The sequence below is a fragment of the Sphingomonas faeni genome, assembly GCF_023195535.1.
Classification (GTDB): domain Bacteria; phylum Pseudomonadota; class Alphaproteobacteria; order Sphingomonadales; family Sphingomonadaceae; genus Sphingomonas; species Sphingomonas faeni_B.
The window spans coordinates 1-115,343 of record NZ_JALPNF010000005.1 but is presented as its reverse complement, the minus strand read 5'-3'; the positions used below and the strand labels follow the sequence as shown (position 1 = coordinate 115,343).

The 115,343-nt window shown below is 66.3% G+C and carries 92 protein-coding genes, 2 tRNA genes, 1 pseudogene and 1 riboswitch (1 of these 96 running past the window's edge); of the genes and pseudogenes, 52 read left to right on the top strand and 43 right to left on the bottom strand.

What is annotated here, in order from left to right; genetic code table 11:
- Both SPHN_RS11575 and SPHN_RS11570 read right to left on the bottom strand, forming a co-directional pair.
- Window positions 1-1,001, bottom strand: the start of a protein-coding gene (locus SPHN_RS11575; protein WP_248523465.1) for a glycogen/starch/alpha-glucan phosphorylase. Its footprint begins 1,426 nt before the window's first position; the window shows 1,001 of its 2,427 coding nt (coding positions 1-1,001); it begins with the start codon at window positions 999-1,001; the stop codon falls past the left edge of the window.
- A 140-nt stretch (window positions 1,002-1,141) separates the two neighbouring features.
- Window positions 1,142-1,228, bottom strand: a tRNA-Tyr gene (locus tag SPHN_RS11570).
- A 162-nt stretch (window positions 1,229-1,390) separates the two neighbouring features.
- Between SPHN_RS11570 and rlmB the strand changes: the two genes are divergently transcribed.
- Window positions 1,391-2,134, top strand: a complete 744-nt coding sequence (gene rlmB, locus SPHN_RS11565; protein WP_056055070.1) for a 23S rRNA (guanosine(2251)-2'-O)-methyltransferase RlmB — start codon at window positions 1,391-1,393, stop codon at window positions 2,132-2,134.
- A 164-nt stretch (window positions 2,135-2,298) separates the two neighbouring features.
- On the opposite strand, the gene SPHN_RS11560 is transcribed toward rlmB, so the two are convergent.
- Window positions 2,299-2,616, bottom strand: a complete 318-nt coding sequence (locus SPHN_RS11560; protein WP_248523463.1) for a 2Fe-2S iron-sulfur cluster-binding protein — start codon at window positions 2,614-2,616, stop codon at window positions 2,299-2,301.
- A gap of 72 nt (window positions 2,617-2,688) precedes the next feature.
- Here SPHN_RS11560 and SPHN_RS11555 point away from each other — a divergent pair, with 72 nt between their 5' ends.
- Both SPHN_RS11555 and SPHN_RS11550 read left to right on the top strand, forming a co-directional pair.
- Complete coding sequence (locus SPHN_RS11555; RefSeq protein WP_248523461.1) at window positions 2,689-3,312, top strand: DNA-3-methyladenine glycosylase family protein; 624 nt, start codon at window positions 2,689-2,691, stop codon at window positions 3,310-3,312.
- Window positions 3,313-3,652: 340 nt separating this feature from the next.
- Window positions 3,653-4,969: an Nramp family divalent metal transporter gene (locus tag SPHN_RS11550; RefSeq protein ID WP_248523460.1), complete on the top strand. Its 1,317-nt coding sequence runs from the start codon at window positions 3,653-3,655 to the stop codon at window positions 4,967-4,969.
- A gap of 18 nt (window positions 4,970-4,987) precedes the next feature.
- Here the strand turns inward: SPHN_RS11550 and SPHN_RS11545 are convergent, their stop codons facing one another.
- The 4 genes from SPHN_RS11545 to SPHN_RS11530 all read right to left on the bottom strand — a co-directional run bounded on the left by SPHN_RS11545 (window position 4,988) and on the right by SPHN_RS11530 (window position 11,593).
- A complete protein-coding gene (locus tag SPHN_RS11545) occupies window positions 4,988-6,505 on the bottom strand; it encodes a lipopolysaccharide biosynthesis protein (protein WP_248523458.1) in 1,518 nt (505 codons plus the stop codon).
- 121 nt (window positions 6,506-6,626) lie between these two features.
- Window positions 6,627-9,401, bottom strand: a complete 2,775-nt coding sequence (gene polA / locus SPHN_RS11540) for a DNA polymerase I (protein WP_248523456.1) — start codon at window positions 9,399-9,401, stop codon at window positions 6,627-6,629.
- Window positions 9,402-9,801: 400 nt separating this feature from the next.
- Window positions 9,802-10,758, bottom strand: coding sequence for an isopenicillin N synthase family dioxygenase (locus SPHN_RS11535; protein ID WP_248523454.1), 957 nt, complete (start codon window positions 10,756-10,758; stop codon window positions 9,802-9,804).
- Between the two features lie 337 nt (window positions 10,759-11,095).
- Window positions 11,096-11,593, bottom strand: a complete 498-nt coding sequence (locus tag SPHN_RS11530) for a hypothetical protein (protein ID WP_248523452.1) — start codon at window positions 11,591-11,593, stop codon at window positions 11,096-11,098.
- A gap of 128 nt (window positions 11,594-11,721) precedes the next feature.
- Here SPHN_RS11530 and SPHN_RS11525 point away from each other — a divergent pair, with 128 nt between their 5' ends.
- Window positions 11,722-12,981, top strand: coding sequence for a multidrug effflux MFS transporter (locus SPHN_RS11525; RefSeq protein ID WP_248523450.1), 1,260 nt, complete (start codon window positions 11,722-11,724; stop codon window positions 12,979-12,981).
- Window positions 12,982-13,060: 79 nt separating this feature from the next.
- The gene (locus SPHN_RS11520) at window positions 13,061-13,405 is read left to right on the top strand and encodes a DNA primase (protein WP_248523449.1); all 345 of its coding nucleotides are present in this window, start codon (window positions 13,061-13,063) and stop codon (window positions 13,403-13,405) included.
- 33 nt (window positions 13,406-13,438) lie between these two features.
- Here the strand turns inward: SPHN_RS11520 and SPHN_RS11515 are convergent, their stop codons facing one another.
- Entirely contained in the window at window positions 13,439-13,657 is a 219-nt protein-coding gene (locus SPHN_RS11515; RefSeq protein WP_248523447.1) for a hypothetical protein, read from the bottom strand.
- 299 nt (window positions 13,658-13,956) lie between these two features.
- On the opposite strand from SPHN_RS11515, the gene SPHN_RS11510 reads away from it, so the two are divergent.
- Both SPHN_RS11510 and SPHN_RS11505 read left to right on the top strand, forming a co-directional pair.
- The gene (locus SPHN_RS11510) at window positions 13,957-14,622 is read left to right on the top strand and encodes an outer membrane protein (RefSeq protein WP_248523445.1); all 666 of its coding nucleotides are present in this window, start codon (window positions 13,957-13,959) and stop codon (window positions 14,620-14,622) included.
- Between the two features lie 694 nt (window positions 14,623-15,316).
- The gene (locus tag SPHN_RS11505) at window positions 15,317-16,099 is read left to right on the top strand and encodes a thermonuclease family protein (protein WP_248523443.1); all 783 of its coding nucleotides are present in this window, start codon (window positions 15,317-15,319) and stop codon (window positions 16,097-16,099) included.
- A gap of 64 nt (window positions 16,100-16,163) precedes the next feature.
- On the opposite strand, the gene SPHN_RS11500 is transcribed toward SPHN_RS11505, so the two are convergent.
- The 3 genes from SPHN_RS11500 to SPHN_RS11490 form a co-directional block, all read right to left on the bottom strand.
- Complete coding sequence (locus tag SPHN_RS11500; protein ID WP_248523441.1) at window positions 16,164-17,585, bottom strand: AAA family ATPase; 1,422 nt, start codon at window positions 17,583-17,585, stop codon at window positions 16,164-16,166.
- Window positions 17,586-17,590: 5 nt separating this feature from the next.
- Window positions 17,591-18,643 carry a ribonucleotide-diphosphate reductase subunit beta gene (locus SPHN_RS11495; RefSeq protein ID WP_132895561.1) on the bottom strand — a complete coding sequence of 351 codons (1,053 nt, stop codon included), beginning with the start codon at window positions 18,641-18,643 and terminating at the stop codon, window positions 17,591-17,593.
- A gap of 62 nt (window positions 18,644-18,705) precedes the next feature.
- Entirely contained in the window at window positions 18,706-18,909 is a 204-nt protein-coding gene (locus tag SPHN_RS11490; RefSeq protein ID WP_187502157.1) for a hypothetical protein, read from the bottom strand.
- A 71-nt stretch (window positions 18,910-18,980) separates the two neighbouring features.
- Between SPHN_RS11490 and SPHN_RS11485 the strand changes: the two genes are divergently transcribed.
- Complete coding sequence (locus SPHN_RS11485) at window positions 18,981-19,241, top strand: DUF2171 domain-containing protein (RefSeq protein ID WP_187502156.1); 261 nt, start codon at window positions 18,981-18,983, stop codon at window positions 19,239-19,241.
- 139 nt (window positions 19,242-19,380) lie between these two features.
- Here the strand turns inward: SPHN_RS11485 and SPHN_RS11480 are convergent, their stop codons facing one another.
- The 4 genes from SPHN_RS11480 to SPHN_RS11465 form a co-directional block, all read right to left on the bottom strand.
- Entirely contained in the window at window positions 19,381-21,267 is a 1,887-nt protein-coding gene (locus tag SPHN_RS11480) for a ribonucleoside-diphosphate reductase subunit alpha (protein WP_432715082.1), read from the bottom strand.
- A 660-nt stretch (window positions 21,268-21,927) separates the two neighbouring features.
- Entirely contained in the window at window positions 21,928-24,057 is a 2,130-nt protein-coding gene (locus tag SPHN_RS11475; RefSeq protein WP_248523437.1) for a hybrid sensor histidine kinase/response regulator, read from the bottom strand.
- Between the two features lie 117 nt (window positions 24,058-24,174).
- Window positions 24,175-24,900 (bottom strand): haloacid dehalogenase type II, encoded by a 726-nt coding sequence (locus tag SPHN_RS11470; protein WP_248523435.1) that lies wholly within the window; start codon window positions 24,898-24,900, stop codon window positions 24,175-24,177.
- 448 nt (window positions 24,901-25,348) lie between these two features.
- Complete coding sequence (locus SPHN_RS11465; protein WP_248523433.1) at window positions 25,349-28,003, bottom strand: putative bifunctional diguanylate cyclase/phosphodiesterase; 2,655 nt, start codon at window positions 28,001-28,003, stop codon at window positions 25,349-25,351.
- 203 nt (window positions 28,004-28,206) lie between these two features.
- Here SPHN_RS11465 and SPHN_RS11460 point away from each other — a divergent pair, with 203 nt between their 5' ends.
- Window positions 28,207-29,346 carry a Gfo/Idh/MocA family protein gene (locus SPHN_RS11460; protein WP_248523431.1) on the top strand — a complete coding sequence of 380 codons (1,140 nt, stop codon included), beginning with the start codon at window positions 28,207-28,209 and terminating at the stop codon, window positions 29,344-29,346.
- A gap of 5 nt (window positions 29,347-29,351) precedes the next feature.
- Window positions 29,352-29,909 carry a transcriptional regulator gene (locus SPHN_RS11455; RefSeq protein ID WP_248523430.1) on the top strand — a complete coding sequence of 186 codons (558 nt, stop codon included), beginning with the start codon at window positions 29,352-29,354 and terminating at the stop codon, window positions 29,907-29,909.
- 463 nt (window positions 29,910-30,372) lie between these two features.
- On the opposite strand, the gene SPHN_RS11450 is transcribed toward SPHN_RS11455, so the two are convergent.
- Genes SPHN_RS11450 through SPHN_RS11440 form a run of 3 tightly spaced genes read right to left on the bottom strand, consistent with a single transcriptional unit; the run spans window position 30,373 to window position 36,461 of the window.
- Entirely contained in the window at window positions 30,373-31,962 is a 1,590-nt protein-coding gene (locus SPHN_RS11450; protein ID WP_248523428.1) for an efflux transporter outer membrane subunit, read from the bottom strand.
- On the bottom strand, window positions 31,959-35,234 hold the full coding sequence (locus SPHN_RS11445) for a multidrug efflux RND transporter permease subunit (RefSeq protein ID WP_248523425.1): 3,276 nt from the start codon (window positions 35,232-35,234) through the stop codon (window positions 31,959-31,961). Before SPHN_RS11445 ends, SPHN_RS11450 begins: the two co-directional genes overlap by 4 nt.
- A 6-nt stretch (window positions 35,235-35,240) precedes the next feature.
- A complete protein-coding gene (locus SPHN_RS11440) occupies window positions 35,241-36,461 on the bottom strand; it encodes an efflux RND transporter periplasmic adaptor subunit (RefSeq protein WP_248523679.1) in 1,221 nt (406 codons plus the stop codon).
- 477 nt (window positions 36,462-36,938) lie between these two features.
- Between SPHN_RS11440 and rpiA the strand changes: the two genes are divergently transcribed.
- The 14 genes from rpiA (at window position 36,939) to SPHN_RS11370 (ending at window position 51,768) form a co-directional block, all read left to right on the top strand.
- On the top strand, window positions 36,939-37,619 hold the full coding sequence (gene rpiA / locus SPHN_RS11435; protein WP_248523423.1) for a ribose-5-phosphate isomerase RpiA: 681 nt from the start codon (window positions 36,939-36,941) through the stop codon (window positions 37,617-37,619).
- 68 nt (window positions 37,620-37,687) lie between these two features.
- A complete protein-coding gene (gene tkt, locus SPHN_RS11430) occupies window positions 37,688-39,778 on the top strand; it encodes a transketolase (RefSeq protein WP_248523420.1) in 2,091 nt (696 codons plus the stop codon).
- Window positions 39,778-40,902, top strand: a complete 1,125-nt coding sequence (gene tal / locus SPHN_RS11425; protein ID WP_248523678.1) for a transaldolase — start codon at window positions 39,778-39,780, stop codon at window positions 40,900-40,902. The genes tkt and tal overlap by 1 nt, the downstream gene beginning before the upstream one ends.
- A gap of 136 nt (window positions 40,903-41,038) precedes the next feature.
- A complete protein-coding gene (gnd, locus tag SPHN_RS11420) occupies window positions 41,039-42,022 on the top strand; it encodes a phosphogluconate dehydrogenase (NAD(+)-dependent, decarboxylating) (protein WP_248523418.1) in 984 nt (327 codons plus the stop codon).
- An 8-nt stretch (window positions 42,023-42,030) separates the two neighbouring features.
- A complete protein-coding gene (locus SPHN_RS11415) occupies window positions 42,031-42,846 on the top strand; it encodes a Cof-type HAD-IIB family hydrolase (protein ID WP_248523416.1) in 816 nt (271 codons plus the stop codon).
- A complete protein-coding gene (locus SPHN_RS11410; RefSeq protein ID WP_248523414.1) occupies window positions 42,843-43,586 on the top strand; it encodes an HAD-IIB family hydrolase in 744 nt (247 codons plus the stop codon). The genes SPHN_RS11415 and SPHN_RS11410 overlap by 4 nt, the downstream gene beginning before the upstream one ends.
- Window positions 43,587-43,608: 22 nt before the next feature.
- Window positions 43,609-44,076, top strand: a complete 468-nt coding sequence (locus SPHN_RS11405; protein ID WP_248523413.1) for a GreA/GreB family elongation factor — start codon at window positions 43,609-43,611, stop codon at window positions 44,074-44,076.
- Window positions 44,076-44,258: a hypothetical protein gene (locus tag SPHN_RS11400; protein ID WP_055881387.1), complete on the top strand. Its 183-nt coding sequence runs from the start codon at window positions 44,076-44,078 to the stop codon at window positions 44,256-44,258. Before SPHN_RS11405 ends, SPHN_RS11400 begins: the two co-directional genes overlap by 1 nt.
- 559 nt (window positions 44,259-44,817) lie before the next feature.
- Window positions 44,818-45,990, top strand: a complete 1,173-nt coding sequence (locus SPHN_RS11395; protein ID WP_282580542.1) for an NAD(P)/FAD-dependent oxidoreductase — start codon at window positions 44,818-44,820, stop codon at window positions 45,988-45,990.
- 57 nt (window positions 45,991-46,047) lie between these two features.
- Entirely contained in the window at window positions 46,048-47,817 is a 1,770-nt protein-coding gene (locus tag SPHN_RS11390) for a DEAD/DEAH box helicase (protein ID WP_248523411.1), read from the top strand.
- Between the two features lie 242 nt (window positions 47,818-48,059).
- Complete coding sequence (locus SPHN_RS11385; protein WP_432715085.1) at window positions 48,060-48,527, top strand: YaiI/YqxD family protein; 468 nt, start codon at window positions 48,060-48,062, stop codon at window positions 48,525-48,527.
- A gap of 228 nt (window positions 48,528-48,755) precedes the next feature.
- The gene (locus tag SPHN_RS11380; RefSeq protein ID WP_432715081.1) at window positions 48,756-50,054 is read left to right on the top strand and encodes an Hsp70 family protein; all 1,299 of its coding nucleotides are present in this window, start codon (window positions 48,756-48,758) and stop codon (window positions 50,052-50,054) included.
- Window positions 50,051-50,713, top strand: a complete 663-nt coding sequence (locus SPHN_RS11375) for a hypothetical protein (RefSeq protein WP_248523672.1) — start codon at window positions 50,051-50,053, stop codon at window positions 50,711-50,713. The genes SPHN_RS11380 and SPHN_RS11375 overlap by 4 nt, the downstream gene beginning before the upstream one ends.
- Window positions 50,710-51,768 (top strand): AbrB family transcriptional regulator, encoded by a 1,059-nt coding sequence (locus SPHN_RS11370; RefSeq protein ID WP_248523407.1) that lies wholly within the window; start codon window positions 50,710-50,712, stop codon window positions 51,766-51,768. Before SPHN_RS11375 ends, SPHN_RS11370 begins: the two co-directional genes overlap by 4 nt.
- Window positions 51,769-51,864: 96 nt before the next feature.
- Here the strand turns inward: SPHN_RS11370 and SPHN_RS11365 are convergent, their stop codons facing one another.
- Complete coding sequence (locus SPHN_RS11365) at window positions 51,865-53,202, bottom strand: sigma-54-dependent transcriptional regulator (protein ID WP_248523405.1); 1,338 nt, start codon at window positions 53,200-53,202, stop codon at window positions 51,865-51,867.
- Window positions 53,199-54,983, bottom strand: coding sequence for a sensor histidine kinase (locus tag SPHN_RS11360; RefSeq protein ID WP_248523403.1), 1,785 nt, complete (start codon window positions 54,981-54,983; stop codon window positions 53,199-53,201). Before SPHN_RS11360 ends, SPHN_RS11365 begins: the two co-directional genes overlap by 4 nt.
- A 205-nt stretch (window positions 54,984-55,188) precedes the next feature.
- Here SPHN_RS11360 and SPHN_RS11355 point away from each other — a divergent pair, with 205 nt between their 5' ends.
- The 4 genes from SPHN_RS11355 (at window position 55,189) to SPHN_RS11340 (ending at window position 60,788) form a co-directional block, all read left to right on the top strand.
- On the top strand, window positions 55,189-56,568 hold the full coding sequence (locus SPHN_RS11355) for a dicarboxylate/amino acid:cation symporter (protein ID WP_282580541.1): 1,380 nt from the start codon (window positions 55,189-55,191) through the stop codon (window positions 56,566-56,568).
- Between the two features lie 58 nt (window positions 56,569-56,626).
- On the top strand, window positions 56,627-58,264 hold the full coding sequence (locus SPHN_RS11350) for an alginate export family protein (RefSeq protein WP_248523401.1): 1,638 nt from the start codon (window positions 56,627-56,629) through the stop codon (window positions 58,262-58,264).
- Window positions 58,265-58,504: 240 nt separating this feature from the next.
- Window positions 58,505-59,701: an acyl-CoA dehydrogenase family protein gene (locus SPHN_RS11345; RefSeq protein ID WP_248523669.1), complete on the top strand. Its 1,197-nt coding sequence runs from the start codon at window positions 58,505-58,507 to the stop codon at window positions 59,699-59,701.
- Window positions 59,702-59,705: 4 nt separating this feature from the next.
- Entirely contained in the window at window positions 59,706-60,788 is a 1,083-nt protein-coding gene (locus tag SPHN_RS11340) for an acyl-CoA dehydrogenase family protein (protein ID WP_248523399.1), read from the top strand.
- 128 nt (window positions 60,789-60,916) lie between these two features.
- On the opposite strand, the gene SPHN_RS11335 is transcribed toward SPHN_RS11340, so the two are convergent.
- On the bottom strand, window positions 60,917-61,234 hold the full coding sequence (locus SPHN_RS11335) for a hypothetical protein (protein WP_248523397.1): 318 nt from the start codon (window positions 61,232-61,234) through the stop codon (window positions 60,917-60,919).
- 41 nt (window positions 61,235-61,275) lie between these two features.
- Window positions 61,276-62,190, bottom strand: coding sequence for a LysR family transcriptional regulator (locus SPHN_RS11330; RefSeq protein ID WP_248523395.1), 915 nt, complete (start codon window positions 62,188-62,190; stop codon window positions 61,276-61,278).
- A gap of 106 nt (window positions 62,191-62,296) precedes the next feature.
- On the opposite strand from SPHN_RS11330, the gene SPHN_RS11325 reads away from it, so the two are divergent.
- Window positions 62,297-63,823 carry a CoA-acylating methylmalonate-semialdehyde dehydrogenase gene (locus tag SPHN_RS11325; protein ID WP_248523393.1) on the top strand — a complete coding sequence of 509 codons (1,527 nt, stop codon included), beginning with the start codon at window positions 62,297-62,299 and terminating at the stop codon, window positions 63,821-63,823.
- An 88-nt stretch (window positions 63,824-63,911) separates the two neighbouring features.
- Here the strand turns inward: SPHN_RS11325 and SPHN_RS11320 are convergent.
- Window positions 63,912-64,256 (bottom strand): annotated as a pseudogene (locus SPHN_RS11320) (GIY-YIG nuclease family protein).
- A 91-nt stretch (window positions 64,257-64,347) separates the two neighbouring features.
- Between SPHN_RS11320 and SPHN_RS11315 the strand changes: the two are divergent.
- The 4 genes from SPHN_RS11315 (at window position 64,348) to mmsB (ending at window position 68,559) form a co-directional block, all read left to right on the top strand.
- Entirely contained in the window at window positions 64,348-65,505 is a 1,158-nt protein-coding gene (locus tag SPHN_RS11315) for an acyl-CoA dehydrogenase family protein (protein ID WP_248523391.1), read from the top strand.
- A 112-nt stretch (window positions 65,506-65,617) separates the two neighbouring features.
- Window positions 65,618-66,658, top strand: coding sequence for an enoyl-CoA hydratase/isomerase family protein (locus SPHN_RS11310; protein WP_248523389.1), 1,041 nt, complete (start codon window positions 65,618-65,620; stop codon window positions 66,656-66,658).
- A 91-nt stretch (window positions 66,659-66,749) separates the two neighbouring features.
- A complete protein-coding gene (locus SPHN_RS11305) occupies window positions 66,750-67,526 on the top strand; it encodes an enoyl-CoA hydratase (RefSeq protein WP_248523387.1) in 777 nt (258 codons plus the stop codon).
- A gap of 94 nt (window positions 67,527-67,620) precedes the next feature.
- Window positions 67,621-68,559, top strand: a complete 939-nt coding sequence (mmsB, locus tag SPHN_RS11300) for a 3-hydroxyisobutyrate dehydrogenase (RefSeq protein ID WP_282580540.1) — start codon at window positions 67,621-67,623, stop codon at window positions 68,557-68,559.
- A gap of 3 nt (window positions 68,560-68,562) precedes the next feature.
- Here mmsB and SPHN_RS11295 read toward each other — a convergent pair whose 3' ends face one another.
- The 9 genes from SPHN_RS11295 to SPHN_RS11255 all read right to left on the bottom strand — a co-directional run bounded on the left by SPHN_RS11295 (window position 68,563) and on the right by SPHN_RS11255 (window position 77,198).
- Window positions 68,563-68,958 (bottom strand): MAPEG family protein, encoded by a 396-nt coding sequence (locus tag SPHN_RS11295; protein ID WP_248523383.1) that lies wholly within the window; start codon window positions 68,956-68,958, stop codon window positions 68,563-68,565.
- A gap of 39 nt (window positions 68,959-68,997) precedes the next feature.
- Entirely contained in the window at window positions 68,998-69,216 is a 219-nt protein-coding gene (locus tag SPHN_RS11290; RefSeq protein ID WP_187504449.1) for a hypothetical protein, read from the bottom strand.
- Between the two features lie 85 nt (window positions 69,217-69,301).
- On the bottom strand, window positions 69,302-70,675 hold the full coding sequence (locus tag SPHN_RS11285) for an MATE family efflux transporter (protein ID WP_248523381.1): 1,374 nt from the start codon (window positions 70,673-70,675) through the stop codon (window positions 69,302-69,304).
- A 385-nt stretch (window positions 70,676-71,060) separates the two neighbouring features.
- Window positions 71,061-72,191 (bottom strand): extracellular catalytic domain type 1 short-chain-length polyhydroxyalkanoate depolymerase, encoded by a 1,131-nt coding sequence (locus tag SPHN_RS11280; protein WP_248523379.1) that lies wholly within the window; start codon window positions 72,189-72,191, stop codon window positions 71,061-71,063.
- Window positions 72,192-72,289: 98 nt separating this feature from the next.
- On the bottom strand, window positions 72,290-73,543 hold the full coding sequence (locus SPHN_RS11275) for an adenosylmethionine--8-amino-7-oxononanoate transaminase (RefSeq protein ID WP_248523377.1): 1,254 nt from the start codon (window positions 73,541-73,543) through the stop codon (window positions 72,290-72,292).
- Window positions 73,540-74,157, bottom strand: a complete 618-nt coding sequence (bioD, locus tag SPHN_RS11270; RefSeq protein ID WP_248523375.1) for a dethiobiotin synthase — start codon at window positions 74,155-74,157, stop codon at window positions 73,540-73,542. The genes SPHN_RS11275 and bioD overlap by 4 nt, the downstream gene beginning before the upstream one ends.
- Window positions 74,154-75,272: an 8-amino-7-oxononanoate synthase gene (locus tag SPHN_RS11265; protein ID WP_248523373.1), complete on the bottom strand. Its 1,119-nt coding sequence runs from the start codon at window positions 75,270-75,272 to the stop codon at window positions 74,154-74,156. Before SPHN_RS11265 ends, bioD begins: the two co-directional genes overlap by 4 nt.
- Before the next feature lie 424 nt (window positions 75,273-75,696).
- On the bottom strand, window positions 75,697-76,338 hold the full coding sequence (locus SPHN_RS11260) for a 2-dehydro-3-deoxy-6-phosphogalactonate aldolase (RefSeq protein ID WP_248523371.1): 642 nt from the start codon (window positions 76,336-76,338) through the stop codon (window positions 75,697-75,699).
- Complete coding sequence (locus SPHN_RS11255; RefSeq protein WP_248523369.1) at window positions 76,335-77,198, bottom strand: 2-dehydro-3-deoxygalactonokinase; 864 nt, start codon at window positions 77,196-77,198, stop codon at window positions 76,335-76,337. Before SPHN_RS11255 ends, SPHN_RS11260 begins: the two co-directional genes overlap by 4 nt.
- 202 nt (window positions 77,199-77,400) lie before the next feature.
- On the opposite strand from SPHN_RS11255, the gene SPHN_RS11250 reads away from it, so the two are divergent.
- Window positions 77,401-80,595, top strand: a complete 3,195-nt coding sequence (locus SPHN_RS11250) for a TRCF domain-containing protein (protein ID WP_248523367.1) — start codon at window positions 77,401-77,403, stop codon at window positions 80,593-80,595.
- Between the two features lie 30 nt (window positions 80,596-80,625).
- Here the strand turns inward: SPHN_RS11250 and SPHN_RS11245 are convergent, their stop codons facing one another.
- Complete coding sequence (locus tag SPHN_RS11245; protein WP_248523365.1) at window positions 80,626-81,489, bottom strand: N-formylglutamate amidohydrolase; 864 nt, start codon at window positions 81,487-81,489, stop codon at window positions 80,626-80,628.
- A 111-nt stretch (window positions 81,490-81,600) separates the two neighbouring features.
- Here SPHN_RS11245 and cpdR point away from each other — a divergent pair, with 111 nt between their 5' ends.
- Together cpdR and SPHN_RS11235 are read left to right on the top strand one after the other, a co-directional pair.
- On the top strand, window positions 81,601-81,978 hold the full coding sequence (gene cpdR / locus SPHN_RS11240; protein WP_248523363.1) for a cell cycle two-component system response regulator CpdR: 378 nt from the start codon (window positions 81,601-81,603) through the stop codon (window positions 81,976-81,978).
- A 44-nt stretch (window positions 81,979-82,022) separates the two neighbouring features.
- Window positions 82,023-82,097, top strand: a tRNA-Val gene (locus SPHN_RS11235).
- Between the two features lie 154 nt (window positions 82,098-82,251).
- Here the strand turns inward: SPHN_RS11235 and msrB are convergent.
- The gene (gene msrB, locus SPHN_RS11230) at window positions 82,252-82,701 is read right to left on the bottom strand and encodes a peptide-methionine (R)-S-oxide reductase MsrB (protein ID WP_248523361.1); all 450 of its coding nucleotides are present in this window, start codon (window positions 82,699-82,701) and stop codon (window positions 82,252-82,254) included.
- A 187-nt stretch (window positions 82,702-82,888) separates the two neighbouring features.
- Here msrB and SPHN_RS11225 point away from each other — a divergent pair, with 187 nt between their 5' ends.
- The 6 genes from SPHN_RS11225 to alr all read left to right on the top strand — a co-directional run bounded on the left by SPHN_RS11225 (window position 82,889) and on the right by alr (window position 91,173).
- On the top strand, window positions 82,889-84,952 hold the full coding sequence (locus tag SPHN_RS11225; protein WP_248523359.1) for a TonB-dependent receptor: 2,064 nt from the start codon (window positions 82,889-82,891) through the stop codon (window positions 84,950-84,952).
- Window positions 84,953-85,125: 173 nt separating this feature from the next.
- Window positions 85,126-85,340: riboswitch (cobalamin riboswitch) on the top strand.
- Window positions 85,341-85,456: 116 nt separating this feature from the next.
- The gene (locus SPHN_RS11220; RefSeq protein ID WP_248523357.1) at window positions 85,457-87,355 is read left to right on the top strand and encodes a TonB-dependent receptor plug domain-containing protein; all 1,899 of its coding nucleotides are present in this window, start codon (window positions 85,457-85,459) and stop codon (window positions 87,353-87,355) included.
- On the top strand, window positions 87,352-88,152 hold the full coding sequence (locus SPHN_RS11215; RefSeq protein ID WP_248523355.1) for an ABC transporter substrate-binding protein: 801 nt from the start codon (window positions 87,352-87,354) through the stop codon (window positions 88,150-88,152). Before SPHN_RS11220 ends, SPHN_RS11215 begins: the two co-directional genes overlap by 4 nt.
- A 157-nt stretch (window positions 88,153-88,309) precedes the next feature.
- Window positions 88,310-89,278, top strand: a complete 969-nt coding sequence (locus SPHN_RS11210; RefSeq protein ID WP_248523353.1) for a FecCD family ABC transporter permease — start codon at window positions 88,310-88,312, stop codon at window positions 89,276-89,278.
- The gene (locus SPHN_RS11205) at window positions 89,269-90,048 is read left to right on the top strand and encodes an ABC transporter ATP-binding protein (RefSeq protein ID WP_248523351.1); all 780 of its coding nucleotides are present in this window, start codon (window positions 89,269-89,271) and stop codon (window positions 90,046-90,048) included. The genes SPHN_RS11210 and SPHN_RS11205 overlap by 10 nt, the downstream gene beginning before the upstream one ends.
- Before the next feature lie 102 nt (window positions 90,049-90,150).
- A complete protein-coding gene (gene alr, locus SPHN_RS11200; RefSeq protein ID WP_248523667.1) occupies window positions 90,151-91,173 on the top strand; it encodes an alanine racemase in 1,023 nt (340 codons plus the stop codon).
- Between the two features lie 4 nt (window positions 91,174-91,177).
- Here the strand turns inward: alr and SPHN_RS11195 are convergent, their stop codons facing one another.
- The 4 genes from SPHN_RS11195 to SPHN_RS11180 all read right to left on the bottom strand — a co-directional run bounded on the left by SPHN_RS11195 (window position 91,178) and on the right by SPHN_RS11180 (window position 97,939).
- Window positions 91,178-92,161, bottom strand: a complete 984-nt coding sequence (locus tag SPHN_RS11195; RefSeq protein WP_248523349.1) for a 2OG-Fe(II) oxygenase — start codon at window positions 92,159-92,161, stop codon at window positions 91,178-91,180.
- Window positions 92,162-92,233: 72 nt separating this feature from the next.
- Window positions 92,234-95,566 carry a TonB-dependent receptor domain-containing protein gene (locus SPHN_RS11190; protein WP_248523347.1) on the bottom strand — a complete coding sequence of 1,111 codons (3,333 nt, stop codon included), beginning with the start codon at window positions 95,564-95,566 and terminating at the stop codon, window positions 92,234-92,236.
- 156 nt (window positions 95,567-95,722) lie between these two features.
- Window positions 95,723-96,910: an acetyl-CoA C-acetyltransferase gene (locus SPHN_RS11185; RefSeq protein WP_248523345.1), complete on the bottom strand. Its 1,188-nt coding sequence runs from the start codon at window positions 96,908-96,910 to the stop codon at window positions 95,723-95,725.
- Window positions 96,911-96,943: 33 nt separating this feature from the next.
- Entirely contained in the window at window positions 96,944-97,939 is a 996-nt protein-coding gene (locus tag SPHN_RS11180) for an alpha/beta fold hydrolase (RefSeq protein ID WP_248523343.1), read from the bottom strand.
- A 77-nt stretch (window positions 97,940-98,016) separates the two neighbouring features.
- On the opposite strand from SPHN_RS11180, the gene phaR reads away from it, so the two are divergent.
- Window positions 98,017-98,553: a polyhydroxyalkanoate synthesis repressor PhaR gene (phaR, locus tag SPHN_RS11175; protein ID WP_248523342.1), complete on the top strand. Its 537-nt coding sequence runs from the start codon at window positions 98,017-98,019 to the stop codon at window positions 98,551-98,553.
- A 16-nt stretch (window positions 98,554-98,569) separates the two neighbouring features.
- On the top strand, window positions 98,570-98,755 hold the full coding sequence (locus tag SPHN_RS11170) for a hypothetical protein (RefSeq protein ID WP_248523340.1): 186 nt from the start codon (window positions 98,570-98,572) through the stop codon (window positions 98,753-98,755).
- A 13-nt stretch (window positions 98,756-98,768) separates the two neighbouring features.
- On the opposite strand, the gene SPHN_RS11165 is transcribed toward SPHN_RS11170, so the two are convergent.
- The 3 genes from SPHN_RS11165 to SPHN_RS11155 all read right to left on the bottom strand — a co-directional run bounded on the left by SPHN_RS11165 (window position 98,769) and on the right by SPHN_RS11155 (window position 103,283).
- Window positions 98,769-100,211 (bottom strand): hypothetical protein, encoded by a 1,443-nt coding sequence (locus tag SPHN_RS11165; protein WP_248523338.1) that lies wholly within the window; start codon window positions 100,209-100,211, stop codon window positions 98,769-98,771.
- Between the two features lie 8 nt (window positions 100,212-100,219).
- On the bottom strand, window positions 100,220-101,464 hold the full coding sequence (locus SPHN_RS11160) for a PDZ domain-containing protein (protein WP_248523336.1): 1,245 nt from the start codon (window positions 101,462-101,464) through the stop codon (window positions 100,220-100,222).
- Window positions 101,465-101,747: 283 nt separating this feature from the next.
- On the bottom strand, window positions 101,748-103,283 hold the full coding sequence (locus SPHN_RS11155) for a CpaF family protein (protein ID WP_248523334.1): 1,536 nt from the start codon (window positions 103,281-103,283) through the stop codon (window positions 101,748-101,750).
- 134 nt (window positions 103,284-103,417) lie between these two features.
- Here SPHN_RS11155 and SPHN_RS11150 point away from each other — a divergent pair, with 134 nt between their 5' ends.
- Window positions 103,418-104,935 (top strand): S1C family serine protease, encoded by a 1,518-nt coding sequence (locus SPHN_RS11150; RefSeq protein WP_248523332.1) that lies wholly within the window; start codon window positions 103,418-103,420, stop codon window positions 104,933-104,935.
- 72 nt (window positions 104,936-105,007) lie between these two features.
- Window positions 105,008-106,639 carry a hypothetical protein gene (locus SPHN_RS11145; protein WP_248523330.1) on the top strand — a complete coding sequence of 544 codons (1,632 nt, stop codon included), beginning with the start codon at window positions 105,008-105,010 and terminating at the stop codon, window positions 106,637-106,639.
- A 3-nt stretch (window positions 106,640-106,642) separates the two neighbouring features.
- On the opposite strand, the gene ada is transcribed toward SPHN_RS11145, so the two are convergent.
- Entirely contained in the window at window positions 106,643-107,671 is a 1,029-nt protein-coding gene (gene ada, locus SPHN_RS11140; protein ID WP_248523328.1) for a bifunctional DNA-binding transcriptional regulator/O6-methylguanine-DNA methyltransferase Ada, read from the bottom strand.
- A gap of 114 nt (window positions 107,672-107,785) precedes the next feature.
- On the opposite strand from ada, the gene SPHN_RS11135 reads away from it, so the two are divergent.
- Complete coding sequence (locus tag SPHN_RS11135; RefSeq protein ID WP_248523326.1) at window positions 107,786-108,631, top strand: oxidoreductase; 846 nt, start codon at window positions 107,786-107,788, stop codon at window positions 108,629-108,631.
- 264 nt (window positions 108,632-108,895) lie between these two features.
- Here SPHN_RS11135 and SPHN_RS11130 read toward each other — a convergent pair whose 3' ends face one another.
- Window positions 108,896-109,573: a dienelactone hydrolase family protein gene (locus SPHN_RS11130; RefSeq protein ID WP_248523324.1), complete on the bottom strand. Its 678-nt coding sequence runs from the start codon at window positions 109,571-109,573 to the stop codon at window positions 108,896-108,898.
- 315 nt (window positions 109,574-109,888) lie between these two features.
- Between SPHN_RS11130 and SPHN_RS11125 the strand changes: the two genes are divergently transcribed.
- The 5 genes from SPHN_RS11125 to atpD all read left to right on the top strand — a co-directional run bounded on the left by SPHN_RS11125 (window position 109,889) and on the right by atpD (window position 115,074).
- Window positions 109,889-110,443 (top strand): F0F1 ATP synthase subunit delta, encoded by a 555-nt coding sequence (locus SPHN_RS11125; RefSeq protein WP_248523322.1) that lies wholly within the window; start codon window positions 109,889-109,891, stop codon window positions 110,441-110,443.
- A 4-nt stretch (window positions 110,444-110,447) separates the two neighbouring features.
- Window positions 110,448-111,977: a F0F1 ATP synthase subunit alpha gene (gene atpA / locus SPHN_RS11120; RefSeq protein ID WP_056488470.1), complete on the top strand. Its 1,530-nt coding sequence runs from the start codon at window positions 110,448-110,450 to the stop codon at window positions 111,975-111,977.
- 100 nt (window positions 111,978-112,077) lie between these two features.
- Entirely contained in the window at window positions 112,078-112,971 is an 894-nt protein-coding gene (locus SPHN_RS11115) for a F0F1 ATP synthase subunit gamma (RefSeq protein ID WP_248523321.1), read from the top strand.
- A gap of 14 nt (window positions 112,972-112,985) precedes the next feature.
- On the top strand, window positions 112,986-113,585 hold the full coding sequence (locus tag SPHN_RS11110; RefSeq protein ID WP_248523319.1) for a hypothetical protein: 600 nt from the start codon (window positions 112,986-112,988) through the stop codon (window positions 113,583-113,585).
- A 4-nt stretch (window positions 113,586-113,589) separates the two neighbouring features.
- Window positions 113,590-115,074, top strand: coding sequence for a F0F1 ATP synthase subunit beta (atpD, locus tag SPHN_RS11105; RefSeq protein ID WP_055873598.1), 1,485 nt, complete (start codon window positions 113,590-113,592; stop codon window positions 115,072-115,074).
- Window positions 115,075-115,343: the final 269 nt, after the last annotated feature.

The window sequence follows — 115,343 nt, the reverse complement described above, 5'->3', positions numbered from 1 at the left end:
ATCAGCAGCCGCATGAGCTCGGCGACCGACACCGCGGGATGCGTGTCGTTGAGCTGGATCGCGGCCTTGTCGGGCAGCGTGCGGATGTCGCCGAAATACTGGATGTGGCGGCGGACGATGTCCTGGATCGACGCGGACGAGAAGAAATACTCCTGGCGCAGGCGGAGTTCCTGGCCGGCGGCGGTGGAGTCGTTGGGGTAGAGGACGCGCGTGAGCGTCTCCGCGCGCAGCTGGTCGGCGAGCGCGCCGGTGAAATCGCCGGCGTTGAAGCGGTCGAGCTTGATCGGATCGAACGCGCGGGCAGTCCACAGCCGGAGCGTGTTGACGTGCTTGCCGCGCCAGCCGACGACGGGGGTGTCGACGGCGGTCGCCTCGACCGCCTCGGACGGGCTCCAATGGACCTGGCCGTTGTCCGCGACGGTCACTTCGCCGCCGAAGCCGACGAAATAGGCGCTCTCGCGGCGTTCGAACTCCCAAGGGTTGCCGTGCGCGAGCCAGTTTTCGGGCATCTCGACCTGCCAGCCATCGTCGATCCGCTGGCGGAACATGCCGTTCACGTAGCGGATGCCGTAGCCGTAGGCGGGGAGCGCGAGGCTCGCCATGCTCTCCATGAAGCAGGCAGCGAGCCGGCCTAGGCCGCCATTGCCGAGCGCCGCGTCGGGCTCGATCTCCTCCAGTTCGGCGAGGTTGACGCCGTGGAGCTTTAGGGCCTGCGTGACCTCGTCGTTGCGCTGGAGGTTGGTCACCGCGTCGCGCAGCAGCCGGCCGATCAGGAATTCGAGGCTGAGATAATAGACGCGCTTGGCGCCCGCTGCGTGCGCCGCCTTGGTCGAGGCCATCCAGCGTTCGACGATGTCGTTGCGCACGGTCAGGATCGTCGCGGCGAGCCAGTCGTGTGGCCTCGCTGCCTGGGCGTCCTTGCCGATGCGGTGGACGAGCGTGTCTAGGATCGAGTCGGCGAGATCTTGGGCGGGCTGCTGTACGGCGGGGTCTGAGGTCACGCGGCTTCCGAAATCGTTACGGTCGCCGTGATCCTAACCCTCCGCGAGCCGATGTCACGCGGACTTCCTTCCCGTCTCGGAAAAGATGCTTGCCGATCAATGTTTTGATTTTGGATAAACCCATCACCGCGCTGGGGCGGTGGTGGACAGGGTAGGGTTCGAACCTACGTAGGAGAAACTCCGGCAGATTTACAGTCTGCTGCCTTTAACCACTCGGCCACCTGTCCAGGCCGCTCTTGCGAACGTCGCTCTCTCAAGCGAGGCGGCTCAATGGCGAAGCGCGCCCGGTGTGTCAACGCAGCTTTTGCGAAGTTTCGCGCTTCGGTGTTGCCGCAGAGGCCGAATGCCGACAAGGACGCGTGCATACACAGACACGATAGAGAGCGAATATGGCACGCAAGGGACACAGGCCGAGCAAGGCACCGGCAGGCCGCCCCCGCTTCTGGGGCAAGCACGCAGTCGGGGCGGCGCTCGCCAATCCGGAGCGCACGGTGCGGAAAATCCTCGGCACGCGCGAGGCGCTGGCCGGGTTCGACCTGCCGGCCGACGTGCCGGTGACCTATGCCGAGGCGATGGATCTGGCGCGGCTGGTGCCGGGCGATGCGCCGCACCAGGGCGTGGTGATCGAGGTCGAGCCGCTCGAGGACATGTGGCTGGCGGATCTGCTGGAGCACGGCAAGGACGACAACCGCCCGCTTGTGATCCTCGATGGCGTGACCGATCCGCATAACGTCGGCGCGATTTTGCGCTCGGCGGCTGCGTTCGATGCGCTGGGGATTATTACACCGGATCGTAATGCACCGCCGGAATCGGGGACGATCGCTCGGGCTGCGTCCGGGGCGCTTGAGAGCGTGCCTTGGATCCGGGTGGTGAACCTTGCGCGCGCTCTGGAAGAGATCGCGGCGGCTGGCTTCTGGCGGATCGGGCTTACGGGCCACGCGACGCAGACGCTGTCGGAGGCGATGGGGACGCAGCGGATCGCGATCGTGCTCGGCGCCGAGGGCGAGGGCATGCGGCAGAATACGGAGCAGCATTGCGACGAACTGGCGAAACTGCCGATCTCGGAGAAGGTGGAGAGCCTGAACGTGTCGAACGCCGCAGCGATCGCGCTGTATGCGATAACGACGCGGTGACCTGAATTCCCTCTCTCCGACGGGGAGAGGGAAGGGGCCCGCCGCACTTGCGGTGGGAAGGGAGAGGGGCGTGAGGCTCGGGACGTTCCATCCTAACAGCCCCTCTCCCTTCCGTCGCCTACGGCTCCTCCCTCCCTCTCCCCGGAGGGGCGAGGGACTGGGGCTTAATCCTCGGCGGCGATCCGGACTTTCAGGCCGTCGAGGCCCTCGGTCAGCTCGATCTGGCACGACAGGCGCGAGAACTCGTCGCGGTCGCTGGTCGAATCGAGCAGGTCGTCCTCGTCCGGCCCCATCGGCTTGAGTTTGCCCGCAAACTCCGGGTCGACATGGACGTGGCAGGTGGCGCACGAGCAGCAGCCGCCGCATAGCGCCAGGATCTCGTCGATCCCGGCGTCGCGGATGACTTCCATCACCGAAAGGCCGGATTCGCCCATGATTTCGCGTTCTTCCCCTTCGCGCGTCACGACGATAAGCTTGGGCATGCTGTCCTCCGAAAAACTTCCGCCGATCCATGGCGTTACCGCCGCGCGCGATCAAGCGTCTTGGCGCCCGACATGGGGCTGAGCGCAGACCAACTCGACACCGCGATGGCGGCCCTGTGCGCGATCGAGCCCGCCTTCGCGGTCGCGGTCGGCAATGCCGGCCACCCCGCGCCGCGGATCAGCGAGCGCGGCTTCGCGACGTTGCTGCGGACGATCGTCGGCCAACAGGTGAGCGTCGCCTCGGCGGCGGCGGTGTGGACCAAGCTCGACGCGGTGGTCGGCGGCGCGGGCGATCCGGCGAAGATCGCCGCCGCCAGCGACGAGGTGCTACGCAGCGCAGGTCTCTCGCGGCAGAAGCTTGGCTATGCCCGCAGCCTTGCCGACGAGGTGACGAGCGGCCGGCTCGACCTGACCAACCTGCCCGAGGACGACGAAGAGGCGATCGCCGCGCTGGTGCGCGTGAAGGGGATCGGCCGCTGGTCGGCGGAAATCTACCTGCTGTTCGCGGAAGGGCGGACGGACATCTGGCCGGCGGGCGATCTCGCGATCCAGATCGAGGTCGGGCGGATCCTTGGCCACGAGACGCGGCCGAGCGAGAAACTGACGCGCGAAGTAGCAGAGGCCTGGCGCCCGCACCGCGGTGCTGCGGCGATCTTCGCGTGGCATCATTACCAGGCGGACATGAAGGTGATCTGATCTCCTTCTTCGCTTCTGTTCCACACCCCACTCCATCCGTCATCCCACCGCACCCCACCCCACCCCACCCCACCCCACCCGTCATCCCAGCGAAAGCTGGGATCTCCCCGTTCGAGTCGTGACACCCGCCAACCGGGATACCCCAGCTTTCGCTGGGGTGACGGACGGGGGGCGACGGGCGGAGAGCGACGGGCGGGGGACGGACGGAGGGCGACGGACGGGGGCGACGGGTGATGTGCGGGGGCGGGATGACGGAACCGGGGGCGGGTAGGGCTGCTTTGGCAGCGTTCGGGACACGGGCGCTTGTTCCCCATCGCCCGTTCCGGCAAAGCAGCCCCCGATGTCAGCCCCCAATCTTCCCGCCTCCGACTTCGCCAACTCGCTCGCCGAGAGCCACCGCACCGTCGTCGTCCCCGAAGGTGCGTCGTTCTGGCGGCGTCTGTTCGCGTTCGTCGGCCCGGGCTATCTCGTCGCGGTCGGTTATATGGACCCCGGCAACTGGGCGACCGACATCGCCGGCGGTTCCGCCTTCGGCTACACGCTGCTGTCGGTCGTGCTGTTGTCGAACCTGATGGCGATGGTGCTGCAAGCCCTGTCCGCGCGCCTTGGCATCGTCGCCGGCCTCGACCTCGCCCAGGCCTGTCGCGCGGAGTATTCGAAGCCGGTCTCGCTCATACTCTGGTTCCTCTGCGAGATCGCGATCATCGCCTGCGACCTCGCCGAAGTGCTCGGTACCGCGATCGCGCTGAAGCTGCTGTTCGGACTGCCCTTGGTCTACGGCGTCGTCCTCACCGCGCTCGACGTATTCCTGATCCTCGCGCTGCAACGCTTCGGGTTCCGCAAGCTGGAGGCCTTCGTCGTCGCGCTGCTGGTGATCATCGCCGGCTGTTTCATCTTCGAGCTGTTCCTCGCGCAGCCCGAATGGGCGGGCGTGCTCGGCGGGCTGGTGCCGACCACCGAGATCGTGACCAACCCGGCGATGCTCTACATCGCGATCGGCATCCTCGGCGCGACCGTTATGCCACACAACCTCTACCTCCACTCGTCGATCGTCCAGACCCGCGCTTTCGCCAAGGACGCTGCGGGCAAGCGCGACGCGATCACGATGGCGACGATCGACGGCACCGTGGCGCTCGGCCTCGCCTTCTTCATCAACGCCTCGATCCTGATCCTCGCCGCCGCGACCTTCCACGTCGCCGGCCGCACCGACGTCGCCGAGATCGACCAGGCCTATGAACTGCTCGCGCCGATGCTCGGCATGGGCGCGGCAAGCGTGCTGTTCGCGGTGGCGTTGCTCGCCTCGGGGCAAAACTCGACGGTGACGGGCACACTCGCCGGCCAGATCGTGATGGAGGGCTTCCTCAACCTGCGCATGCCCGTCTGGGCGCGGCGGCTGGTGACGCGGTTGCTCGCGATCGTCCCCGCCGTGTTCGTCGTCGGAGCGACCGGCGATTCGGGCGCGACAAAGCTGCTCGTGCTGAGCCAGGTGGTGCTGAGCCTGCAATTGCCGTTCGCGGTCGTCCCGCTGGTGAAGTTCACCGGCGACCGCACGATCATGGGCGATCTGGTGAGCCCGGTCTGGTTGAAAACGCTTGCCTGGGTGATCGCCGCAGTGATCATCGGCCTGAACGGCACGCTGCTCTACGGGATGCTCTAAAAACTTCCGGAGCGAAGGTCAGGCGACCGGCGCACCGGCGTTGGGCAGTGCAGCTTCGTCGGCCTTCGGCTTCTTGCTAAACAGCGCGCGGTCGGCAGGGCCGAACGCGTATTTCCACAGAATGTAGAGATAGGTTGCGGCGATCGCGGGTTCGCCGACCGCGAGTTCGACCCATTCATAGTGATCAGGTAGCGCGGTGAACCCAGCTCCGACGACGATCGCGGCGAGCGCGGCCCAGACCAGCGGCCAACGCCACGGAGACACGTTGGCACCGAGCAGATGGCCGAGCAGCTTCGCCTTGATGATCGAGGTCACGCCCACCGATAGCATCAGTGCGATCGCTGGGCCTGCAGCCTGGTAATTGACCGGGTAGCCAAGCGCGCGGATCGCGAAGATCAGCGCGAAACTGAGCCCGACCTGGAAGGCGAGCATCGCCGCGGAGATCATCAGGTTGCGGTGTCGGGCGATGTAGACGAGCGCGGATTCGCTGACCGCGCCGGTCGAGGCGAGCACCTCGGCGGTCAGCAGGAACGCGAGTGCGGCGGTGCCGGCGACGAACTGCGGGCCGACCACGCCCATCACCGCTTCGCCGGGGATCGAGCCCATCAACGCGAGTCCGCCTTGCGCGGCCATGATCCAGAACGCGACCTGTCGCACCTGATTGGCGATGGCGGCGCGGTCGTTGATCGCGAGGCTGTGGGTTATGACGGGCCCGAGGATCGGGTCGAAGCTGGTCTTCAGTTTTTGCGGCAGGGAGGCGACCTGTTGCGCCATGTAATAGATGCCCACGACCTTCGGCTCGAACATCACGCCGAGGATGAAGCGGTCGACGTTGCGGCTGCCCCATTCGAGAATGTCGGCGCCCGCCAGCGGCACGTTGGCGCGGGCGAGCGCATACAACGGGCGGAGCTGGGGTTTCCAACCGCGCGGAATACCGTAGCTGCGCAGGAACGGCACGAGGCTGGCGATCAGCGCCGCGGTCATCGACGCGACATAGCTGAGCACGAGGCCGTCGCGGATCGTGAAATAGGAGAATGCCCAGGCGGCGATCGAGATCGTCCACGGTTCGACCACCGCGCGGGCGGTGACCGCGGCCTTGACGTTAAGGCGGTAGGCGAGGGCTGCGAGGCTGACGTCGGACCACGCGATCGCGACGATGATCAGCGGCAGGAACCGGTCGAGCCCGGTGATTGCGCTGTTCGGATACATGATCTGCGGGAACGTGCAGAGCACGGCGCTAGCGATCAGCGAGGCGATGAAGGCGACCGCCATCGCGTCCCACACGACATTGGCGTGCGGACGGTCGGCGCTGCTGAGTGCTTGGGCGAGGCCGCGTTTCAGGCCGAGCGTTGCAAGGAGCGCGGCGAGTTCGACGACCACGACGGCGATCGCGAACCGGCCGACGAGGTCAGGGCCGTAGATGCGGCCGGCGATGAACAGGAACGGGATTCGCGCGGCGAGGCGGAGGACGAAGCCGGCAATGTTGGTGCGACCACCCTTGGCGAGCGTGTCGATATCCTGCGTGGCCTCGGTCACTGCCGATAGCCTCCGTCACCCCGGGCTTGTTCCGGGGTCCACCGTTCCGCGCACTCATAGGCTGGCGAATACGCGGAACGGTGGATGCCGGAACAAGCCCGGCATGACGGGGGGGGCTGGATCAATGCGCCGCGCCCCAGCTGAGGCCTGTGCCGATCTCGATGCCGAGTGGTACGTCGAGCGTCACCGCGGGTTGCGCGGCGGTCGCCATCACGCGTTCGATCACGGGTTTGGCCGCTTCGACGTCACCTTCGGGCAGTTCGAACACGAGTTCGTCGTGGACCTGGAGCAGCATGCGGACGTTCGGCAGGCCCGCCTCGAGCAGCGCGGGGCCCATGCGTACCATCGCGCGCTTGATAATGTCGGCACTGGTGCCCTGGATCGGGGCGTTGATCGCGGCGCGCTCGGCGCCCTGGCGTTCGTGCTGGATCTTCGAGCGGATGCGCGGGAAGTGGGTTTTTCTCCCGAACAGCGTGGTGGTGTAGCCCGTGGCACGGACGCTTTCGGTGGTCTCGACGATGTAGGTCGAGATGCCGGGGAAGCGATCGAAATAGCGGTCGATCATCGCTTGTGCCTCGTCGGCGCTCACGTCGAGACGCCCCGCCAGGCCCCAGCGCGAGATGCCGTAGAGAATCGCGAAGTTGATCGTCTTCGCTCGGCCGCGGGTGTCGCGGTTGACCTCGCCGAACAGTTCCTGCGCGGTGAGCGAATGGATGTCGTCGCCGTTTGCGAACGCAGTTTTCAGCGCGGGGATGTTGGCCATGTGCGCCGCCAGACGCAGTTCGATCTGCGAGTAATCGGCGGCGAGGATGACGTTGCCGGGCTCGGCGACGAACGCGTCGCGGATCTGGCGGCCGATCTCGGTGCGGATCGGGATGTTCTGGAGGTTCGGATCGGTCGATGACAGCCGGCCGGTCTGCGCGCCGGTCAGCGAGTAGGACGTGTGGACGCGGCCGGTTGCCGGGTTGATCTGCGCCTGCAACGCGTCGGTGTAGGTCGATTTCAGCTTCGACAACTGGCGCCAGTCGAGCACTTTGCGCGCGATAACTGCGCCGGTCGAATCCTTGTCCGCCGCGATCCGCTCGAGTTCGGTGACGTCGGTCGAATAGACGCCGGACTTGCCCTTTCGGCCGCCCTTGATGCCCATCTTCTCGAACAGCACGTCGCCAAGCTGCTTGGGGCTGCCGATCGTGAACGGCGCGCCGGCGAGCGCGTGGATTTCGGTTTCGAGGCTCGCCATCTGGCCGGCGAACTCGGTCGAGAGCTTCGACAGTTTCGCGGCGTCGACCTTGATCCCGTGCATCTCCATCTGCGCGATGACGGGGACGAGCGGGCGGTCGACCATCTCGTAGACGCGGGTCGAGCCCTCCGCGGGAAGCCGGCGCTTGAACCGGCGCCACAGGCGGAGCGTCACGTCGGCGTCCTCGGCGGCGTAGCGGGTCGCGGCCTTGAGGTCGATTTCGTTGAAGGTGCGCTGCGTCTTGCCGGTGCCGACCACGTCCTTGAACGCGATGCAGGTGTGCGAGAGGTGCGTGGCGGCGAGTTCGTCCATGCCGTGGCCGTGGAGGCCGGCGTCGAGATCGAAGCTCATGACGATCGTGTCGTCGAATGGCGCGATCTGCACGCCGCCGGTCGACGCATAGGCGCGACCGAGGACGATCATGTCGTATTTGAGGTTGTGGCCGATCTTCAGGATGCTCGGATCCTCCAGCAACGGCTTCAGTTTTGCGAGCACGAGCGCGCGATCGAGCTGGACCGGGTTTTCCGCGAGCAAATCCGTCCCGCCATGCGCGATAGGTACGTAACAGGCGAGGTTCGGATGCAGCGCCATGCTGATCCCGACGAGATCCGCGCGGGTCGCGTCGATGCCAGTCGTCTCGGTATCGATCGCGATCCAGCCCTGGTGCTTGGCCACGGTGATCCAGCGATCGAGTGCGGCTTCGTCGACCACGGTCTCGTAGTCGTCGTGCTTGCAGGGCTCGTCGTCGTCCATGTCCGCGACGACGGGCGATTCGGGAACCGGCGCGTCGGCGACCGCGGAGAGCTTGGCGAGCAGCGACTTGAACCCGTGATGCTCGAGGAATGCACGCAGCGGCGCGTCGGGAATGCCCTTGAGTTCGAGATCCTCGAGCGGTTCGGGCAGCGCGACGTCGCATTTGAGCGAGACCAGCACCTTCGACAGCCGCGCCATCTCGGCATGCTCGATCAGATTGTCGCGCAGTTTGCTCTTCTTCATGCCGTCGGCGGCGGCGAGGACGGATTCGAGATCGCCGTGTTCAAGGATCAGTTTCGCCGCGGTCTTCGGGCCGACACCGGGAACGCCCGGCACGTTGTCGACGCTGTCGCCCATCAGCGCGAGCACGTCGCCGAGCTGCGCGGGCGTGACGCCGTGGAATTTCTCCGCGACATGCTCCGCGCCAAGCCGGCGGTTGTTCATCGTGTCGTACATGTCGAGGCCGGGCTCGATCAGCTGCATCAGGTCCTTGTCGGAACTGACGATCGTGACTTCCCAACCCTGCGCTAGCGCGGCCTTCGAATAGCAGGCGATGATGTCGTCGGCTTCGAGTCCCTCGGTCTCGATGCAGGGGAGGCTGAACGCGCGCGTGGCGTCGCGGATCATCGGGAACTGCGGGACGAGGTCCTCGGGTGGGGGAGGGCGCTGGGCCTTGTACTTGTCGTAGAGATCGTTGCGGAAGGTCTTTGAGGATTTGTCGAGGATGACCGCCATGTGGGTCGGGCCGTCGGCGGCGTGGACCTCGTCGGCGAGCTTCCACAGCATCGTCGTATAGCCATAGACCGCGCCGACCGGCTCGCCATGCTTGTTGGTGAGCGGCGGCAGCCGGTGATAGGCGCGGAAGATATAGCCGGAGCCGTCGACGAGATAGAGATGGGGCATCGCGCGCGGTCTAGCGGATGCGGCGGCGCGGACCAATGGGCGAAGCGTGGTTGTTGGGTATCAGGTGGGGAGAAAAGCGGTGGGGGGATGGGGCGGTCGTGTCCCGAGGGAGGCACCACTCCGGCGAAGGCCGGGGCTCAATTGGAAAAGTGGTCGTAACGGCGCGCTGCGCTTCGTTATTACCGTCCCCCAATTGGGCCCCGGCCTTCGCCGGGGTGGAGAAAGAGGTGGTAGCGGAGGTTTGGGGCGTGCCCGTCTTCTCAATCCTCCCCCGCCAGGGGGAGGTGGCACCGAAGGTGACGGAGGGGGAGGTTACGGAACATCGGTTACCCCTTACCTCCCCCTCCGTCTGGCAAGGGCCAGCCACCTCCCCCTGGCGGGGGAGGATCGTTCGCGCCCCTTACTTCTTGATCAGGCCGATCTCGACGAGGCGCTCGTACAGGTAATCATGCGCGGTGATCGGGTTCGGATAGCGGTTCGCGTTGTCCGGCGTGATCGTGCCCGGCAGCGTCTCGATCAGGAAATCCGGCGCCGGATGCAGGAAGAACGGCATCGAATAGCGCGAGTGACCGCGGCGTTCGGGGGGCGGGTTGACGACGCGGTGCGTGGTCGAGGGCAGCGCGTTGTTGGTCAGCCGCTGGAGCATGTCGCCGACGTTGACGACCATCGCGCCCTCGGGCGGCTTGATCGACAGCCAGCGGCCGTTGGCGCGATCGAGCAGTTCTAGGCCGGCTTCCTCGGCACCGAGCAGCAGCGTGATGAGGTTGATGTCCTCATGCGCCCCGGCGCGGACGCCTTCCGCATCGGCGGGGATCGGGGGGTAATGGAGCAGGCGGAGGATGCTGTTGCCGTCCTTCACCGCCGGGTCGAACCAGTCGGGCTTGAGCTTCAGGTGGCGCGCGATCGCGGACAGGAGCTTGTCGCCCGCGCGGTCGAACGCGGCGAACAGTTCGAGGAAGACCGGCTTGAAGCCCTCGGGCTGCGTCGGCCAGACGTTCGGCGCCATCGTGTCCGCATAGCGATGACCCTCGGGCAACTCACGGCCGACGTGCCAGAATTCCTTGAGGTCGACGACCTTGGCATCCTTGGCGATCTCGGTCTTGAACGGCGTGTAGCCGCGCGCGCCGCCGCCGCCGGGAATGTGATAGCCGCGCTTCTCGTCCTCGGGGAGGTCGAACAACAGCTTGGTTTCGGCCCAGGCGCGCTCGATCAGGTCGGCGGGAATGCCGTGATCGGCGACGATCGCGAAGCCGAACCGCTCGAACGATTCGCCAAACGCGGCGGCGAAGCCGTCGGGGTCGGTGTCCTGGGTTGCAAGGCTGAGCGTCGGGACCTGGGCGGCGGGGGTGTCGAGCATGGGGTTCGTGTCCGGATTGGGGTTGCACCCGATATAGGGGGTCGGGGAGGCGGTGCCAAATGCCTGGGTTAGGGTTGGTTTACATTTTGAACGATCCTCCCCCGCCAGGGGGGGGGCGCCAAAGGCGACGGAGGGGGAGGACACGGAACGCACGTTGCGCATGCCTCCCCCTCCGTCTGGCAAGCGCCAGCCACCTCCCCCTAGCGGGGAAGGATACTAGGGCTGCCACTCCGTCACCCCGGGCTTGTTCCGGGGTCCGCTGTTCCGCGCCATCACGTCTTTCGGGTTTGCGGAACGGTGGATGCCGGAACAAGCCCGGCATGACGGAAGGGGAGCGTTACCCGCTGATGACGATCGTGCCCGTCGCCTTGTCCGCGCCGTCGGGGGCGAGTTCGAGGCGGAAGGGTTTGTTCTCGTCGGTCGTGCCGATCAGGTTCGGCCCCTCGGAATGCACCTGGTAGCCGACCTTGCCGAGCCGGTCGGCGAACCAGTCGCGGACGATCGTCGGGGTGGCGGGGCTGGCGAAGGCTACGCGGAGCCCGCCGTTCTTGTCGTCGCCGACGATGTTCAAATTCCTGATCGACGAGCCGGGATACAGTCGCACGCCGTTGAGATCGAAATTGCCGGTGTCGATCCTGATCTTCGGCAGCTTCACCGAGCCCTGGAAGCCGGGGACGTCGATCTTCATCTCGCCGGTCTCGCCGTTGATCGCGCCGAGGACGTTGCCGCCATCGGCGTTGATCGACACCGACGCGCCCTCGTTCGAGCGGTCGCAGGCGGCTAGCGCGAGCATGCCGACGAGACCGACGGTAACGAGAAAGAGCGGGCGGATCATGGATGCCTCCGAAGTGTATTGTTATGACAATACAGATAGGAGGCATCGGCGTATCGCGCAATCATCTCCGAACCGCGCCGGTTAGCGGGTTTCGCGCGCCCGCCCGAGCGGGTAAACGCGCTGGCATCATGCAGACCCAGGACCAACACTCCGACGCGCCGGCGATGCGTGGCGCGCCGATCGGCTTCGTCGAGTTCGTCGCGCTCGTCGCCTCGCTGATGTCGCTGACCGCGCTCGGCATCGACTCGATGCTGCCCGCGCTGCCGGCGATCGGCGACTCGCTCGGCGTCGCGTCGGAGAACAGCCGCCAGTTCGTGGTCACCGCGTTCGTGATCGGCTTCGGCGTCGCGCAGCTCGTCCACGGGCCGCTTGCGGATCGGTTCGGGCGGCGGACGGTGCTGCTCTGGTCGCTGGTGCTCTACATCATCGCCAACGTCGCCTGCGCCACCGCGGGAAGTTTCACGCTGCTGCTGGCGGCGCGGGTGTTCGGTGGCGCGGTGATCGCAGCGGCGCGCGTGGCGACGATCGCACTGGTCCGCGATTGCTATCACGGCCGGGCGATGGCGCGGGTCATGTCGATCGCGTTCATGGTGTTCATGATCGTGCCGATCCTGGCGCCGACGTTCGGCTGGGCGGTGCTCCAGTTCGGTGACTGGCGGGCGATCTTCTGGACGGTCGCGGTGCTGACGCTGGGTGTGCTGGTCTGGTTCTATCTGCGGATGCCGGAGACGCTGGCGGCAGAAAACGTCCTGCCGATCACGCCCGGGCGGATCTTGAGCGACTGGCGGCAGACGCTCGTCGACCGCAATTCGCTGGGCTACACGCTCGCGTCGACGGCGCTGCTGGGGTCGCTGTATGGCTATCTCAACTCGATCCAGCAGATCATGGCGGACGTGTTCCACAAGCCGACGTTGCTCGCGCTGATCTTCGCGACGACGTCGGTGACGATGGCGGCGTGCAACCTGCTCAACTCGCGGATCGTGATGCGGCTGGGGACACGGCTGATCAGCCACGGCGCGCTGTCGCTGCTGATCCTGGTATCGCTGGTCCACCTGTTCGCGATCGAGATCGGCTTCGAGACGCTGGTCAGTTTCGCGGTCTTCCAGGCGCTGACGCTCGGGTGTTTCGGACTGGCGACGTCGAACTTCTCGGCGATGGCGATGGAGAATATGGGGCGGATCGCCGGTACCGCGTCGAGCGTGCAGGGGTTCCTGAGCGTGACCGTCGGCGCGGTGATCGGCGCGCTGATCGGGCAGGCGTTCGACGGCACGACCGTGCCGCTGGTCGCGGGGTTCCTCGGCGCAGGCTTGGCGGCGTTGCTGGCGATCCTGGTCACCGAGCGGGGTCGCTTGTTCCGGCCTGCGTCCACCGCGCCCAAGCGCGCTTGAAGGAACCACCGGGCACGTCCACCGTTCGCATCGGGTAAGCCCGTGACACGCGGGCGTCCTGGAACGAGGGAGTGTGACCATGGGCGGACATCAGGTGCCGAGTGCCGGTTCGGGCGACGACGGGTATGACGAAGAGGGCTATGACGAGAGCCAGCGCGCCGAAATCCTCGAGGCCACGCGCAACGGGCCGAGCGACGGCGTCATCCTGACCGACCTCGAACCCGATCTGGGCGAAGACGACACGGACGACGAGTCGATCGACGAGACCAAGATGGACTCTGAAGAGGTCGGCGAGACCGACGCCTCCGTCACGATGGACGAGGCCGACATGGACGAGGACGATGTCCAGGACGAACTCGACGATGGCAGCATCGACGACGACGAAGACCTGGACGATGCCGACGACGTCGCGCTGAAGCCCTGATCCGTCCGCGACGCGCTCAGGATGGGCGCGTCGCTATCCGCCCGCGTTCGCCAGGATGGCGAGATCGCGGGCGTCGAAGGTTACGCCGGTCGCATCGGTCGGTTGCGCGGTGGCCGCTCCCGACGTTGCGTTCGTCGGCGGTTCCGGGGCATCGGCGGCGACGGCATAGGCGGTCCACAGGATACCCGTCGACCAGAACAGTGCCGTCCAGCGGCTGCGAAAGAGACGCGAAAAGAGACGCGAAAACCCCATTCATGCTGCACTGCACACCGGATCCCACTGTTCCATGAACGGACAGCCTTAATGGGTGCGCCGGCTGCTTTTTGCCACTTTTCCGCTGTATTTTGGCAGCTTGAGCGCCGTTATTGACATGGTTCGTTCATCCAATTGACAGGAACCGTTGCTGTAGCGCAACACAACGGAACAGTTCCCTGAATGTGACGTTTTTTGTGCAACCATGTGCTCGCCGGCCTGTTTCGACATGCCTGGACCAAACCGACGCACCGTGCAGTCGGGGATCCACGCAACACACGGTATAAGGTCAAATTCACATGCGTAAGCTTTCCCTGGCAATCGCCCTCGCCGCTGCAACGGTCGCAGTTCCCGCCTTCGCGCAGGACATGTCGGCACCGGCCCCCACCGACAACAGCGCGCAGCCCGGCGAAGCAGCAGCTCCGGACGGCTCGAAGGCATTCGGCATCGAGCCGTATTTCGGCGTCATGGGCGGTTGGGAGCAGTTCGACAACGAGCGCGGCCACGGCATCCCGCAGGCGCTGAACGCCGACAACACGCTGCGTAACAACTATCGTCCGTCGGGCTCGCTGGTCCAGGGCGTGCTCGGCGTGAACGTGCCGCTCGGCCCGGTTTTCGTCGGCGCTGAAGGCAACGTGATCAAGGGCATCGAAGGCAACATCGATTGGGAATATGGCGCAGCAGGCCGTTTCGGCTTCCGCGCTGGCGACAGCGGCCTGATCTACGGCAAGGTCGGCTACCAGTGGGTGAACTTCGACAAGTTCTCGGCACGGTCGACCAACGGTGGCGACACCAGCCGTGACTACAGCGCGATCACCTACGGCATCGGCGCAGAAGTCGGTCCGCAGAGCATCGGCCTGAAGGGCATCACCGGCAACGCAGGCTTCCGCATCCGCGCCGAGGTCAACACCTTCGGCGACGCGCAGAGCTTCCGTCCAATGCTCGGCATCATCACGCACTTCTAAGCCCTTGCCTCGCAAGAGGTATAAGCTGGATGCGTAACGGGGGCGGGGAGTGGCTAGGGCCATTTCCCGCCCTTCGTGCGTCTGGCGTTCGGGGGGGGGGCGGGGGAGTGACGTGTCGGAAGTATGGGCGCTCGCACGGTTCCGGGCATGGGTCCCCGGGCATGGCACCACGAGCATGGGACCGCGAGCATGGCGGTGCTTGCGGCGGGATCGATGACGGGTGCGATTTTCGGCACCGCGTCGGCCGGGAGGTGCGGGAGCGGTGCCGCGGGCCGATCCGGGCCTGGCCGAGGCATGCAGGACAACGAGTTCGCCGTATCCGGCCGGTACTGCACGGCATCGACCTGGTAGCTGGCTCGCGCGCGTTGGATCGGCATATCAGAGGGTGAGCAGATAGTTCGGTACTTGCCGGGCATTTGGCAGACTAACCGACCGGTTTGACGGCCCCCCCGGTGTGCGCGCCTGATGTTTCGGGACGGAAAGTTTACCGCGTCCCACGGCCGGCAACCCCATTCGGTACCAGGTGAACATCGGCATCGGTTCGGCAGCGCGGAACCGTCCTCGGCCGGCTTGCGTCAGGTGAGCGATGTTCACGATGCGTTCGCCTCGTTTCTGACTCCGCTCGCCGCAACGCTGGCGCTGGCGAGAGTGACATCCTCGCGCGCGCGCGTACGCGCGGGGGACGATGGAGTATGTGTTTGATTTCATGCGGTTGCTGGGCGGCGATCGCGCCGGCGCCACGCGCCGCGTTGGGGCGGCGCGCCGTCCAGCGCCCGGAGTCCTGCTGCAACTCCGTCTGGTGTTCTACGGCATGCTGCTCGGGCTGATGATGCCGGTGATTCGCCAGATCGACTGGTCGGCGCTGGTGCCGCCCGGACTGAAGATCGAATGGCCGACCGGGTTCGGCATCGCCTGGCCCGCCGGCCATTTCCGCGTGCCCGGAGGCTGGGGCGGGGCCGACGAAGGTGCCAAGCCGGAGGCGTCGTCCGCTGCGGCGGCCGCCGCCGGCGCTGCGGCCAACGCCGGTGGCGCGACCGCCGCTACCGGCACTCTAGCCACCGCAGCGGGCATCGCCAGCGCGGCGTCGACCGCCGCCGCATCTGCACTATCGGGCGGCAAGCCCGTATCGGCACGTTTCACGATCTGCGGCCATGCCAAGCGGATCAACTGCATGGTCGACGGCGACACGTTCTGGATGGCGGGCACTAAGATCCGCATCGCCGACATCGACACCCCCGAAACCCACCCGCCCCGCTGCGCCCGCGAGGGGCGGCTGGGTGAGGCGGCGACGGTGAAGATGCAAGGGATGCTGAACGCCGGTCCGTTCAAGCTGACCCCGATCAAGCGGGACGTCGACCGCTACGGCCGCAAACTGCGCATCGTCGAAAGGGGCGGCGTGTCGTTGGGCGCCGTCCTAGTCCGCCACGGGCTCGCGCGGTATTATGGAGGCGGCAAGCGCTCGCCTTGGTGCCGCTGAATGAAAATCACAATGTATAAATTTGATGACGAAGATCTAGAAGTGAGAAATTCTACCTTATATTCTACGCATCTGATTTTGTATCAGTGGCGCTTCCACCAAAAAAGCTTCCTTGCTCGTTTGGAGATTCCAATAATTGCAATCGGCTTTGCGACCCCTCAAATCCCCTAACCCTAATCATAAGTTCTTTGAGGAGGGTATTGATATCTGACGATTTGCTTGATGTTCCTCGTGCAGCCTTAAGTTTTTGACGAAGGAAGAATAGGAACGTGGGTTCTACGATATGGAGCATGTCCTGATGTGGCTGCCACTCAAGTAGTGTGGTGCCCATCCTTTTTTGATGACTACCTAGGGCGTTTAGGGATGAATTAATCGATGCAAGAGGAATTCTATCGGCGCTCGATATCTCATTTATTCTATCGATAAGAACATGTTCTCTTAAAGAGAACTCAAGAGGCTCTAGCGCAAAAGCGCCTAATATCGCGCTATACGTATCATACTTCCTCGATCCACTTCTGGGGCCGGCCAATAGCCGTTCGTAGTCTCGGTCGTAATCAGAATAAAAATCGCTTAATACTCTCGAATAAGTATCTTGCAAATTAGAGGGTTGAAAATCTTTTCGGCGATCTATCGATGACGGTGATAAATCAAGCGATAGCGCAAATGTTTGGCAAATCTGTTGCGCGACGATCGGCAGTCCACAAGCTTCAATCGCAATAGAATTTCGCAACGAAGCACTATTTTTTATAGAAAGAATATCAAATCCGCGCTTAGGAATTAGAGCTAGGTCGTCGGTATTCCACTTTTCTAACTCAACATGCCTTGTCCGTCCCCGTAAGTCTGGATTGGAGCGCGCAATATCGGAAGCATGATGTGATGTGCTAACAATTAAAACGCTAACTTCTTCATCTACAAAAGACTTCCATTGTTGAAAAATCTCTTTCTTTACTGCTTCAGAAAGATAATGGAAATCTTCAACGACTAAAAGTACGGGAAGCTCGTTGAGGGCAGGTATTAGATGTTTTGCAGACAAATCTGCTTTCACGAACGCGGATTTAATAGAGCTCTCGGATTTATCTGTCGCGGAAACTTTTACAGATGGAACGACTTTGGCCAGCCATCCCCACCCAAATTCGCCGCTTACCCCAATATCCGCAGAGAGTGAGCTTCCTAGGCTCTTCACTCGTTCGGCGAGTTGCTCAAAGTTAAGGTCTTCGAGTGCCGAGACCCAAAAACTCCTGACGGTCATGCCTTCCGTACAGCGAATTACAATAGGCTGAATCTTTAACTCGGATAGTACGCGTCGGTATAATGTCGTTTTGCCGAGTTTGCTCGGCCCTGTAAGTAGGCACAGTTGACCACGAGACTGTACTGCGTCTCGTAATTTCTTTTCTACGCTCCCGCTATCTTGTGCGACGTATGTAACCGTCGGCTTTCCAACAATCGGGAAAATCTCTTGTACGGTCGGGATGCGATTGATGGCCATGGCATTTACTCTGCCGCAACCGAATCGCTGAACATGTCCCGAACTTCGCTCAGGTCCACATTCGCGATCGGCCCCTTCTTCGCGGTCTGGCGCTTGTCGAACGAGTCCCAGACGTCGTTCCACTGGCCCTTGGTTGCGGCCTTCGAATATTCGGTGGCGCGCTGTTCGAAGAAGTTGGCGTGCTCGACGCCGTTGAGCATCGGCGCGAGCCAGGGTAGCGGGTGCTCGTCGATCATGTAGATCGGCTTCAGGCCGAGCTGCGTCATGCGCCAGTCGGCGATGAAGCGGATGTACTTCTTGATCTCCTTGGGGGTCATGCCGTTGACCGGGCCCATCTCGAAGGCGAGGTCGATGAAATTGTCCTCGAGGCGGATCGTCGTCTGGCAGACGTCGGCGATGTCGTCCTTGACCGCCTTGGTCAGGCACTGGCGTTCCTGACAGAAGGTGTGGAACATCTTGATGATGCCCTCGCAGTGCAAGGACTCGTCGCGGATCGACCAGGTGACGATCTGGCCCATGCCCTTCATCTTGTTGAAGCGCGGGAAGTTCATCAGCATCGCGAACGACGCGAACAGCTGGACGCCCTCGGTGAAGCCGCCGAACATGGCGAGCGTGCGGGCGATGTCCTCGTCGTTGTCGACGGTGAACTTCTGCATGTAATCATGCTTTTCCTTCATCTCGGCATATTCGAGGAAGGCGCCATACTCGCTCTCGGGCATGCCGATGGTGTCGAGCAGATGGCTGTAGGCGGCGATGTGGACCGTCTCCATGTTGCTGAACGAGGTCAGCATCATCTTGATCTCGGTCGGCTTGAACACGCGGCCATACTTTTCGTGGTAGCAATCCTGCACCTCGACATCGGCCTGCGTGAAGAAGCGGAAGATCTGCGTGAGCAGGTTGCGCTCGTGATCGCTGAGCTTCTGCGCCCAGTCGCGGCAATCCTCGCCCAAGGGCACTTCCTCGGGGAGCCAGTGGAGCTGCTGCTGGCGCTTCCAGAACTCGAACGCCCAGGGGTATTCGAACGGCTTGTACTGCTTGGAGGCGTGAAGGAGGGACATGGGGTAAGCCTTTCGGGGAATTGGTTTTATATCGGGAAACTGGTGGGATCAGGTGGCGTGTTTCATGTCTCGGTGCTCCATTGCCACATCGCGGCGGCGGACATGGCGAGGACGATCGCGCCCGAGGTGAGCATGATGCCGATCATGCGGAACGCGTAGGTCTGCTGCTCGGTGACGCTCGGGCTGCGCAGACGGAGCAGCATCGCGGTGCCGACGATTCCGAGCACGCCCGCGACCACGAACATGATAGCTGAACCATATGTCATGCGGCGAACTCGCATGACGTGCGTTGAGATGCCGAGCCCCGTATCGGGGAACCCACCACAGGAGAACGACCATGGTCGATGCAACCCAGATCCAGGAACATGCCGAAGTCATCGGCGCGGACGGCGTCCATGTCGGCACCGTCGACAAGGTCGAAGGCAACCGTATCAAGCTGACCAAGAAGGACTCGGGCGCGCAGGTCGTCGAGGGCAAGGGCCGCCATGAAGGGCATCATCACTTCATCTCGCTCGGGCTGGTTGCGGATATCGAAGACGGCAAGGTCCGGCTTTCCGCCAACGCCGACGTGGCGGTGACGTTCGAAGAAGAGGCCTGAGCCCTCCGCGGCGCGTGTCGTACGCGTCGCCGAGACTGCCCGAACCCCGGTCCGCTTCGCGCGGGCCGGGGTTTTTTGCGTCAGGCGCCCCCCGGTCCGTGTTTCACGGGCCAGGGTCACCTTTGGCAGCCGAGGCGCCTTACTGGCAGGCAAGGCACTCATCGTAATCCTTCGACTCGACGTCGATCTGGCGCAGGTCGATGGTGTTGTCGGCCTCGACGCCACCGGCGAACCCGGCGCGCTGGACCGACTTCGAGCGGAGGTAATAGAGCGACTTGATGCCGAGCTCCCACGCGCGGAAGTGGAGCATGAGAAGGTCCCACTTCTCGACGTCCGCCGGGATGAACAGGTTCAGCGACTGTGCCTGGTCGATGTACGGCGTGCGATCCGCCGCCAGTTCCAAGAGCCAACGCTGGTCGATCTCGAACGACGTCTTGTAGCAGTCCTTTTCCTCGACCGAGAGGAAATCGAGGTGCTGGACCGAGCCACCCTGTTCGAGGATCGAGTTCCAGACCGCGTCCGAGTTCTTCGACTTCTCGCTCAGCATCTTTTCGAGATACGGGTTCTTGATCGAGAAGCTGCCCGACAGCGTCTTGTGCGTGTAGATGTTCGCCGGGATCGGCTCGATGCAGGCCGACGTGCCGCCGCAGATGATCGAGATCGACGCGGTGGGGGCGATCGCCATCTTGCAGCTGAAGCGCTCCATCGCACCGACATCGGCCGCATCGGGGCAGGGGCCGCGCTCGATTGCGAGCTGCATCGAGGCTTCGTTGGCCTGGCTGCTGATGTGCTTGAACATCCGCAGGTTCCACGACTTCGCCATCGCGCCCTCGAACGGGATGCCGCGTGCCTGGAGGAACGAGTGGAAGCCCATCACGCCGAGCCCGACCGAGCGCTCGCGGCCTGCCGAATAGGCGGCGCGTTCCATGCCGGGCTCGTGGCGGTCGATGTAATCCTGCAGGACGTTGTCGAGGAAGCGCATGACGTCCTCGATCAGGCCCTTCTCGTCCTTCCACTGATCCCATGTCTCGAGGTTCAGCGACGACAGGCAGCAGACCGCGGTCCGCTCGTTGCCGAGGTGATCCTTGCCGGTCGGCAGCGTGATTTCCGAGCACAGGTTCGAGGTCGAGACCTTGAGGCCGAGCTCGCGGTGATGCTTGGGCATCGCCTTGTTCACATGATCGGCGAAGACGATGTACGGCTCGCCGGTCTGGAGACGCGTCTCGACGAGCTTCTGGAACAGCGAACGCGCGTCGACGGTGGCGCGGATCGCCTGGTCCTTCGGCGAGCGGAGGTGCCATTCCTCACCGTTGCGGACGGCTTCCATGAAGTCGTCGGTGATCAGCACGCCGTGGTGGAGGTTGAGCGCCTTGCGGTTGAAATCGCCCGAGGGTTTGCGGATTTCGAGGAATTCCTCGATCTCGGGGTGCGAGACGTCGAGGTACACGGCCGCCGACCCGCGGCGGAGCGAACCCTGCGAGATGGCGAGTGTCAGCGAATCCATGACGCGGACGAACGGGATGATGCCGCTGGTCTTGCCGTTAAGGCCGACCGGCTCGCCGATGCCGCGGACGTTGCCCCAATAGGTGCCGATGCCGCCGCCGCGCGAGGCGAGCCAGACATTCTCGTTCCAGGTGTCGACGATGCCGCCGAGGCTGTCGGGGACCGAGTTGAGATAGCACGAAATCGGCAGGCCGCGACCGGTGCCGCCGTTCGAGAGAACGGGGGTGGCGGGCATGAACCAGAGCTTGGAGATCGCATCGTAGAGGCGCTGGGCGTGGCCGGCGTCGTCGGCGTACGCGGAGGCGACGCGGACGAACAGGTCCTGGTAGCTCTCGCCCGGGAGCAGGTAGCGATCCTTGAGCGTGTCCTTGCCGAATTCGGTCAGCAGCGCGTCGCGGCTGTGATCGACCTCGACCGGGTAGATCTGCGCGCGCACGGAGTGGCTGTCCTGCGCCTGGCGCGGCGCCTTGGGGGCCTCGGCTTCGGTGGTGGCAGTGGTGTGTTCGATCGTGTCTGTGGTCATGTCGCTATCCCGGCTGCTGTCTCTGAAATCCATCGAAACCGCTCCTAGTGTTCTGTATTCGTTCGAATCGGTCGCCTGTCGCCATGCTACCATCGGGCGAGCGCAAACGGGAGAACAAAAAGTGACCATCGCGGCGGTGGAAGGCGCGCTTACGGTCATGTTGCATATGGTTATGCAAGGGTTGTTCTACCAGCCATTGGGTCCGCCCCCGAACGCAACCCCAAGAGATTGTGCCAAAGCGCGAGGAGACGCAAGGGGGTGCGGGGGTGGTCGGGGGCTCGGTTCGTCGCGTTCGTCTTGGGGCTGGGCAAGCGGGGATTCGCGACGCGTGGACTTCTGCGGGGTTCGCGATGTGCAAGGGAACGGGGCGGGAACGAAAAATTATTTCGGTGGTCGAAGTGGCAAATGTTGCTTCGGTTGTGAGCGAGGGCGGGGCGCTTGATATGGGGTAAGTCCCTAACGATCCTCCCCCGCCAGGGGGAGGTGGCTGGCACTCGCCAGACGGAGGGGGAGGTAAGCGCCACCTTCGTTCCGTGTCCTCCCCCTCCGTCGCCTAAAGGCGCCACCTCCCCCTGGCGGGGGAGGGTCGAAGTTTGGGTGGCGTTTCACTCAGCCACGGCTTCGCCGGGGGTGACGGAGGGAGAGGGCGGCTTCCTACCCCTATCCCTCGATGATCGTCCGGATCTGAGTCGCGAGGGCCTCCATCGCGAAAGGCTTGGTGACCATCGACATGCCCGGCTCCAGGAAGCCCGCTGCGAGCGCCGCGTTTTCCGCGTAGCCGGTCATGAACAGGACGCGGAGTCCGGGACGCATCGCGCGGCCGGCGTCGGCGACCTGGCGGCCGTTCAACCCCGGCAGGCCGATGTCGGTGACGAGCAGGTCGATCCGCTCCATCGTCCGCAGCCGTTCGAGGCCGGTCGGGCCGTCATGCGCCTCGACCGCCTGATACCCCAGTTCGCCCAACACCTCGACGATCAGCGACCGGACGACGGCATCGTCCTCGACCACCAGCACGATCTCGCCCGCGTCGGTAACGTGGTCCTGTGTCAGGCCGGGAAGCGGCTCGTCCTGCTCCGCTTCACCGTAATGGCGGGGGAGGTACAGCTTGACCGTCGTGCCCTGGCCGACTTCGCTGTAGATCTTCGCATAGCCCTCCGACTGGCGCGCGAAACCGTAGATCATCGACAGGCCGAGCCCGGTGCCCTGGCCGATCGGCTTGGTAGTGAAGAACGGTTCGAACGCCTTCGATATGGTGTCGGCGGACATGCCGGTGCCGGTGTCGGACACGCAGATGCAGACATAATGGCCGGGGCGCACGTCGCGCTGGCTGGCGGCGAAGTGATCGTCGAGATGCGCGTTGCACGTCTCGATCGTTAGCTTGCCACCATGCGGCATCGCGTCGCGCGCGTTGATGACGAGATTGAGCAACGAGTTTTCGAGCTGGTTGGGATCGCACAGCGTCGTCCACAGGCCGGCACCAAGCACCATCTCGAACTCTATTCGTTCGCCGATCGTGCGGCGGAGCAGATCCTCCAGCGACGCGACCAGCGGGTTGGCCTTCACCGGACGCGGATCGAGCGGCTGGCGGCGCGAGAAGGCGAGCAGGCGGTGGGTGAGCGAGGCCGCGCGGTTGGCGGCGGTGGTCGCGCCGGTGATGAAGCGGTCGAGCTCGCCGACCCGCCCCTGCGCGACGCGGCGCTGGACGATCTCGAGGCTGCCGGTGATGCCTTGCAGCAGATTGTTGAAGTCGTGCGCGATGCCGCCCGTGAGCTGGCCGACCGCCTCCATCTTCTGCGCCTGACGGAGCGCCTCCTGCGCCTCGACCAGTTCCTGCGTGCGATCGCGGACGCGCTGTTCGAGGTCGGCGTTGAGCGCCTGCAGGTCGCGCTCCAGCATCTTGCGGTCGGTGACGTCGGCGCCCTCGACGAAGATTCCGACGACCGCCCCGTTCGCGTCGCGGATCGGCTGGTAGACGAAATCGAGATAGCGATCGTCGACCGGGCCGCCGGGCGCTGCCTGTACCGCATAGAGCATGCCGGACGCGGTGAACGGCTCGCCGGTTGCGTAGACATGGTCGAGCAATTCGAGAAAACCCTGTTCGACCGCATCGGGCAGGGCCTCGGCGACGGTGCGGCCGAGCATGAAACGGTGGCCGACCAGCTTGTCATAGCCCGGATTGGTCAGTTCGAAGCGGTGCTCGGGCCCGCGCAGCATCGCCATGAAGGTCGGTGCCTGCGCAAACATCTGGCCCATCCGCTCGCGCTCGTCGCGGAGCGCGCGTTCGATCAGGACCCGCTCGGTACTTTCGTAGGTCGAGCAGAACATGCCGGCGACCGCGCCGCTCTCGTCGCGCACCGGCGAATAGGAGAAGGTGAACCAGGTCTGCTCGTCATAGCCCTTGCGATTGGTGACCAGCGGCAGGTTTTCGAAGAACGACGCCTTGCCGGCGAGAGCGCGATCGACCAGCGGGCCGATGTCCGACCAGAGTTCCGACCATATGACATCGAGCCGACCGCCCAGCGCGGCGGGGTGCTTGTCGTAGAGAATCCGCGCGTAGTGATCGTTGTAGAGGAAGCCGAGTTCGGGGCCCCAGGCGACGCACATCGCGAATTCCGAGGCGAGCATGAGCGACACGATCGACCGCAGCGATTGCGGCCATTGCTCGATCGGGCCGAGCGGCGACGACGACCAGTCGTGCACGCGGATCATCGTCGCCATATCGCCGCCACCGGTGAGGAAGTCGGCTGCGGCGGTCGGCTGTCCCGCCGGGGTCTTCGCGTCTGTTGTCATCTCAGAGTCCTGCCGGGTCGCACACCGGACCGGAGTATACTCCGATGTCGGGTCGATACCGGCTCGGCCCACGATAATCCATCGGTCGCACGACTCTGGCCGCCACGGGTCGGCGGGTCATCGGCACAGCTCGTCGGCAAGTCGGGTCAGGCTGTCGACGCTGAACTCCCAGTCCTGCGCGTCGTTGGCGTCGGGTGCGGGGCGGCCGCCATATTCCAGCGGGCGATCGACATAGGCGGTCTGCAAGCCGGCGGCGCGGGCGGCGGCGAGGTCGCTGTGATGCGCGGCGACGAGGCAGAGTTCGGCAGGGTCGACCGCGAGCATGCGCGCGGTGGCGCGGTAGGATTCGGGGAGCGGCTTGTAGACGCGGCTGACTTCGGCGCCGAGGATCGCGTCCCAGGGTAGGTGCGCGCGGCGGGCCATGTCGAGCATCAGCGCGATGTTGCCGTTGCTGAGCGTGACGACCGGATAGCGGGCCTTGAGGCGGGTGAGGCCTTCGACGGAATCCGGCCATGGGTCGAGCCGGTGCCAGGCGTGGGTAAGGTCGACGATCGTGGCTTCGTCGAGCGTGGCGGGATCGATGGCATGGTGGCGGAGCAGGTCTTCGAGCGCCTCACGGTGAAGCGTGTCGAGGATCACGAACGGCCGCCGCCCGCTGCGAACTTCCTCCAGCGCGGGCTGATAGCGTCTGCGCCAGCCATCGGCGAAGGCATGCGGGTCGATATCGCTGCGACCGAGCCGCGCGAGAACGGGTGCGGCGTCGCGGGCTATCCCGGAGCGCCAATCGACCACGGTGCCGAATACGTCGAAGGCGAGGGCCTTGATGGGGGTGCGCTGGGGCATGGGAGAGAGACGGTATCGGGGGGCGGTTGGTTCCGAGCGGGGGGGCGTGAGTGCGTCCCTATGTGCCAATTCGGGTTGTCCAGCACCCGGGCCATCTCCCACCCGGGCTAGCTACCACCCGGGCTAGCTACCACCCGGGCTAGCTACCACCCCGGCGGAGGCCGGGGCCCAAGTGGGGGCGGTGCATTGGCGTATGCTGCGCGCGTTTACTTCGACCTTTCCAATTGGGCCCCGGCCTTCGCCGGGGTGGTTGGTGGGGTTTGCGACCTGCTCTCTCACCGCGGCCCGCTGCCGTCGACGATTCGTCACCCAACAAAGTTCGTCACAAAAGCGAAAGCTGGGGTCTTCCGGTTGTCGCGCGTGAGCTTGCCGCACGAGACCCCAGCTTCCGCTGGAGTGACGGGAGAAACTGGGGTGACGGGAAAGAGGCTAACCTGACGCCCCTCCGTCATCCCACCCGGCGGACGCGAGCCGCCTGGCCGGGGTTCAACCGTTCCAGATTGAACGCCTCGTGGAACTCGATCCCCGCCTTGCCGCCGCGCGCCCAACGGACCCAGGCGGGGGTCATCTGGTTTTCGAGGAGTTCGATCTGGATCTCGATGCCGTCGGGGTTGCCGTCGAACTTCAGGCCGTCGAGCATCGCACCCGAGGTCGAGATGTCGCGGATCCGGACGTCGCCGTGGATGCCGTCGAGCAGGATTCGGGCGGAGCGGAGCATCTTGTGGCGGCGGGCGCGGCTGACCTTGAAGCCGCTCGCGGTCGCCGCACCGTTCTCGACGCCCAATTGCCGTAGCGCCTCTTCTGCGCGGACCGGACGGCCATAGACATAGCCCTGGATGTGGCTGCAGCCGAGATCGCGCAACAGGTCGATCTCGTCCTGCACCTCCACTCCCTCGGCAGTGGTCTCCATGCCGAGCGTGTCGGCGAGCGTGACGATCGCCTTGATGATCGCGGCGTTGCGGTTGCCGGGTTCGGCGGCGCCCTTCACGAACGACTGGTCGATCTTGATCTTGTCGAACGGCGCGTTGCGTAGATAGCCGAGCGACGAATAGCCGGTGCCGAAATCGTCGAGCGCGAGCCGGACGCCGACGCCCTTGAGCGCCCTGAACATCTGTTCGGACGAGCGCGTCTCGTCGAGGAAAACGCCTTCGGTGATCTCGAGTTCGAGCCGGCCGGGGGCGATCCCCGATTGCGCCAGCGCGCTGGTGACGAGCGCGGGGAGGACCGGGTTGGCGAACTGGATCGGCGAGACGTTGACCGCGACGCGGATCGTGTCGGGCCAGCGCGCCGCTTCGTTGCAGGCGGTGCGCAGGACCCATTCGCCGATCGCCTCGATCAGCCCGCATTCCTCGGCCACCGGGATGAAGTCGGCAGGCGAGACCAGCCCTCGGGTCGGGTGGTTCCAGCGGATCAGCGCCTCGTAGCCGACGATCCGCACTGAATCCGTACTGACGACCGGCTGGTAGCAGAGGTGGAACGCGCCCTCCGACACGGCGACGCGCAGGTCGTCTTCGAGCAGTTTGCGCGTCCGTGCGCCCGCCAGCATCTCGTCGGCGAAGAACCGGTGGACGCCGCGGCCGTCGCCCTTGGCGGCGTACAGCGCGAGGTCGGCGTTGCGGACCAGAGTCTCGGAATCCTCGCCGTCGTCGGGCGCGATGGCGATGCCGATTGAGCAGCCGATCGTGACCGCGGTGCCGCTGATGAAATAGGGCTGCGACAGCGACGCGATCAGGTCGCGCGCGAGATCGGCCAGCGTGTCGCGATTGTCGATGCCGGGCAGCACGACCTTGAACTCGTCGCCGCCGAGCCGCCCGACCAGCCCGGTGCCGCCGACCCCGCGCTGGAGCCGTTGCGCGACCTGCTTCAGCAACGCGTCGCCGGCCTGGTGACCCAGCGTATCGTTGACCGCCTTGAACCGGTCGAGGTCCATCAGGAACAGCGAGGTCGCGCGGTACGGCCCGGTGTTCTGCGCAAGCGTCTTTTCGAGCGAGATCCGCATCCGCTGGCGATTGGCGAGCCCGGTGAGGCCGTCGAACAGCGCCAGCCGGGTGATCTCCGCCTCAGACTTGCGCTGTTCGGTCAGGTCGGTGCCCGAGCCGATGAACCCCTGGAACCGGCCGAGGTCGTCGACCACCGGGCGGCCCGAGATCGACCACCAGCGGTCGCTGCCCGACGCGGCGGCGCAGACCGAATAGTCCGAGAACGACGTCCGCGACGAGATGTGGAAGGCGAGCGTGCGCTCGGTGCCGGGCGTGTCGCTGTCCATCTGGAACAGGTCGGTGAGGGACTGGCCGATCGCGCTGCCGGAGGGGACGAGATCGCGCGCGACCTTGGCCGAGAGATAGGTCACGCGGCCCTGGCGATCGGCTTCCCAGAACCAGCCGGCGCCGTGCTGTTCGAACTCGGCGATCATCTTGACCGCGACGCAGCCTGCGTTCGAGGCCGCCGCGCGATCGAGTTCGCGCGCGTGGTCGATCCGCGCGAGGCGAAGCGTCGCTGCGATCAGGCAGCCGAGGAACAGCAAGGCGATCGCCACCGGGATGCCAGCCCCGGCGAGGACCGCCAGCGTCAGCACCAGCCCGCCGCCGAAGCCGAGCGACGCGGCGCGGACCGGGTGGAGGCTGACCGCGGTGATGCCGATCGTCCCCGCCACCGCGACCGCGTCGGTGAACCGGATCGGGCCATCGGGCGCCGACGTGATGACCCACAGCAGCGCGGTCAGCATCGCCGCCATCGCCGCCGCGCAGAGCGTCACGATCCGGTTGCGCTTGTACGGCGCGAGCGCAACGAGCGCCGGCAGGCGGACGGTCGCGAAGATCGACAGCGAGGCGGCGAGGAGGATCGCGGACTGCGCGGCGGTCCCGATGAGGCTGACCTGCGTATCGTTAGCGCCGAATGTGGCGAGGCCGATCAGCAACGCACACGCGATGCCCTGGATCGCCAGCGTGAACGGCCAGACCGCGGCGACCTGCGCGAGCTTCAGCACGAACAGATCGGTCACCTGATCGCGGTCGTCCTCGCTCAGCCCGAACAGTCCGCGCAGTGCAAGGCCGTGCGGGCGGCTCTGCGCACGGCGATCGGCGGTGGGAAGCGGCGCGTACATCGGGAGTATCCTGCGGATTCGAGACGATCCGGGCATGTGCGGCGACGCAGGCCCCATGGTTGGAGCGAACGCGGTCGTGATGCCCGGCCGTCCACCAATCGACCCGAAGTGGTTTTTTAAGCGTAAACAGGAAGTTTGGTTCTGGGGATAGCTATGCGTGCTGTCGCGTTGAGGGTCCGAACCCCTTTTGCGAGGCATTCCCCATGAGCGTCGTTTCCAACATCACCTCCGCCCTCGGACTGGGCAAGAAGAAGGTCCGCTACGCGATTGTCGGACTTGGCGACATCTCGCAGGCATCGATGATGCCGGGCGTCGCGCATACCGGCAATTCCGAGATCACCGCGCTGGTCACCGACGATCCGGTCAAGGCGCGCGAACTGGGCAAGACGTACGGCGTCGAGGCGACCTATCGCTATGACCAGTTCGACGAACTTCTCGCCTCCGGGCTGATCGATGCGGTGTATCTCGGGACGCCGAACTGGCGGCATGCCGAGTTCGCGATCCCCGCGCTGAAGGCGGGCATCCACGTGCTGTCCGAGAAGCCGCTCGAGATCTCGGTCGAGAAGGCCGAGGCGATCCGCGATGCCGAGCGCGCATCGTCGGCCAAGCTGATGACCGCGTACCGGCTGCATTTCGAGCCGTCGACGCTCGACGCGATCCGGCGGATTCGCAGCGGCGAACTGGGCGAGCTGATCGCGTTCACCTCGTGCTTCACGCAGAAGGTCGATCCGGCCAATCATCGCGTGAAGAACGGCGTGCAGGCCGGGCCGCTATTCGACATGGGTCCGTATCCGATCAACGCGACTCGCTATCTGTTCGGGGCGGAGCCGACCGAAGTAGTCTCGGCCGTCGCGACGCGGCATCCCGAATTGGGGCTTGGCGATCTCGACGACACGTTCGCAGTGACGTTGCGGTTTCCCGGCAACCGGCTTGCACAGTTCACCGTCTCCTATGCGGCCAACAACGTCGACAGCCTGACGATCTCGGGCACCGAGGGCAGCATCCACATGGACCCGGCCTACGGCTTCGGCGACGCGATGGAGCAGCGCGTGACGATCGGCGAGAAGAAGAGCCATGAGAGCTTCAAGCCGACCGACCAGTTCGGCGGCGAGATGCGCTATTTCTCCGACTGCATCCTCGAAGACCGCGATCCCGAACCCGATGCCGAGGAGGGGCTGGCAGACCTGCGCGTGATCGAGGGCGTGCTGGAGGCGCTGAAGACGCGGGGACCGGTGACGCTGCCGCCGTTCGTGCGCTCGCGGCGGATTTCGGCGGAGCAGGAGCAGACGCTGTCGCCAATCAAGGAGCCCAAGCTCGTCCACGCCGCCAGCCCGACCGGCTGAGCGGCATGCTCGCCTTCCTCGATTTCGAAGCGTCGTCGCTGGGTAAGAAGAGTTACCCGATCGAGGTGGCGTGGGTGTTCGAGGATGGTGCGTCGGAGAGTCATCTGATCAAGCCTGCGCCCGAGTGGACCGACTGGGATCCGGCGGCGCAGGCGATCCACCGGATCGAGCGGCGGGTTTTGGAGGAGGAGGGCGAGGACCACCGGCTCGTTGCTGCGCGGATGGTCGAGGTGCTGGCGGGGCATGACCTGCTGGCCAGCGCGCCGTCCTGGGATGGGAAATGGCTGAGCACGCTGTTGCGGGCCGGCGGACAGCCGCGGCGGGTGCTTCGGTTGCGCGATACCGATGCGGCGCAGTTGGAGATGGCGCTGGCCTGTCTCTCGGGAGTCGAACCGGCGGCGGTGCGGGAGGCGCTGGCGCGGGAGGTGGTTGGCGAGGTCTCGCAGCGGCGTAACGGGCGCGTGCCGGATCACCGGGCGCTTGCGGATGCGGAGGCTGAGTTGGCGCAGTGGCGGGAGGTGCGGATCGAGGCGCAGAGGCGGGCGGCGGAGTACCTGTCTTAAGGCACCACCCCGGCGGAGGCCGGGGCCCGGTTGGAAGGTCGCGGTAACGGATCGTTGTCCGTCGTCAGCAACGTTCCCCAACTGGGCCCCGGCCTTCGCCGGGGTGACGGCTACGGTGAAATGTCGAACCAGCCCATCTTGTTTCCCCGCGAAGGCGGGGACCCAGACTGGGAGTGCGGGGTCAGATCGTCCCCCGGACGATCCTTGTGCATGCGGAGCATGCACAACCCCGCGCTCGCCTTCGCGGGAGAACAAGGGAGCGAGTGTCATCCGGCGTTGGCCTTAGTTGGGCCGCGCCCCGCCTCCATTCGTCACCCCAGCGAACGCTGGGGTATCCCGCTTGGGTCGCGGCGCCCGCCTAACCGGGAGATCCCAGCTTTCGCTGGGATGACGGGCTGGGGCTGGGGACGGTCTGCCCGGCCCGCGAGTGCGCTCGGCGGTGGAGCGACGCCCCCCCGCTGCCTCAGTCCGTTTCGGCGCGCGGCGCGCCGCTCTGCGTCACCGGTTGCGGTCCGTCGGCCGTGGCCTCCAGCGTCGAGTCGCCGCCCAGCACGCGGTACAAGGTCACGCGGTTGCTGGCACCGACCAACTGCGTCGCGACCAGATTGCGTTGCGCGGTGTAGAGCGAGCGTTGCGCATCGAGCGAGCTCAGGAACGTGTCGATCCCGCCGCGATAGCGCGCGTCGGTGAGGCGGTACGTGTCCTGCGCCGCGGCCGAGAAGTTCTGGTTCGCCTTCAACTGGTCTGCGATCGTGCCCTGCCGCGCGAGCGCGTCGGCGGTTTCCTGGAACGCGGTCTGGATCGTCTTCTCGTAGGTGGCGAGCGCGGCGTCGCGCTGGGCCTTCGAATAGGCGACCCCGGCGATCCCGGCACCGGCGCGGAAGATCGGGTAGCTGACCGAGGGCGCGACCGAATAGTTGAACGCGCCACCGCTGAACAGCGAGGTCAGCGACGTGCTCGCGAACCCGAGGATTCCGGTGAGCGAGATCCGCGGGAACAGTTCCGCACGGGCCGCGCCGATCTCGGCGTTGGTCGCGCGGAGTTGGTATTCCGATTCCACGACGTCGGGACGCCGCAGGAGGATGCTGCTGTCCAGCCCGGCGGGGAGCGTCGCGATGGTTGGTAATGCCTGCTCGATCGACCCGGGCAGGAGCGCGGCGTCGACCGGCGCACCGACCAGCAACTGGAGCGCGTTGATATCCTGTGCGAGCGCGGTGCGTTGCTGCGCAAGGTCGGACTGCGCGGTGAACAAGATCTGCTGCGCCTGACGGAGATCGGTACGCGGGGCGACGCCACCACGCCGCCGCGCGTCGGTAAGCGTGACGCTGCGCTGCGAACTGGCGACGGTATCCTGCGCGATCTTGAGCAGGCTCTGGTCGGAGGCATAGGTGAGCCACGCATCGGCGATGTCGCCGACCAGCGTCAGGCGGGTGGCGCGCGCGGCGGCTTCGGTAGCGAAATAGCGATCGAGCGCGGCGCCGGTCAGCGAGCGGATCCGGCCGAACAGGTCGAGTTCGAACGCGGTGGTCCCGAGATCGACCGAGAAGGCGCTGTTCGAGCTGGACGAACTGACGACCGATCCGGTCGAGCCGGTGCCCGTTCCGACGCCGCCCGTGCCGGTGCCGGTCCCACCGGTGCCCGTACCCGTGCCGCCGGTACCCGTGCCGGTGTTGCCACCCGTGCCGCTCGTGACGGTATTGCGGGTACCGTTGCCGCCACCCGAATAGGTGTAGCGGCCGCTCGCATCGACCTGCGGCAACAGGTCGGCGCGCTGGATGCGGTATTGCGCGCGGGTCGCGGCGATGTTGGCGGCGGCGACGCGGAGATCGCGGTTGTTCGCCAAAGCCTGGACGATGATCTGCTGCAGCCGCGGATCGCGGAACACGTCGCGGTAGGTGATCGCCGGCAGCGTCGCCTCGGTCTGGCGGAGGTACGCGTCGCCGACCGGGAGCGACGGCGGCACGGGGAGTTCGGTCCGCGCGTATTTGGGCGCGAGCGAGCAACCGGCGAGCGCGGTGGAGGCGGCGAGGATCAGGACTAGCGAGCGCATCATGCGGGCTCCGGCCGGCGAGGGCCTTGGGGTTCGGGCGGGCCCAAATGTTCGTTGTGATCGCCATCCGTATCGTGATGCCCACCCTGATGACCGGTCGGGCGCCCACGCAGCTTGGCGATGCCGTCGCGCGCGCCGCGGCGGACGAGGACGAAAAACAACGGGATGTAGAAGATCGCGAGGATCGTCGCGGTCAGCATGCCGCCGACCACCGCGGTGCCGATCGCGATGCGGCTGTTGGCACCCGCACCGGTCGAGAGCGCCAGCGGCAGCACGCCGAGGATGAACGCGAACGAGGTCATCAGAATCGGGCGCAACCGGATCTTCGCCGCGGACATCGCCGCCTCGATGACGCGCTTGCCCTTCTTTTCCTCCTGCTCGGCGAACTCGATCATCAGGATCGCGTTCTTGGCGGCCAGACCCATCGTCGTGAGCAGGCCGATCTGCAGATAGACGTCGTTGATGAGGCCACGCAGCGTCACCGCGAGGATCGCGCCGACCAGGCCGAGCGGGATCACGAGCAGCACCGCGATCGGGATCGTCCAGCTCTCGTAGAGCGCGGCTAGGCACAGGAAGACGACGAGCAGCGACAGGCCGTAGAGGATCGGCGCCTGACCCGAGGAGAGCCGCTCCTGATAGGACAGACCCGACCAGGCGACCGAGGTACCGGGGATCTTGCCGGCGAGTTCGGCGATCTTCGTCATCGCGTCGCCCGAACTGACGCCGGGCGCGCCCGATCCCTGGATTTCATAGGACGCGATGCCGTTGAAGCGCGATAGCGTCGTCGGCGCCTGGCCCCAGCTGGTCTTCGCGAACGACGAGAACGGCGCCATCTGGCCGTTCGACCCGCGCACGAACCACTGGCTGAGATCGGACGGCTGCGCACGGAACTGCGCGTCGCCCTGCACATAGACGCGCTTGACGCGACCACGGTCGATGAAGTCGTTCACATATTGCCCACCCCAGGCGGTCGACAGCGTCGAGTTCACGTTCGCCTGCGTCAGCCCCAGCGCCGAAAGCTTCTGCTGGTCGGCATCGACGCGCAGGGTTGCGACGTCGGGCAGTTCGGTGAGGCGGATCGCGGTGAGCGACGGATCGGCGCGGGCGAGCGCGAGCAACTTGTCGCGCGCGGCGTTGAATTGGACCTGTGAGAGGCTGCCGCTGTTCTGCAGCTGCATCGTGAACCCGTTCGACGAACCGAGACCGCGGATCGCGGGCGGCACGAGCGAATAGACCTGTGCGTCGCGGAAGCCGGCAAATGCCTGGGAGGCGCGACCGGTGATCGCGTCGGCGGTGTTTTCCTTGCCCTTGCGCTCGTCCCAGGGCGCAAACGAAATGAAGCCCTGGCCGGTGTTCTGGCCGCTCGCGCCGCCGCCGCCGCCGCCGCTGACGGTGAACATCGTGCCGACGTTCGCCTTCTCGTTGGTCAGGTAATATTGCTCGATCTGCTTCTGCAGCGCGAAGGTGCGGCCTTGCGTGGCACCGGCGGGAAGCTGGAACTGGACGATCCCGGTGCCCTGGTCCTCGGTCGGCAGGAAGCCCGTCGGCAGGCGCAGGAACAGCACCGCCAGCAAGGCCACGGTCCCCGCGTAGATCAGCAGGAACAGCCATTTCCGGTCGATCACCGACTGCACGCCACGGGTATATTTCTGCGTGCCCTTCTCGAACGTCGAATTGAACTTGTCGCCGGCGCGCGTGAAGAAATGCGACACCTTCGGAAATTTGCGTTCGCCCCAGCTCTTCTCGTGGTTGCCCTCCGCGTCCTTCTTCTTCTGCTTGAGCAGAGTCGCGGTGAGCGCGGGGGAGAGGATCAATGCGACCAGCACCGACAGCACCATCGCCGACACCATCGTCAGCGAGAACTGGCGGTAGATCACGCCGGTCGAGCCGCCGAAGAACGCCATCGGCAGGAACACCGCCGACAGCACCAGCGCGATCGCGACCAGTGCGACGGTGATCTCGTTCATCGACTCGATCGTCGCCTCCCGAGGCGTCATCTCGGGATTCTCTTCCATCAGGCGTTCGACGTTCTCGACCACGACGATCGCGTCATCCACGAGAAGCCCGATCGCGAGCACGAGCCCGAACAGCGTCAACGTGTTGATCGAGAAACCGGCGAGATAGAACACGCCGAACGTGCCGAGCAGCACGACCGGCACCGCGATCGTCGGGATCAGCGTCGCGCGCCAGCTTTGCAGGAACACGAACATCACAATGACGACGAGGATGACCGCCTCGATCAGCGTCTCGACGACCTCGTCGATCGACAGCTTGATGAAGTTCGTCGTGTCGTTGGCATAGGCGTATTTCAGGCCGGGCGGGAAGCTCTTGGACGCGTCGTCGACATAGGCCTTGACCAGCTCTGCGGTCTTGAGCGCATCGGCGCCGGGCGCGAGCAGTACGGCGATACCGGCGCCGGGATGCGCGTTGATGCGGCTGCGCGCATTGTAGTTCTCCGCGCCCAGCTCGATCCGCGCGACGTCGCGCAGCTTCACGGTGGCACCGTCGTTGGTGGTCTTCAGGATGATGTTGGCGAACTGCTCGGGCGTCTGGAGACGCGACTGCGCGGTGACGGTCGCGTTCAGCATCTGCGTGTCAGGCTGGGGTTGCCCGCCGAGTTCGCCGGCGGCGACCTCGGTGTTCTGCGCCTGGATCGCGGTCGTCACGTCGCTCGGGATCAGCTGGAAGCTGGCGAGCTTGTTCGGATTCAGCCAGATCCGCATCGCATACTGCGCGCCGAACACGTTGCTGTCGCCGATGCCGGGAATGCGGCCGAGCGGATCCTGCAGGTTCGAGACGAGATAATCGGACACGTCCTGGTTGGTCAGCTTGTCGGTCTCGTCATAGACGCCGACGATCAGGAGGTTGTCCGGATTCGACTTGCGGACGACGAGGCCCTGTTGCTGGACCTGTTGCGGCAGGCGGGAGATCGTCTGCTGGACCTGGTTCTGGACCTGGACCTGCGCGATGTCGGGATCGGTGCCCTTTTCGAACGTCACGGTGATCGACACCGAGCCGCGCGACGACGAGGACGAGCTGAAATAGATCAGCCCGTCGATCCCGGTCAGCGATTGCTCGACGACCTGCGTGACGCTGTTCTGGATCGTCTGCGCGTTGGCGCCGGGGAAGCTGGCGCGGATCGAGACCTGCGGTGGCGCGACGTCGGGATATTGCGCGATCGGCAGCGCCATGATCGCACCGATGCCGCCGAGCATCACGATGATCGCGAGCACCCAGGCGAAGATCGGGCGATCGATGAAGACACGGGATAACATAAGGGTTTAGCCGGCCTTTTTCTGGCTGGACTGGCCGCTTGAGGAGTCACCCTTGGGCGCTTCGATCTTTTGCGCGGTGGTTTCGGGTACCGGCTTCACGCCCTGGTTCGGGGCGATCTTCGATAGCCCCTGGGTGATGATCCGGTCGCCGGGGTTGAGCCCGCCGGTCACCACCCAGAACGCGCCCTGCGTGCGGTCGGCCCTGATATCCTTCTGCACCGCCTTGTTGTTCGCATCGACGACATAGACCGTCGCATTGCCCTTCGCATCGCGCGATACGCCCGCCTGCGGCACGAGGAACGCGCGCTGGTTGATCGCCTGCGCGAACTTGGCCTGGACGAACATGCCGGGCAGCAGCAGCCCCTGCGGATTGGGGAAGCGCGCGCGCAGCGTCACGGTGCCGGTCTCGGTGTTGACCAGCGCTTCGGCGAACTGGACGGAGCCGGTCGCGCCATATTCGCTGCCGTCCTCGAGCGTGAGGCGGACTTCGGCGCGGGTCGCGACGATGCCGTTCTGGCCGAGCGAGCGGCGCAGCGCGAGCAGGTCGCCGGACGATTGCTGGATATCGACGAACATCGGATCGAGTCGCTGGATCTGCGCGAGCGGATCGGTCTGCGTCGCGGACACGAGCGCGCCGACCGTGAACAGCGAGCGGCCGATGCGGCCGGTGATCGGGGCGGGGACGGTCGTGAACTTGAGGTTGATCTGCGCGGTTTCCAGCGCCGCGCGCGTCTGCGCGACCGAGGCGGTGGCCTGGCGCGAGGTGGCGACCGCGTTGGTGTAATCCTGCTTGCTGATCGCCTCCATCTCGGCGAGCGGCTTGTACCGCTGCGCGAGGATATTCTGCGCCTGCTGGTTTGCGCGCGCGCTCTGGAGGTTGGCCTGCGCTTCGTTGGCGGCGGCGCGATAGAGGCGCGGGTCGATCTCGTAGAGCGGCTGGCCCTTCTTGACGAGCGTGCCCTCGGTAAAGAAGCGGCGGCGGATGATGCCGGTGACCTGCGGGCGGACGTCCGAGCTTTCGAACGCGGTGGTGCGGCCGCTGAGTTCGGTGGTCATCGCGACGCTGGTCGGCTGGACGACGACATAGCCGACGGTCGGCGTGCCCTGGCCGGGTTGGCCAGCCTTGCCCTTGCCTTGCGCCTTTTCGCCGCCGCCAGAACAGGCGGCGAGCGCCAGCGCAGGTACGAGCAGGAGGGCGCACTGCCGCGTGGAAAATCGTGTGGCTATCAAGTTTGGTATCCGCTCGCGATCGTGTGGGCAGCTGTTGGTCGGGCTAAACCACGAGGATGTACCAGAAGTGTGTCAGTTGAAAAGCGGGGGTGAGAAATAGGGAAGAAAGAGTAACCTGGTTGATTGGTTGAACGGTATTTTCTCGGGCGTGACGCTCGCCAATGTCTCGAGAGTTGTTTCCCCGCGAAGGCGAGGATCCAGACTGGGCTCCCGCCTTCGCGGGAGAGCAAGGAGGGGTGCGTTCCCGCGATTGCCCGCACAGCGTGCACCCACTGTACCACCCCGGCGGAGGCCGGGGCCCAATTGGAAAGGTCGCGGTAACATGGGACTGCGCTCCGTTAGCAACGTCGCCCAATTGGGCCCCGGCCTCCGCCGGGGTGGTGCTTGTTCCGCGAGTCCTCCAAACCAAATTCTCTCGGGTGCGTTGAGCAGTAGATGCCGGAACGAGCCCGGCATGACGGATGGGGTGGGGTGATGGCTCTGATCGATGACGACAAGAAGGCGGCGGCAGTCGCTGCCGTGCAAGAAGTTCGGGCCGGGATGCTCGTCGGCCTCGGCACCGGCTCCACTGCTGCGTTCGCGATTCAAGCGCTCGGCGAGCGAGTCGCCGAGGGACTCATCATCCGCGCGGTCGTCACGTCCGAAGCGTCCGGCAAACTCGCCCGCGAGGTCGGCATCGAGATCCTCGACTTCGCCACCGTCGCGCGCGTCGACCTCACGATCGATGGTGCGGACGAGATCGACGCGCAGTGTTTCGCCATCAAGGGCGCAGGCGGTGCGATGTTGAGGGAGAAGATCGTCGCCGCAAGCTCGGCACGGATGGTCGTGATCGCCGATGGCTCCAAGCGGGTCGACCGGATCGGCGTGGCCAAGCTGCCGGTCGAGGTGCTGCCGTTCGCCATCGCCTATGTGGTGCGCGCGCTGACCGACATGGGCGCCGCCCCAACGATCCGCGACAACTACCGGACGGATCAGGGCAATCTCGTCGTCGATTGCCATTTCGCCACGCTCGAAGATCCCCGCGCAACCGCCGCCGCCCTCTCCGCGATCCCCGGCATTCTCGGCCACGGGCTGTTCCTCGACGAGGTAGATGCCGCGTATATTGCAACGAATGGTGTCGTTACGCGACTGGAACGGGCGGGTGCATCCGCGTAAAGCCACCCTATCTTGGCAACCAGATCGGATGCGCGGCGTTCGGTCACAGTCTAGAGCGAGGCTTTTCCATGACCGATACCGCAACCGCTGCCCCCAAGGCGGACCCCATGCTGCACGAGGACGGTTCGCCCGAACGCCTCACGATCGATACCATCCGCACGTTGTCGATGGACGCGGTGCAGAAGGCCAATTCGGGCCACCCCGGCACGCCTATGGCGCTCGCGCCGGTCGGCTACACGCTCTGGTCGAAGTTCCTGCGTTACGATCCCAAGCACGCCGACTGGCCCAATCGCGACCGCTTCGTGCTGTCGGTCGGCCATGCGTCGATGCTGCTGTATTCGCTGATCCACCTCGCGAAGATCGAAGAGATCGGCGCGGACGGCGAGAAGAGCGGCAAGGAGGCGGTCAGCCTCGAGGACATCAAGCAGTTCCGCCAACTGTCGTCCAAGACCCCCGGCCACCCCGAATATCGCCACACCACCGGCGTCGAGACCACCACGGGTCCGCTCGGCCAGGGCTGCGGCAACTCGGTCGGCATGGCGATCGCCGAGCGCTGGCTTGCGGCGCGTTACAACAAGGACGGCTTCACGCTGTTCGACCATGACGTCTACACGATCTGTGGCGACGGCGACATGATGGAGGGCGTTTCGGCCGAGGCTGCGAGCCTTGCCGGGCATCTCAAACTTTCGAACCTGTGCTGGATCTACGACAGCAACCATATCTCGATCGAGGGCGCGACCGATCTGGCGTTCGACGAGGATGTCGGCCTGCGCTTTGATGCGTATGGCTGGAACGTCATCCATGTCGACGATGCGAACGATACCGAAGCGCTGAGCCGCGCGATCGAGACGTTCAAGGCGACCACCGACAAGCCGACCTTCATCGTCGTGCATTCGGTCATCGGTTACGGCAGCCCCAAGGCGGGCAGCGAGAAGGCCCACGGCGAGCCGCTCGGCGAGGAGAATATCCGCCTCACCAAGCAGGCTTACGGCTGGCCCGAGGACAAGTCGTTCTACGTGCCGGACGGCGTGATCGAGCATTTCAACGGCGCGATCGCCGAGCGTGGCGCCAAGCTGCGCGACGAGTGGGTCGCGCTGACCGACAAGTATCGTGGCGCTTACCCCGAACTGTCCGCCGAACTCGACCTGTTGCTCAAGGACGAATTGCCCGAGGGTTGGGATGCCGACATCCCGACGTTCGAGGCGGATGCCAAGGGCGTTGCCAGCCGCGACTCCGGTGGCAAGGTGCTCAACGCCATCGCCGCCAAGGTGCCGTGGCTGATCGGCGGTTCGGCCGATCTCGCGCCGTCGACCAAGACCGACATCAAGGGCCAGCCCTCGTTCGAGGCGGAGAATTACGCCGGTCGCAACTTCCATTTCGGCATCCGCGAACATGGCATGGGCGCGATCGTCAACGGCATGGCTCTGTCGCACCTGCGTTCGTACGGCTCCACCTTCCTCGTGTTCGCCGATTACATGCGCGCGCCGGTGCGCCTGTCGGCGATCATGGAAGTCGGCGCGATCTGGGTGTTCACGCATGATTCGATCGGGGTCGGCGAGGACGGCCCGACGCACCAGCCGATCGAGCATCTTGCCACGCTGCGCGCGATCCCAGGCCTCGACACGATCCGTCCGAGCGACGCGAACGAAGTCGTCGCGGCCTGGAAGGCGGTCCTCAAGGACGCAAGCACGCCGGCCGCATTGATCATGTCGCGCCAGGCTCTGCCGACGCTCGACCGGACCAAGTACGCAAGCGCCGACGGGCTCGAAAAGGGTGGCTATGTGCTGGCTGACAGCGACGGCACGCCCGACGTGATCCTGATCGCGACCGGCAGCGAAGTGTCGCTCGCGGTCGACGCGCACGAGAAGCTGACGGCGGACGGCGTGAAGAGCCGGGTCGTGTCGATGCCGAGCTGGTATCGCTACGAACTGCAGGACGCCGCGTACAAGCAGAGCGTGCTGCCGCGCGAAGTACGGGCACGCGTTGCGATCGAGATGGCCGGGTCGATCGGTTGGGACCGCTATGTCGGCCTCGACGGCGCGACCGTGACGATGTCGACGTTCGGGGCCTCGGCACCGCTCGCCAAGTTGCAGGACAAGTTCGGGTTCACCGTCGACAATGTCGTCAAGGTCGCCCGCCAGGTTATGGAGACCAAGTGATGGGTGCGCTCAACGATCTCGAAGGCTTCGGCCAGGCGGTTTGGCTCGATTTCGTCGACCGGAAGTTCCTGGAGGCTGGTGGTCTCCAGAAGCTGGTCGACGAGGATGGCCTCACCGGCGTCACGTCGAACCCGTCGATCTTCGAAAAGGCGATGGGTCATGGCGATGCCTATGACTCGACGCTCGCGAAGTACGACAAGGAAAACCCCGGCGCGGCGACGATCGATCGCTACGAGCATCTGGCGATCCAGGACATCAAGGCGGCGGCGGAGACGTTGAAGCCGGTCTACGACAGGCTCGACGCGAAGGACGGCTATGTCAGCCTGGAAGTGTCGCCGTACATCTCGGACGATACCGACGCGACGATCGCCGAGGCGAAGAAGCTGTGGGCGGCGGTCGACCGGCCGAACCTGATGATCAAGATCCCGGGGACGCTCGCGGGCGGTCCGGCGATCTCGTCGACGATTGCGAGCGGGATCAACGTTAACGTCACGCTGCTGTTCGCGCTCGACGCGTATATCCGCGTTGCCGAGGCGTATGCCGCGGGTCTGGAAGAGCGCGTGAAGCAGGGCCAGCCGATCGACAAGATCGCCAGCGTCGCCAGCTTCTTCGTCAGCCGGATCGATTCGTCGATCGACAAGGAGATCGATGCGCGAGTCGAGAAGGGCGATGCCGAGGCCGAGGCGCTGAAGGCGGTCCGTGGCAAGGTCGCGATCGCCAACGCGAAGATGGCGTATCAATGGTATCTCGACTTCCTGAGGTCGGATCGCTGGCAGGCACTCGCGGCCAAGGGTGCGCAGCCGCAGCGGTTGCTGTGGGCGTCGACCGGCGTGAAGGATCCGAGCTATCCGGACACGCTGTATATCGACACGCTGATCGGCAAGGACACGGTCAACACCATGCCGCCGAAGACGATGGACGCGTTCCGCGACCACGGCACCGCGGCGGAGACGATCACGCAGGACGTGGATCAGGCGAAGCATGTGTTGGCGGAAGCCGAGCGGCTGGGGCTCGACCTCAACGGCGTGACTGGCAAGCTGGTCGAGGAAGGCGTCGCGTCGTTCGTGAAGGCGTTCGACGATCTGCTCGGGTCGATCGCGAAGAAGCAGCCCGCGACGGCGTAATTCTACGTCATGCCGGGCTCGTTCCGGCATCCACCGTTCCGCGAACGCGATAGACTCGATTGTGCGGAACGGTGGACCCCGGAACAAGTCCGGGGTGACGGACCTGGTGCCCCATCACCTACACAAAGGACTCCCCATGAAGATCGGACTGATCGGCCTCGGCCGGATGGGCGGCAATATCGCGCGCCGGTTGATGAAGAACGGCCACGAGGTCGTCGCCTACGACCGCGACGCCGAAGCCGTGAAGAAGCTCGCCGCCGACGGCGCGGAAGGCGCGGATTCGCTCGACGACATGCGCGCCAAGCTCGACACGCCGGCGATCTGGTGGGTCATGGTGCCCGCGGGCGAGCCGACCGAGAGCACCGTCCAGGCGATCGCAGCGAAGGCGAACGACGGCGACATCATCATCGACGGCGGCAACAGCTTCTACAAGGACGACGTTCGTCGCGCGAAGGAACTGGCCGAAAAGGGCATCCACTATGTCGACGTCGGCACGTCGGGAGGCGTGTGGGGCCTCGAACGCGGCTATTGCATGATGATCGGCGGCGACAAGGAAACAGTCGATTACCTCGATCCGATCTTTGAGACGCTCGCACCGGGCATGGGCGACATCGTCCGCACGCCGGGCCGCGTCGAGGGTCAGGCCGATCCGCGCGCCGAGAAGGGCTATATCCACGCAGGCCCGTCGGGCGCCGGGCACTTCGTGAAGATGGTGCACAACGGCATCGAATACGGCCTGATGCAGGCTTATGCCGAGGGCTTCGACATCCTCAAGGGCAAGTCGGGCGAGCATGTCGCGGAGGACCAGCGCTTCGACATCAACCTGACCGACGTCGCCGAAGTGTGGCGTCGCGGCAGCGTGATCTCGTCATGGCTGCTCGACCTGTCGGCGATCGCGCTGGCGAAGGACGGCAAGCTCGATGCGTTCAGCGGCAGCGTCGCGGATTCGGGCGAGGGCCAGTGGACGATCGATGCGGCGATGGAGGAGAAGGTGCCGGCCAACGTGCTGACCGCCGCGCTCTACGCACGCTATCGCAGCCGCGTCGACCATACGTTCGGCGACAAGCTGTTGTCGGCGATGCGCTATGGCTTTGGCGGTCATGTCGAGATGCCCCAGTGAGCGCGCAAGTGAGTTCTGGTATCAAACTGCTCGTCTCCGATGTCGACGGCACGCTCGTCGACAAGGAGAAGAAGGTCACGCCGGCAACGGTGGATGCGGTCGAGCGGCTGAAGGCGGCGGGCCTCGGCTTCACGATCATCAGCGCACGGCCGCGTTCGGGGATGATGCCGATCGCCGAGCTGCTCGGCATCGACGAGCCGATGGGGGCTTTCAACGGTGGGATCGTGTTCAAGCGTGACGGCACCGTGATCGAGCACCACATGATCGATGTCGACGTCGTGCGCGGCGCGATGGAGATCGTCGGCGATGCCGCTGTCGATACGTGGTTCTTTGCGGATGACGTCTGGTACGCCAGCACGGATCAGGGCGGGCATGTCGGCAGCGAGCGCAAAGCGTCGGCACAGGATCCGGTGATCGTTTCCGACTTTTCCGATCTGCTTGCCAAGGCGGACAAGGTCACTTTCGTCAGCGATGACGAAGACCTGTTGCGCGACCTGCACGCAAAGGTCGCGGCGAAGTTCGACACCAAGGCGACGATCGTCCAGTCGCAGACCTATTATCTCGACATCACGCCCGTCGCCGGCAACAAGGGTAGCGGGATCGAGGAACTGGCGGACGCGTTCGGCATCAGCTTGACGCAGACCGCGGCGATCGGCGATCAGGCCAACGACATCGCGATGCTCAAGCGCGCGGGCCTTGCCATCGCGATGGGCAACGCGCCGCAGAATGTCCGCGACGTCGTCCACCAGATTACCAGCGCGAACGATGCCGACGGTGTCGCGCACGCGATCGACAATTTTATCCTTACTGGAGTTTCCGCATGAAAGAGTTGGTTGCCTTCGACCTCGATGGAACGCTGGCCGAGAGCAAGCAGCCCTTGCAGGAGCCGATGGGCGAGGCGCTGGCGAACCTGCTCGACGTCGCGCATGTCGCGGTAATCTCGGGCGGCGACTGGCCGCAGTTCGAGAAGCAGGTCGCGTCGCGGCTGCCCGAGCGCGCGGATCGCACCAAGCTGTGGCTGATGCCGACGACGGGCACCAAGCTGTACCGGTTCGATGGCGAATGGCGCGCGGTGTATGCCGAGCTGTTCGAGGACGACGAGAAGCAGACGATCCTGAAGGCGTTCGACGAGTCGCTCGAGGCCACCGGGTTCGTGCCGGAGAAGACCTGGGGCGAGCGGATCGAGGATCGGGGCAGCCAGATCACGTTCTCCGCGCTCGGCCAGGAAGCGCCGATCGATGCCAAGCACAGCTGGGATCCGGATTTCGCCAAGCGCAAGGTCATCCAGGCCGATTTGCGCAAGCGCCTGCCGGGGCTGTCGATCAACATGGGTGGTGCGACCTCGATCGACATTACGCGCGAGGGTGTCGACAAGGCTTACGGTCTGAAGAAGCTCAACGAGGCGAGCGGGATCGCGCTCGACAAGATGATGTTCATCGGCGACGCGATCTTCCCGGGTGGGAACGACTATCCGGCCGAGCAGCTTGGGCTCGACGTCGTGAAGGTGAAGAACGTCGATGGTACGCTGGCGGCTATCGCCGGGATCGTCGCATGCCTGAAGTAAGAGCCATGCTTGAAGCCGGGTCATGAGCGTCGCCTTCCGTCGCGAGAGTGACGAGGAACATCTCGAACCGAAGTTCGAACAGCCGATCGCGCCGGGGCCTAATCTGGTCACGGCGCGCGGACTGCGGTTGATCGGTGAGCGGGTGGTCGCGATCGAAGCGGCGGTCGCGGCGGAGACGGGCGAGGAGGCTCGGAAAGTTTTGCTGCGCGATCTGCGGTACTGGCATACGCGGCAGACGACGGCCGAGATCGCGCCTTCGCCTGAAGAGGACGAGGTCGGAATCGGCTCGCGTGTCCGGGTTCGGATGAACGGGGTGGAGCGGTTTATCTCTATCGTCGGTGGCGACGAAGCTGAGCCTGGTGAGGACCGGCTGGCATTCTCGGCACCGCTGGCGCGGGCGCTGATGGGGGCTGCGGTTGGCGAGACGGTTGCATTTGCGGACAAGGCGGATGCGATCGAGGTGCTGGCGATCGACAAGGATGACGGCTGATGGCTGAGGCGAAATTCGAGCGGCACCGTCAGGCTTGGACGCAGGACGAGATCCAGAAGCTGCATACGTTGGCCAAGAAGGGCATGGCGCTGAAGGCGATCGCCAAGGCGCTGACCCGGAGCGAGGAGTCGGTGAAGGTTCGGGCGAAGGAGGATTCGCTGAATATCGCCAAGCTGCGGTAGGGTTGGTGGGGGGGGCTCGTGGCTGACGGATTGACCGGCTGACGGATGGACGTGCCCTCAAACCCCGTCATCCTGGACTTGATCCAGGATCCAGAGCCACCGAGTGCGCCGATATTGGCTCTGGGTCCTGACTTTCGTCAGGATGACGGCGTTAGGGTCGGGGTGTGGCAGAACCCTCTCCCGGGGCGGGGAGAGAGCCGAAGTTGGCTGGCTCTGCTTGGTTAATCCGTCGTGTTAACAGCCGTGCCGTGTCGGCCCCCTGTACTACCACCCCGGCGAAGGCCGGGGCCCAATTGGAAAGGTCGCTGTAACGAGGGGCAACTGCGCCACTGCCCGCCCCCAACTGGGCCCCGGCCTTCGCCGGGGTGGGGCGACTTCCGTGCGCGGCATTGGTGGACGTGCGAGCAGGTCACCACCTATGTGGCTGATCTTGAACGCGCTACAGCGGCCACCCCTTACTTGTTCTCCCGCGAAGGCGGGAGCCCAGTCTGGGTCCCCGCCTTCGCGGGAAAACATTCTTGACTAGCGGCTCGTCCAAATAAGCTGCACGGAGCTACACTTGTCCGAATACGACGCGATCATCCTCGGAGCAGGCGCCGCCGGTCTCATGTGCGCCGCCGTCGCGGGCCAGCGCGGGCGGAAGATCCTGCTCGTCGATCACGCCGACCAGGCGGGAAAGAAGATCCTGATCTCCGGCGGAGGACGGTGCAATTTCACCAACGTCCACACCGCCGCCGACCGCTACATCTCCGCCAACCCGCATTTCGCCAAGTCCGCGCTCGGCCGGTACACCACGCAGGATTTCATCGCGCTCGTCGAGTCCTACGGCATCGCGTGGCATGAGAAGACGCTCGGGCAACTCTTCTGCAACGGCTCCGCGAAGCAGATCGTCGAGATGCTGCTTGACGAATGCGACAAGGGGCGAGTCGATCTGTCGCTCGGTCGCGCGGTCACTGGAGTCGAACACGCAGACGGCCGCTACCGCGTCTCGCTCGACGGCCGCACCGTCACCGCCCCCGCGCTGGTGATCGCGACCGGCGGGCCGTCGATCCCGAAGATGGGCGCGACCGGGTTCGCCTATGATCTCGCGCGGCAGTTCGGGTTGAAGGTCGTCGAGCCACGCCCGGCGCTGGTGCCGCTGACGTTGGGCGGCGACGAAATCCTGTTCCGCGAATTGTCGGGCGTTGCCGCCGACGTGGTCGCGACCGCCGGCAAGACCGCGTTCCGCGAAGCCGCGCTCTTCACGCATCGTGGGCTGTCCGGCCCCGCGATCCTTCAAGCATCGTCCTATTGGCGCAACGGCCAGCCCGTCGGGATCGATTTCCTGCCCGACCGCGAGTTCGGCTGGCTCCCCGCCGCCAAGCGTACCACGCCGCGCGCGACTCTCCGGAAACTGCTCGGCAGCACGCTGCCGGACCGACTCGCGGAGACTTTGAGCGAGCGATTGGGCATGACGGCTGAGATTTCCACGCTCACCGATCGTAAGCTCCAGGACGCCGAACGCGCGCTAAGTCATTGGCAATTCACGCCAAACGGCTCGGAAGGCTATGCCAAGGCCGAGGTCACCGCTGGCGGAATCAGCACTGCGGAACTATCTTCGCAAACAATGCAAGCCAAACGCGTACCAATGTTGTATGCGGTCGGCGAAGCGGTCGATGTCACAGGGTGGCTCGGCGGCTACAACTTCCAATGGGCATGGGCGAGCGGGTGGGCCGCGGGCCAAGTCCTGTAGGGACCACCACGCCAGTGCTTTGCCGTAGCGTCAAGCCGGCCACCAATTAGGACGTACATGCCTTTTACAAATATTCCGTCGCTTCTCTCCGAGGCGCTCGAAGCGCGCGGCTATACCGCGCTCACCCCCGTCCAGGCTCATGTGATCGAGGACAATGCGATCGGTCGCGATCTCGTCGTGTCGGCGCAGACCGGCTCGGGCAAGACCGTCGCGTTCGGCCTGGCGATGGCCGGCGAACTGCTCGGTGAAGCCGGCGAGGACGGCGTCCAGCGCCTGCCCGCGCCGCACAAGCCGCTCGTGCTCTGCATCGCGCCGACTCGCGAGCTCGCGCTCCAGGTCAGCCGCGAGCTGATGTGGCTTTACGCCAAGGCCGGTGCGCGGATTTCGACCTGCGTTGGCGGGATGGACGCCTCGAAGGAGCGTCGTTCGCTCGCACACGGCGCGCATATCGTCGTCGGCACGCCGGGGCGTCTGCGCGATCATCTGGAGCGTGGCGCGCTCGACCTGTCGGCCCTGAAGGTCGCGGTGCTCGATGAGGCCGACGAGATGCTCGACATGGGTTTCCGCGAGGATCTCGAGCAGATCCTCGATGCGTCGCCCGAAGCGCGTCGCACGCTGTTGTTCTCGGCGACGATGCCGCGGCCGATCGTCGCGCTCGCCAAGCGCTATCAGCGCGACGCGGTGCGCATCTCGACCGTCGGCGAGGATCGCGGTCATGGCGATATCTCGTACCAGGCCGTCACGGTCTCGCCGTCCGAGATCGAGCATGCGGTGATCAACCTGCTGCGCTTCCACGAAGCGGAGACGGCGATGCTGTTCTGCGCGACGCGCGACAACGTGCGTCACCTGCATGCGAGCCTGGTCGAGCGTGGCTTTGCCGCCGTCGCACTGTCGGGCGAGCATTCGCAGAATGAGCGTAACGCTGCGCTTCAGGCGTTGCGCGACCGTCGTGCGCGTGTTTGCGTCGCGACCGACGTTGCGGCGCGCGGTATCGATCTGCCGACGCTGTCGCTGGTCGTTCACGTTGAGCTGCCGCGTGACGCCGAGACGCTCCAGCATCGCTCGGGTCGTACCGGTCGTGCGGGCAAGAAGGGCACGGCCGTGTTGATCGTGCCGTTCCCGCGTCGCCGTCGCGTCGAGATGATGCTGCGCGGTGCGAAGATCAACGCGGAGTGGGTCAACGCCCCGACCGCCGAGGACATCCGCAAGAACGATCATGAGCGGCTGATCGGCATGCTGTTGCAGCCGGTCGAGGTCGAGGAGGAGGATCGCGCACTCGCCGTCCGCCTGATGGCCGAGAAGACGCCGGAGGATATCGCCGCCGCGCTGGTGCACATGCACCGGTCTACGATGCCGCAGGCCGAGGATCTGATCGACCAGAGCAAGCAGCCGACGCAGGACGAGCGTTCGCAAGGGCCGCGCGCTGGGTTCGAGGACACCGTCTGGTTCCGGATGGATATCGGTCGTCGCCAGAACGCCGATCCGCGCTGGATCCTGCCGCTGATCTGCCGTCGCGGGCATATCACCAAGTCGGAAATCGGTGCGATCCGCATCGGGCCGAACGAGACGGCGTTCGAGATTCCGCGCGCTGTGGCGTCGCGGTTCTCGGCCGCGATCCAGCGGACGGCGCAGGCTGGCGAGGAAGAGAGCGGCGTTGCGATCGAGGCGATGCAGGGCGCGCCGGAGAGCGGTGCTCGGCATGACGGCGGTGGCGGTGGTCGCAGCAATGCGAGCGGCCCACGCTCGACGCTGCACCGTGCGGCACCTCGCGGGGGTCCGGCTCCGACGCGGAAGCCGCCGTATCGTGGGAATCGCGAGCGGAGCTGAGCGACGACCCTTGCTGCCGTCACCCCAGCGAAAGCTGGGGTCTCCCCCGTGGTTCGCGACGTGCGCTAAACGGGGATATCCCAGCTTTCGCTGGGATGACGGGTGGGGGGACAGGTGCAGAATGCCTCCAGCCCTCCGTCATCCTGACGAAAGTCAGGACCCAGAGTAACGAACGACCCCGCCTGTAATCCTGGGTCCTGACTTTCGTCAGGATGACGGTAGGGGTAGGGCGTGAGATGACCATGACTGACACGCCACCCCCGCTCCGCATCCTCGTCGACGCCGACGCGTGTCCGGTGAAGGACGAGATCTACAAAGTCGCGTGGCGGCACAACGTCCCCGTGACGATCGTCGCGAACAGCCATTTCCGCATACCCGTCCATCCGCTGATCAACCGCGTGGTCGTCAGCGACGGGTTCGACGCCGCCGACGACTGGATCGCCGAACAGGCCGATGCGAAGTCGGTCGTGATAACCGCCGACATCCTCCTCGCCGACCGCTGCGTGAAAGCCGGCGCGACCGTTCTCGCCAACACCGGCAAGCCGTTCACCACCAGTTCGATCGGCGGCGCAATCGCGACGCGCGCGATCATGGCTGACCTGCGCGCGGGTGGCGACATCATCGGCGGCCCTGCGCCGTTCTCGAAGGCGGACCGGTCCAGCTTCCTGTCCGCACTCGATGCGGCATTGGTCAGATTGAAGCGTCGCTGATCTCGCGCGTTGATCCTCCCCTATGAGGGGAGGTGGCAGGCCATAGCCTGACGGAGGGGTAGCTCGCCATCGAGAGCCCGATACCCCTCCGTCTGGCAAGCGCCAGCCACCTCCCCTTGCAGAGGAGGATGTGTGACGCGCACCGTTTTACCGCCCATCAAAACACGCACGGGGTTGCCATCCCGCACTCTGCATCGCCATAGGCGCGCGTTCATTAAAGGACGACGCATGCAGATGGACGCTGGCGGCCCCGCGCTGGGGCTGGATTTCGGCACGACCAACAGCGTCGTGGCGCTCGGGACCAAAAACGGCACGCCGGAGCTGGTGACCTTCGCGGCCCCCGCAGAGACGAGCCCGGTGTTCCGCTCGGCGCTGTGTTTCTGGCAGGACGACAGCGGCAAGGGGCTCGCGTCGGATGCGGGGCCGTGGGCGATCGCGGAATATATGGAGTATCCGCTCGACAGCCGGTTCATCCAATCGTTCAAGTCGGTCGCGGCGATGAAGACGTTCGAGCAGGCCTCGGTCTTCGACAAGCGCTATCGCTTCGAGGAGATGGGGCAGCTGTTCCTCGAAAAGCTGATCGCGCATGCAGGCGGCAAGCTCGACACGCGGCCGCAGCGGATCGTGGTGGGGCGGCCGGTCGAATATGCAGGCGCGCGGCCCGACGAGGCGCTGGCACGGACGCGGTATGACGCGATGTTCAAGGGCTTTGGGGCGGAGATCCATTACGTCTATGAGCCGCTTGGCGCCGCCTACAGCTACGCGACGCGGCTGACCGAGCCGGCGACGATTCTGGTGGCGGATTTCGGCGGCGGTACGAGCGATTTCTCGGTGGTGCGCGTCGCCGAGCCGGGCGCAGCGCGGCGGTGCACGCCGCTCGGGCATGCGGGTGTCGGGATCGCCGGGGATCGGTTCGATTACCGGATTCTCGACCGGCTGGTGCTGCCGATGCTGGGCAAGGGCGGCGCGTACAAGTCGTTCGGCAAGGAACTGGAGATCCCGCGCGCGTATTTCGCCGATTTCGCGGACTGGTCGCGGTTGGCGTTGATGCGCAACCGCAAGACGATGACCGAGCTGGAACGGTTGCAGAAGACCGCGCTGGACCCCGACGCGATCGGGCGGATGATCGCGGTGATCGAGAACGAACTCGGGTATCCGCTGTACGATGCGGTCGGGTCGCTGAAACGGGCGCTGTCGAGCGGCGAGGACGCGCATTTCCATTTCGCGGGTGCGGGGCTGGAGATCGAGGCGGACGTTACGCGGGCGCAGTTCGAGGGCTGGATCGCGGACGACGTCGTGCGGATCGAGGCGGCGGTCGACCGGGCGCTCGAGGTCGCGAACGTCGGCGGCGGCGATATCGACCGGGTGTTCCTGACCGGCGGGTCGTCGCTGATCCCGCGCATCCGGCAAATCTTCGTCGAGCGGTTCGGCGAGGCGGCGATCATGAGCGGGGGCGAGCTGACGTCGATCGCGCACGGGCTCGCGCTGATCGGCGAGCAGGACGATATCGCGGCGTGGTCGGCATGATCCCGCGCGTGCTTCTCGGGACGGCGCAGGTGCCGGGTGGGGGTGAACTCCGCTTGCTCCAGCGTGGTGCCGAGTTCTCGATCATGCTCGGCGCGAACGAGTTGATGAACAGCCGGTTGAGCGGGTCGGAAGAGGCGCTGGCGGAGCAGGCGTGCGATCGGATCGGCGACCGGCCCGGCGTGCGGATGCTGATCGGCGGGTTGGGCATGGGGTTCACGTTGCGCGCCGCGCTGGCCCGGCTTGCCGCCGACGCGGAGGTGGCGGTCGCGGAGATCGTGCCCGCGGTGATCGAATGGGCGCGGGGACCGATGGCGGCGCTCCACGGCGAGAGCCTGACCGATCCGCGGACCCGGATCTTCGAGGGCGACGTCGCCGCGGCGATTGCCGAGGGGCAGTGGGACGCGATCCTGCTCGACGTGGACAATGGTCCGGACGGGATTTCGCGGCCCGGCAACGACCGGCTTTACGGCGCACGCGGATTGTCCCTGGCGCGGGCGGCGTTGCGGCCGGGGGGCGTGTTGGCGGTGTGGTCGTCGGCGCCGAGCAAGCCGTTCGCCACCCGGCTCGCCGAAGCGGGGTTCGTGGTCGACGAGGTGATCGCGCGGGCGACGCGGAAAGGCGGGGCGCGGCATACGATCTGGTTCGCTACCAAGGCATGATCTGGCGCTGGACCGTATTGATCGCGCTGTCGGGGGTGATCGCGGGGCTGCTGGAACTGGTCGGGCTGCCCGCGGGGTTGCTGCTCGGGCCGATGGTCGCGGCGGTGGTGCTGGCAGTGCGGGGATGGTCGCTGACCGTGCCCACGTCTGCTTTCCGAGGCGCGCAGGCGGCGGTCGGGACGCTGATCGCGGGGTCGATCACGACCGGGATCGTCGCGACCGTGGCGGATCACTGGCCGGTGTTCCTGATGGTCAATTTCGTCACGCTCGCTGCGAGCAGCGTGCTCGGATATTTGCTGAGCCGGTGGCAGGTGTTGCCGGGCACCGTCGCGGTCTGGGGATCGACGCCCGGTGCGGCGAGCGCGATGGTGTTGATGGCGCAGGCCTATGGCGCGGACTCGCGGCTGGTCGCGGTGATGACCTACACGCGGGTGGTGAGCGTGGCGGTGGTCGCGTCGGTGCTCGCGGCGGTGATGGTCGGCGGCGGGAGCGGGCATTATGTCGCGGGGGCGTGGTTCGCATCCGTAGACCCGGTCGCCGTGCTGCGGACGATCGCGATCGCTGGGGTTGGCGCGGGGGTGGGTGTCGCACTGAGGCTTCCTGCCGGTGCTCTGCTTGGGTCGCTGATCGCGGGAGCGGCGCTCAATGTTACCGGTGTTGCGCAGCCGGTGTTGCCGCAGTGGCTGCTCGCGATCAGCTACGCGGTGGTGGGGTGGCGGATCGGGCTGTCGTTCACGCGCGATACGTTGCGGGTCGCGGGTAAGGCTATGCCGCGGATTTTGCTGTCGGTCGCGCTGCTGATCGCGTTCTGCGGGGGGATCGCGGCGGTGTTGACGCGGTGGTGGGGGATCGATCCGGTGACTGCGTATCTGGCGACTAGCCCTGGCGGGATGGACTCGGTCGCGATCATCGCGGCGTCCAGTCCGGTGGATGTGCCGTTCGTGATGGCGTTGCAGGTGCTGCGGTTTCTGGGAGTGTTGCTGATCGGGCCGCCGCTCGCGAAGTTCGTGGCGACGCGGCAGGGTGGTGTACCGCCGCCGGTCATTCCGACTTAGCGCTAGGCAATGCCTACCATACCGCCGTCATCCTGACGAAAGTCAGGACCCACGGTTACAGGGGATAGCGGTCGTGGCTCTGGGTCCTGACTTTCGTCAGGATGACGGCGGTGGTTTGGTCGGGCGATACGCTTCTACGTCGATCTCGTGACGCTTGAGTTTGTCGTAGAAGGTCTTTCGCGGGATGCCGAGCGCGGCGAGTGCGGAGCGGACGTCGCCGTTGACCTGTTGCAGGGTCGCGCGGATCGTGGCTTCCTCGAACTTGTCGACGCGGGCGGGGAGGGGGATGTCGCTGTCTTCGTCGACTGCGTCCTCGGCTTCGACGCGGAGGACCAGACGCTTGGCGAGGTTGTCGAGTTCGCGGACGTTGCCGGGCCAGTCGTGCTGGCCGAGATAGGCGAGCGTTGCGGTGTCGATGGTCGGCACCTCGCGACCGAACCGTTCCGCCGCCTGGTGGAGCAGGTGGCCGAACAGCAGCGGGATATCGTCGCGACGTTCGCGCAACGGCGGGATGCGCAGGCGTACCGCGTCGAGGCGGAACAGGAGGTCGGCGCGGAACCGGCCGTCCTCGACCGCCTGTTCGAGGCCGGGTTTTGCCGCGGCGATCACGCGGAGATCAAGTGCGCGGGGGAGCTCGCCGCCGACCGGCATCACCTCGCGCTCCTCCAGTACGCGGAGCAGTTTCGCCTGGAATGCGGGGAGCGTGCTCTCGATTTCGTCGAGGAACAGCGTACCGCGGTTGGAGGCTTCGATCCGGCCGGTGCGCGGCAGGCGGGAATCACCGTCGTGGCCGAACAGCTCGATCTCGGCGACCGCCTCGGGCAGCGCGGCGCAGTTGACCGCGACGAACGGCCGCGAGCGACGGTTGCTCCAGCGGTGGAGTAGTACAGCGACGAGTTCCTTGCCGGTGCCGGTCTCGCCTTCGATCAGGACGTCGATATCGGCTTGCGCGATCTGGCGCATAGTCTCGCGAAGGCGAACCATCACCGGGGTTTCGCCGATCAGTGGCTCGGCACCGATCGTTTCCTCGGCGGCCGCTCTGAGTCGGCGGTTGTCGAGGACGAGGCGGCGCATTTCGAGCGCGCGCCTAGCGCCCGCGATCAGGTGATCGGTCGCGAACGGTTTGGGGATAAAGTCGAACGCGCCGTTCTTCAGCGCGGCGACCGCCATCGCGACATCGCCGTGGCCGGTCATCAGCAATACCGGGATTTCGTGGTCGATCGCCGCGATCCGGCGGAAGAGTTCGAGGCCGTCCATCTTCGGCATGCGGATGTCAGATACGATCGCACCGTCGAACCCGGCATGCACGCGGGCGAGCGCGACGGTCGGATCGCGCTCGGCGATCACCGCGATGCCCGCGAGTTCGAACGATTGCTCCAGCGCGCCGCGCAACACGTCGTCGTCGTCGACGAGCAGAACGGCTTGCTCGCTCATGCCTTCACCAGGATCATACGGAAAATGGCGCCTTCGGGAGCTGGGACGAGGTCGAGCGCGCCGCCGAACTCGGTCATGATGTCGCGCGCGATGCCGAGGCCGAGCCCGAGGCCGTCCTTCTTGCTGGTCGCGAACGGGGTGAAAAGGTGGTCGGCGATCGCCGCGTCGATGCCGGGGCCGTTGTCGGCGACGGTCAGCACGACGTCGCGGCCTTTCCGACCGACGGTGACGCTCACGCGCGCATCGCGCCGGTCGGCGACCGCGTCGAGCGCGTTCTGGAGGAGGTTGACCAGGACCTGCTCGAGGCGGACGCGGCCGGCGATGACCGTCAGCCGCGCTTCGGGGCCGGTGGGGAGGTCGAGCGTCACGCCTTTCGCGCGGAAGCGGTCGCCGATCAGCAGGCGTACGCCGTCGATCGCCTCGTCGAGCGCCACCGGGCCGATCGAGCCTGCGCCGCGCCGTGCATAGCGCCGCAACCCAGCGGTGATGGTGCCGATCCGGCTGGTGAGATCGACGATCGACTGGAGGTTGGTCGCCGCGCGCGCGGGTTCGCCGCGGTCGAGGAAGGCGGCGGCATTGTCGGCGAAGGTGCGGATCGCGGCGACCGGCTGGTTGATCTCGTGCGCGACGCTGGCGGTGATCGTGCCGATCGAGCCGACGCGGTTGGCGTGCGCCAGTTCCTCTCGCGCCTGGCGGAAACGCTGGTCGGACGCCTCGCGCTGTTCCACCTCGATCTGGAGGCGATCGGCGGTGGCGCGGAGTTCGGCGGTGCGGCGCGCGACCTCCGCCTCGAGTTCCGCCCGCGCGCCGGCGTTGCGCTTGCGACGCTCATAGAGCCACCACGCCGCCAGCATCGCCGCGATCGTCGCCAGCGCCGCGATCGCGGTCGCCCAGCGCGTTCGGGCGGCGGCGGTGCGCAGCGCGGCGTCGAGCGGTTCCATGTGTACCAGCCGCCAGCCCGCGATCGGCACCGGCAGTGACACCGTCACCGCCGGCGTCCCGTCCGAGAGACGCGCGCAATCGTCGTCGAGCAGGAGCGGTGCAGGTGCGAGCGGCGAGTTTCCGAACTGGCGGGTGGCGATCAGCGCGGCACGGCGCGCGGGCGCAAGCGCGCGGGTCGTGCGGAATTGCAGCGCCGGGTCGCTGGAGATCAGGATGATGCCGTCAGCGTCGGTCACGAAGGTCGCCATGTGGTCCTGGATCCACGCCCGCGCGATCTTGCCGAACTCGACCTTGACCACGACCACGCCGAGCGGCCGTCCGTCACGGTCGATCCGTCGCGAGAGATACAGGCCGGGGCGCCCGCTGACACTGCCGAGCGCGAAGAACTCGGTCGCGCCCGATGCCATCGCCTTGGTGAAATACTCGCGGTACCGGTAGTCATGGCCGAGGAAGCTGTCGGGCCGCGCGGCGTTCGACGCGGCGATCGTCATCCCCTGCGTGTCGAGCGCGTAGATCACCGGGGCGCCGGTCCGCTCCGCCAGCATCGCCAGCTTTTCGTTGAGCGCCGGGTCGACCCGTCCCGATGCGAGCGCGGCGCGCACCGCGGGATATTCGCCGAGCATGACCGGGAGCAGGCGATAGGTCTGCAACTCGGCTTCGAGCAGGCGGAGGTTGCTCCGCGTCTGCTGCACCGCGCGCATCCGGACGCTGGCGGTGACGTCGGCGACGGCGCGCGGACCGTAGATCGACGCGACTCCGGCGACGATCACGCCGAGCGCGGCGAATGCCAGCAACACCGTCAGCGCGGTGATGAAGAGAGGGGATCGAAGCCGCGCCATTTGTGCGGATTATCACACACGAACGGGGTTCGCCATCACTCAAACGCGGCATTTTCCACACATCTGAAACCCCGGTATGCCGACAAACAACGCAAAACCAACGTTTTATGCCGAGTGTGGCGTGGTCTTGTAGTCCCCGGTTCGGCCCGGCATTACCGTCGCCATAACGTCCCGTGGCAGTGGACGAGAGTTTCAGGAGGCGATGTTGACCCTACCATCCCAGACATATGGTGTCGCGGAAACGCCCGCGCGCAAGCGCTGGAGCGGCCAGCTATATATCCAGGTGCTGATCGCGATCGCGCTCGGCGCGGCGCTCGGGCATTTCTATCCGACCTACGGCGCGGCGCTGAAGCCGCTTGGCGACGCGTTCATCAAGCTGGTGAAGATGATCATCGCACCGGTGATCTTCCTGACGCTCGTCACGGGGATCGCGGGCATGAAGGAGCTCGGCTCGGTCGGCCGTGTCGCGGGCAAGGCGTTCGCCTACTTCCTGTTCTTCTCGACGCTGGCGCTGATCGTCGGCCTGATCGTGGCCAACGTTGTCCAGCCGGGCGCGGGGATGAACATCGACGCCGCCACGCTCGATACCAAGGGCATCGCGGATTATACCGTGAAGGCGCACGAGACGACGATCACCGGGTTCCTGATGAGCATCATCCCGGACACGATGGTCAGCGCGTTCACCGATGGTAACATCCTCCAGATCCTGCTGATCGCGATCCTGTTCGGCATCTCGCTGAGCCTGGTCGGCGAGCCTGCCAAGCCGGTGCTGAACTTCCTCGAGCGCCTCAGCCTGATCGTCTTCAAGCTGGTCGGCATCCTGATGCGCGCAGCCCCGCTGGGTGCGTTCGGCGCGATCGCCTTCACGATCGGCAAATACGGGATCGGCAGCCTCGCCAATCTCGGCGCGCTGGTCGCGACCTTCTACCTGACTGCGGCGCTGTTCGTGGTGGTCATCCTCGGCACCGTCGCGCGGCTCACCGGTTTCTCGATCTTCAAGCTGATCAAGTATCTGAAGGCCGAACTGCTGCTGGTGCTCGGCACGTCGTCGTCGGAAGCAGCCCTGCCGAACCTGATCCAGAAGATGGAAGCGGCAGGCTGCGAGAAGTCGGTTGTCGGACTGGTCGTGCCGACCGGCTATTCGTTCAACCTCGACGGCACCAACATCTACATGACGCTGGCGGCGCTGTTCATCGCGCAGGCGACCAACACGCACCTGACGCTCGGCCAGGAACTGCTGTTGCTCGTCGTGGCGATGATCTCGTCCAAGGGCGCGGCGGGCGTTACCGGTGCGGGCTTCATTACGCTAGCGGCCACGCTGTCGATCGTGCCGACCGTGCCGATCGCCGGCATGGCGCTGATCCTCGGCGTTGATCGCTTCATGAGCGAGTGCCGCAGCCTGACCAACTTCATCGGCAACGCGGTCGCGACGATCGTCGTGGCGCGCTGGGAAGGTGCCCTCGACCGCGACAAGCTCGACGCTGCCTTGTCGGGCAAGCTGCCCGAGCTGGCGCCGGCGCAGACGTCCGCGCCTATGACGGCCCCCACGACGGCCCCCACGACGGCTGCCCCCGCAATCGTCTAAAATGAGGGTGGCAGTCGCCCGGCAGCGGGCAGCCACCCCAGCAGTTCGAGGTGCTTTTATGATCCGTCCGTCCATCGGTGGAGCGCTGTGCGCGCTCGCCTCCTCCTTGCTCGCGTCCACCGCTATGGCCCAGACGGCTATAGCTCAGGCGGCGGGAGTTCAGACCGCGCCGGCGACCGATCCCGTGGCGGCGGAGCCCGCCGCCGATCCCGTCCCTCTCTCCGATGGCGTCTCCGCAGGTGTGCCCGCAACGGCCCCGCGCCAGCTGAGGGCGCGACGCAATCCCGTTTCGAAGGACCAGTCGGCCAGCGCTGCGTCGTCGCCAATCGCCGAGAGCTATCCCAATGCCGCGATCGGCGACGGGACGACCGCGGGTGGCTACAACCAGTCGCGCTGGGCGGAGGATTGGTCGAAGCTGCGCGATCCGGCCAAGCGCAAGGACATCGTCGACCAGCTGAAGTTCATCCCGATCGCCGCGGACGGCGAGGTGTATCTTACGCTGTCCGGCGAGGCGCGGTTGCGCGTCAACCAGACCACCAACCCCAATCTGCGCGATGCCGAAGCGCAGCGGCAGGATATCCTCCGTCTGTTCGGCGGTGCCGATCTGCATGTCGGCGAGCATTTCCGGTTCTACGGGGAATTGGCGCACGGCACGCTGGAGGGGCAGAATCTCGGCACCGCATTGCCCAATCTGCGCAACAAGCTGGCGGTGCAGCAGGCGTTCGTCGACGTGACCGGGACGGTCGCCGATGTCGATCTGGGCGTGCGCTATGGTCGGCAGACCTTTGCGGACGGTCCCAACCTGCTGGTCGTGCCGCGCGACAACAACACGCTGTATTTCGGGTTCAACGGCTTCCGCGCCTGGGCGCGGACGGCGGGCGTCCGCGCCGACGTGTTCGATTTCAAGCCGACCGCGTATGGCAATGGCGGCACCCAGGACGACAATGCGGAGAGCGATCGGCGGTTTTCGGGTATCTCGACCGGGATCGTCATGCCTGAATCGCTGTTCGGCGGATCGAAGCTGTACGTCGATCCCTTCCTCTGGCGGCTGCGCGATCGCTCGGTGACGTGGGGTGCCGACACGGCGCGCGAGGTGCGCAATTTCTACGGCCTGCACGTCTGGGGCGATGCCGGGCCGGTCAACCTCGACTGGACGGTCAACTATCAGGGCGGCAGCTACGACAACCGCTCGATCAAGGCGTGGCTGATACTCCTCGCGCAGACCTACAAGCTGGGCGAGGGCAAGAACGCGCCGCGCGTCGGCGTGCATGCGGATTATGCCAGCGGTGGTGGTGCGTATGGTACCGGCACGCTCCGGAACTCGCTCGCGCCGTTCGGCAACAACATCTATTACAGCTACCAGCTGTTCGCGACGCCGACCAACCTGATCGCGGTCGCGCCGAACTTCAGCTTCACCACGCTCGGCAAGCTGCGGCTGACGGCTGAATACCAGCTGTCGTGGCGCGATACGACGAGCGACGCGGTGTACCGTGCGAACGGGTCCGCGTTCGCCGGCACGCAGAACTTCGGAGGGAAGAAGATCGCCGACACGATCCGGTTCCAGGCGGTGTATCCGATCAGCTCGCGGCTGTCGTTCACCGGCCGGTACGAGCATCTGATCGCGGGACCGGCTCTGACGAATGCGGGGTACAAGAACTCGGACTTCCTGGCCGGGTGGATCAGCTACCGGTTCTGACCCGCTCCGTCATCCTGTCCTTCTCCCGTCATCCTGACGAAAGTCAGGACCCAGAGCCACGAAGTCAGTGCCTGGTACCCTGGGTCCTGACTTTCGTCAGGATGACGAGAAGGGCGGACGATACCGGCTGGATTAACCTGCGTCGCTCGGTCCAGCGTTTTCTCCGATTTCGACCATACCGGTCCTTCAATTTCTTATCTGACTGTGGCACATGGGCTCCAACATCAGGAGCACATGGCCATGGATCTCAGCTTCACGCCCGAAGAAGAATCGTTCCGCGACGAAGTTCGCGCGTTCTTCCGCGACAAACTCCCCGCGCGTCTCTCGACGCTGGTCCGCGAAGGCAAGCGCCTCCGCAAATCGGACATGGAGGAATGGCACGGTATCCTGAACGAGCGCGGCTGGCTGGCGAACCATTGGCCCGAGGAATGGGGCGGTCCGGGCTGGAGCGTGATCCAGCGCTTCATCTTCGACAATGAGTCTGCGCTTGCGCACGCGCCTCGCGTGGTCCCGTTCGGCGTCAACATGCTCGGGCCGGTGCTGATTAAATACGGTTCCGAGGAGCAGAAGAAGCATTGGTTGCCGCGCATCCTCGATGGCTCCGACTGGTGGTGTCAGGGCTATTCGGAGCCGGGCGCAGGCTCCGATCTCGCGGGCCTCAAGACGACGGCCGTGCGGAAAGGCGACGTCTATGTCGTCAACGGCCAGAAGACCTGGACCACGCTCGGCCAGCATGCCGACATGATCTTCTGCCTCGTCCGCACCGATCCGGCCGCCAAGAAGCAGGAGGGTATCTCGTTCCTGCTGATCGACATGAAGTCGCCCGGCATCGAAGTCCGCCCGATCACGCTGATCGACGGCGAGCAGGAGGTGAACGAGGTGTTCTTCACCGATGTCGAGGTGCCGATAGCCAACCTCGTCGGCGAGGAAAACCAGGGCTGGACCTACGCCAAATATCTGCTGACCTATGAGCGGACCAACATCGCCGGCGTCGGCTTCTCGATCGCGTCGTTCGAGCGGCTGAAGGAAGTCGCGCAGATGCAGAAGAAGGGCGGGCGTGCGCTGGCCGACGATCCGTTGTTCGCGGCACGGATGGCACGGGTCGAGATCGATTTGGCAAACATGCAGACGACCAACCTCCGCGTGCTGGCGGCGGTCGCGGGCGGCGGTGCGCCGGGTGCGGAGAGTTCGATGCTCAAGATCAAGGGCACCGAGATCCGCCAGGAGATCACCTCGCTGACCCGCCGCGCGTACGGATCGTACGCGGCGCCCTACATACCCGAGGCTCTGGAGGCCGGGTGGAACGGCGAGGATGTCGGCCCGGAGGACGCGGCAATGGCGGCGCCGAGCTATTTCAACAATCGCAAACTGTCGATCTTCGGCGGGTCGAACGAGATCCAGAAGAACATCATCTCCAAAGCCATCCTGGGTCTCTGATCACATGAACTTCGAACACACCGACGACCGCCGCATGCTCGCCGACACGCTCGTCCGGGCGCTGCGCGATGGGTATGCGATCGATACGCGCAATGCGGGGGCGTATAGCGAGGCAGGGTACGACCCGGCGGTCTGGCAGCATTTGAACGAGCTGGGCATCGTCTCGGCCTTGTTCGACGAGGCGGCGGGCGGTTTCGGCGGCAGCGGGTTCGACATCATGGTGGTGTTCGAGACGCTTGGTCGTGCGCTGGTGGTCGAGCCTTTCCTCGGTGCGCTGATGGCGGGGCGTGCGTTGGCGAAGGCCGGCGGACAGGACGAGACGCTGGCCGGCATCGTGTCGGGCGAGACGATCGCCGCGTTCGCACTCGATGACGGCGCCACGCCGGTGACCGCAACGAAGAGCGGCGATGGCTGGACGCTCAGCGGGACGAAGGCGGTCGTGCCGCAGGCGGGCGCCGCGGCGGTGTTCGTCGTGGTGGTCGAGCAGGACGGCGATCCGCTGGTGCTGGTCGTGCCCGCGGACACGGCGGGCGTGTCGGTGCGGAGCTACAACACCGTCGAGGGCGGCGCGGCCGGCGACGTGACGTTCGACGGCGCGACGCTCGGGGCGGAAGCGCGCCTCAGTGGCGAGGGGCAAGGGCAGGCGATCGTCGACGCGGCAGTCGGTGCGGGGTTACTCGCGCTGTCGGCCGAGGCGCTCGGCGCGATGGAATTCGTCAAGGAGGCGACGCTCGGCTATCTCCGCGACCGGAAGCAGTTCGGTGTGCCGATCGGCAAGTTCCAGGCGCTCCAGCACCGCATGGCGACCGTTCTGCTCGAGATCGAACAGGCGCAGTCGGCGGTGATCAACGCGGCGTCGGCATTCGACGGCGACGACGCGAAGGCGCGCGCACGGGCGCTGGCGGCGGCGAAATACACGATCGGGCGGACCGGGGCGTTGGTCGCAGAAGAGTCGATCCAACTCCACGGCGGGATCGGCATGACGTGGGAATACGCCGTCTCGCATTACGCCAAGCGCTTGGTGATGATCGACCACCAACTGGGCGACGAGGACCATCACCTCCAACGCTACATCGCGCTGGGGTGATCCGCATCCCGGCGCCGTCACCCTGACGAAAGTCAGGGCCCAGGGTCACGGGCGCTGTCGCTTATGGCTCTGGATCCTGACTTGCGTCAGGATGACGGTGGGCCTCAGGAGAACGGTGGCCGGAGGGCCTACCGCCCGCGCTTCCCGATCATCGGTCGCAGCCGCACGCCGAGGCAGATCACCGTCGGCCACAGCAGCGTGTTGAGGATATCCAGCGAGGTATCCTCCCACCGCCACGACCCGAAGTTCATCCGGTCCATGATCTCGTTGAACGCCTCGCCCGCGACGACGACCCACCACGGGATGAACGTCCCAAACGACCGCCGCGTGATCAGCCGCGCGATCATCAGCAGCGCCATGCCTGCGTGGATGTGCAGGATCGTATCGGGCAGCCCGGTGCCGTCGCCGATCCAGTCGATTATCTTGTGGTAGAGGGTCGGGATCACGCTGTTACTCCGGGCGAACTGCCGCCGTGGCTATACGGCGCTCAATTCCGAGCGGCAATCGCAGGCATCGTGCCCAGCATCAGCGGCTTCAACTCGCCGATGGTCGCGTCCAGCCAGGCGATGAACCGGTCGATCCGCGCGATCCGGCGGACGTCGCGGTGGACGACGAGCCAGAACGAGCGCGCGATGTCCACCGCTTCGGGCAGCACGCGCACCAGCCCCGGCATCCGGTCGCCGATGAAACACGGCAGGATCCCGCAGCCCGCCCCCGCCGCGATCAGCTCGGCCTGCGCGACGATGCTCGAACTGCGGATCGAGGCGTCGAGTCGGCTGTCTATCTCCGCCAGATAGCGAAGTTCCGGGGCATAGATCATGTCGGGCACGTACCCGATCAGCCGGTGCCGCATCAGGTCCGCGGTGGTCGCGATCGGCCCGGTCCGCGCGAGGTGATCCGGATGTGCGTAGAGGCCGAGATGATAGTCGGTGAGTTTCCGCGCCACCAACGGGCCGCTCTTGGGTCGCGCGAGCATCACCGCGATATCCGCCTCGCGCCGCGACGGATTGAGGAAGCCGGTCGACGCGATGAGGTCGACGGCGATCCGCGGATGCTGGTTGGTGAACGACGCGAGGCGCGGCGCGAGGATGCGGCTGCCGAAGCCTTCCGAGACGCTCAACCGGATCGGCCCGGCGAGCACGCCTGCATCGGTGCCAACGACTTCCTGGATGCCGAGTGCGGACGCTTCCATCGTCTCTGCATGCTCGAGCAGCGCTGCGCCACGCTCGGTCAGCGCGTAGCCGGCCACCGTCTGTTCGAACAACGTCGTCTGAAGCCTGCGTTCGAGCCGCTGTAACCGCCGCGAGACGGTCGTGGCGTCCTGCCCGAGCAGTTTTGCCGCTGGCCCAAGCCGGTGCGTGCGCGCCAAAGCGAGGAAATACCGGACGTCGTCCCAATCCATGAACGCCTCACCTTGAGCTGCATATCTGCAGAGCGAATCTGCAAACAGCCCCACTTGGCTGCGAAACGCTTATGGCGGACGATACGCGCAACTAGAAGAGGATGCCATGCGGACCATCGAGAATTTCGTGAGCGGTGCGGCCAGCACGGCCGAGCGCTTCGGCGACGTGTTCAACCCGAATTCGGGCGAGGTGCAGGCGCGGGTTCGGTTGTCGGGTGCGACCGATCTGGACCGCGCCGTCGCGGCCGCGCAGAAGGCGCAGCCTGCCTGGGCCGCGACCAACCCGCAGCGTCGAGCTCGCGTCATGTTCGAGTTCAAGCGGCTCGTCGAGGCGAACATGGACGAACTCGCGCGGCTGCTTTCGTCCGAGCACGGCAAGGTGATCGCGGATTCGAAGGGCGATATCCAGCGCGGGCTCGAGGTGATCGAGTTCTGCTGCGGCATCCCGCATATCCTCAAGGGCGAATACACGCAGGGCGCCGGGCCGGGGATCGACGTGTATTCGATGCGTCAGCCCCTAGGCATCGGCGCGGGCATCACGCCGTTCAACTTCCCGGCGATGATCCCGCTGTGGATGTCGGGCGTCGCGATCGCGACCGGCAACGCGTTTATCCTCAAGCCGTCCGAGCGCGATCCTTCGGTGCCGGTGCGGCTCGGCGAGCTGTTCGTCGAGGCGGGGCTGCCGGAGGGCATCTTTCAGGTCGTCCACGGCGACAAGGAAATGGTCGACGCGATCCTCGATCACCCGGCGATCTCGGCGGTCAGCTTCGTCGGATCGTCCGACATCGCGCATTACGTGTACCGCCGCGGCGTCGAGGCGGGCAAGCGCGTCCAGGCGATGGGCGGCGCGAAGAACCACGGCATCGTCATGCCCGACGCGGACCTCGACCAGGTCGTCGCCGACCTGTCGGGCGCAGCGTTCGGGAGCGCGGGCGAGCGCTGCATGGCGCTGCCGGTGGTGGTGCCGGTCGGCGAAAAGACCGCGATTGCGCTCCGCGAGAAACTGATCCCGGCGATCGCGGCTCTGCGCGTCGGCGTGTCGACCGATAACGACGCGCATTACGGCCCGGTGGTGAACGCGGCGCATCGCACCCGGATCGAGAACTGGATCCAGACCGGCGTCGACGAAGGTGCGGAACTGGTCGTCGATGGGCGCGGGTTTGCGTTGCAAGGGCACGAGAAGGGCTTCTTCATCGGTCCGTCGCTGTTCGATCACGTCACCACTGAGATGTCGGCGTACAAGGAGGAGATCTTCGGACCCGTTCTCCAGATCGTCCGCGCCGCCGATTTCGAGGAAGCCGTGCGTCTGCCGAGCGAGCATCAATACGGCAACGGCGTCGCGATCTTCACGCGCAACGGCCACGCCGCGCGCGAATTTGCGGCGCGGGTCAATGTCGGGATGGTGGGTATCAACGTGCCGATCCCGGTGCCGGTCGCGTATCATACGTTCGGCGGGTGGAAGCGCTCGGCGTTCGGGGACACCAACCAGCACGGCATGGAAGGCGTGAAGTTCTGGACCAAGGTCAAGACGATCACGCAGCGCTGGCCGGACGGGTCGGCCTTGCCGGCGATGGTCCAGGATGGTGGGCCTGCGCGCAACAACGACGCCTTCGTCATTCCGACGATGGGGTGAGTGGGGTGGGCGCTCCCAATCCCGTCATCCTGACGAACGTCAGGACCCAGAGCCACGGGCGTTGGGGCTCGTGGCTCTGGGTCCCGGGTCAAGCCCGGGATGACGGTTGGGGGAGCGGTCCGAATCCCAAGTCTTCCGCCAGATCGCGCCACGTCGGATTGTCAGCTTCGATCAGTTCGATTTTCCAGGCGCGGTGCCAGTTCTTCAATTGCTTTTCGCGAGCTATGACGCTTTCCATCGTGTTCGCCATCTCGAACCATACGAGCCGTTTGACACCCTACATTCGGGTAAAGCCCCCGAAGGACCCCGCACGATGCTGAGCGACCCGTGCCATCAGGTCGGAGGTTACGCCGATGTACAACGTACCGTTGCGCCAGCTCGCGAGGATGTAGACCGCCGGTTGCCGTCCCACGCCATTTCCCCCAATCGTCATCCTGACGCACGTCAGGACCCAGAGCCACGCATACCGGCGTCCGTGGCTCTGGGTGCCGGGTCAAGCCCGGCATGACGGAGATAGGACCACGATGAACCAGTTCACCTCCAACCAGTTCGACCTCACCGACGACCAGCGCGAGATCCAGGACCTCGCGCGCCGATTCACCGCCGACCGGATCACGCCGCATGCGGCCGAGTGGGACGAGAAACACATCTTCCCGCGCGACACGATCAAGGCGGCGGCCGAACTCGGCTTCGCGGCGATCTATGTCAGCGAGGAAAGCGGCGGGATCGCGCTTGGGCGGCTCGAGGCGGCGCTGATCATGGAGGCGATGTCGTATGGGTGTCCTTCGACGAGCGCGTTCATCAGCATTCACAACATGGCGGCTTGGATGATCGACCGGTTTGGTTCGCAGGGCGTGAAGGACAAGTACCTCCCCGATCTCGTGACGATGGACCGGCTCGCGAGCTATTGCCTGACCGAGCCGGGCTCTGGCTCCGACGCGGCGGCGCTGAAGACACGCGCGGTACGCGACGGTGACGACTGGATCGTGACCGGGTCGAAGCAGTTCATCTCGGGTGCGGGCGAGAACGAGGTGTATGTGACGATGGTCCGCACCGGTGAGGATGGCCCGAAGGGCATCTCGTGCCTGGTGATCGAGAAGGACATGCCGGGCGTGTCGTTCGGCGCGAACGAGAAGAAGCTTGGCTGGCATTCGCAACCGACGCGGCAGGTGATCTTCGACGGCGTCCGCGTGCCGGGCGCGAACATGGTCGGCGGCGAGGGCGAAGGCTTCCGGATCGCGATGATGGGACTCGACGGCGGGCGGCTGAACATCGGTGCGTGCTCGCTCGGGGGTGCGCAGCGGTGTCTCGACGAGGCGATCGCCTACACCCGCGACCGCAAGCAGTTCGGGAAGGCGATCGCCGATTTCCAGAACACGCAGTTCATGCTGGCGGACATGGCGACCGAATTGGAGGCGGCGCGCGCGCTGCTGTACATGGCGGCGGCGAAGGTGACGGCGAACGCGCCCGACAAGACCAAGTTCGCGGCGATGGCGAAGCGGCTGGCGACCGATACGGGGTCTTCGGTGGTCGATCGCGCGTTGCAGCTGCACGGCGGGTATGGGTATCTGCAGGACTACCCGATCGAACGCTTCTGGCGTGACCTGCGCGTGCATTCGATCCTTGAGGGGACGAACCAGGTCATGCGCATGATTGTCGGCCGCGAACTGACGCGGCAATGAGTCCGCGCAGCACTTTCGTCCCTCTTCTCTGCGTCCTCTGCGCCTCCGCGCGCAAAAACTTTTCGCGCGGAGGCGCAGAGAGCGCAGAGATTTTGCCCGAAAGGCTTGTGTCGTGACCGACCTGATCGTTGAACGTGAAGGGCCTGTCGGCCGTATTCGTTTGAACCGGCCCAAAGCGCTGCACGCGCTCAATCTCGGCATGTGCCAAGGCGTGCTCGAAGCGCTCGAAGCTTGGCGGGGCGATGCGGCGGTCGAGGCGATCGTGGTGGATCATGCCGAGGGGCGTGGGTTCTGTGCTGGCGGCGATATCCGCATGCTCGCCGCCTCGGGGGGGACCGACGGCGTCGAGGCGCGCGCGTTCTTTCATGCCGAGTATCGGATGAACCATCGGCTATTTACCTATGCCAAGCCGATCGTCGCGTTCATGGACGGGATCACGATGGGCGGCGGCGTTGGGCTGGCGCTGCCGTGCCGGTTCCAGGTTGCGACCGAGAACACCAAGTTCGCGATGCCGGAGACGGGGATCGGGCTGTTCCCGGACGTCGGCGGCGGCTGGTATCTGTCGCGGCTGCCGGGGCGGATCGGGCAGTATCTGGCGCTGACTGGACACCGGCTGGATGGCGCGGAGTGTCTCGCGCTCGGGTTGGCGACGCATTTTCTGGCGAGCGACGCGCTCGACACCGCCAAGGCGCGGATTGCGGAGACGCCGCAGGATATTGCCGGCGTACTCGATGCACTGGCGACTTCGCCGCCCGACGCGAAAATTCTTGCCCGGAAGGACGACATCGACCGGCTGTTCGCGTCGGACGTGCTGGAGGAAATCTACGGCGCGCTCGAAGCCGATGGTGGCGAGTGGGCGACGCAGACGCGCGCGACGCTCAAGACCAAGTCGCCGCAGACGATGAAGGTGTCGTTGCGGCTGCTCCACGAAGGTGCGGCGATGGCCAGTTTCGCGGACGAGATGCGGCAGGAATATGCGGTCGGCGCGCATGTCGTGCAGCGGCATGACTTCATCGAAGGCGTGCGCGCGGTGATCGTCGACAAAGACAACGCGCCGCGCTGGGATCCGGCCACGCCCGATGCTGTGACCGATCATGTGATCGACCAGATCTTCGCGCCGTTGCCGGAGAACGAGGCGTGGACGCCGGGTTGAATAGAAAACACGTCACCCCAGCGGAAGCTGGGGTCTCATCATTATCGGGAGACCCCAGCTTCCGCTGGGGTGACGGGATAGGAGAGATTGAATGGCCGACTACGAAACGATCCTGGTCGAGCAGCGCGGTGGCGTCACGCTTGTCACGTTGAACCGGCCACAGGCGCTGAACGCGCTCAACTCGCAGGTGCTGGCGGACCTCATCGCTGCGTTTGCCGCGTTCGATGCGGATGCTTCCCAGGGGTGCGCGGTGCTGACTGGTAGCGCCAAGGCGTTCGCGGCGGGAGCGGACATCAAGGAGATGCAGTCGCAGGGGTTCGCGGACATGTATGCGAGCAACTTCTTCGCCGGGTGGGAGAATTTCACGCGGACGCGCAAACCGGTGATCGCGGCGGTCGCGGGCTATGCGCTTGGCGGCGGGTGCGAACTGGCGATGATGTGCGACTTCATCCTCGCCGCCGATACCGCGAAGTTCGGCCAGCCGGAGATCAAGCTGGCGGTGTCGCCGGGCATGGGCGGATCGCAGCGGCTCACGCGCGCGGTCGGCAAGGCGAAGGCGATGGAGATGTGCCTGACCGGGCGGATGATGGACGCCGCCGAAGCCGAGCGCGCGGGGCTCGTGTCGCGGATCGTGCCGGCGGACGAACTGGTCGAGGAGGCGGTGAAGACCGCCGCGACGATCGCGGCGATGGCGCCGCTGGCGGTGCTGGCGAACAAGGAAATGGTCAACGCCGCGTTCGAGACGGGGCTCGCGCAGGGCGTCCAGTTCGAGCGGCGGCTGTTCCACGGGTTGTTCGGGACCGCGGACCAGAGCGAGGGCATGGCGGCATTTGTCGAGAAGCGCGCCGGGAACTGGACGGGAAAGTAGCGTCCGGCCTGCGCTCCCGTCATCCTGACGAAAGTCAGGACCCAGAGCCCAGCAGCGCCGACGCCTGTAACCTTGGGTCCTGACTTTCGTCAGGATGACAGGGTATTTGGTTGAGAAGCACGGACGACAAAGTCGCTGTGAATTGAGGAGAGAGAGCATGGCACGGATCGGATTCATCGGGCTCGGCAACATGGGCGGCGGGATGGCGGCGAACCTCGCCAAAAAGGGCCACGACGTTCGTGCGTTCGACTTGAGCGCGGACGCGCTGGACAAGGCGAAGACCGCCGGCTGCCTGCCGGTCGCGTCCGCGGCCGAAGCCGCCGATGGCGCCGAGGCGATCGTGACGATGCTCCCGGCGGGCAAGCATGTCGCCGAGGTCTATGATGCGCTGTTCGGCGTCGCCCCGGCGTCCGCGATCCTGATCGACTGTTCGACGATCGACGTCGCCACCGCCAAGCAGGTCGCCGAAGCCGCGCAGGCCAAGGGGCTTGTTGCGGTCGATGCGCCGGTGTCGGGCGGGATCGGCGCGGCGAATGCGGGCACGCTGACCTTCATGGTCGGCGGTTCGGCCGAAGCGTTCGGGCGGGCTCAGCCCATCCTCGCGGACATGGGCAAGGCCGTCATCCACGCGGGCGCAAACGGCGCGGGGCAGGCGGCAAAGATCTGCAACAACATGATCCTCGGCGCGACGATGATCGCGACCTGCGAGGCGTTCGCGCTGGCAGAGAAACTTGGGCTCGATGCGCAGGCATTCTACGACATCGCGAGCGTGTCGTCGGGCCAGAGCTGGTCGATGACCACCTATGCGCCGCTGCCGGGGATCGGTCCTGATACGCCCGCCGATCACGACTATCAGGGCGGCTTCGCGGCGGCGCTGATGTTGAAGGACCTGCGGCTCGCGATGGCAGCGGCGAAGGATGTCGGCGCGGATACGCCGATGGGCGCGAAGGCTGCCGAGCGCTACGAAGCGTTCGCCGAGGCCGGGCAGGGGAGCCTCGATTTCTCGGCGATCATCCGCACGTTACAAGACTAAGCCCTAAAAGAAGCGGATCAGCATCAGTAGCAGGCCGAGGATCGATACCATCCAGCACAGGCTGCGGATATATTTGATCCCGAACAGGTACAGCGGGATGTAGGCGATCCGCGCGCCGAACCAGAGCCACCCGCCGATCGCACCGATGCCGCCGGTGCGATCGGTGACGGCCAGTCCCAGCGCGAGCGCGACGAAGACCGGATAGGTCTCCTGGAAATTCTTCAGTGCTCGCTCGGCGCGGCCTGCCATCTCGCCGAGGGGCTTCTGCTCGCCGTCGCGCGGCCCGGCGTTCCAGTCTAGCCCGCGGTCGCGCGTCGCGGTCTGGCCCTGGATCATCACATAGGCGAACAGCAGGACCGTCGACCAGCCGAGCAGCAGCAATTCGGTAGGCAGCGTCATGATCGATCTCCGCAGGGGGCCAGCGGATTTCGAACGCCGCTATGCCAGCGAGGTTGCGCTGGGTTGGACGGGATTGGCAAGCTGGCGTGCATCGCGGGCGCGGTGGAACGCGCGGTCGGCATCGTCGATGGCACAGAGCAGGCTGCCGAAGCACGGCACCTCGTCGATCGGATAGACACGCGACAGGTCATGGCCGAGCGCGAAAACGTCGCGCTGCGTGAGCAACCCGATCGCGACGATGCGGTCTTGATCAGGCATATGTCAGGCTCCAGTGGTGTAACACACGTTAACACGTCTGAGCTGCTATGTATCAGTAATATCGGATAAAGAGGCCAAGCGAGCCTTAGCCGAGGCCAAGTCGTTCGCGCGCCTGCCACCGGGCGATCATCAGCACCGAAACCACCGCCAGTCCGGCCGCCAGCCCTGTCCAGATGCCGACCCCGCCCCAGTCGCGCCCGAAGGCGAGCCATGCGCCGACACCGATGCCGATCCCCCAATAGCCGATAGCGGCGAAGATCATCGGCACCTTGGTATCGCCCAGCCCGCGCAACATCCCCGCGCCGATCACCTGCGCGCCGTCGACCACCTGGAACACCGCGGCGACCGCGAGCAGCGAGATCGCCAGCGCCACGACGGGCGCATTGGCAGGCGCATCGACGTCGAGGATGATGCCGATCAGGAGTTGCGGGGCGAGGATCAAAAGCGCGGCGGTCAGCACCATGAATCCTTCGCCGATCGCGAACGCGGCCCAGCCTGCGCGTCCTATGCCGGCACGGTCGCCGCGTCCGGAGGCGAGCCCGACGCGGACGGTTGCGGCTTGCGCGATGCCGAGCGGGACCATGAAGGTGACGCCGGCGATCTGGATCGCGATCGCGTGTGCGGCAAGCGGTACGGTGCCGAGCAACCCCATCAGGAAGACCGCGGCGATGAACACCGTGGATTCGAACCCGAGCGTGATCGCGATCGGCAGCCCGAGCGTCCAGACCGCGCGGTATCGCGGCCAGTCGGCGCGCCAGAACCGGCCGAGCAGGCGATAGCGGCGGAACGGCCTTGCGTAGACGATGATGGCGGCCATCGCGACGAAGCTGAGGCCGTTGGCGATGCTGCTCGCCATCCCCGAGCCGAGCAGGCCGAGCGCGGGGAGGGCCGCATGGCCGAAGATCAGCAGCCAGTTGAGCGCGGCGTTGACGACCAGCAGCCCGACCATCACCACCAGCGACCAACCCGGCCGTTCGAGCGCGGCGACGAACGCGCGCAGCACGAGGAAAGCGAGGCTCGGCAGCATGCCCCACATGACGGCGCGCACGAACCGCGCCGCGTCGTGTGCGAGCAGCGGATCCTGATCGAGCAGGTGCACGAGGATCGCCTCGGCATTCCAGAGAATGATCCAGGACGGGATGCAGAGCGTGGCCGCGACCCAGATCGTCTGCCGCACGGTCCGCCGGATATCGCGCACGGCATGCGGCCGCGCACCCCGCTCGCGCGCGATCATCGGGACCGCGGCGGTGGTGAGGCCCATGCCGAAGACGAGGAACACGAGATAGAGGTTCAGCCCCAGCGTCGCCGCCGCCAACGTGTCGGGCCCGAGCCGTCCCAGCATCGCGACGTCGGTCGCGCCGACCAGCGCCTGGGCGAGGTTCGTCGCGACCAGCGGCCAGGCGAGTTTCAGCGTGGCGGTGAATTCGGCGCGCCAGGGGCGGGGCGGGGTGGACGTCATGCGCTGGCTTTAGCCGGGTTCACGGGCAAGTCGATTATTCCTGCTTACCCTCCCCTGTCAGGGGAGGTGTCGCCGCAGGCGACGGAGGGGTGACCCGCTATCGAAAGGGCGATACCCCCCCGTCTGGCAAGAGCCAGCCACCTCCCCTGCCAGGGGAGGATCGGTGTGGAGCGATCCGGTACGAAAGGCGCGCGACGATCCCGCGACGTTTTCTCGACCACCCCGTGGTTTCCCAACCACCCCGGGTTCCGCAACCCCTTCCCGTCATCCTGACGAAAGTCAGGACCCAGGGTAACGAACGGTGTCTTGTGTGGCTCTGGATCCTGACTTTCGTCAGGATGACGGTGGGGTGTTTGGCGCGCTCAACTCCCGACCCTCCGGCATCCTACCGCATCAATCCGGCAGCGCGGAGGGCGTTTTCGATGGTCGCCTGGATTCCGGTAGGTGCCTCGGCGCGAGGCTTCGGCGCAGACTTCGCCGCGGGTTTCGACGAGACCGGGATCGCGATCTTCGCGACGCGTTCGACCGGCGCCGGCTTGGCCGCAGTCTCCGCCTTCGCCGCCGCAACCAGCCCCCAGGACTTGGCAATAACCGCCGTGCTCGAAATCCCGACGTCGAGCATGAACGGCCCAGCGGCGCCCAGTCGCTCGCCGCGCAGCGGGTCGATCGGCGTCCCGTGACCCATGCCCGGCACGGTCCAGTCCTCGACGACGTCACGTCCCTCGGCATCCGACCAGATCCGGTGGACCGCGGTGCCTACCCGCTCCGTGCGTACGGCGGTCGCGTCGACGCCGTGGATGCCGCGCCACTGTCGCGCGATCGTGTCCGCATTCGCGATGCTGACCGTAGCGTCCGCGCCGCCGTGCCAGATCGCCAGCGTCGGCCAGCGCCCGTCATGCCCGCGCGAGCCGCTGCGAACCGCGTCGGCCAGCGCGACGTCGCTGGTGTCGCCATGCCCGCGCATCCGGTCGAGCGCCTGCGACACGCCGGTCGCGGTGCCGTACGCCAGCCCGCCGATCACCGCGCCGCCCGCGAACAGGTCCGGCCGGGTCGCCAGCATCGCCACCGTCATTGCGCCCCCTGCCGACAAGCCGGTGACGTACACGCGGCTGCGGTCGAGGCCGTGGCGGGCGATCATCGTCTCGGTCATCTGCGCGATCGATTCCGCCTCGCCGCCAGCTTGCGCGGTGTCCTCCGACGCGAACCAGTTGAAGCAGAGGTTGGGATTGTTCGCGCGGGTCTGCTCGGGAAACAGCAGCGCGAAGCCGGCACGGTCCGCGAGCTTCGACCAGCCCGACCCGTGATCATAGCCTGCCGCGGTCTGCGTGCAGCCGTGCAGGACGACGACCAGAGCCGCGCCCGCTGGCAGGTCCTTGGGCACGTAGCTGTGCCCAAGCAGCGCGCCCGGGTTAGTCCCGAACTCGATCAGCGGCGTCAGGCGGCTCGGCACGGTCTCGCGCGGCGTCGGTGCCCCGGCACGCGCCATGCGGGCGATGGTATCGGCGATGTTTCTCACGTGAATCGAGCCTTTCGTCGCAAGCGTACTCAGCCGCGATCCTATCTCAACGTCGCACGTACATCATTTGTTGCTGCAGTGCAGCAAGAACGTCAGCCTCAATCTCGGATTGCATCGCACGCTTCGCCAATCGCGGTGTAGATCCGGTCGAGATCGGCGTCGTCGATGCAATAGGGCGGCATGACGTAGACGGTGTTGCCCAGCGGGCGGAGCAACAGGTCACGCTCGCCGAAGAAGGCGAGCAGGCGCGGGCCGATCTGCGAGAGATAGCCGTCCTCGCCGCGCAGCTCGACCGCGGTGATGGTGCCGATCTGGCGCGCGTTGGCGATGCGGGGATGCTCGGCAAGTGCCTCCAATCGCGAGGTTTGGCGTGCGGCGAGATCGGCGATCCGATCGCGCACCGGTTCGTCGCGCCAGATGGCGAGGTTGGCGTTGGCGGCGGCGCAGGCGATCGGGTTGGCGGTGTAGCTCGACGAGTGGAAGAACATCCGGGCGCGGTCGGTGCCGTAATGCGCCTGGTAGATCGCCTCGGTCGCCATCGTCACCGCGAGCGGTATCGCGCCGCCGGTCAGCCCCTTCGACAGGCACAGGATGTCGGGCACCACGCCGGCCTGTTCGCAGGCGAGCAAGCTGCCGGTGCGGCCCCAGCCGGTCATCACCTCGTCGGCGATGAACAGCACGTCGTGCGCCGCGCAGATCCGGCGCATTTCGGCGAGAATGTGCGCCGGATAGATGTGCATGCCGCCCGCGCCCAGCAGCAGCGGCTCGACGATGAACGCGGCCGGGCGCTCGGCGCAGGCTTTCTCGAGCGCGTCGAGCGACGCCTGTTCGCATCCGGCGGCAGGGAAGGGGATCGTCCCCACGTCGAACAGCAGCGGCGCGTAGGCGCGGTTGTAGACGCCGCGCGCGCCGACCGACATCGCGCCGATCGTGTCGCCGTGATAGCCGTGCTCCATCACGAGGATGCGGTGACGGTCCTCGCCGCGATCGAGCCAATAGCCGAGCGCCATCTTCAGCGCGCACTCGACGCTGGTCGAGCCTGAGTCCGAGAAGAACACCCGCGTAAGGTCCGGCGGCATGATCGCAGTCAGGCCGCGCGCAAGGTCTTCGGCAGGCTGGTGCGTCCAGCCGGCGAAGATGATCTGGTCGAGCTTGCCCGCCTGTTCTGCGATCGCCGCCATGATCCTGGGGTTGGCGTGGCCATGCGTGGTCACCCACCAGGACGAGATCGCATCGACGATCCGTCGGCCATCCGATGTGTAGAGTGCGGCGCCGTCGGCATGCGTGACGAGCGGGATCGGCTCGCGCAGGCCGTGCTGCGTGAAGGGATGCCAGACGGGGGAGTCGGTCATCGGAACGCCTCCAGGTCGAAATTCGCGGCGAACGCCTCGGCCAGCGTCGCGGCGTTCAGCGGATCGAGGCGAGGCAGGCGACCAAGCCTCCGGACCTTGCCGAGTGCGGCAATGGTCGCCTCGCTATCCTCGACCGCGTCGCCGACGAAGGCGATGCCGAGGATCGGCACGCCGCGGCTGCGCAACGCCTCGATCGACAACAGGCTGTGGTTGATCGTACCGAGCCCGGTGCGCGCGACGAGCACGACCGGCTTGGCCCAGCGCGCGAACAGGTCGGCGAAGATCAGGTCGCGCGTCACCGGCACCATTACGCCGCCCGCACCCTCGACCACCAGCGGGTCGTCGATCTCGGGCAGCGCCAGCCGGTCGGGATCGATCGTCACGCCGTCGATCTCGGCGGCGAGATGCGGCGAGCACGGCGTGGTCAGCCGGTAGGCTTCGGGCAGGACGTGGTCTGCGGGAACACCCAGGGTCACGACCGAAGCCGCATCGCTGCCGTCCGCGAGCCCGGCTTGTACCGGCTTCCAGTAGCGCGCGCCGAGCGCCGCGGTCAGGCCCGCGGCGAACACGGTCTTGCCGATATCGGTGTCCGTTCCGGTGACCACGATCGTCATTGCAGCACCTCTCCCAATACCGTTCCCAAAGCTTCGATATCCGCCGCGGTGGCGTTCAGCGTCAACGATATCCGCAACCGCGACGTACCGTCCGGCACGGTCGGCGGCCGTATGCCGCGGACGTCGAACCCGGCCGCCTGAATAGCGGCGGCGACGTGCATCGTCCGCGCGGCATCGCCGAGTATCAGCGGCAGTATCTGCGACCCGGTCGCCGCGACGCCGTACGGCGCCAGCACCCGCTCCGCCGTTGCGACGCAATCCCAGAGCCGCTCCCGCCGCCCCGGTTCGTCCGCCATGATCCGCAACGCCTCACCGACCGCCAGCGCCATCAGTGGCGACGGTGCGGTCGAGAAGATGAACCCGCGGCCGCGATTGACGATGAATTCGCGCATCACTGCCGGCCCGCACAACAGCGCGCCCTCGCAACCGAGCGCCTTGCCGCATGTCCGCAAGGTGATGACGTTGTCGCATCCGTCGAGCCCTTCGGCGAGGCCCCGGCCATCGGTGCCGAACACTCCGGTGGCGTGCGCTTCGTCGATCAGAAGAACGGCGTCATGGCGGTCCGCCACGCGCGCGATATCGGCGAGCGGCGCGCGGTCGCCGTCCATGCTGTAGAGGCTTTCGACCGCGATCCACACGCGGCCCTTGCCGCCAGCCTTGCGCCAGGTGGCGATTACGTCCTCGAATGCACCGGCGTCGTTATGCGCCGCGCTCACACAGGTCGCCCGTGTCAGCCGCATCCCCTCATGCGCGCTCGCATGGATCAGCGCGTCATGCACGATCAGGTCATCGCGCTGCGGCAGCGTCGCGAACAGGATCGTGTTGGCGATGTAACCGCTGGCAAAGAACAGCGCCGCCTCGGTGCCGAAAAACCGCGCCGTATCCGCCTCCAGGATTTCATGCTCGGGCGCATTCCCCCGTAACAACCGCGAGCCGCCCGAGCCGACTGGCACGCCGCGCGCCAAGGCCTCGATCATCGCAGCCCGCAGACGATCCGATCCGGCGAGCCCGAGATAGTCGTTCGAGGCGAAGTCGACGCCGGTACGCGGTCGGAGCGATCGATACCGGTCGGCGGCGGCAAGCGTGGCGAGGTCTCGTTCCTGGTCGGCGAACATCGCGCCGCCCTAACCCCAACGCGCTGCGAAGACGATAGCGGGTCGATCACGAGCCCCAATCGATCACCCCGGATCGGTTACCCCAATCCGTCACGCGCCGATCCGTCACTCCGATCCGTCGCCCCGATCCGTCGCCCCCAATCCCTCACGCCCCAATCCGTCGCCCCAGCGAAAGCTGGGGTATCCCTGTTGTCGAGCGGGAGACCCGAACCGGGAGACCCCAGCTTTCGCTGGGGTGACGGACGGGGTTGGCAATGAGCAGGTTTATGACTGCTGGTGTGAGTGACGGGTGGGTTGGAATGTCGGGCTGCGGCTGCGGCTGCGGCTGCGGCTGCGACTGCGACTGCGACTGAGGTTGTGGGCGCGGCCACGACCGCGACCGCGCTCCTAGTCCGGATCGTGCCCGGCCACCAATGCCCGTTGGCTAAGCCTGCAACGCGTCGATAAACCCGCGCGCCCGCGCGCTGACATCGGCCGCCGTCATCCCCGGCGCATACAACGCCGAGCCCAGACCGAACCCGGCCGCCCCTGCCTTGCGCCACTCGGCCATGATCTCCGGCACCACCCCACCGACCGGGAGCACGCGCGTATCCTTGGGAAGGACGGCACGCATCGCCTTCAGTACCGCCGGGCTCGCCGCCTCGGCCGGGAACAGCTTCAGAGCCGCCGCGCCCGCCTCCAGCGCCGCGAACGCTTCGGTCGGCGTGGCGATGCCCGGCAGCGCGACATAACCGCGCTCGGCCGCAGCCGCGATCACCCGTACGTTCGCGTTGGGCGCGATGATCAGCGTCCCACCCGCCGCGCCGACCGCCGCCACGTCCTCGACGCGCAGCACCGTGCCCGCACCGACGACCGCGCGGCCCTTCAGCGTGCGCGCCATTCGGGCGATGCTGTCGAGTGGGTCGGGCGAGTTCATCGGCACTTCGAGGATCGTGAAGCCCGCCTCGACCAGCGCCTCGCCGATCGCCTCGACCTCATCGGGCTTCACGCCGCGCAGGATCGCGATCAGCGGACACTTTACGAAGGCGTCGTCAAAGGCCTGGCGGTGCGTGGTAGAGGAAGTCATGCTGCAAGATCCTGGATGCGGGTGATGCCGGCCACGAATGCGGCCTGGCTGTCGATATGGTGCGAGGTGCCGCCCAGCGCATCGATCGCGCCGGCATAGAGTGCACCCAGCGCGGGGTCGGCAAGGATGTGCACCGCGGCACCGGGCTCGATCCGCGCGGCGGTGTCCGCACCGATCAGCAACCCGCTCGCGAACGAGGCGGCGTGCGCGTCGTCGGCAATCCCGAGCACGCCGCGCGCGCGGATCGCGAACAGGCTGGCGGCGAGATCGCGCCGCGCCCCCTCGGCGACGCCTTCGAGAAACGCGGAGCCCAGTTCGACCGGGTGGCCAAGCTGCCGCGACAGCACGCCGTGCGCGCGGAGCAGCGCGAAGAGTTCGCCGGTCATCGCGGTCGTAAAGCGGGTGATCGCGCCGCCCTCGACGGTCGCCCATTTGCAATGCGTACCGGGCTGGCAGAGCATCGCGTCGGCGGGCACCAGCCCGGCAGCGACCGCGCCAAGCAGCTGCACCTCCTCGCCGCGCATCACGTCGGCATGCAGCCCGTCGCGGTACGACAGCCCCGGCACGATCGCGGTGCGGTCGTCGATCCGGTCGAGCCCCGCGGCGATCTCGGCAAGACCCGCGGGCGCCGCGACATAGGGCACGCTGCGCCAGCCGATGTTCGACCCGACCATCCCGGCGAGCAGCACCGGCAGGTCGCCGAGCCGCGCGCGGATGCCCGCGACCTCCGCTGCATAGTCGCCCGCTGCGACATTGGCGGCGCCGCGATCGTCCCGCTCGGACGCGACCACGACCCCGTCCTCGATCCGGAACGCGCGGCGGTTCGAGGTTCCCCAGTCGACTGCGATGAAAGACGTCATGTTCGCTACCCCGCTCCCGTCGCGATGCGACGGCGTCGCGCATCCGAATTATACGACAAACCATCGATGTCCAGTGTCGGCACCTCCCGACCGCCACAGCGCGAAAGATCCGCGTCCGTCGCAAACGCATTGATCGAGCGCAGCCTCGCCGGAACGGGCGTCCTTGCGTCCCGTTCAGTCCGGACCAGCGAGAGGAATGTGCATGCTTCAAACCAGCCATCGGGCCGAGCGCGAAACCGGCAGTGTATCGGCCGCGCCATCCGCCTCGGTCGCGGCCGCGATTGCCGAACGGCTGGCACAGGGGAACCTCGTCTACGTGGCGCTGGATGATCGTCGCGCCACCGATATCGCGAGTATCGCCGCGGCGCTGGTGCCCGATGCGGTTGTCGTGCAACTGCCGTCCAGCGACGCGTTGCCGGGCGACGAAGCGCCGGCATCGCCGGCCAATGTGGGATTGCGGGTTGCCGCATTACGGCGCGTGCGTGCGGCCATCACGCGTGAGATCGGGCCGGTCCTGCTGGTGACCACGGCTGAGGCCACCGCCGTACGCTATCCGGAGCCGGCGCTGTTCGATGCGGCACCGCCTAGGCTCTCGGTCGGCGATACGCTCGATGTCGCGGCGTTCGCGGCCACCGCGGCGGAGATCGGCTATATCGTCGACGACCGGATCGACGAGCCCGGCGAGATCGCGGTGCGCGGCAACGTGATCGATATCTTTCCCGCCGACCGCGAAACACCCGTGCGGATCGAATTCGCGGAGGGTCGGATCACGGCGCTGCGTGACTATGATCCCGTCTCGCAATTGGGGTCCGCCGATATCGCCTGTATCGAGGTCGGCCGCGCGACCGAGCCCCCGGTCGATAAGCCCCCGGTCTACAAGGGCGTCGGTATCCTTGCGCATCTGCCCGACGCGGCGGTCGCGTTCGATCCGGGTGTCGACCGCCGACGTGCCCGGTTCATCGATCTTGCCGCGGATGGACTGCCGCGGCGCAAGGCGAGCGCGGACCTGGTGACCACCCGGTCTTGGGATGCCGCGATCGCCAGGCGTGGCGGTGCCACGCTCACGTCGAGCGATACGCCGTCCCCCCGCTTCGTCGAATACCGCGATCCCGCCCGGGCGTTCGCCAAGTTCGCGCGGGATGTTCTCGCCGATTCGCGGCTCGTGCTGGTCGGTTCGCCGCGCGACCTGCGGTTCCTCCAGCCCCGGCTCGAGCGGCGGGCCAAGATCGCGTTCACGGCGATCGAGCGATGGTCCGATGTCACGGCCGCGCTGCCCGGGACCGCGATGATGCTGGTCGCGCCGATCGATCGAGGCTTTGCGGCGCCGGGCGTTACCGTCGTCGCGGGAGCGGACCTGCTCGGCGGACGGGCGCGCGGCGATGAACTTGGCGGGGCTGGGGCTGGCGCGTTGCCCGGCCTGTCGAGCGAACTGCGCTGCGGCGACGTCGTCGTTCACGAGGAGTTCGGCATCGGCATCGTTCGTGGGCTGGAGAGGCTCCCCGATACCGGCGGCGACACCGACACCGACACTGGCGGCGACGCGATAATCCTGTGCTACGCCAAGGACGGCCGGCGGCTCGTCCCGGTTGCCGAAGCCGACCGGATATGGCGGTATGGCGCGGATGCCGACGCGGTCACGCTCGATGCGCTCGACGGCACCTCATGGCAGAAGCGGCGTGGTGCGATCGATGCGGCGATCGCCGAAAGCGCGCGCGATCTCGCGGCGATCGCTGCCGAACGCGCGGCGTTGACGACCGACCCGATCGTCGCGGACCGTGCGGCGTATGAGCGCTTTGCTGGCGGGTTCGCCTTCACCGAAACCCCCGATCAGGCGCGGGCGATCGCGAGCACGCTGGCAGACCTTGCAAGCGGCAGGCCAATGGATCGTCTGGTGATCGGCGATGTCGGCTACGGGAAGACCGAGATCGCCTTGCGGGCGGCGGGGATGGTCGCGTTGGCGGGACGCCAGGTTGCGATTGCTGCCCCCACGACCGTGCTGGTCCGTCAGCATATCGAAACGTTCAAACGGCGGTTCGCGGGGACCGGCATCGCCGTTGCCGGATTGTCGCGCCTTTCGAGCGCTGCCGAAAAGTCCCGCGTCAGGGCGGGGCTCGCCGATGGATCGATCGGCGTCGTCATCGGCACCGGTGCGATTGCGGGCAAGGGTGTCGCGTACAAGGACCTTGCGCTCGTCGTGATTGACGAGGAGCAGCGGTTCGGCGTGGCGGACAAGGCCAAGCTGCATGCGCTCGGCGCGGGGCACGTCCTGACACTGAGCGCGACGCCGATCCCGCGGACGCTGCAATCGGCGATGATCGGTCTTCAAGGCATGTCGGTGATCGCCACGCCGCCTGCCCGTCGCCAGCCGATCCGCACCGCCGTCGCGGCCTTCGACGACATGACCGTCCGCGCTGCCCTACGGCGTGAGCGCGCGCGTGGCGGACAAAGCTTCGTCGTGGTTCCGCGGATCGACGACATGGCCCCGCTGGCCGCGCGGCTGGCCAAGCTGGTCCCCGAACTCGGGATCGTCCAGGCGCATGGCAAGATGTCGCCAACCGAGATCGACGAGGCGATGGTCGGGTTCGCAGCGGGTGACGGCGATGTTCTGCTCGCCACCAACATCATCGAGGCGGGGCTCGACGTACCGCGTGCGAACACCATGATCGTGCATCATGCGGACCGGTTCGGGCTGTCGCAGCTGCATCAGTTGCGTGGCCGTGTCGGGCGCGGCGGCCGGCGCGGGCAGGTGATGCTGCTGACCGACGGCGACGCGACGATCGCCGAGGCGACCCTCAAGCGCCTGCGGACGCTGCAGGCATTCGACCGGCTTGGCGCCGGGTTCGCGATCAGCGCGCGCGATCTCGACCTGCGCGGTGCGGGCGACCTCGTCGGCGAGGCGCAGGCCGGACACATGAAGCTGATCGGCATCGACCTGTACCAGCACCTGTTCGGTCGCGCGTTGCGATTGGCGCGCGGCGAAGCGGTCGACGACTGGGTCCCCGAACTGCACCTCGATGTTGGCGGTCGCCTGCCCGAAACCTGGATACCCGAGGAGGAGGTCCGGCTGTCGCTCTACAGTCGATTGGCCCGGCTCGAGGATGTTGCAGCACTCGATCAGTTCGAGGCCGAACTTGAGGATCGCTTCGGCCGGGTTCCCGATCCGGCCCACCGATTGCTGTTGCTGGCGCGGATACGCCTGCGCGCGTGTGCGGCCGGGATTCGGCGGATCGATGCCGGGCCTGCTGCGATCGCGTTCACGCCGAACCGGCGCGGCGCCGAACCACCGCTTGCCGAGCTGGTCGAAAAGAACGGCCGCTGGATCGCGCCACGGGCGGTCGCAGATCCGGTCGAGCGTGCCGCGCAGGTCGAAGCGCTGCTCGACGCATTGACCGAGTGAGCCGCGTCGACATCGGCGCGGCCAGATGGCTTATTCCGCGGCTGCCGCGAGCGACGTCGAGAGCGCTTCGTCCGCCAGTCCGGTGAGGATTGCCCGTACCGCGTCGACGACCCGCGCAAAGCCTGCCCCGGGCGCGTGGAGCTTGCGATCGAGATATACGGAGCGGTCCACTTCGAGCTGGATCGCGTGGATGCCGATATCGGGGCGGGCATGGCGTTCGAGGATATGCCCGCCCGCATAAGGCGCGTTGCGCGCGACTGAAAAGCCGTGCGCGGTACAGGCCGTCTCGGCGCGGTCGACGAATCGCGGTGCGGCGGCATGGCCGAACCGGTCGCCGAGCACGATCCGCGTCCCGCCGGGCCCGAGCGGTGGCATCGAATGGATATCGAGCAGCACCGCCACGCCGAACCGCGCATGCGCCGCCTGCAGCGCCGCCGCGATCGCGGCATGATAGGGTCGGTGGTCGTCGACGATTCGTGTGGTCATTTCGGCGTCGGTGAAGCGCCGCGCCCACAGGTCGCCAGCCCCCGATACGCGGCGCGGGACCAGGCCCAGGCCGCTGCGCATTTTGGCGGATTGCTGGGCGAGCGGGATCGATCGCGCGCCTTCGTCGAGCTGCGCGTCGCGCTCGTCTTCGCCGCGGTTGAGGTCGATCCAGGCCCGCGCCCGGCGCTGGATGATCGTCACCTGGTCCGTTCGTGCGCTCCGCGCCACCGCATCGACCAGACGATCCTCGAGCGGCAACAGCGCTGCAAGCGGCACGCGCAACGCGGTTTTGAGCGAGACCGGATAGTCCCGTCCGGCGTGCGGCACCGAGATCACCACCGGGCTGGTCGGCGGCACGGCTTCCCGATGGTCGGACGGGGGCAGGCGCTCGAAGGGGGACGATGACATGGCGGCACGCTAGGGCGACGCATCGGCGCGGGCAATCGATCTGGAAATGTTAACCATTTTGCGCGTAGGGGGGAGGCGTCAATGTACGCGTGAAAACAGGACTTTAGATCGATGCTGCGAATTCTGCTGGCCGAGGACGATCAGGTCATGCGCGAATATCTGACGCGCGCGCTTGAGCGCTCCGGCTATGCGGTGACTGCGGTCGATCGCGGGACGGCGGCTATTCCGTTGCTCGAAACCGAGACGTTCGACCTGTTGCTGACCGATATCGTGATGCCCGAGATGGACGGGATCGAGCTTGCGCAAAAGGCTGGCGAGATGTGCAAGGACCTGCGCGTCATGTTCATTACCGGCTTTGCGGCGGTCACGCTGAAGGCGGGTCGGGCCATGCCGCACGCGCGCGTTCTGTCCAAACCGTTCCACCTGCGCGACCTGGTCGCCGAGGTCGACCGCCTGTTCGAGATGGATAATGTGACAGGCATGCATTGAGCGCTTGCACCCCGCGATAGTCGCGGCTAGTGGAGCCCTCCGGCGGGCGTGTAGCTCAGTGGTAGAGCACTGTGTTGACATCGCAGGGGTCGCAAGTTCAATCCTTGCCACGCCCACCATTGAAAACCCCGCTAGTCTTATGGCTAGCGGGGTTTTTAACGTTCTAGGGTCGGTCTCATCCCCCTGCTGGCCGCTAACAGGGCAAGGTGACGGTCAGTCCGGTCGAACGGCGTTCGGCATGAACGACGCCGACGCGCGGGATCTGCCGTACCGTCAGCCGGCCGCGTCGACCTGATCGAGATAGTCGGCATAGCCCTGCGCCTCCATCTCGTCGCGCGGCACGAACCGCAGCGACGCGGAGTTGATGCAGTAGCGCAGCCCGCCCTGATCCTGCGGGCCATCCTCGAACACATGGCCGAGATGGCTGTCCGCGCCGGCCGAGCGGATTTCGGTGCGGACCATGCCGTGGCTGCGATCGTGCAGTTCGGTCACGTGGACCGGCGAGATCGGCCGGGTGAAGCTGGGCCAGCCGCAATGCGAATCGAACTTGTCGGCGGACGCGAACAGCGGCTCGCCGGAGACGATATCGACGTACAGGCCGGGTTCGCGGGTGTTCAGATATTCGCCCGTTCCCGGCCGTTCGGTGCCGCTCTGCTGCGTCACGTGAAACTGCTCTGGGGTGAGCTTGGCGATCGCCTCGTCGGTCTTCTTATACTCGGTCATGGTATGTCCCATCAGCGTGAACGCATGGTTCCACCGATGTCGAAGGATCGCATCGATGGGGTTTCCGTCAATATAGGGCGTCTTGGCGCTGACCCAATGCGCGCGGTCGCAGGCCCATCGGCGATATATACCCGGGCATCCCCCGTCCGGCTTTTCAGGCGAGGGGAAAAGCTGTCATGCGAGGCCGATGATTCGCACCCCGCTGTCCGCGCTCGCCTGCATCCTGTTCTCGTCGGGAAGCGCCCTCGCCCAATCGACCGCGGTACCGAGCGAGGCGGCGCCCGACATCGTCGTCACGGGGCGCGGGCTGGCGGATGCGCCGGGCGATCGGGCCTATGATATCGTCACGATCGATCGCGACCGGATCCAGGCGAATGCGAGCAATCGGCTGGAGAGCGTGCTCGCCGACGTCGCCGGGTTGCAGCAGTTTCGGCGGTCGGACTCGCGCAGTGCCAACCCGACCAGCCAGGGGATTTCGCTGCGCGGGATCGGTGGCAATGCGTCCAGTCGCGCGCTGCTGATCTTCGACGGGGTGCCGCAGGCGGATCCGTTCGGCGGCTGGGTCGCGTTTCCGGCCTATGCGACGGGGCGGCTCGGCCGCATCCGCGTGACGCGCGGTGGTGGCAGCGGATATCAGGGGCCGGGCGCTCTGGCCGGGACGGTCGAGCTGGAAAGCGCGACGCCCGATCAACTGACGCCGTTCCAGGGCAGCGTCGCCTATGGCAGCCGCGATTCGGTCGATGCGCAGGGCTCTGCGGCGCTGGTGCGCGGGGCGGGGTTCGCGACCCTGTCGGGCGCGTATGCGCGCGGCGATGGCTTTACGCCGACCGTCGAGGAAAGCCGCGGGATCGTGGATCGGGCAGCACCGTACGAGCAGGCGTCGGGGGCGCTGCGAACCGTCGTCGGGATCGGCGCGAAGACCGAATTGCAGATGAATGCCAGCGCGTTTACCGACACGCGCGACCGCGGCAGCGACTTCACCACCAACACGAGCGAGGGGGCTGATGCGAGCATCCGGCTGATCGGGCGGGGCGCGTGGGGCTATTCGGCGCTGGCGTATCTGCAGACGCGGGCGTTCGCGAGCAGCTTCAACAGCATCAATGCCGCGCGCACGACCGCGATCCAGTCGCTGAACCAGTATAATACGCCCGCCACCGGGCTTGGCGGACGTATCGAGATCCTCCCCCCGTTGGGCGAGAGCATCACGCTCAGGCTGGGTGCCGATATTCGCGACGTGAGCGGCAAGACGCAGGAACTCTATACGTTCGTCAACGCAGCGCCCACGCGGCGGCGCGAGGCTGGCGGGAGCACGACGACGACCGGCGTGTTCGCTGATGCGAGCCTCGTCGCGGGCGATCTCACGTTCAGCCTTGGCGGGCGGGTCGACTGGTGGTCGATCGACGGCGGCTATCTGACGGAACGGCCGCTGGCGACCGGCGCGGCGCTGGCCAATCTGCGCTACGCAGACCGCGATGGCAGCGAGACGACCGGGCGTGCTGGCATCGCGTACCAGCCGATCGAGGCGATCACGCTGCGAGTCGCCGGCTATCGCGGATGGCGACTGCCGACGCTCAACGAACTGTACCGCCCGTTCCGGGTCGGCAACGACGCGACCGCGGCGAATGCATTGCTGTCGCCGGAGCGGCTGACCGGGGTCGAGGGTGGCGTCACGCTGACGCCGACGCCGGGCGTGAGCATCGCCGCGACCTATTTCTACAACCGGCTGAAGAACGCGATTGCCAACGTCACGACGACCAGCCCGCCGCAGGTGCTGCCGGGGGTGGCGACCTACCGCGTCCGCCAGAATCTCGATGCGATCCGCGCGCATGGCTTCGAACTGGATGCATCGTATCGACCTGGTCGATTTGGCGTGCAGGCATCTTGGTCGCACACGAACTCGAAGGTCGAAGGGTCTGGGATCACCGCCGCTCTGGACGGCTTGCGGCCGGCGCAAACCCCGCGCGACCAGGTGTCGGGGACGGTCGACTGGCGGCACGACGCGGCGGCTCTGTCGTTGACCGTGCGGCATATCGGCCGGCAATTCGACGACGACCAGAATTCGCGGGTGCTTGGGGCCGCGACGACTCTCGATGCCTATGCCGCGCTGCCGATCCTGCGCGCGCTGGTGGCCGAGGTGCGCGGCGAGAACCTGTTCGACGAGCGGGTCGAGGCGGGGATCAGCGGCGCCAACATCGTCGAGCGCGCGACGCCGCGGACGATCTGGATCGGGCTGCGCTACGGAGGACGGTGAGTCCGAACGATCCTCCCCCGCCAGGGGGAGGTGGCGCCGAAGGCGACGGAGGGGGAGGACTACGCCAAAGCGGTTATCGCATTCCTCCTCCTCCGTCTGGCAAGCGCCAGCCACCTCCCCCTGGCGGGGGAGGACCAGTAGACCTCGCGTTGACCCGTGCATGTCGCGCGACTAATGCCACTCCCGTGAAGGGTTCCCGGCGACGGGATCAAAAGGGAAGTCGGTGCGTGGGCCGGGTCGTCAGATCCAAGTCCGCAAGACCGGCGCTGTACCCGCAACTGTGACCGGATAGCGGCCACCCTGATATGCCACTGGGTTTCGACCTGGGAAGGCGGGGTGGGCGCGGCGACCCGGAAGCCAGGAGACCTGCCTCTCACGGTCGATCCACTGCGCGGGCGGGTGTCCGGCGCGGACGAGTGCTCCGGTCCAGCCGGGTTTCCTCGAGCGAGAGACGTCTGGCCGCCCCGCGAATGGTCGCAGGCGGTTCTGGTTAGGACGTGCCCAATGACGAAATTCTTTCTTCTGCTCGGCGCCGCGGCGATCGCAGCGCCTGCTTTTGCCCAGACCATCCCCGATCCCGACGCTTCCGAAGTCGTCGTTACCGCAACCCGCGCCGCGCAACCGCTGAGCGAGATCGGCCAGGCAGTAACCGTCATCGACCGCGCCGAGATCGAGCGCCGACAAACCACCGTGGTGTCCGATCTGCTCGCGACCACGCCCGGTGTCACCGTCACCCGCAACGGCACGGTCGGTGCGCTGACCAGCGTCCGGATTCGCGGCGCGGAGGCGGACCAGACCCTGGTCGTGATCGACGGTGTCCGCGTCAACGATCCGTCGTCGACCGGCGGCGGCTTCAACTTCGGCAATCTCCTGTCGAGCTCGGTCGAGCGGATCGAGGTGCTCCGCGGCCCGAACTCGGTGCCATGGGGCAGCCAGGCGATCGGCGGCGTCGTCAACATCATCACCGCCGCGCCGACCGAAGGCATTCAAGCACGCGCCAACGCCGAATATGGCTATGCCGACAGCGTGCTCGCGAGCGCGAGCGTGTCGGGCAAGTCCGGGCCGGTATCGGGCTCGCTGACCGGCGGCTATCTGCGCACCGACGGCATCTCGTCCGCCGCCAGCGGCACCGAGCGCGACGGCTATCGCCAATATGGCGCGACCGGGCGCGTGGGCGTCGAGTTCGCACCGGGCATCGGCCTCGACCTGCGCGGCTATTTCGCCGACAGCCGCGTCGATATCGACGGGTTTCCGGCTCCCGATTACGTGCTCGCCGACACGCCCGAATATTCGAAGACGCGGGAGGCTTACGGTTACGCAGGGCTGCACGCGAACTTCGCCGATGGCCGGTTCAACAACCGCGTCGCGTTCACGATCGCCGACATCAACCGCGACAATTACGACCCGAGCTTTGGCAGCGATCCGACCTTCATCGGTCGCGGCCGCAGCGAACGCTACGAATACCAAGGCGACTTCCGCCCGCTCGACCAGGTCCGCGTGGTCGCCGGCGTCGAGCGCGAGAAGAGCCGCTTCAACGACGGCTTCACCTTCGCGGATACCGGGATCACCAGCGTCTACGGCCAGTTGATCGTCAAGCCGCTCGACATCCTCACGATCACCGGCGGCGTCCGCAACGACGATCACGACGATTTCGGCAGCCACACGACGTTCGGCGCAAACGCGGCACTCGCGTTGCGCATCGGCACGACGATCCGCACAAGCTATGGCGAAGGCTTCAAGGCACCGACCCTGTACCAGCTCTTCTCCGACTACGGGAACCGCGACCTCGATCCGGAGACCGCGCGCAACTTCGACGTCGGTGTCGAGCAGGCGTTCCTCGCCAACCGGGTCCGCGCAGGCGTGACCTATTTCAACCGCCGGACGCGCAACCAGATCGACTTCCGCGATTGCAGCCCGGCGGAGCAGACGACCGCCGGTTCGATCTGCGTCGACCGCCCGTTCGGCGTCTACGACAACATTGCCCGCGCCGAGGCGGACGGCGTCGAGTTCACCTTGGCGCTGCGCCCGGTCGACGCGCTGACGCTGACGGCGAACTACAGCTATATCGACACCGAGAACCGCACGATCGGCAGCGATTTCGGCAACGATCTCGCGCGCCGTCCCAAGCAGACCGCAAGCGTCGACGCCGATTACCGGTTCGCGTTCGGGCTGTCCGTCGGCGGTACCGTGACGATGGTCGGCGACAGCTTCGACGACGCCGCCAACACCGTGCGGCTCGACGGCTATGCGCTGGCGGGCGTCCGCGCGGAAATGCCGATCACCGACCAGATCGCACTGTACGGCCGCGTCGATAACCTCACCGACTCGCGGTACGAGACGGTCGCGGGCTACGGCAATTACGGTCGCGCGGCGTATGGCGGCGTGCGGTTGCGCCTGAAGTGAGGCGCGGGCCGATCCTCCTCGCGCTCCTGCTCGGGGGCTGCGCGCAATCCCCCGGCGCGGGCGGCGGCGGGGGGATCGTCTCGACCAATCCGTGCGTGGATTCGGTGCTGGTCCGGATCCTGCCCGCATCGCGGATTGCCGGGATCAGCCATTATTCACAGGACCCGGCGGCGACCTCGCTCCCGCTTTCGGTAGCCCGCCGCTTCCACGCCACCGCCGGGACCGCCGAGGAGGTGATCGCGCTCCACCCCGATCTCGTCATTGCCAGCACCTACACCCCGCCGGCGACTCAGGCGGCCTACGCACGGGCCGGGCTGAAGACGCTGCTGCTCGGCATCCCGGACTCGATCGCGGAGAGCCAGGCACAGGTGACGCAGATCGCCGACGCGGTCGGTGCGCCCGCGGGTGGCGCGCGGATCAATGCCGATATCGATCGCGCCGTCACCCGGTGGAGCCGCAAGGATGACATGCCGCCGAGCGCTCTACTCTATATCAGCGGCGATCTCGCGACCGGAGGGAGCACGTTGCTGAACGAGATGATGACCCGCGTCGGTTTCCGCAACGCCGCCGCCAGCTACGGCCTGACGCATACCGGCACGCTCTCGGCGGAGACGATCGTGACGCAGCCCCCGTCCATCGTGATCGCCCCCGAACGCGCCAGCCGCGGCACCGCGCTGCGCCGCCGCCTGCTGCCGACCACGCCGCAAGCCGTCTTCTCCCGCGTCCTGATCAACTGCGGCGGCCCGACCATCCCCCCCGCACTCGAACGCCTCGCTGCGATCAGGGCGGGGCTGTGATGCGACACCCATACCAAAACCACCCCGGCGAAGGCCGGGGCCCAACTGGGATGGCGGAAATAATGGAGCGCTGCACGCCGTCACGTTCGTTCCCCAATTGGGCCCCGGCCTTCGCCGGGGTGGCGGCAGTCGTCGGTATGCTTGCGGTGGACCTGTGATGACCCGCACGCCCAAACTCATCACCCTTGGCCTGCTGGTCATCCTCCTGTTCGGCCTGTCGCTCGGCTGCGGGAAAGTCTGGGTGCCGCTCGACGCCTGGTTCTCGAGCGACCCGCGCTGGTGGATCATCCTCGAACTCCGCCTGCCACGCGCGGTCCTCGGCCTCGTGCTCGGCGCCACGCTCGGGCTGTCGGGAGCGGTCCTGCAAGGCTATCTCCGCAACCCGCTCGCCGACCCCGCCGTCGTCGGCATATCGTCGGTCGCAGCACTCGGCGCAGTCGCCGCGATCATCTTCGGGGCCGGTTCGGGATCCGCGATCTTCGCCGCCGCGATGCTCGGAGCAGGGGGCGCGGTCGCGCTGCTCGCCGCGCTGACATGGCGATCGCCGAGCGCGATCACCTTCATCCTCGCCGGCACCGTGCTCGCCAGCCTTGCCGGCGCGCTGACCGCGTTCCTGATCTCGATCGCGCCAAATCCCTATGCGGTCGCCGAGGTCATCGACTGGATCATGGGCGCGCTCACCGACCGCGGCTGGGACGACATCACGCTCGCCTTGCCGCCGATGCTGCTCGGCGGCGTCCTGCTGATGCTCACCGGCCGCTCGCTCGATGCATTGTCGCTAGGCGAGGCGGCGGCGCGATCGCTCGGGATTAGGATGGGCCGCATCCGGTGGCTGGTCGTGCTCGGCACCGGGCTCGTGGTCGGCGCGGGCGTCGCGGTGACCGGCGTGATCGGCTTCGTCGGTCTCGTCGTCCCGCATCTGTTGCGCCCGATCTTCGGCCACCGCCCGAGCGCGCTGTTGCTCCCCTCGGCGCTCGGTGGAGCCGCGCTCGTGCTCGCCGCCGACAGTCTCGTCCGCCTCGCCCCCGGCGCCGGCGAAGTCCGGCTCGGCGTCGCGATGGCCCTAATCGGCGCGCCGTTCTTTCTCGGGTTGCTGGTCAAGGAACGAGGCCGCGCATGGATCTGATCGTCGACGCGCTCAGCGTAAAGCTCGGCAAGCGCATCGTCCTCCACGACGTGTCCGCGCACCTGCGCCCTGGCCGCGTCACCGCGATCCTCGGCCCAAACGGCGCCGGCAAGAGCACGCTGGTCAAGGCCGCCGCCGCGCTCGTCGGTGGCAGCGCGGGCAGCGTCCGGCTCGACACGCAGGACGTCGCGACGATGGACCCGCGCGCCCGCGCCCGCGCGATCGGTTACCTGCCGCAGGACGCGACGGTGCACTGGAACATCGTCGCCCGCGACGTCGTCGCGCTCGGCCGCCTGCCGCACCTCGGCGCGCATGCCGCCCCATCGCCCGACGACCACGCCGCCGTCGACCGTGCGATGCACGATACCGAGACCACGCACCTCGCCGATCGCCCGGTCGGTGAACTCTCCGGCGGCGAGCGCGCCCGCGTCCTGCTCGCGCGCGTGCTGGCAGGCGAACCCCGCTGGCTGCTCGCCGACGAACCGCTCGCCAGCCTCGACCCCTCGCACCAGATCGACCTGCTCGCCCGCCTGCGCGCCTACGCGGCGGGTGGGGCAGGGGTCGCGATCGTCCTCCATGACCTCGTCCAGGCGCAGCGCGCGGCCGACGACGCGCTACTGATCGCCGACGGTCGCATCGTCGCGTTCGGTCCGGTCGCCAAGGTGATGACCGCGGACACGCTTGCCCGCGTGTTCGGCGTCCGCGTCGCGCCGCTCGACGATGGCGGCCGCCGCCTGCTGGTGCCGGTCGGGCGCGTCGAGATCGGCTAGCCAAGCGATACGCCCGGTGGATCGGGGCCAAGTCGGGGCCGGCGGGGTGAAAGATCATCGACGCGCGGAGCCCGGTTCACTATCCCGCGCCGGGTGATCGACATTCCCGCCCCCCTCCGCCTGCGCCTCGACGGCGACGCCCTCGTCCAGAACTGGTGCACGCTCGACCGCATGAGCGGCACCGCGGCGTGCGGCGCGGCGGTCAAGGCGAACGGCTACGGCCTGGGCGCCATTGAGGTCGCCCGCCGCCTGGCCGACGCCGGCTGCCGCGACTTCTTCGTTTCGAACTGGCAGGAAGCCGCCGAACTCGCCCCGTTGGGCCTGACGGTGTCCGTCCTCCACGGCGTCCGCGAGGAAGACATGCCCGCCGCCACCGCCGGCTTCGCCCGCCCGGTCCTCAACACGCCCGCCCAGGTCGCCCGCTGGAAGGCGGCAGGCGGCGGCGCCTGCGACGTCATGGTCGACACCGGCATGAACCGCCTCGGGATCTCGACAGACGACATCGCCGGCGGCCTGCTCGACGGCCTCGCGATCGAAACGCTGATGAGCCACCTGGCGTGCGCCGATGAGGACTCGCCGATTAACGCCGCGCAACGCGACCGGTTCGCAGCGCTGGCCGGCACCACAACCGCGCGCCGCCTGAGCCTCGCCAACTCCGCCGGCATCGCGCTCAACGGGTATGCGTTCGACCTGACCCGTCCCGGCCTTGCGCTCTATGGCGGCATCCCCCGGCACGAACTCGGGACGATTGTGCAGGTCGTGGGTCTCGAGGCGCAGATTGTGCAGCGCCGTCGTGTTCATGCAGGTCAGACCGTCGGATACAACGCGCTATGGACGGCCAAGGACGATACCGAGGTCGCGATCGTCAACCTGGGCTATGCCGATGGATATCGCCGAAACTTTTCGAACAGCGGCAGGGCGCATGCTGGCGGCGCCGAACTGCCCGTCCTGGGACGCGTCTCGATGGATTTGACGGCGGTGGGCGTCGATGTCGCCATGACCTTGCGCGAAGGGGACTGGATCGCGTTCGAGTATGCGCTCCCGCACGCGTCGCAAACCTCTGGCATCAGCCAGTACGAGTTGCTGACGGGTCTCGGCGAACGCCTGGCCCGCGTCTGGATCTGAGCGATCACGCGATGTGTTCGGGCCCTGTCCACGGGCTGAACGGTCGCATCCGGATCCAGCGGGTTGCGAGCCACTTGACGCCGTTCGTGACGGGCTCTCCCGCATGTTGCGACAACGGGTCGATCGAGCCGTCCGTGCGGACATTGTCAAAGATGATGGCATCGCCCGCACGGGGCACGACCCTCAGGGCGTTGTGCACGAAATATGTGGCCCCCCCGGAGAAGCCCTCGTTCAGATAGATCAATACGGTACGGATGCGCTGGTTGCGCGTGCCGGGCAGGGTGTCGACATGGGGGCGAAACTGCTGACCGGGCTGATAGCGCAGGACGGAGAGAGCCTCGCCCTGACGCCAGTCGGTGCCGGTGACGGCGGCAAGGCGGCGGTTTAGCGCCTGTATGACGAGTGTTTCCCGGGTCGGGCCGATGACGGCGGCATCCGATGTCCGGACCGGATTGGCCATGTCACGCCCCGTTCGCGGATCGACCACGACGGCCGGCTTCAGGATATCGACCGCGCACTGTGCAACGTGAAGGCATTCCTCGGACGAGAACAGCTCGGGGATATGATACACATTGGGCCGTTCGCCGATCTTGCGGGGCTTCGGAGACTGCGCCGGTGCCCCGGTGGCGGTAAGCGCCATCTTGCGGAGCAAGCCGAGCTCGCCGGTCGCTTGCTCGCTGTGTCTGGCCACCTGTTCCAGGAGCGACACCGCGCGCGCCCAGTCGGCGGTCGCCCCACTGCCGTTGCCCGTCAGCGCGACCTCGATAAGTCCGGCGTCGATGCTGCCCCGCTCGGTCGCTTGGCGGAGGAGGGCACGGGCCGCTGGCACGTCGCGTGGCAATGGTACGCCTGTGAGATGCCACATGCCCTGCTGGAACAGCGCAGCCGCGTCCCCCGCCGCTGCATGTCGTGCGACCAGCGCCACGGCATCGGCGTGGCGGCCCGCCGCGAGCATCGCCTGCGCATCTGCGATCGGATCGTTGTGCATGGCCGGGAACGTGCACGAAAAAAGGGCCGGTGAAAACCACCGGCCCTCCTATCGTACCGTAATGCCGCGCTTTTAGAAGCGTGCGGTCATGCCTGCATAGAAACGACGACCGACGTTGTCGTAGATCCCGCTGCCGGCGCCGATACCGGTCGCACCCAGCGGGGGAAGACGATCGGTCAGATTGTCGACGCCGATGTAGAAGTTCGAACGCTCGCCGATGTCCACGCCGACCTTCATGCCGATGTACAGGACATCGGGGTAGAAGGACTGGCTGAAATCATCGAGGTTCTGCGGTGCGCGACCCTGGAAGCCCTCCTGGTTTTCGATCGCGCCAACCGACTGCTTCGCCAGGTAGCGGAACTGCGTATCCAAGGTGAACTGCCCGAAATCGGCACCCAGATTGACGTTGACCGCATCCTTTGGCTGGCCGACTTCGCCGTTGAGGTTGTCGCCGAAATCAGGCTGGACCGGGTTCAGGAAGTTCGTGTTCTCGAACGAGTGGGTATAGATTACCTGACCCGACACGCGCGTCGAACCGAAGGTCCGCGTGTACGCAAGGTTGGTATCGATGCCACGAACCTTCAGGCTGGCAAAGTTGAACGGCAACTGCAGCAGGCTACCCTCGATGATGCGGAAGGCCTGCTCACCGTTCGGGCCAGCTGCACCAGCAGCAACGCGCTGGAAGCTGTTGCAGAACTGGTTGTCCTGGATCGACGGTGCGTCATAGCAGGTATTGGCGATCGCCTGTGCCGAAGGGGCAGCGATCACGCGGTTGACCTGGATATTATAGTAGTCGACCGACAACGTCAGGCCCGGCGCAAAGCGTGGCTGGATAACCCCGCCATACGTGTACGAGTCGGACTTTTCGGCCTGAAGGCTCGAATTGCCGCCGCTCAGCGTCTCGAGCGACTGCACGTACTGGTAGTTGTAGTTGGTCGGAATGCCCGCTGCGGCGCAGTTTGCTGCACGGAATTCCGTACCACGGCCGAGATTGTCCGCCGAGCACGGGTCGACGAAGCCGGGTGCGAAGTTCTGACCGGCTGGCGAGAACTGCTCCGAAAGGTTCGGGGCCCGGACTGCACGACCATAGTTCGCACGCAGGCGGATATCCTGGATCGGCGAGTATTCACCGCTCAGGTTGTAGGTATATACTGTCCCTGCGGAGCCCTTATAGTCGGAAACGCGGCCAGCGGCTGACAGCGTCAGTTCCTTGATCAGGAAAATATCCTTCAGCAAGGGAACGCGAAGCTCGCCAAATGCTTCCTTAACTTCGAACGATGGCGGGTTGTACGCTGCCAGAGCGTTGTAGAAGGTGTAGCCCGCCTCGACCAGCGGATCCGCCTGGAACTGGTTGGTTTCGCGACGATACTCGCCACCGATCGAGAAACCGACCGCACCGCCCGGAAGGTTGAAGAACTTCGACGTGTCGCCGGCGATGGTGCCGAGAATGTCGAGCTGCGTGATCTTGCCGACCGACTGCGTGTTGCGCAGCACATAGTTGCGGGCGGCGTCCGAGATGCTGCCCGTGCCGAACGGATTGAGCGGCTGGCACCCGGCGATGTTGGCGTTGAGAATGGCCTGACCTGCCGCCGTCGGAAGGCCGGTTTCCGGATCGATCCCTGCACCAACCTGCTGGGCGCTCGTCAATCCGCGTGTAGCGTCGATCTGCGAGCCGCAGACGATCTGACCCGCAGCGTTACGCTGGGCATCGAGCGCCAGGCTCAGGCGCTGGACGTCGACGTTGCCGAGAACCTTGGTCCGCTCGCGGAATTCGCCGTAGTTCGCCGACAGTTCGTAGTTGAACGTATCGTTGAAGTCGCCGCGAACGCCGCCGACGAACCGATAGGTCTCACGACGCGCATCCTCACGACGCGAACCGAGATCGGTCAGGTTCTTGCGCAGGATGAAACGCTGCGTGCCGGCATTGATTGCCGCGATCTGGTTCGCCTGCACCTGTGCTGCGGTCAACGTGGCGGTTGCCGCGAAGGGGTTGCCGGTCGTGATGTTGATCCCGTTGTTGGCCGATTGCAGCAACTGGGTCGTCAGCGTTGCCCGCGAATTGGCATCGAGGAACGGGTTGTCGAGACGCGGACGCTCGTACAGCGCATCGATCGTGCTGCCGGTGAAGAACGCCGGGCCCGAGCCGCCGAGGCTGACCGAATCGACGCGGACATACTTCGCTTCGAAGAACGGCACGAAGGCCGTCGACACGTCGAAGTGACCGATCATGTTTGCCGAATAGCGATCGATCTGCGGAAGCAGCTGGAGGAGAACGCCTTCGCGACGCGTGTTGCCGTTTCCGCCGAGGAACGTGCCGGCCGGTGCGCCCGATGGGTTTGTTGCGCTACCGCCGGCGATGCCGACCCGGGTACCGGTCTGGCGAGCAAGCGCGCCGCCGGGCTGGAACAGATAGTTGACGGTATAGGCGCGACCCAGCGGATCCCGACCGCCGGGAGCGGGCGACGTCGCACCGATGCCGGCGCCCGCGAACGACACGAGACCGCCGTCCGAGAACGTCCCGACGCGGATGTCGCGGAAGAACGTCGAGTCCGGCACGCCGTCGAAGTTCAGATTGCCGCCCAGACCGACGCCCGCCGCGTCGATGTTCGTCGTGACGAACCCGTCAGTCTGGCGATATTCCTTGCGGCCCGAGGCAAACAGGGCCTGCGTGCGGGCATATTCCAGGTTAACCGCGATGTTGCCGCGGCCATCGGCAAAATTCTTGCCGCCCGTCACGCTGACGAAGTAGCTGCCCGCGTCCTTCTCGTCGCTGACGCCGCCCTGTCCGCGGATCTGCAGACCTTCGAAGTTGCTCTTGAGGCGGAAGTTGACGACGCCGGCAAGAGCGTCCGAGCCGTAAACGGCCGAGTTGCCGCCGGTGACGACGTCAACGGCCTCGAGCAGGTCCGTGGGGATCGTGTTGACGTCGACGGATACCGCGTTGTTCAGGATGTCCGCGCCAACGTGGCGACGTCCGTTGACGAGCACCAGGGTACGGGCCGTTCCAAGTCCGCGAAGATCGAGGAGGTTGAGGCCGCCGGTGCCGAGGAAGCGGGTCGAGTTCGACTGACCGAACGAGCTCTGAAGCTGCGGCAGGTCGTTCAGCACGTCGCCGATCGACGTACGGGCGGTCTGCGTGAGTTCGGCAGCGGAGATCGTCGTGATGGGAACCACGGACGTGGCGTTCGGCGAACGGATGCGCGAGCCGGTAACGAGGATTTCCTCGCCACCGCCTGCGGGTTTGCCGTCGGCCTGCGTAGCCTCCGTCGTCTGAGCAGGTTGCTGCGCCATCGAGTCGCCAGCAACCGGCGCCGGCTCGGTGGTCGTCTGCGCAAATGCGCTCTGCGGCAGAAGTGCGAGTACGCCCACGACTGCGGTCGCTCCAAGGAAGCGATTGAATTTCATGTTTATTGCCCCGTTTTTTCGATGGGGCATTGAAACCGGTTCGTGTCAGTTCCGCAAGGTTCTGTTCATAACGACGGCACCAGGGGCACCTTTTTACGCAATCATGTGACAAAACCGTCACAATGCATCGTCGGTGACATATCCCGTTTTATTGCGTCATCGTTCCAGACACATAGCGATGCCCATGCCGCCACCGATGCACAGCGTCGCCAATCCGCGTTTCGCATCGCGCTTTTGCATTTCGTAGATCAGGGTCGTCAGGACGCGCGCGCCGCTCGCGCCGATCGGGTGGCCGATCGCGATCGCGCCGCCGTTGACGTTGACCTTGCTCGCGTCCCAGCCGAGTTCCTTGCCGACCGACAGCGCCTGCGCTGCGAAGGCTTCGTTGGCTTCGATCAGGTCGAGGTCGGCGAGCGTCCAGCCGGCCTTTTCGAGCGCGCGCTTGGTCGCGGGGACAGGACCGATTCCCATGATCGACGGGTCGACGCCCGCCGACGCCCAGCTCCTGATCGTCGCGAGGACCGTCGAACCGCGGCGTTCGGCTTCGTCGCGGCGCATCATCACCAGCGCGGCGGCGCCGTCGTTGAGGCCGCTCGCGTTGGCGGCTGTGACCGTGCCGTCCTTCTTGAACGCTGGCTTCACGCCCGAGACGCTCTCGATCGTGGCGCCGGCGCGGATGTATTCGTCGTCGGCAACGATGGTGTCGCCCTTGCGGCCCTTGATCGTGACGGGTGCGATCTCGTACTTGAAGCGGCCGGAACCGCGCGCGGCCTCGGCCTTGTTTTGCGATGCGACCGAGAAGGCGTCCTGTTCGCCGCGCGTGACCTGATATTGCTCGGCGAGATTCTCCGCGGTGATGCCCATATGATAGCCGTTGAAGACGTCGGTCAGGCCGTCGCTGACCATCGTGTCGACGAGGCTGAGATTGCCCATCTTCTGGCCGCCGCGGATCGACTGCGCGTGCGCGGAGAGCGACATCGATTCCTGGCCGCCGGCGACGACGATGGTCGCGTCGCCGGTCTGGATCGCCTGGGCTGCGAGCGCGACCGCGCGCAGGCCCGAGCCGCAGACCTGGTTGACCCCCCAGGCCGGAATTTCCTTCGGCACGCCCGCCGCCATCGACGCCTGGCGCGCGGGGTTCTGACCTTGCGCGGCGGTCAGGACCTGGCCGAGGATCACTTCGGAGACGTCCTCGCCGGCGACGCCCGCCTGTTCGAGCGCGGCTTCGATCGCGATGCGTCCGAGTTCGTGCGCCGGCGTGGTGGCGAAGGCCCCAAGGAAGCTGCCGACGGGCGTGCGCTTCGCAGCGGTGATGACGACGTCGTTCGGGTTCAGGTCGGTCATGGCGGGATCCTTTATGTTTGGACCCCATGTAGGTCAGTCGAGCGCGGCGATCCAGTTGGCGAGCGGTTCCCAGAGCCGCGCGCGGGCGGACCGGCCGACGATCATGCCGACATGGCCCGCACCGAGATCGCGACGGTCGGCAAGCCCGATCGCGGTGGCGGCGGGGACGATTCGGTCGCTAAGCGAGACGAACTCGACCGTAGGGCAGGGGAGCGCGAGCGGATCCACTCGGGTGCCGGCGATCGTCCATTCTCCTTTGCCGGGCAGGTCATCGGCGATGCAGTCTTCGAACAGCGAGGCGGCAGCCGCATAGGGGAGGGGCGCGCCGGCGTTCGCCCAATCCTCGAGTCGGACGAACGCGCGTGCCGCGTCGCTGTCGGGGGCGAGGTCGGCGAACGCTTCGTATTTTGCGATCGTACGCGCGGGATCGAGTTGCCAGAATCCGGCTTGCAGGACTTCCATCGGCAGCACGCCGAGCATCGCCGCGGCGGGCTGGACTGCTGCCCAGGTGGCGGCAAGCGCGGACCGACCTTCGCCATAGCCCGCGAAGTGCCACGGCGCGGCGATCGTCGCGACTCCGGCTACGGGCGTGATCGCCGCGGCACCGAGCGCAAGCGTGCCGCCGAGGCAATAGCCGACCAGCACCGGCGGTTCGTCCAGCGCCCGCGGCAACGGCACCAGCAGCCGCTCGACATGCGCCGCCAGATCGAGGTCGCGATCTTCGCTGCCGGGCGCTCCCCAATCGACCAGCCACGCGTGAACACCCTGCGCGGCGATCCACCGCACCAGCGAAGACTCGGGCGAATGGTCGAGGATGTTGGGCGGGTTTATCAGCGACGGAACGAACACTACCGGCCGTCCGCTGCCACCGTAATCGCGCAGCGAAACCCGCCCCGCGCGGTGGATCGCGGGCATCGGATCGGCGCGCTGCTCTCGTGGTGCGGCCTGATAGGCGCGCAATCCGGCTAGCGCGCGGGCCATCCGTTCGGGCGATGCTGCGGTCTCGCTGCGCAGCACGTTAAGGAACAAGGGTAAGGGCCTCGGACCTTGTTGCGGTGCGTCATCAAAGACTGTAGCCTCCGTTTCAAACATAAGACGGGGGATCCATGAAGAAGCAACCGGCTGCCGACGGAATCGTCATTATCAAGAAATACGCCAACAGGCGGCTCTATAACACCGAGACCTCATCCTACATCACGCTCGATCATCTGGCGACGATGACTCGCGAGGGCCGCGACTTCAAGGTGGTCGACGCGAAGACCGACGAGGACATCACCCACAACGTCCTCACCCAGATCATCATGGAGGAGGAGAGTCGCGGCGAGACGATGATGCCGGTGAATTTCCTGCGCCAGCTGATCTCGATGTACGGCGACTCGATGCAGACGATGGTGCCGGGCTATCTCGAGGCGTCGATGGACAGCTTCCGTCGCAATCACGACCAGTTCAAGTCCGCGGTCGAGGGTGCGTTCGCCAATTCGCCGTTCGCCGATCTCGCCAAGCGCAATCTCGCGATGTTCGACGTCGCCGCGCAGGCGATGAACCCGGCCACCCCCGCACCCGCCGCCAGCAAGGACGACGAGATCGCGGCGCTGCGCACCGAACTCGCTAAATTGCAGGAAAAGGTCGAGAAGCTCGGCTGACGGATCGGGCTGGACGATGGGGCCGGTGTTGTGGAGTGCGAGCGGCGGCCTGGCCGCGCTGGCGGTCGTTGCCGGGCTCGGCGAGCGACGCCGGCGACGGCGGCGCGATCCGGATTCGGTCGGCTGGGTGGACTGGCCGACCGTCCAGATGCTCGCGCTGATCGCATTGGCCGTCACGGTCGGACTGGCGTTCAAGACCTGAGCTTTCAGCGTCGTCAGCGGCGAGCGTCCGTCCGTAGGCGATAGACGCTCTGGGGCAACTCGCCGATCTTTACCGAACCGACCAGCCGATAGCGCATCGCGATCGCGCGAAGAACCAGCGCTTGGGTCGCGAGGTTCGTGCTCGGTTTGGGCGCGCGCACGACGATCACGCCCGGACGGGCCGCGAGCAGTCGCGTGACTTCGGCGACCGGATCGACCCCCGTACCATGCGACTCGGTCGTCTGGCCCAGATGGCTGCGGAAGATATAGGGCGTCGGTAGGCAGGACCGGGTGAGAAAATAGAGGATCGGTTCGCTGCCATAGGCGAACATGCAGCCTCGCGGATGCTGGCCGATCAGCTGGACGAGTTGGGCTATCTGCCGTGCGTTACCGCGCCGTCCGACGCGGATGCTCGTCAGGATGGTCGCGGCGAGCGCACCGAACGCGAGTATTGCGGCAAGGCGAAATATGGTCGTGCGGACGGTCGGCCCGGCAAGTCCCGTGCCGGCGGCGACCGACAGCGGCAGCGCGAGCGGCAGCATGTAGAGCAGCTCGAACGTGTGCATGATCAGGATCGCGATCACCGCGGCGGCGACCCATCCGAGCGCGAAGCCGCCGGCCCGTCGGCCACGCCACGCCAGCCAGGCGAGCGGCAAGCTGAGGCCGATCCCGCCAAGCAGCTTCAGGAGATTGGAGCGCAGCGTGTCGTCGTCCTGCTGCCCGAAGATCGAGAGGAAGTTCGCGAAGACGAAGGCATCGCCGTGGCCGGCCGCGGCATAGACGGCCCAGGCAAGCGCGGTCGGCAGCAGTGCCGCACCGATCCACAGGCCGGCGTCGGCCGCCAGTCGGCCGATCGATCGGCCATCGCGATGCGCGGTCCACAGCAGCGTCAGGCCGAAGAAGATCCCCTCGAACATCGCGGTGTACTTGACCTGCATGGCGATGCCGATCAGCAGCATCGCCGCGGCGCCGCGCAGGCTGATATGCCGCGGGTCGCGCGTTGTATCGAGCACCACCAGCGCCGCCGCCGCCATCAGCGTGTTGCCCCATATTGCCGATTGTCCGCCCGCGCCGTCGAACACGACGATCCAGACGAGATAGATCAGCCCCGCGCCCAGGCTCGCCACCGGGCTCGCGCCCGTGGGGCCGAGGCGGTCGACGATCCGACCGACGAGCCATGCGGTGCCCGCGGCAACGAGCGTCGCGGCGAGCTGGTACATCAGCACGCCGTCGCCGCCGACGCTGCGGATAGCAGCGAAGATCAGGAACAGCCCGACCGGCTTGCGATCGAAGATGTCGACGAACGGCCATGCACCCTGCAGCAGGCGATCGCCGACCAGCAGGTAGAATTGCTCGTCGCTATGGATCACCTGGTTGCCGAAGAACGGGCTGCGGAGGGCGAGGGCAAGGAGGAGCAGGACGATGGCCTGCCCCGATCGGTGACGCAGACTAAACATGGATCGTCCTAATAAAAATGCGTCAGTTCGAGCGTGCGTGTCGTGCCGTCGCACAGGCCGAGCGTCACGACACGGCCAGGTTTGTCGGCAGTCCAGGCCGCGATCGGACTGGTCGGATAGTCGGCGCGGATCGGCGTGCCGTCGATCGTGCAGATCAGGTCGCCGTCCTTCCAGCCGGTCGCGGCCGCCGGGCCGTCGCGCATGACGTGCAGGACTTTCAGCCGGTCCTTCTCGATGCCGATGAGCAACCCGCTGGTCGAACGCGGCGGCGGCAGGTCGGCCCTGGGTCCGCGGCTCAATATCATCCGACGGGCGCCGGGATCGAGCAGCACGCGGTAATTCTGGAGGAAGCCCGAGCCGATCCGACCGGCGGTGCCGATCGCCTGTGAGAATCCGCCTGCGGGCTCGATCCGAACTTCGGCATCGTGCGCGATCATCTCGCCGACGCGGAGCTCGGGAACGATCGCGAGACCGCTCACCGCCGCCCCGGCCAGCCCGAACGAGATTGCGCTGGTGGTCCGCAGCGCCGTTAGGTTCGCCGCCTGCCATCCCGGCGTCGTGATGGTGATCGACGATCCGTCGCCGGTATCGACCACGATCGGCGCGAGCCGTCGGCCCCCGAGCGTGATCGCGCTTTCGTAGACGCTGCGTTCGGTGGAAACGCGCAGCGGCGCGGTCTCGCCCTTGAACGGGAGGCGGCCGGAGCGGAGCAGGCGGAAGCGCTTGGCGGCATAGTCGATATCGAGCGCGTGGCCGGCGAGCATGTCGGCACCGACCAGCAGGTCGACCGCGGACGCGCTGCCGGTGGCGATCGCGGGCAGGTCGGCGACCGTCACGCCGCCGCCGGTCCGCGCGAGGCCGCCGAGCGCGACGCTGCGGGTAGGCATCCAGCCTAAGGCGACCGATCCGCCGATCGCGGTCGCGCTGCCGCCGGCGACCAGCTTGGCGGTGTCGACCGCGGGGGAGGCCTTGGCGAGCAACGAATAGCTGACGCCGGTATCGAGGATCGCGGTGACGTCGCGGCCGTCGATCTGCATCGTGAAGCGGATCTGGTTACCGGGGGTCAGGTCGAACGGGATCCAGCGGGCCTCGGCGTCGGGGGCGAGGGTGTAGGTGCCGCGGTCCCGGGCAGCAGGAGAGATGACGGTAGAATTGGCGGTAGAATCAGCTGGCGATGGTGCAGGCGCAGGTTCGCGCGCGGAAACGAACAGGACCGCGATCAGCGGGACGAGGGCGAAAAGGGCACGACGCATGTGCGGTGGTCCCTAGCGGGTCGCGGGAGCGGTACAAGCGGATGCGTCGCCGAAGCGGGGTCGAGACCCGACGAAGGTCGCCGCAGGCCGCCGATCAAGCAGCCCGCCGATCAAGGCGTACGACACTCCAAGCTGTTCCACCCCGGCGAAGGCCGGGGCCCAGTTGGGGGGACGGTGATGATGTCGGACGGCGCTTCGTTATTGCCACCTTTCCAACTGGGCCCCGGCGTTCGCCGGGGTGGTGGCGTCATGCATGCTGCGAACTGTCGTGAGCCAAGGCCCCCTACAGGCACGCTTCCAGATACGCCTGGTCGAACCCGAACTGCTTGGCCTTCTCCAGCGTGTACGGCCTGAGCCCCATCGACCGGTATTCCCCAAGGATCTTCCCGTCCGCCGACTCGTCCATATACTCGAACTTGAACAGCTCCTGCGTGACGATCACCGGGCCCTCCATGCCGATCACCTCGGTGATGTTGGTCACCCGGCGCGAGCCGTCGCGCAGGCGTTTCACCTGGATGATCAGCTCGACCGAGTCCGCGATCTGCCGCGAGATCGCTTCCTTGGGCACCTTGATGTCCGACATCATCACCATGTTCTCCATGCGGGCGAGCGCCTCACGCGGGGAGTTGGCGTGGAGCGTGCACATCGAGCCGTCGTGACCCGTGTTCATCGCCGCGAGCATGTCGAAACACTCGGACCCACGAATTTCGCCCAGGATGATCCGGTCCGGCCGCATACGCAGCGCGTTCTTCACAAGATCGCGGATCGAGATCTCGCCCTGACCCTCCAGATTGGCCGGCCGCGTTTCGAGCGGCAGCCAGTGCGGCTGTTGCAGGCGAAGCTCGGCCGCATCCTCGATCGTCAGCACGCGCTCGCCGGGGTCGATCATCTTCGACAAGGCATTGAGCATCGTCGTCTTGCCCGAGCCGGTACCGCCCGAGATCACCACGTTGAAGCGCGATGCCCCCGCGATCTTCAACGCGGTCGCCATCTTCGGCGACATCGATCCGAACCCCGCCATCATGTCGAGCGTGATCGGTTTCGCGGAGAATTTACGAATCGAGATCGCGGTGCCGCGCAACGATAGCGGCGGGACGATCACGTTGACGCGCGACCCGTCCTTCAAACGCGCATCGGCGAGCGGGGACGTCTGGTCGACGCGGCGCCCGACCGAGTTCACGATCCGCTGCGCGATCTGGAACAGATGCTCCTCGTCGCGGAACTGGATCGGCGCGAGCTCGAGTTTGCCCTTGCGCTCGACATAGGTCTGGTCGGGGCCGTTCACCATGATGTCGGTAATGTTCGGATCGGCCAGCAGCTCTTCCAACGGCCCGAGCCCGAGCAACTCGTCGACCAGCACCTTTTCCAGCGCGAACTGTTCGCGGCGGTTGAGCGTCAGCTTCAGCTCGGCGAGCACTTCGCCGATGATCGGGCGGAATTCCTCGGCCAGTTCGTCCTTGTTGAGCGTCGCCGCCGCTTCCGGGTCGACGCGTTCGAGCAGGCGCGGGAGGACCTGTTCCTTGATCTTGTGGATCGACTGTTCGAAGCCCTCGGTTCGGCTGTTGCCCGCTTCCCCGCTCGCATTCTGGCGATCGGACAGCCGCTGCATCGCGTCCATCTGGCCGGCGGGCATCGTGCCGAGGCCGAAGCCGTCGGATTCGCCGGGCATCGGCAACGAGTCGATCGGCGGGAATTGCGCACCGCCCTCGGGTTCGGACCGCGGCGCGGGGCCACCGCCCTGCATGGGACGGGCGACGCCGAATGCGGGCCGGGCCGCTTGCCCCCCGCTCATGCCATTACGACGCCCGAATGCACTCATGCCCAAATCCCCGGATAAGTGCATACCGGGTTAGGGTCGAAGGCTTGATAATTCGCTAACCAAACCGGAATGGCGGGGATCTGCGGATCCGCTGCAGGGTTGATCGCGGTCAAGAACTCCCCGAAGGCTGGTGCATGATCCGCCTGCTGCTTCTCCTCGCGCTGACTTTCGGGTTGGCCAGTTCCGCGTCGGCCGACGACATCGCCGCCGCCGGGCGCGGCGTGGTGCGCGTCGTGACGATCGCGGTGGTCGACGATCAGGTGGTCGGCTTCGGGCACGGCAGCGGCTTTGCGATCGCGCCCAACCGGATCGTCACCAACGCGCACGTCGTCGATCTCGCCGAGCGCTATCCCGACAACGTGGTCGTCGGCATCGTGCCGACCGAGGGGGACAAATCCTACCAGGGCAAGGTGATCGCGTATGATTCGCAGCGCGACCTGGCGCTGATCGAGTTCACCGGCGCGCGCCTGCCGCCGAGCCCGCTCTATACCGGCCCGATGAGCGAGGGCGATGCGGTGGTGTCGCTTGGCTTCCCGGGCAATGTCGACCTCGCGACGGCGCGGTCGGCGGCGGACTATATCCGGCCGATGACGCCGGTGCGGTCGGAGGGCGTGCTCTCGGGCCGCCGCGTGCTGAGCGGCGTCGAGGTGTTGCTGCACACCGCCAGCATCGCGCGTGGTAATTCGGGCGGGCCTCTGCTCGATCGTTGCGGGCGGGTGATCGGGGTGAATTCGGCGATCACGCGCGGCGAGGAAGGCGATTCGACGTTCGGGTTCGCGATCGCGGATACCGAACTGGCCGGCTTCCTGCGCGACGCGAAACAGCCCTACGCGTCGATCGGTACGGGCTGCACGTCGATCGAGGATCGCTTGCGGCAGGACAGCGACGCCGACGCGCGCGCGACCGCCGACGCGGCATCCGCCAAGCGCGACGCAGCGACCCGGGATGCGATGGCGCGCGAGGTCACATTGGAGAAGGCGCGGACCGAGGCCGGGCGAGCGCGTGAAAACGTCATGGCGATCGCCGGGCTCCTGCTGGTCGCGGGCGCGCTCGTGATCGGCAGCGCTGGGCTGCTCGAATCGCGGGGCCAGCGGCGCCAGGCGATCTGGGCGGTGTCGGTCGGCGGCGTCAGCGTGCTGGTCGCGATCATCGTCTTCGTGCTGCGCCCCTCGGGCGAGGTCGACGTCCCCTTGTCGGCGCTCCCGAAGACCCGCATCTCGACGCCCGACGCCGCGCTCGGCAAGCTGATCTGCACGCTGATCCCGGAGCGCAGCCGGATCACGATCTCGTCCAGCGAGGACGTGCCGATCGACTGGGGTGTAAAGGGCTGCGTGAACGGCAAGACGCAATATGTCGGCGCGCAAAACGGCAATGGGGGCGGCCGCTGGGACCGCGTGCTGGTGCCCGACGACGAGCAGACCGTCTCCGTCCTGTCGTTCGATCCGGCAACGCGGGTCTATTCGAACACGCGCTATCTGCTGTCGGCGGCGGGGATGACCGCCGCGCGGACCGCGCGCGGTGTCGTGCCGAACGTCTGCAACATGGACGATGCCGCGTTGGGTCGGCTCGCCGGGCAGCAGGCGGCGGTCCGCGCGGTGTTGCCACCGCTGCCGAACGAAAAGCTGGTCTATTCCTGCAAGTCGGCAAAATGACCGGCATCGGACGTAACCAATAGCTTCCCGCCCCGGAATCTGCTCGACTGCGCAAAAGAACGACCGGCCGGCATGACGCCCGGCAAGGGTTCGGCAGGGGCTGGGCAGGGGGGCGCGATGATCGGGGTTTCGGGATGGGTTCGGTATACCTGCGTGATCGCAGCGGCGGGTGCTGCCTGCTTTTCGGCCGCTGCGGAGGCGAAATGGTTGCGCGCCACCTCCGACCATTTCGTCGTCTATTCGAACGCCGGTGAGACCGCCTTGCGCAAGACCGCGACGCAACTCGAGCAGTTCGATGGCGTGATGCGTATCCTGCACCGTGCCAACACCCCGCCCGCCGAGCCGGGCACGAACCGCGTGACCGTCTATGTCGTCGACACGGCGAGCGATGTCCGCAAGCTGATGGGCAAGGGCAGCGCCAACGTCGCCGGATTCTACCTGCCGCGCGTCAACGGATTGATCGCCTTCACGCCTCGCTCCGGCGGCGCGGATGCCAATCTGAAGCCGGAGATCGTGCTGTTCCACGAATACGCGCATCATTTCCTGCTCGGCACGTTCGCCGCCGCTTATCCCGCCTGGTTTTCCGAAGGCTATGCCGAATTCGTCTCGACCGCGCGGTTCGAGAAGGACGGCGTCATGGTCGGCGTCGCGGCGCAGCACCGGGCGTACAGCCTGTTCAAGACCCGCGGGCTGCCGGCCGAGCGCCTGTTCGATACCGGATCGCGCCGGCTGTCGGACGAGGAACGTGGCTCGCTCTACGCACGCGGCTGGCTGCTGACCCATTATATCATGTTCGATCCGGCGCGCGGCGCGACGTTCGGGCGCTATCTCGACGCCTTGAACAAGGGCGTTCCCAGCGTCGCGGCGGCACGGGCCGCGTTCGGCGACCTGCGCGCGCTCGATCGGGCGCTCGACGCCTATCTCGCACGATCGACGATCCCCGGCATCAAGATCGCCTATTCGCGGCTCCCCGATCCGAAGATCACCGTCGAACCGCTGAGTGCCGGCGCCGAAGCCTTGATGCCGCTTCGCATGGAATCCGAACGCGGCGTGAACCGCCAGACGGCGCAGCCGATCTACACCCGCGCCAAGACGATCGCCGCGGCCTATCCGACCGATGCCGTCGCGCAGGGCTGGTTCGCCGAGATGGCCTATGATGCGGTTCAGGACGACGATGCCGAAGCGGCCGCGGACCGCGCCCTGGCCGCGGACCCCAAGATGGCGCAGGCGTTGCTGTACAAGGCCAGGATCCACCTGCGGCGGGCAAGTGCCGCGTCCACCAAGGATGCCGATGCGTGGAAGGAGGCGCGAAGCTGGGTCGTCAAGGCCAACCGCCTCGCCCCCGACGATGCCGAGGCGTTGTCGCTATATTATGACAGCTTCGGCGCGCAGCGAACGCCGCCGACCAAAGTGGCGATAACCGGCGTCAAGCGCGCGCTCGAACTCGTGCCGCAAGATCCCGGTCTGCGGTTCAAGGTCGCCGCCCAGGAGATTGGCGACGGCGATGCGGAGGATGCCAAGCGGACCTTGCGCCCGCTCGCCTTCAACCCGCATCTGCCGGCGGACAATCCCGCGGCGCGTCTGATCACGATCCTCGAATCGGGCAAGATCGGTCCGGAGGCGTTGCGGTCGCTCGGACAGGCCCAAGGCCAGGTGCAGGGGCCGGGCCAGGATGGGGCTGCCGAGACGCCTCCGGCCGGGTGACGCCTAACCCCGTTCCCGCTCGATCAACGCGGCTTTGCGCTCCAGCCCATACGCATAGCCGCCAAGCGCGCCGCCGATCCGCTGCGCGCGGTGGCAGGGGATGACGATCGAGACCGGGTTCTGCCCGCACGCGGTGCCGGCGGCGCGTACTGCCGCGGGGCGACCGGCGAGCGCTGCGAGTTCGCTATAGGTGCGTGTCTCGCCGATCGGGATCGTTCGCAGCGCCTGCCAGATCGCTTCCTGGAACGCCGTGCCGCGGACATCGATAGGGAGGTCGTGGTCGCGATCGGGAGATTCGACGGCGGCGACGACCTGCGCGGCCAAGTCGGCGAGCGCCGCGTCACCGGGTTCGATTCTGGCGTTCGGAAAGCGGCGGTGGAGTTCATCGGCATCCTCGTCGAACGATACGCGGCACAGGCCCTTGTCGGTGGCGGCGACGAACAATGCGCCGAGGCTCGTGTCGGCGACCGTCCAGCGGATCGTGACGCCTTCGCCGCCGCGTGCCCAGGCGCTGGGGGCCATGCCGAGCCGTTTGGCGTCGGCCTCGTAGAAGCGGCTCGGGGCGGAATAGCCGGCGTCGTAGATCGCTTCGGTCACGGTCGAATCCTCCGATAGGGCGTCGACCGCGCGGCCGGTGCGCAGGGCGCGGGCATAGGCGGCGGGCGTGACGCCGGTGGCGCGCTTGAACAGGCGGTGGAAATGGTGCGGCGCGTAGCCGACCTTGGCCGCGACCGCGTCGAGCGAGAGGCGGTCTTCGGCGGCTTCGAGCAATGCGATGGCGGCGGCGACAGCGATACGGTCGCGACCGACTTCGTCCGGTGTGCAGCGCAGGCAGGCGCGGAAGCCGGCGGCGCGGGCGCTGGCGGGGTCTGGGTGGAAGGTGACGTTCTCGCGTTTCGGGTGGCGCGCGGGGCAACTCGGCTTGCAGTAGATGCCGGTGGTCTTCACGCCGACGACGAACCGGCCATCCCACGCGCGATCGCGGGCTTCGAACGCGGTCCAGGCGGTGTCGTCGTCGGGGGCGGTGCTCATTGGATCGGTATAGCCGGTCGCGACGCGCGCGCATCCCGCGGCTTGCGATCAAAGCGGACCCGAATGGGCGGCCCGGCCGTTCTTCCGTGCATACCCCATAACGAAAGATGTCTCATGGCCTCCGACACGCCCGTCTGGTTCATTTCCGGCTGCTCGACCGGTTTCGGTCGCGAACTCGCCAAGCTCGTGCTCGCGCGCGGTTGGCGTGCGGTGGTTACCGCGCGCGATGCGGGGCGGGTGGCTGATCTCGCGGAGGGCGCGGAGGACCGTGCACTGGCGGTGTCGCTCGACGTGACCGACCAGGCGCAGATCGACAATGCGGTGGCGCAGGCGAAGGCCAAGTTCGGGCGGATCGACGTGCTCGTGAACAATGCGGGCTATGGCTATCAGGCGTCGATCGAGGAGGGCGAGGAGTCCGAAATCCGCGCGCAGTTCGATGCGAACGTGTTCGGGCTGTTCGCGCTTACGCGGGCGGTGTTGCCGATCATGCGCGGTCAGAAGAGCGGGCATGTGATCAACATCACGTCGGTTGCCGGGTTGGTCGGGTTTCCGGGCTCGGGTTATTATGCCGCGTCGAAGCACGCGGTGGAGGGCTGGTCGGACTCGCTGCTCGCCGAGGTGAAGCCGCTTGGAATCCATGTGACCTGCGTCGAGCCGGGGCCGTTCCGGACGGATTGGGCGGGGCGGTCGCTGAAGCAGACGCCGGTGAAGATCGCGGACTATGCGGAGACGGCCGGCAAGCGGCTCGACGGCACGCGTGAGGTTAGCGGGACTCAGGCTGGCGATCCGGTGCGGGCTGGCGAGGCGATGATCGCACTGACCGAGGGGGCGAACCCGCCGCGGCATCTGGTGCTGGGGGCCTGGGGGTATGATGCGGTCGTCGAGAAGATGGCCGGGCGGTTGAAGGAGATCGAGGCGCACAAGGCGGACAGCTTGGGGGCGGATTTTCCGGTGGAGTAACCCGGGAGGGGCTAAAGAGAGTTGTTTCCCCGCGAAGGCGGGGATCCAGACTGGGCTCCCGCCTTCGCGGGAGAACACGGAAGCAGGCGCGGCCTACAAGACTGTAGCGCCAGCCTGCGCCGAGGCCTGCTACCGAAGCCACCACCCCGGCGAAGGCCGGGGCCCAATTGGGGGACGTCGCTAACGGAGCGCATCCCTCAATTATTGCCACCTTTCCAATTGGGCCCCGGCCTTCGCCGGGGTGGAGGAAAGGGGGGGCGGTGATCAGCCGCCGTTGGCGCGGAACAACTCTAGCGTGCGCGCCTTCGCCAGATCCGCGCTCGGCTCGTGGTAATCCTTCCGGCGGTCCGAATTGAACCCATGGCCCGCCTCGTAGACATACACCGTCGCGTTCGGCCAATCCTTCGCGATGACCTGCTCGACGCCCTCCATCGGAATCCCGTGATCGTGGCGGCCGAAGTGGAGGATCACCGGCACCTTCGGCTCCTCGTCCGCCGCAGCGGGGATCATGCTGCCGTAATAGCCGCTCGCCGCCGCGACGCCGGTAAGCTTGGTCGACGCGAACCACGCGACCGAACCGCCATAGCAATAGCCGACCACGAACACCGGCCCGGCGTGGGCGAGCGTGTCGATGCAGGTCTGGACGTCCTTCAGCGACAGCTCGAACGGGTGAAGCTGCCGCGCAAGCTCGATGCCGCGGGCGAGGCCGTCGCCCGAATAGTCCGCCTCGAAGCCGGGATGCTCGCGATCGAACAGCGCGGGGGCCAGTACTTCATAGCCGTCGGCGGCATACTCGTCGCAGAGGTCGCGGATGTGGTCGGTCACGCCGAAGATCTCCTGAACCAGCACGAGGCCACCGCGGCGCTCGCCGGTCGGCTGCGCGTGATAGACCGCGACGGTCGCGCCGTCGGACATCGTCATCGTTTCCATCGTGCCGGTCATTCTCTCGTCCTCGTCGATTGGTCGTAACGGCTGTCCAATACCGTCATTCCCGCGGAGGCGGGAACCCATAGTAGCAGGCCGTGCGGCGAAGCGCTGGGTCCGGAGATAGGGATCCACGCCTTCGCGAGGATGACATAGGAAGGGTGGCCGCCTCGACGCGAATGACAAAACAGTCACAAACCCGTCCCTCCGACCCTCCCGCCGGGTTGCCAATCCGACAACCCGATGCTAACCGCGCCGCGTCCCAGGAGAGGTGCTTTCGCGCCCTCTCTTCCTTTGGGTCGGTTATTCGTTGCAGGCGAGGATAGAGGTTCCGTGGAGACATCCGGCGGTATTCAAGCGAGCTTAGGCGGGCGTTATGCGCTGGCCCTGTTCGAACTCGCGCGTGACGCGAAGACGATCGATGCGGTCGAGTCGAGCCTGGCGAATGTGCGCGACGCACTCGCGCAGTCCGCGGACTTCCGCACGCTGACGGTGAGCCCGATGGTCTCGCGTGGCGCCGCCGTGAAGGCAGTCTCCGCGGTCGCCGACGAACTCGGTGTCGATGCGACCACCAAGAGCTTCCTCGGTGTCCTCGCCGAGAACCACCGGCTCGGCGCGCTGCCGAAGATCATCAAGGCATTCCGCACACTTGCCGCGCAGCATCGCGGCGAGATCGCCGCCGAGGTGACGTCCGCGCATCCGCTGACCGACGAGCAGGTGATCGAGCTGAAGCATCAGCTCCGCCAGCGCGTCGGCCGTGAAGTTTCCGTCGACCTCAGCGTCGACCCATCGTTGCTGGGTGGGCTCGTCGTCCGCGTCGGCAGCCAGATGATCGATTCGTCGATCAAGACGCGTCTCAACACTCTCGCGCACGCGATGAAGGGCTAAGCTAATGGATATCCGCGCCGCAGAAATCTCGAAGATCATCAAGGATCAGATCGCCAATTTCGGCACCGAGGCCCAGGTCAGCGAGACCGGCCAGGTGCTGAGCGTAGGCGACGGCATCGCGCGCATCTTCGGCCTCGACAACGTCCAGGCCGGCGAGATGGTCGAATTCTCGAACGGCGTGCAGGGCATGGCGCTCAACCTCGAGGCCGATAACGTCGGCGTCGTGATCTTCGGGAGCGATTCCGAGATCAAGGAAGGCGACATCGTCAAGCGCACCGGCACGATCGTCGACGTGCCGATCGGCAAGGAGCTGCTCGGCCGCGTGGTCGACGGCCTCGGCAACCCGATCGACGGCAAGGGTCCGATCCACACCACCGAGCGCAGCCGCGTCGAAGTGAAGGCACCGGGCATCATCCCGCGCCAGTCGGTCAGCGAGCCGGTCCAGACCGGTCTCAAGGCGATCGACGCGCTCGTCCCCGTCGGCCGTGGCCAGCGCGAGCTGATCATCGGCGATCGCCAGACCGGCAAGTCCGCCGTCGCGATCGACGCGTTCATCAACCAGAAGATCGCCAACGCTGGCGACGACGAGTCGAAGAAGCTGTATTGCGTCTATGTCGCGATCGGCCAGAAGCGCTCGACCGTCGCCCAGCTGGTCAAGACGCTCGAAGAGAACGGCGCGATGGAATACACCATCGTCATCGCCGCGACCGCGTCGGACCCCGCACCGCTCCAGTATCTCGCACCGTACACCGGCGTCGCGATGGGCGAGTATTTCCGCGATCGCGGCATGCACGCGCTGATCTGCTACGACGATCTGTCGAAGCAGGCGGTCGCCTACCGCCAGATGTCGCTGCTGCTGCGTCGTCCTCCGGGTCGTGAAGCGTATCCGGGCGACGTGTTCTATCTCCATAGCCGCCTGCTCGAGCGTGCGGCGAAGATGTCGGACGCGAACGGCGGCGGCTCGCTGACCGCGCTGCCGATCATCGAGACGCAGGCGGGCGACGTTTCGGCGTACATCCCGACCAACGTGATCTCGATCACCGACGGCCAGATCTTCCTCGAAACCGACCTGTTCTTCTCGGGCGTACGCCCGGCGATCAACGTCGGCTTGTCGGTGAGCCGCGTCGGCTCGGCCGCGCAGACCAAGGCCATGAAGAAGGTGTCGGGCTCGATCAAGCTCGAGCTGGCGCAGTACCGCGAGATGGCGGCGTTCGCGCAGTTCGGCTCGGATCTCGATGCGTCGACGCAGAAACTGCTCAACCGTGGTGCGCGCCTGACCGAGCTGTTGAAGCAGGCACAGTTCTCGCCGCTGCCGTTCGAGGAGCAGACCGTTTCGATCTTCGCCGGCACCAGCGGCTATCTCGACAAGGTGCCGGTCGCCGACGTGACCCGCTACGAGCAGGCGCTGCTGGCCGACATGCGCGCGAACCATGCCGACGTGCTGACGCTGATCCGCGATACCCGCGATTTGGGTAACGAGGCGAAGGACAAGCTGAAGGCGGCGCTCGAAGCGTTCGCGAAGACGTTTGCATAATTGACCGTCACCCCAGCGAAAGCTGGGGTCTCAGGCCGCCAGTGAGCGGCTTGTGGCACGAGATCCCAGCTTTCGCTGGGATGACGAGGTAGGAAACTAAATGGCGTCGTTGAAAGCCCTCAAGATCCGCATCGGCTCGGTGAAGTCGACGCAGAAGATCACCAAGGCGATGAAGATGGTCGCCGCTGCGAAGCTGCGCCGTGCGCAGGACGCGGCGGTCGCCGGGCGTCCGTATGCCGAGCGTTTGGAAGCGGTGATGGCGAGCCTCGCGGGGCGCGTCGGCATCGCGCCGGGCGCATCGCCGCTGCTCGCGGGCACCGGCAAGGACCAGGTCCACCTGATCGTCATCGCGACGTCGGAGCGTGGCCTCGCCGGTGCGTTCAACACCAACATCGTCCGCGCGGCACGTCGCAAGGCCGAGGAGCTGATCGCAGCCGGCAAGACCGTGAAGTTCTACGTCGCCGGCAAGAAGGGGCGCGTGATCAAGCGCTTCTTCCCGAACGACATCCTCGCCGACCACGAGATGGGCGGAATCAAGAAGCTCGCGTTCAGCGACGCGCAGGAAATCTCCGAGGATCTGATCAAGCGCTTCGGCGAAGGCCAGTTCGACGTCGCGCATCTGTTCTACGCGAAGTTCGTGTCGGCGCTGGTGCAGCTTCCGACCGGCATCCAGATCATCCCGATTCCGTTGTCGTCGATCCCCGGTGCGGAAGCCAAGCCAAACGCTCCTGCCGAGGCGGTCGTCGAGTATGAGCCAGACGAGGAAGCGATCCTCGCCGATCTGCTGCCGCGCAACGTCGCGATCCAGATTTTCCGCGCGCTGCTGGAAAACGCCGCGTCGGAGCAGGGATCGCGCATGAACGCGATGGACAACGCCACGCGCAATGCCGGCGACATGATCACGCGTCTCTCGATCCAGTATAACCGCACGCGTCAGGCCGCGATCACGACCGAGCTGGTCGAGATCATCTCGGGTGCCGAAGCGCTGAAATGAGGCTCGCGGTCGCCTTGACCCTGACTGCCCCGATGGCGTTGGGGCTGGCTGGCTGCGGCAAGCCGGCACCGTCGGTGCGCGAGCAGGAGGCGGCGCAGACCGCCTCCGTCGCGACGCTGTCGGGGTGGGACCGGCTGTTCGGCGCGCCGCAGGAGACGATCGGCGCGATCAACCAGGCGGGCTTCGCTCTCAACAAGTATTCGCTAGCCAACGAAGATGATTTTTCTCCGCAAGGGCAGATTTACGTCTCAACGGGCCAGCCGCGGATGTTCTCCAATTCCAACGCGGCCAAGCCCAACACGACCTCGGTCGCTGTTACGGGCAAGACCGCCGCGGCGATCGATACCGTGGCCTATACGCTGACGCTGACCGATCCGGTCGACGCGACGACCGCACGGATGCGACTCGCGCAAACCGTCGGCGAGTTTCTCGGCCGCTTCAAGATCAAGGCGTCGCCCGACCTCTTGCGCGCGATCCGCCTCGGCCAGCCGCTCGATGCGGCACCGGCCAAGGTCGCGATCGTGCCTTCGACCAACGGTGCGCCCGAGCGCATCGACGTGACTTTTACCCGTTCACCGGCTACCAACCCGGCCAACAACAAGACCCAAGGATAGTGTGATGGCAACCGCCGCTGAAGACATCCGCCCGACCGAGGGCAGCTCGAAGGCCACGAACAACACCGGCCGCATCTCGCAGGTGATCGGTGCCGTCGTCGACGTGCATTTCCCCGACAACCTGCCTGCTATTTTGTCGGCGCTCGAAACCGACAATAACGGCAACCGGCTCGTCCTCGAAGTCGCGCAGCATCTCGGCGAGAACACCGTTCGCACGATCGCGATGGACGCCACCGAGGGTCTGACCCGCGGCCAGACCGTCACCGACACCGGCTCGCAGATCCGCGTGCCGGTCGGCCCGAAGACGCTCGGCCGCATCCTCAACGTCATCGGCGAGCCGATCGACGAGCGTGGTCCGGTCGGCGCAGAGACGACTGCCCCGATCCACGCCTCGGCGCCGCTGTTCGTCGACCAGTCGACCGAGAGCGCGATCCTGGTCACCGGCATCAAGGTCATCGACCTGCTCGCACCCTATGCGAAGGGCGGCAAGATCGGTCTGTTCGGTGGCGCCGGCGTCGGCAAGACCGTGTTGATCCAGGAACTGATCAACAACATCGCCAAGGGTCACGGCGGCACCTCGGTGTTCGCAGGCGTTGGCGAGCGTACCCGCGAGGGTAACGATCTGTACCACGAGTTCCTCGACGCGGGCGTCATCGCCAAGGACGCCGACGGCAATCCGCAGTCGGAAGGCTCGAAGGTCGCGCTCGTGTTCGGCCAGATGAACGAGCCGCCAGGCGCACGCGCTCGCGTCGCGCTGTCGGGCCTAACGATCGCCGAGTATTTCCGCGACGTCGAAGGCCAGGACGTGCTGTTCTTCGTCGACAACATCTTCCGCTTCACGCAGGCGGGCGCAGAGGTTTCGGCCTTGCTCGGTCGTATCCCGTCGGCGGTGGGCTATCAGCCGACGCTGTCGACCGACATGGGCGCTCTGCAGGAGCGCATCACGTCGACGAACAAGGGGTCGATCACCTCGGTTCAGGCCGTGTACGTCCCTGCAGACGATCTTACCGATCCGGCGCCTGCGACGTCGTTCGCGCATCTCGATGCGACGACCAACCTCAACCGTGCGATCTCGGAGCTGGGCATCTACCCGGCGGTCGACCCGCTCGATTCGACCTCGCGTCTGCTCGAGCCACGCGTCGTCGGCCAGGAGCATTACGACACCGCGCGTGCCGTTCAGTCGACGCTGCAGAAGTACAAGTCGCTGCAGGACATCATCGCGATTCTCGGCATGGACGAGCTGAGCGAGGAAGATAAGCTCACCGTCCAGCGTGCGCGTAAGATCCAGAAGTTCCTCAGCCAGCCGTTCCACGTCGCGGAGGTCTTCACCGGCATCAGCGGCAAGTTCGTCCAGCTCGAAGACACGGTCCGTTCGTTCAAGGCGGTGGTCGAGGGCGAGTATGATCACCTCCCCGAGGCAGCGTTCTACATGGTCGGCGGCATCGACGAAGCCGTCGCCAAGGCCGAGAAGATGGCCGCGGAAGCGTAAGCCTTTCTAGCTCCCTCTCCCCTGCGGGGAGAGGGTTGGGGTGAGGGGCCGCCACAAGCGCCCTCGCCCGGTACTGGCCCCCCCCCCCCCCCCCCCCCCCCCCGGGGGGGGGGGGGGGGGGCCCCCCCCCCCCCCTTCTCACTCCTCCCCCCCCCAAAAACCGCCCGCCCCCGGGGGGGGGACAGAGGCTTCGGTCCCCGCCGCCCAAGACATCGTGGGCGCCCTCCAACACGTCCCGCCCCATCTCCCTGCGGCCGCGCCCGCGCGCG

Coding starts and splice junctions, on each gene's coding strand:
- SPHN_RS11330 (WP_248523395.1), bottom strand. CDS start 62,190: ATGGATTGGGACGACGTCCGGTATTTCCTCGCTTTGGCGCGCACGCAC.
- SPHN_RS11195 (WP_248523349.1), bottom strand. CDS start 92,161: ATGCACAACGATCCGATCGCAGATGCGCAGGCGATGCTCGCGGCGGGC.
- mmsB (WP_282580540.1), top strand. CDS start 67,621: ATGACAGGGTATTTGGTTGAGAAGCACGGACGACAAAGTCGCTGTGAA.
- ada (WP_248523328.1), bottom strand. CDS start 107,671: ATGAGCACCGCCCCCGACGACGACACCGCCTGGACCGCGTTCGAAGCC.
- phaR (WP_248523342.1), top strand. CDS start 98,017: ATGAAGAAGCAACCGGCTGCCGACGGAATCGTCATTATCAAGAAATAC.
- SPHN_RS11170 (WP_248523340.1), top strand. CDS start 98,570: ATGGGGCCGGTGTTGTGGAGTGCGAGCGGCGGCCTGGCCGCGCTGGCG.
- SPHN_RS11410 (WP_248523414.1), top strand. CDS start 42,843: ATGAAAGAGTTGGTTGCCTTCGACCTCGATGGAACGCTGGCCGAGAGC.
- SPHN_RS11495 (WP_132895561.1), bottom strand. CDS start 18,643: ATGTCCCTCCTTCACGCCTCCAAGCAGTACAAGCCGTTCGAATACCCC.
- SPHN_RS11485 (WP_187502156.1), top strand. CDS start 18,981: ATGGTCGATGCAACCCAGATCCAGGAACATGCCGAAGTCATCGGCGCG.
- SPHN_RS11290 (WP_187504449.1), bottom strand. CDS start 69,216: ATGCCTGATCAAGACCGCATCGTCGCGATCGGGTTGCTCACGCAGCGC.
- SPHN_RS11325 (WP_248523393.1), top strand. CDS start 62,297: ATGCGGACCATCGAGAATTTCGTGAGCGGTGCGGCCAGCACGGCCGAG.
- SPHN_RS11165 (WP_248523338.1), bottom strand. CDS start 100,211: ATGTTTAGTCTGCGTCACCGATCGGGGCAGGCCATCGTCCTGCTCCTC.
- SPHN_RS11390 (WP_248523411.1), top strand. CDS start 46,048: ATGCCTTTTACAAATATTCCGTCGCTTCTCTCCGAGGCGCTCGAAGCG.
- SPHN_RS11480 (WP_432715082.1), bottom strand. CDS start 21,267: ATGACCACAGACACGATCGAACACACCACTGCCACCACCGAAGCCGAG.
- SPHN_RS11150 (WP_248523332.1), top strand. CDS start 103,418: ATGATCCGCCTGCTGCTTCTCCTCGCGCTGACTTTCGGGTTGGCCAGT.
- SPHN_RS11245 (WP_248523365.1), bottom strand. CDS start 81,489: ATGTCATCGTCCCCCTTCGAGCGCCTGCCCCCGTCCGACCATCGGGAA.
- SPHN_RS11315 (WP_248523391.1), top strand. CDS start 64,348: ATGAACCAGTTCACCTCCAACCAGTTCGACCTCACCGACGACCAGCGC.
- SPHN_RS11340 (WP_248523399.1), top strand. CDS start 59,706: ATGAACTTCGAACACACCGACGACCGCCGCATGCTCGCCGACACGCTC.
- SPHN_RS11465 (WP_248523433.1), bottom strand. CDS start 28,003: ATGTACGCGCCGCTTCCCACCGCCGATCGCCGTGCGCAGAGCCGCCCG.
- atpA (WP_056488470.1), top strand. CDS start 110,448: ATGGATATCCGCGCCGCAGAAATCTCGAAGATCATCAAGGATCAGATC.
- tal (WP_248523678.1), top strand. CDS start 39,778: ATGGGTGCGCTCAACGATCTCGAAGGCTTCGGCCAGGCGGTTTGGCTC.
- SPHN_RS11210 (WP_248523353.1), top strand. CDS start 88,310: ATGACCCGCACGCCCAAACTCATCACCCTTGGCCTGCTGGTCATCCTC.
- rlmB (WP_056055070.1), top strand. CDS start 1,391: ATGGCACGCAAGGGACACAGGCCGAGCAAGGCACCGGCAGGCCGCCCC.
- SPHN_RS11115 (WP_248523321.1), top strand. CDS start 112,078: ATGGCGTCGTTGAAAGCCCTCAAGATCCGCATCGGCTCGGTGAAGTCG.
- SPHN_RS11155 (WP_248523334.1), bottom strand. CDS start 103,283: ATGAGTGCATTCGGGCGTCGTAATGGCATGAGCGGGGGGCAAGCGGCC.
- SPHN_RS11160 (WP_248523336.1), bottom strand. CDS start 101,464: ATGCGTCGTGCCCTTTTCGCCCTCGTCCCGCTGATCGCGGTCCTGTTC.
- SPHN_RS11380 (WP_432715081.1), top strand. CDS start 48,756: ATGCAGATGGACGCTGGCGGCCCCGCGCTGGGGCTGGATTTCGGCACG.
- SPHN_RS11510 (WP_248523445.1), top strand. CDS start 13,957: ATGCGTAAGCTTTCCCTGGCAATCGCCCTCGCCGCTGCAACGGTCGCA.
- SPHN_RS11535 (WP_248523454.1), bottom strand. CDS start 10,758: ATGCTCGACACCCCCGCCGCCCAGGTCCCGACGCTCAGCCTTGCAACC.
- SPHN_RS11345 (WP_248523669.1), top strand. CDS start 58,505: ATGGATCTCAGCTTCACGCCCGAAGAAGAATCGTTCCGCGACGAAGTT.
- SPHN_RS11500 (WP_248523441.1), bottom strand. CDS start 17,585: ATGGCCATCAATCGCATCCCGACCGTACAAGAGATTTTCCCGATTGTT.
- SPHN_RS11360 (WP_248523403.1), bottom strand. CDS start 54,983: ATGGCGCGGCTTCGATCCCCTCTCTTCATCACCGCGCTGACGGTGTTG.
- SPHN_RS11260 (WP_248523371.1), bottom strand. CDS start 76,338: ATGACTTCCTCTACCACGCACCGCCAGGCCTTTGACGACGCCTTCGTA.
- gnd (WP_248523418.1), top strand. CDS start 41,039: ATGAAGATCGGACTGATCGGCCTCGGCCGGATGGGCGGCAATATCGCG.
- SPHN_RS11445 (WP_248523425.1), bottom strand. CDS start 35,234: ATGTTATCCCGTGTCTTCATCGATCGCCCGATCTTCGCCTGGGTGCTC.
- SPHN_RS11275 (WP_248523377.1), bottom strand. CDS start 73,543: ATGACCGACTCCCCCGTCTGGCATCCCTTCACGCAGCACGGCCTGCGC.
- SPHN_RS11205 (WP_248523351.1), top strand. CDS start 89,269: ATGGATCTGATCGTCGACGCGCTCAGCGTAAAGCTCGGCAAGCGCATC.
- SPHN_RS11255 (WP_248523369.1), bottom strand. CDS start 77,198: ATGACGTCTTTCATCGCAGTCGACTGGGGAACCTCGAACCGCCGCGCG.
- SPHN_RS11515 (WP_248523447.1), bottom strand. CDS start 13,657: ATGGGGTTTTCGCGTCTCTTTTCGCGTCTCTTTCGCAGCCGCTGGACG.
- SPHN_RS11375 (WP_248523672.1), top strand. CDS start 50,051: ATGATCCCGCGCGTGCTTCTCGGGACGGCGCAGGTGCCGGGTGGGGGT.
- SPHN_RS11250 (WP_248523367.1), top strand. CDS start 77,401: ATGCTTCAAACCAGCCATCGGGCCGAGCGCGAAACCGGCAGTGTATCG.
- SPHN_RS11555 (WP_248523461.1), top strand. CDS start 2,689: ATGGGGCTGAGCGCAGACCAACTCGACACCGCGATGGCGGCCCTGTGC.
- msrB (WP_248523361.1), bottom strand. CDS start 82,701: ATGACCGAGTATAAGAAGACCGACGAGGCGATCGCCAAGCTCACCCCA.
- SPHN_RS11145 (WP_248523330.1), top strand. CDS start 105,008: ATGACGCCCGGCAAGGGTTCGGCAGGGGCTGGGCAGGGGGGCGCGATG.
- SPHN_RS11365 (WP_248523405.1), bottom strand. CDS start 53,202: ATGAGCGAGCAAGCCGTTCTGCTCGTCGACGACGACGACGTGTTGCGC.
- SPHN_RS11550 (WP_248523460.1), top strand. CDS start 3,653: ATGTCAGCCCCCAATCTTCCCGCCTCCGACTTCGCCAACTCGCTCGCC.
- SPHN_RS11285 (WP_248523381.1), bottom strand. CDS start 70,675: ATGACGTCCACCCCGCCCCGCCCCTGGCGCGCCGAATTCACCGCCACG.
- SPHN_RS11385 (WP_432715085.1), top strand. CDS start 48,060: ATGACTGACACGCCACCCCCGCTCCGCATCCTCGTCGACGCCGACGCG.
- SPHN_RS11265 (WP_248523373.1), bottom strand. CDS start 75,272: ATGTTCGCCGACCAGGAACGAGACCTCGCCACGCTTGCCGCCGCCGAC.
- SPHN_RS11450 (WP_248523428.1), bottom strand. CDS start 31,962: ATGATGCGCTCGCTAGTCCTGATCCTCGCCGCCTCCACCGCGCTCGCC.
- SPHN_RS11225 (WP_248523359.1), top strand. CDS start 82,889: ATGATTCGCACCCCGCTGTCCGCGCTCGCCTGCATCCTGTTCTCGTCG.
- SPHN_RS11135 (WP_248523326.1), top strand. CDS start 107,786: ATGGCCTCCGACACGCCCGTCTGGTTCATTTCCGGCTGCTCGACCGGT.
- SPHN_RS11455 (WP_248523430.1), top strand. CDS start 29,352: ATGCTCGCCTTCCTCGATTTCGAAGCGTCGTCGCTGGGTAAGAAGAGT.
- SPHN_RS11525 (WP_248523450.1), top strand. CDS start 11,722: ATGCAGACCCAGGACCAACACTCCGACGCGCCGGCGATGCGTGGCGCG.
- SPHN_RS11370 (WP_248523407.1), top strand. CDS start 50,710: ATGATCTGGCGCTGGACCGTATTGATCGCGCTGTCGGGGGTGATCGCG.
- SPHN_RS11470 (WP_248523435.1), bottom strand. CDS start 24,900: ATGCCCCAGCGCACCCCCATCAAGGCCCTCGCCTTCGACGTATTCGGC.
- SPHN_RS11350 (WP_248523401.1), top strand. CDS start 56,627: ATGATCCGTCCGTCCATCGGTGGAGCGCTGTGCGCGCTCGCCTCCTCC.
- SPHN_RS11130 (WP_248523324.1), bottom strand. CDS start 109,573: ATGACCGGCACGATGGAAACGATGACGATGTCCGACGGCGCGACCGTC.
- SPHN_RS11400 (WP_055881387.1), top strand. CDS start 44,076: ATGGCTGAGGCGAAATTCGAGCGGCACCGTCAGGCTTGGACGCAGGAC.
- atpD (WP_055873598.1), top strand. CDS start 113,590: ATGGCAACCGCCGCTGAAGACATCCGCCCGACCGAGGGCAGCTCGAAG.
- polA (WP_248523456.1), bottom strand. CDS start 9,401: ATGCCCCATCTCTATCTCGTCGACGGCTCCGGCTATATCTTCCGCGCC.
- SPHN_RS11560 (WP_248523463.1), bottom strand. CDS start 2,616: ATGCCCAAGCTTATCGTCGTGACGCGCGAAGGGGAAGAACGCGAAATC.
- SPHN_RS11185 (WP_248523345.1), bottom strand. CDS start 96,910: ATGACCGACCTGAACCCGAACGACGTCGTCATCACCGCTGCGAAGCGC.
- SPHN_RS11220 (WP_248523357.1), top strand. CDS start 85,457: ATGACGAAATTCTTTCTTCTGCTCGGCGCCGCGGCGATCGCAGCGCCT.
- SPHN_RS11530 (WP_248523452.1), bottom strand. CDS start 11,593: ATGATCCGCCCGCTCTTTCTCGTTACCGTCGGTCTCGTCGGCATGCTC.
- SPHN_RS11305 (WP_248523387.1), top strand. CDS start 66,750: ATGGCCGACTACGAAACGATCCTGGTCGAGCAGCGCGGTGGCGTCACG.
- tkt (WP_248523420.1), top strand. CDS start 37,688: ATGACCGATACCGCAACCGCTGCCCCCAAGGCGGACCCCATGCTGCAC.
- SPHN_RS11490 (WP_187502157.1), bottom strand. CDS start 18,909: ATGACATATGGTTCAGCTATCATGTTCGTGGTCGCGGGCGTGCTCGGA.
- SPHN_RS11475 (WP_248523437.1), bottom strand. CDS start 24,057: ATGACAACAGACGCGAAGACCCCGGCGGGACAGCCGACCGCCGCAGCC.
- SPHN_RS11405 (WP_248523413.1), top strand. CDS start 43,609: ATGAGCGTCGCCTTCCGTCGCGAGAGTGACGAGGAACATCTCGAACCG.
- SPHN_RS11190 (WP_248523347.1), bottom strand. CDS start 95,566: ATGAAATTCAATCGCTTCCTTGGAGCGACCGCAGTCGTGGGCGTACTC.
- SPHN_RS11460 (WP_248523431.1), top strand. CDS start 28,207: ATGAGCGTCGTTTCCAACATCACCTCCGCCCTCGGACTGGGCAAGAAG.
- SPHN_RS11520 (WP_248523449.1), top strand. CDS start 13,061: ATGGGCGGACATCAGGTGCCGAGTGCCGGTTCGGGCGACGACGGGTAT.
- cpdR (WP_248523363.1), top strand. CDS start 81,601: ATGCTGCGAATTCTGCTGGCCGAGGACGATCAGGTCATGCGCGAATAT.
- rpiA (WP_248523423.1), top strand. CDS start 36,939: ATGGCTCTGATCGATGACGACAAGAAGGCGGCGGCAGTCGCTGCCGTG.
- bioD (WP_248523375.1), bottom strand. CDS start 74,157: ATGACGATCGTGGTCACCGGAACGGACACCGATATCGGCAAGACCGTG.
- SPHN_RS11295 (WP_248523383.1), bottom strand. CDS start 68,958: ATGACGCTGCCTACCGAATTGCTGCTGCTCGGCTGGTCGACGGTCCTG.